The sequence below is a fragment of the Campylobacter concisus genome, assembly GCF_003048405.1.
Classification (GTDB): domain Bacteria; phylum Campylobacterota; class Campylobacteria; order Campylobacterales; family Campylobacteraceae; genus Campylobacter_A; species Campylobacter_A concisus_Q.
On record NZ_PIQS01000006.1, the window covers coordinates 1 to 96,592 of the forward strand.

At 38.1% G+C, this 96,592-nt stretch carries 98 protein-coding genes, 1 other RNA gene and 2 pseudogenes; 73 read left to right on the plus strand and 28 right to left on the minus strand.

Annotated elements, in window-relative coordinates; translation table 11 throughout:
* From CVT18_RS09165 to CVT18_RS09175, 3 genes are all read right to left on the minus strand, one after another.
* Nucleotides 1-341: Rrf2 family transcriptional regulator (locus CVT18_RS09165; protein ID WP_103628866.1), on the minus strand; the 341-nt coding region annotated here is incomplete at its 3' end.
* 115 nt (nt 342-456) lie between these two features.
* Nucleotides 457-1,092: an NAD(P)-dependent oxidoreductase gene (locus CVT18_RS09170; protein ID WP_103628865.1), complete on the minus strand. Its 636-nt coding sequence runs from the start codon at nt 1,090-1,092 to the stop codon at nt 457-459.
* Nucleotides 1,093-1,121: 29 nt separating this feature from the next.
* Complete coding sequence (locus CVT18_RS09175; protein ID WP_021091938.1) at nt 1,122-1,496, minus strand: cupin domain-containing protein; 375 nt, start codon at nt 1,494-1,496, stop codon at nt 1,122-1,124.
* A 246-nt stretch (nt 1,497-1,742) separates the two neighbouring features.
* On the opposite strand from CVT18_RS09175, the gene CVT18_RS09180 reads away from it, so the two are divergent.
* Nucleotides 1,743-2,714 carry a cation diffusion facilitator family transporter gene (locus CVT18_RS09180; protein ID WP_234410325.1) on the plus strand — a complete coding sequence of 324 codons (972 nt, stop codon included), beginning with the start codon at nt 1,743-1,745 and terminating at the stop codon, nt 2,712-2,714.
* Between the two features lies 1 nt (nt 2,715).
* On the opposite strand, the gene CVT18_RS10580 is transcribed toward CVT18_RS09180, so the two are convergent.
* Together CVT18_RS10580 and CVT18_RS09185 are read right to left on the minus strand one after the other, a co-directional pair.
* Nucleotides 2,716-3,765, minus strand: a complete 1,050-nt coding sequence (locus CVT18_RS10580; RefSeq protein ID WP_413784336.1) for a restriction endonuclease subunit S — start codon at nt 3,763-3,765, stop codon at nt 2,716-2,718.
* A gap of 96 nt (nt 3,766-3,861) precedes the next feature.
* Nucleotides 3,862-5,875, minus strand: a pseudogene (locus CVT18_RS09185) (class I SAM-dependent DNA methyltransferase); the annotation flags it as partial.
* A 132-nt stretch (nt 5,876-6,007) separates the two neighbouring features.
* Here CVT18_RS09185 and lepA point away from each other — a divergent pair.
* Genes lepA through CVT18_RS09210 form a run of 6 tightly spaced genes read left to right on the plus strand, consistent with a single transcriptional unit; the run spans nt 6,008 to nt 10,101 of the window.
* Nucleotides 6,008-7,798 carry a translation elongation factor 4 gene (gene lepA, locus CVT18_RS09190; RefSeq protein WP_107824479.1) on the plus strand — a complete coding sequence of 597 codons (1,791 nt, stop codon included), beginning with the start codon at nt 6,008-6,010 and terminating at the stop codon, nt 7,796-7,798.
* A 49-nt stretch (nt 7,799-7,847) separates the two neighbouring features.
* Nucleotides 7,848-7,970 (plus strand): hypothetical protein, encoded by a 123-nt coding sequence (locus tag CVT18_RS10700; protein WP_265094542.1) that lies wholly within the window; start codon nt 7,848-7,850, stop codon nt 7,968-7,970.
* 46 nt (nt 7,971-8,016) lie between these two features.
* Nucleotides 8,017-8,247: a 2-hydroxymuconate tautomerase family protein gene (locus tag CVT18_RS09195; protein WP_087585995.1), complete on the plus strand. Its 231-nt coding sequence runs from the start codon at nt 8,017-8,019 to the stop codon at nt 8,245-8,247.
* Nucleotides 8,241-8,963, plus strand: coding sequence for a hypothetical protein (locus CVT18_RS09200; RefSeq protein ID WP_103628862.1), 723 nt, complete (start codon nt 8,241-8,243; stop codon nt 8,961-8,963). Before CVT18_RS09195 ends, CVT18_RS09200 begins: the two co-directional genes overlap by 7 nt.
* Nucleotides 8,964-8,974: 11 nt before the next feature.
* Complete coding sequence (locus tag CVT18_RS09205; RefSeq protein ID WP_103628861.1) at nt 8,975-9,532, plus strand: YajG family lipoprotein; 558 nt, start codon at nt 8,975-8,977, stop codon at nt 9,530-9,532.
* A complete protein-coding gene (locus CVT18_RS09210) occupies nt 9,532-10,101 on the plus strand; it encodes a ComF family protein (protein WP_103628860.1) in 570 nt (189 codons plus the stop codon). Before CVT18_RS09205 ends, CVT18_RS09210 begins: the two co-directional genes overlap by 1 nt.
* A gap of 81 nt (nt 10,102-10,182) precedes the next feature.
* Here the strand turns inward: CVT18_RS09210 and CVT18_RS09215 are convergent, their stop codons facing one another.
* From CVT18_RS09215 to murJ, 10 genes are all read right to left on the minus strand, one after another.
* Entirely contained in the window at nt 10,183-10,821 is a 639-nt protein-coding gene (locus CVT18_RS09215) for a YggS family pyridoxal phosphate-dependent enzyme (RefSeq protein ID WP_199907368.1), read from the minus strand.
* Nucleotides 10,818-11,927, minus strand: coding sequence for an RIP metalloprotease RseP (gene rseP, locus CVT18_RS09220; RefSeq protein WP_103628859.1), 1,110 nt, complete (start codon nt 11,925-11,927; stop codon nt 10,818-10,820). The genes CVT18_RS09215 and rseP overlap by 4 nt, the downstream gene beginning before the upstream one ends.
* Nucleotides 11,928-12,122: 195 nt before the next feature.
* Nucleotides 12,123-12,722 carry a CDP-diacylglycerol--glycerol-3-phosphate 3-phosphatidyltransferase gene (gene pgsA, locus CVT18_RS09225; RefSeq protein ID WP_234410326.1) on the minus strand — a complete coding sequence of 200 codons (600 nt, stop codon included), beginning with the start codon at nt 12,720-12,722 and terminating at the stop codon, nt 12,123-12,125.
* Nucleotides 12,700-13,488, minus strand: a complete 789-nt coding sequence (locus tag CVT18_RS09230) for an enoyl-ACP reductase (protein ID WP_103628857.1) — start codon at nt 13,486-13,488, stop codon at nt 12,700-12,702. The genes pgsA and CVT18_RS09230 overlap by 23 nt, the downstream gene beginning before the upstream one ends.
* Nucleotides 13,488-14,357, minus strand: a complete 870-nt coding sequence (dapA, locus tag CVT18_RS09235) for a 4-hydroxy-tetrahydrodipicolinate synthase (RefSeq protein WP_054197407.1) — start codon at nt 14,355-14,357, stop codon at nt 13,488-13,490. The genes CVT18_RS09230 and dapA overlap by 1 nt, the downstream gene beginning before the upstream one ends.
* A 26-nt stretch (nt 14,358-14,383) precedes the next feature.
* On the minus strand, nt 14,384-15,625 hold the full coding sequence (locus tag CVT18_RS09240) for a M16 family metallopeptidase (protein WP_103628856.1): 1,242 nt from the start codon (nt 15,623-15,625) through the stop codon (nt 14,384-14,386).
* An 11-nt stretch (nt 15,626-15,636) separates the two neighbouring features.
* On the minus strand, nt 15,637-16,710 hold the full coding sequence (locus CVT18_RS09245) for a quinone-dependent dihydroorotate dehydrogenase (protein WP_103628869.1): 1,074 nt from the start codon (nt 16,708-16,710) through the stop codon (nt 15,637-15,639).
* Between the two features lie 53 nt (nt 16,711-16,763).
* Nucleotides 16,764-18,488, minus strand: coding sequence for an ABC transporter ATP-binding protein (locus tag CVT18_RS09250; RefSeq protein ID WP_103628855.1), 1,725 nt, complete (start codon nt 18,486-18,488; stop codon nt 16,764-16,766).
* On the minus strand, nt 18,481-19,875 hold the full coding sequence (gene cysS / locus CVT18_RS09255) for a cysteine--tRNA ligase (RefSeq protein ID WP_103628854.1): 1,395 nt from the start codon (nt 19,873-19,875) through the stop codon (nt 18,481-18,483). The genes CVT18_RS09250 and cysS overlap by 8 nt, the downstream gene beginning before the upstream one ends.
* Nucleotides 19,862-21,262, minus strand: a complete 1,401-nt coding sequence (gene murJ, locus CVT18_RS09260; RefSeq protein ID WP_103628853.1) for a murein biosynthesis integral membrane protein MurJ — start codon at nt 21,260-21,262, stop codon at nt 19,862-19,864. The genes cysS and murJ overlap by 14 nt, the downstream gene beginning before the upstream one ends.
* A 123-nt stretch (nt 21,263-21,385) precedes the next feature.
* Between murJ and CVT18_RS09265 the strand changes: the two genes are divergently transcribed.
* The 7 genes from CVT18_RS09265 (at nt 21,386) to CVT18_RS09295 (ending at nt 27,847) form a co-directional block, all read left to right on the plus strand.
* Nucleotides 21,386-23,299, plus strand: coding sequence for a flagellar assembly protein A (locus CVT18_RS09265; RefSeq protein WP_107824480.1), 1,914 nt, complete (start codon nt 21,386-21,388; stop codon nt 23,297-23,299).
* 17 nt (nt 23,300-23,316) lie between these two features.
* Nucleotides 23,317-23,871, plus strand: a complete 555-nt coding sequence (gene ruvA / locus CVT18_RS09270) for a Holliday junction branch migration protein RuvA (protein WP_107824481.1) — start codon at nt 23,317-23,319, stop codon at nt 23,869-23,871.
* 10 nt (nt 23,872-23,881) lie between these two features.
* Nucleotides 23,882-24,922, plus strand: coding sequence for a D-alanine--D-alanine ligase (locus CVT18_RS09275; protein ID WP_107824482.1), 1,041 nt, complete (start codon nt 23,882-23,884; stop codon nt 24,920-24,922).
* Between the two features lie 64 nt (nt 24,923-24,986).
* Nucleotides 24,987-25,217, plus strand: coding sequence for a type II toxin-antitoxin system Phd/YefM family antitoxin (locus tag CVT18_RS09280; RefSeq protein ID WP_087584583.1), 231 nt, complete (start codon nt 24,987-24,989; stop codon nt 25,215-25,217).
* Nucleotides 25,207-25,989, plus strand: coding sequence for an alpha/beta fold hydrolase (locus CVT18_RS09285; RefSeq protein WP_103628850.1), 783 nt, complete (start codon nt 25,207-25,209; stop codon nt 25,987-25,989). Before CVT18_RS09280 ends, CVT18_RS09285 begins: the two co-directional genes overlap by 11 nt.
* Nucleotides 25,986-27,410 (plus strand): Mur ligase family protein, encoded by a 1,425-nt coding sequence (locus CVT18_RS09290; RefSeq protein WP_107824483.1) that lies wholly within the window; start codon nt 25,986-25,988, stop codon nt 27,408-27,410. Before CVT18_RS09285 ends, CVT18_RS09290 begins: the two co-directional genes overlap by 4 nt.
* Nucleotides 27,407-27,847: a hypothetical protein gene (locus CVT18_RS09295; RefSeq protein ID WP_087580158.1), complete on the plus strand. Its 441-nt coding sequence runs from the start codon at nt 27,407-27,409 to the stop codon at nt 27,845-27,847. Before CVT18_RS09290 ends, CVT18_RS09295 begins: the two co-directional genes overlap by 4 nt.
* 11 nt (nt 27,848-27,858) lie before the next feature.
* On the opposite strand, the gene CVT18_RS09300 is transcribed toward CVT18_RS09295, so the two are convergent.
* Nucleotides 27,859-28,872: a hypothetical protein gene (locus CVT18_RS09300; protein WP_103628848.1), complete on the minus strand. Its 1,014-nt coding sequence runs from the start codon at nt 28,870-28,872 to the stop codon at nt 27,859-27,861.
* A gap of 61 nt (nt 28,873-28,933) precedes the next feature.
* On the opposite strand from CVT18_RS09300, the gene CVT18_RS09305 reads away from it, so the two are divergent.
* From CVT18_RS09305 to rnpB, 4 genes are all read left to right on the plus strand, one after another.
* A complete protein-coding gene (locus CVT18_RS09305; RefSeq protein WP_087580156.1) occupies nt 28,934-29,755 on the plus strand; it encodes a thiamine-phosphate kinase in 822 nt (273 codons plus the stop codon).
* Nucleotides 29,733-30,857 carry a tRNA pseudouridine(13) synthase TruD gene (gene truD / locus CVT18_RS09310; RefSeq protein WP_103628847.1) on the plus strand — a complete coding sequence of 375 codons (1,125 nt, stop codon included), beginning with the start codon at nt 29,733-29,735 and terminating at the stop codon, nt 30,855-30,857. The genes CVT18_RS09305 and truD overlap by 23 nt, the downstream gene beginning before the upstream one ends.
* Before the next feature lie 79 nt (nt 30,858-30,936).
* Nucleotides 30,937-31,557 carry a Type 1 glutamine amidotransferase-like domain-containing protein gene (locus CVT18_RS09315; protein WP_103628846.1) on the plus strand — a complete coding sequence of 207 codons (621 nt, stop codon included), beginning with the start codon at nt 30,937-30,939 and terminating at the stop codon, nt 31,555-31,557.
* Nucleotides 31,558-31,736: 179 nt separating this feature from the next.
* Nucleotides 31,737-32,063: RNase P RNA component class A (gene rnpB / locus CVT18_RS09320), an RNA gene on the plus strand.
* Nucleotides 32,064-32,077: 14 nt separating this feature from the next.
* Here the strand turns inward: rnpB and CVT18_RS09325 are convergent.
* From CVT18_RS09325 to CVT18_RS09340, 4 genes are read right to left on the minus strand one after another with little or no spacing between them, the layout of a single operon-like run.
* A complete protein-coding gene (locus CVT18_RS09325; RefSeq protein WP_087580153.1) occupies nt 32,078-32,305 on the minus strand; it encodes a hypothetical protein in 228 nt (75 codons plus the stop codon).
* Nucleotides 32,298-32,669, minus strand: a complete 372-nt coding sequence (gene fliS, locus CVT18_RS09330) for a flagellar export chaperone FliS (RefSeq protein WP_035167483.1) — start codon at nt 32,667-32,669, stop codon at nt 32,298-32,300. Before fliS ends, CVT18_RS09325 begins: the two co-directional genes overlap by 8 nt.
* Before the next feature lie 9 nt (nt 32,670-32,678).
* Nucleotides 32,679-34,439 carry a flagellar filament capping protein FliD gene (fliD, locus tag CVT18_RS09335; RefSeq protein WP_107824484.1) on the minus strand — a complete coding sequence of 587 codons (1,761 nt, stop codon included), beginning with the start codon at nt 34,437-34,439 and terminating at the stop codon, nt 32,679-32,681.
* Between the two features lie 2 nt (nt 34,440-34,441).
* Nucleotides 34,442-34,837, minus strand: a complete 396-nt coding sequence (locus tag CVT18_RS09340) for a FlaG family protein (RefSeq protein WP_072594311.1) — start codon at nt 34,835-34,837, stop codon at nt 34,442-34,444.
* Nucleotides 34,838-34,957: 120 nt separating this feature from the next.
* Between CVT18_RS09340 and CVT18_RS09345 the strand changes: the two genes are divergently transcribed.
* The 14 genes from CVT18_RS09345 (at nt 34,958) to CVT18_RS09410 (ending at nt 46,440) form a co-directional block, all read left to right on the plus strand.
* Nucleotides 34,958-35,302, plus strand: a complete 345-nt coding sequence (locus CVT18_RS09345) for an ornithine carbamoyltransferase (protein WP_103628844.1) — start codon at nt 34,958-34,960, stop codon at nt 35,300-35,302.
* On the plus strand, nt 35,299-35,865 hold the full coding sequence (rsmD, locus tag CVT18_RS09350; RefSeq protein WP_103628843.1) for a 16S rRNA (guanine(966)-N(2))-methyltransferase RsmD: 567 nt from the start codon (nt 35,299-35,301) through the stop codon (nt 35,863-35,865). Before CVT18_RS09345 ends, rsmD begins: the two co-directional genes overlap by 4 nt.
* 69 nt (nt 35,866-35,934) lie before the next feature.
* Entirely contained in the window at nt 35,935-36,987 is a 1,053-nt protein-coding gene (locus tag CVT18_RS09355; protein WP_021091361.1) for a flagellar basal body P-ring protein FlgI, read from the plus strand.
* On the plus strand, nt 36,987-37,286 hold the full coding sequence (locus CVT18_RS09360; protein WP_103628842.1) for a rod-binding protein: 300 nt from the start codon (nt 36,987-36,989) through the stop codon (nt 37,284-37,286). The genes CVT18_RS09355 and CVT18_RS09360 overlap by 1 nt, the downstream gene beginning before the upstream one ends.
* Before the next feature lie 58 nt (nt 37,287-37,344).
* A complete protein-coding gene (locus tag CVT18_RS09365) occupies nt 37,345-37,548 on the plus strand; it encodes a flagellar biosynthesis anti-sigma factor FlgM (RefSeq protein ID WP_072594307.1) in 204 nt (67 codons plus the stop codon).
* Between the two features lie 13 nt (nt 37,549-37,561).
* Entirely contained in the window at nt 37,562-37,993 is a 432-nt protein-coding gene (gene flgN / locus CVT18_RS09370; RefSeq protein ID WP_103619112.1) for a flagellar export chaperone FlgN, read from the plus strand.
* Nucleotides 37,994-37,996: 3 nt separating this feature from the next.
* Nucleotides 37,997-39,868 carry a flagellar hook-associated protein FlgK gene (flgK, locus tag CVT18_RS09375; protein ID WP_087580149.1) on the plus strand — a complete coding sequence of 624 codons (1,872 nt, stop codon included), beginning with the start codon at nt 37,997-37,999 and terminating at the stop codon, nt 39,866-39,868.
* Entirely contained in the window at nt 39,865-40,632 is a 768-nt protein-coding gene (locus CVT18_RS09380; RefSeq protein WP_103628841.1) for a TIGR02757 family protein, read from the plus strand. The genes flgK and CVT18_RS09380 overlap by 4 nt, the downstream gene beginning before the upstream one ends.
* Nucleotides 40,633-40,698: 66 nt before the next feature.
* A complete protein-coding gene (locus CVT18_RS09385) occupies nt 40,699-41,235 on the plus strand; it encodes a superoxide dismutase family protein (protein WP_107824485.1) in 537 nt (178 codons plus the stop codon).
* Nucleotides 41,236-41,388: 153 nt separating this feature from the next.
* Nucleotides 41,389-42,150 (plus strand): TSUP family transporter, encoded by a 762-nt coding sequence (locus tag CVT18_RS09390; protein WP_103628839.1) that lies wholly within the window; start codon nt 41,389-41,391, stop codon nt 42,148-42,150.
* Between the two features lie 65 nt (nt 42,151-42,215).
* Entirely contained in the window at nt 42,216-42,899 is a 684-nt protein-coding gene (locus tag CVT18_RS09395) for a F0F1 ATP synthase subunit A (RefSeq protein ID WP_103628838.1), read from the plus strand.
* Nucleotides 42,900-43,063: 164 nt separating this feature from the next.
* The gene (gene gatB / locus CVT18_RS09400; RefSeq protein ID WP_107824486.1) at nt 43,064-44,485 is read left to right on the plus strand and encodes an Asp-tRNA(Asn)/Glu-tRNA(Gln) amidotransferase subunit GatB; all 1,422 of its coding nucleotides are present in this window, start codon (nt 43,064-43,066) and stop codon (nt 44,483-44,485) included.
* A gap of 12 nt (nt 44,486-44,497) precedes the next feature.
* Nucleotides 44,498-45,388 (plus strand): NAD(P)H-dependent glycerol-3-phosphate dehydrogenase, encoded by an 891-nt coding sequence (locus CVT18_RS09405; RefSeq protein WP_107824487.1) that lies wholly within the window; start codon nt 44,498-44,500, stop codon nt 45,386-45,388.
* Nucleotides 45,385-46,440, plus strand: a complete 1,056-nt coding sequence (locus CVT18_RS09410; protein WP_107824488.1) for a glycoside hydrolase family 3 N-terminal domain-containing protein — start codon at nt 45,385-45,387, stop codon at nt 46,438-46,440. Before CVT18_RS09405 ends, CVT18_RS09410 begins: the two co-directional genes overlap by 4 nt.
* A gap of 78 nt (nt 46,441-46,518) precedes the next feature.
* Here the strand turns inward: CVT18_RS09410 and CVT18_RS09415 are convergent, their stop codons facing one another.
* The 5 genes from CVT18_RS09415 to rarD (CVT18_RS09435) are packed head-to-tail and all read right to left on the minus strand — an operon-like array spanning nt 46,519 to nt 52,068.
* Entirely contained in the window at nt 46,519-47,721 is a 1,203-nt protein-coding gene (locus CVT18_RS09415; protein ID WP_107824489.1) for an McrC family protein, read from the minus strand.
* Between the two features lie 16 nt (nt 47,722-47,737).
* The gene (locus CVT18_RS09420; protein WP_234410327.1) at nt 47,738-49,819 is read right to left on the minus strand and encodes an McrB family protein; all 2,082 of its coding nucleotides are present in this window, start codon (nt 49,817-49,819) and stop codon (nt 47,738-47,740) included.
* Between the two features lie 45 nt (nt 49,820-49,864).
* Nucleotides 49,865-50,317, minus strand: a complete 453-nt coding sequence (locus CVT18_RS09425) for an aryl-sulfate sulfotransferase (RefSeq protein WP_107824490.1) — start codon at nt 50,315-50,317, stop codon at nt 49,865-49,867.
* Nucleotides 50,310-51,197, minus strand: a complete 888-nt coding sequence (rarD, locus tag CVT18_RS09430) for an EamA family transporter RarD (protein WP_107824491.1) — start codon at nt 51,195-51,197, stop codon at nt 50,310-50,312. The genes CVT18_RS09425 and rarD (CVT18_RS09430) overlap by 8 nt, the downstream gene beginning before the upstream one ends.
* Nucleotides 51,181-52,068 (minus strand): EamA family transporter RarD, encoded by an 888-nt coding sequence (gene rarD, locus CVT18_RS09435; RefSeq protein WP_107824492.1) that lies wholly within the window; start codon nt 52,066-52,068, stop codon nt 51,181-51,183. The genes rarD (CVT18_RS09430) and rarD (CVT18_RS09435) overlap by 17 nt, the downstream gene beginning before the upstream one ends.
* Before the next feature lie 144 nt (nt 52,069-52,212).
* On the opposite strand from rarD (CVT18_RS09435), the gene CVT18_RS09440 reads away from it, so the two are divergent.
* The 12 genes from CVT18_RS09440 to lpxD all read left to right on the plus strand — a co-directional run bounded on the left by CVT18_RS09440 (nt 52,213) and on the right by lpxD (nt 64,740).
* A complete protein-coding gene (locus CVT18_RS09440; RefSeq protein ID WP_107824493.1) occupies nt 52,213-53,553 on the plus strand; it encodes a class II 3-deoxy-7-phosphoheptulonate synthase in 1,341 nt (446 codons plus the stop codon).
* 24 nt (nt 53,554-53,577) lie between these two features.
* Entirely contained in the window at nt 53,578-54,534 is a 957-nt protein-coding gene (locus CVT18_RS09445) for an NAD(P)/FAD-dependent oxidoreductase (protein WP_107824494.1), read from the plus strand.
* A 2-nt stretch (nt 54,535-54,536) separates the two neighbouring features.
* Nucleotides 54,537-56,789 carry a vesicular transport factor Uso1p gene (locus CVT18_RS09450; RefSeq protein WP_107824495.1) on the plus strand — a complete coding sequence of 751 codons (2,253 nt, stop codon included), beginning with the start codon at nt 54,537-54,539 and terminating at the stop codon, nt 56,787-56,789.
* Nucleotides 56,786-57,493 carry a tRNA1(Val) (adenine(37)-N6)-methyltransferase gene (locus CVT18_RS09455; RefSeq protein ID WP_103628828.1) on the plus strand — a complete coding sequence of 236 codons (708 nt, stop codon included), beginning with the start codon at nt 56,786-56,788 and terminating at the stop codon, nt 57,491-57,493. The genes CVT18_RS09450 and CVT18_RS09455 overlap by 4 nt, the downstream gene beginning before the upstream one ends.
* Nucleotides 57,490-57,855 (plus strand): YkgJ family cysteine cluster protein, encoded by a 366-nt coding sequence (locus CVT18_RS09460; protein WP_107824496.1) that lies wholly within the window; start codon nt 57,490-57,492, stop codon nt 57,853-57,855. Before CVT18_RS09455 ends, CVT18_RS09460 begins: the two co-directional genes overlap by 4 nt.
* Nucleotides 57,834-59,099, plus strand: coding sequence for a tetratricopeptide repeat protein (locus CVT18_RS09465; protein ID WP_103628826.1), 1,266 nt, complete (start codon nt 57,834-57,836; stop codon nt 59,097-59,099). Before CVT18_RS09460 ends, CVT18_RS09465 begins: the two co-directional genes overlap by 22 nt.
* Entirely contained in the window at nt 59,096-59,881 is a 786-nt protein-coding gene (gene trpC, locus CVT18_RS09470; protein WP_103628825.1) for an indole-3-glycerol phosphate synthase TrpC, read from the plus strand. The genes CVT18_RS09465 and trpC overlap by 4 nt, the downstream gene beginning before the upstream one ends.
* The gene (locus CVT18_RS09475; protein ID WP_072594287.1) at nt 59,881-60,363 is read left to right on the plus strand and encodes an HIT family protein; all 483 of its coding nucleotides are present in this window, start codon (nt 59,881-59,883) and stop codon (nt 60,361-60,363) included. Before trpC ends, CVT18_RS09475 begins: the two co-directional genes overlap by 1 nt.
* Nucleotides 60,350-61,357: a tRNA 2-selenouridine(34) synthase MnmH gene (mnmH, locus tag CVT18_RS09480; RefSeq protein WP_103628824.1), complete on the plus strand. Its 1,008-nt coding sequence runs from the start codon at nt 60,350-60,352 to the stop codon at nt 61,355-61,357. The genes CVT18_RS09475 and mnmH overlap by 14 nt, the downstream gene beginning before the upstream one ends.
* Before the next feature lie 271 nt (nt 61,358-61,628).
* Nucleotides 61,629-63,323 (plus strand): acetolactate synthase large subunit, encoded by a 1,695-nt coding sequence (locus tag CVT18_RS09485; RefSeq protein ID WP_234410335.1) that lies wholly within the window; start codon nt 61,629-61,631, stop codon nt 63,321-63,323.
* A 2-nt stretch (nt 63,324-63,325) separates the two neighbouring features.
* Nucleotides 63,326-63,787: an acetolactate synthase small subunit gene (ilvN, locus tag CVT18_RS09490; RefSeq protein ID WP_223154493.1), complete on the plus strand. Its 462-nt coding sequence runs from the start codon at nt 63,326-63,328 to the stop codon at nt 63,785-63,787.
* Nucleotides 63,787-64,740: a UDP-3-O-(3-hydroxymyristoyl)glucosamine N-acyltransferase gene (gene lpxD, locus CVT18_RS09495; protein WP_103628822.1), complete on the plus strand. Its 954-nt coding sequence runs from the start codon at nt 63,787-63,789 to the stop codon at nt 64,738-64,740. Before ilvN ends, lpxD begins: the two co-directional genes overlap by 1 nt.
* A 122-nt stretch (nt 64,741-64,862) precedes the next feature.
* Here lpxD and CVT18_RS09500 read toward each other — a convergent pair whose 3' ends face one another.
* Both CVT18_RS09500 and pta read right to left on the minus strand, forming a co-directional pair.
* Entirely contained in the window at nt 64,863-66,059 is a 1,197-nt protein-coding gene (locus CVT18_RS09500; protein WP_084107885.1) for an acetate kinase, read from the minus strand.
* A gap of 1 nt (nt 66,060) precedes the next feature.
* Entirely contained in the window at nt 66,061-67,428 is a 1,368-nt protein-coding gene (pta, locus tag CVT18_RS09505) for a phosphate acetyltransferase (RefSeq protein WP_107824498.1), read from the minus strand.
* A gap of 68 nt (nt 67,429-67,496) precedes the next feature.
* Here pta and flgH point away from each other — a divergent pair, with 68 nt between their 5' ends.
* The 16 genes from flgH to hypA all read left to right on the plus strand — a co-directional run bounded on the left by flgH (nt 67,497) and on the right by hypA (nt 82,786).
* Nucleotides 67,497-68,204, plus strand: a complete 708-nt coding sequence (flgH, locus tag CVT18_RS09510; protein WP_021091364.1) for a flagellar basal body L-ring protein FlgH — start codon at nt 67,497-67,499, stop codon at nt 68,202-68,204.
* A gap of 346 nt (nt 68,205-68,550) precedes the next feature.
* Nucleotides 68,551-69,696 carry a hydrogenase small subunit gene (locus tag CVT18_RS09515; protein ID WP_103601013.1) on the plus strand — a complete coding sequence of 382 codons (1,146 nt, stop codon included), beginning with the start codon at nt 68,551-68,553 and terminating at the stop codon, nt 69,694-69,696.
* Between the two features lie 9 nt (nt 69,697-69,705).
* Nucleotides 69,706-71,424 carry a nickel-dependent hydrogenase large subunit gene (locus tag CVT18_RS09520; RefSeq protein ID WP_103628820.1) on the plus strand — a complete coding sequence of 573 codons (1,719 nt, stop codon included), beginning with the start codon at nt 69,706-69,708 and terminating at the stop codon, nt 71,422-71,424.
* A gap of 9 nt (nt 71,425-71,433) precedes the next feature.
* Nucleotides 71,434-72,114 carry a Ni/Fe-hydrogenase, b-type cytochrome subunit gene (gene cybH / locus CVT18_RS09525; protein ID WP_103579806.1) on the plus strand — a complete coding sequence of 227 codons (681 nt, stop codon included), beginning with the start codon at nt 71,434-71,436 and terminating at the stop codon, nt 72,112-72,114.
* Nucleotides 72,114-72,650 (plus strand): HyaD/HybD family hydrogenase maturation endopeptidase, encoded by a 537-nt coding sequence (locus tag CVT18_RS09530; protein WP_103628819.1) that lies wholly within the window; start codon nt 72,114-72,116, stop codon nt 72,648-72,650. Before cybH ends, CVT18_RS09530 begins: the two co-directional genes overlap by 1 nt.
* 1 nt (nt 72,651) lies before the next feature.
* Nucleotides 72,652-74,124, plus strand: a complete 1,473-nt coding sequence (locus tag CVT18_RS09535) for a hypothetical protein (protein WP_103628868.1) — start codon at nt 72,652-72,654, stop codon at nt 74,122-74,124.
* On the plus strand, nt 74,108-76,324 hold the full coding sequence (gene hypF, locus CVT18_RS09540; RefSeq protein ID WP_103628818.1) for a carbamoyltransferase HypF: 2,217 nt from the start codon (nt 74,108-74,110) through the stop codon (nt 76,322-76,324). Before CVT18_RS09535 ends, hypF begins: the two co-directional genes overlap by 17 nt.
* A gap of 54 nt (nt 76,325-76,378) precedes the next feature.
* A complete protein-coding gene (gene nikR / locus CVT18_RS09545) occupies nt 76,379-76,792 on the plus strand; it encodes a nickel-responsive transcriptional regulator NikR (protein WP_103628817.1) in 414 nt (137 codons plus the stop codon).
* Between the two features lie 16 nt (nt 76,793-76,808).
* Nucleotides 76,809-77,177 carry a Na+/H+ antiporter NhaA gene (locus CVT18_RS09550; protein WP_103628816.1) on the plus strand — a complete coding sequence of 123 codons (369 nt, stop codon included), beginning with the start codon at nt 76,809-76,811 and terminating at the stop codon, nt 77,175-77,177.
* A gap of 95 nt (nt 77,178-77,272) precedes the next feature.
* Complete coding sequence (locus CVT18_RS09555; RefSeq protein ID WP_103628815.1) at nt 77,273-78,532, plus strand: DUF2157 domain-containing protein; 1,260 nt, start codon at nt 77,273-77,275, stop codon at nt 78,530-78,532.
* Nucleotides 78,529-79,134, plus strand: coding sequence for a GDYXXLXY domain-containing protein (locus CVT18_RS09560; protein WP_103628814.1), 606 nt, complete (start codon nt 78,529-78,531; stop codon nt 79,132-79,134). Before CVT18_RS09555 ends, CVT18_RS09560 begins: the two co-directional genes overlap by 4 nt.
* A 170-nt stretch (nt 79,135-79,304) precedes the next feature.
* Complete coding sequence (gene hypB, locus CVT18_RS09565) at nt 79,305-80,117, plus strand: hydrogenase nickel incorporation protein HypB (RefSeq protein ID WP_103628813.1); 813 nt, start codon at nt 79,305-79,307, stop codon at nt 80,115-80,117.
* Entirely contained in the window at nt 80,117-80,356 is a 240-nt protein-coding gene (locus CVT18_RS09570) for a HypC/HybG/HupF family hydrogenase formation chaperone (protein WP_103628812.1), read from the plus strand. The genes hypB and CVT18_RS09570 overlap by 1 nt, the downstream gene beginning before the upstream one ends.
* On the plus strand, nt 80,356-81,444 hold the full coding sequence (gene hypD, locus CVT18_RS09575) for a hydrogenase formation protein HypD (RefSeq protein WP_103628811.1): 1,089 nt from the start codon (nt 80,356-80,358) through the stop codon (nt 81,442-81,444). Before CVT18_RS09570 ends, hypD begins: the two co-directional genes overlap by 1 nt.
* 8 nt (nt 81,445-81,452) lie before the next feature.
* A complete protein-coding gene (hypE, locus tag CVT18_RS09580; RefSeq protein ID WP_103628810.1) occupies nt 81,453-82,445 on the plus strand; it encodes a hydrogenase expression/formation protein HypE in 993 nt (330 codons plus the stop codon).
* On the plus strand, nt 82,445-82,786 hold the full coding sequence (gene hypA, locus CVT18_RS09585) for a hydrogenase maturation nickel metallochaperone HypA (protein ID WP_103628809.1): 342 nt from the start codon (nt 82,445-82,447) through the stop codon (nt 82,784-82,786). Before hypE ends, hypA begins: the two co-directional genes overlap by 1 nt.
* Nucleotides 82,787-83,030: 244 nt before the next feature.
* Here hypA and CVT18_RS09590 read toward each other — a convergent pair whose 3' ends face one another.
* The gene (locus CVT18_RS09590; RefSeq protein ID WP_107824505.1) at nt 83,031-85,496 is read right to left on the minus strand and encodes an AsmA-like C-terminal domain-containing protein; all 2,466 of its coding nucleotides are present in this window, start codon (nt 85,494-85,496) and stop codon (nt 83,031-83,033) included.
* A 73-nt stretch (nt 85,497-85,569) separates the two neighbouring features.
* On the opposite strand from CVT18_RS09590, the gene mltG reads away from it, so the two are divergent.
* The 13 genes and pseudogenes from mltG to CVT18_RS10610 all read left to right on the plus strand — a co-directional run bounded on the left by mltG (nt 85,570) and on the right by CVT18_RS10610 (nt 96,353).
* Nucleotides 85,570-86,514, plus strand: a complete 945-nt coding sequence (mltG, locus tag CVT18_RS09595; RefSeq protein WP_107824499.1) for an endolytic transglycosylase MltG — start codon at nt 85,570-85,572, stop codon at nt 86,512-86,514.
* Between the two features lie 63 nt (nt 86,515-86,577).
* Nucleotides 86,578-88,752, plus strand: a complete 2,175-nt coding sequence (locus CVT18_RS09600; RefSeq protein ID WP_107824500.1) for an NADP-dependent isocitrate dehydrogenase — start codon at nt 86,578-86,580, stop codon at nt 88,750-88,752.
* Between the two features lie 3 nt (nt 88,753-88,755).
* Nucleotides 88,756-89,649: a lactate/malate family dehydrogenase gene (locus CVT18_RS09605; RefSeq protein WP_107824501.1), complete on the plus strand. Its 894-nt coding sequence runs from the start codon at nt 88,756-88,758 to the stop codon at nt 89,647-89,649.
* Between the two features lie 8 nt (nt 89,650-89,657).
* On the plus strand, nt 89,658-89,969 hold the full coding sequence (locus CVT18_RS09610; RefSeq protein WP_009293870.1) for a 4Fe-4S dicluster domain-containing protein: 312 nt from the start codon (nt 89,658-89,660) through the stop codon (nt 89,967-89,969).
* A complete protein-coding gene (locus CVT18_RS09615) occupies nt 89,966-91,096 on the plus strand; it encodes a 2-oxoglutarate synthase subunit alpha (protein ID WP_107824502.1) in 1,131 nt (376 codons plus the stop codon). The genes CVT18_RS09610 and CVT18_RS09615 overlap by 4 nt, the downstream gene beginning before the upstream one ends.
* Complete coding sequence (locus CVT18_RS09620) at nt 91,086-91,931, plus strand: 2-oxoglutarate ferredoxin oxidoreductase subunit beta (protein ID WP_103628607.1); 846 nt, start codon at nt 91,086-91,088, stop codon at nt 91,929-91,931. Before CVT18_RS09615 ends, CVT18_RS09620 begins: the two co-directional genes overlap by 11 nt.
* Nucleotides 91,928-92,479, plus strand: a complete 552-nt coding sequence (locus CVT18_RS09625; protein WP_103628606.1) for a 2-oxoacid:acceptor oxidoreductase family protein — start codon at nt 91,928-91,930, stop codon at nt 92,477-92,479. Before CVT18_RS09620 ends, CVT18_RS09625 begins: the two co-directional genes overlap by 4 nt.
* Before the next feature lie 376 nt (nt 92,480-92,855).
* Nucleotides 92,856-93,503, plus strand: a complete 648-nt coding sequence (locus tag CVT18_RS10585) for a Plug domain-containing protein (RefSeq protein WP_234410329.1) — start codon at nt 92,856-92,858, stop codon at nt 93,501-93,503.
* A gap of 62 nt (nt 93,504-93,565) precedes the next feature.
* Complete coding sequence (locus tag CVT18_RS10590; RefSeq protein WP_234410330.1) at nt 93,566-94,066, plus strand: hypothetical protein; 501 nt, start codon at nt 93,566-93,568, stop codon at nt 94,064-94,066.
* Nucleotides 94,063-94,566, plus strand: a complete 504-nt coding sequence (locus CVT18_RS10595) for an iron chelate uptake ABC transporter family permease subunit (protein WP_234410331.1) — start codon at nt 94,063-94,065, stop codon at nt 94,564-94,566. Before CVT18_RS10590 ends, CVT18_RS10595 begins: the two co-directional genes overlap by 4 nt.
* Nucleotides 94,563-95,339: pseudogene (locus CVT18_RS10705) on the plus strand (ABC transporter ATP-binding protein). The gene CVT18_RS10595 and the pseudogene CVT18_RS10705 overlap by 4 nt, the downstream one beginning before the upstream one ends.
* Before the next feature lie 11 nt (nt 95,340-95,350).
* Nucleotides 95,351-96,046: an ABC transporter substrate-binding protein gene (locus CVT18_RS09645; protein WP_234410332.1), complete on the plus strand. Its 696-nt coding sequence runs from the start codon at nt 95,351-95,353 to the stop codon at nt 96,044-96,046.
* Nucleotides 96,003-96,353 (plus strand): hypothetical protein, encoded by a 351-nt coding sequence (locus CVT18_RS10610; RefSeq protein ID WP_234410333.1) that lies wholly within the window; start codon nt 96,003-96,005, stop codon nt 96,351-96,353. Before CVT18_RS09645 ends, CVT18_RS10610 begins: the two co-directional genes overlap by 44 nt.
* The last annotated feature ends 239 nt before the right edge of the window (nt 96,354-96,592 follow it).

Here is a 96,592-nt window from a genome sequence, read left to right on the forward strand (position 1 = left end):
TTTAGGAAGTGGTTGGTTAAGAGGCCTTCGATCTTGCCACCAAGCGGGCAGGCTTTAGGTGAGTCAGAGTGGATCTTGAAAAGTTTTTCTTTATCATTTACTGCGTTAAAAATTTGAAGGAGGGTTATATCTTTTGGCTCTTTCGCAAGACTCACTCCACCAACTCCAGCTACGACATTCACGAGTCCTGCAGCCTTTAGAGTACCGAGCAGGCGCCTAACTATGACCGGATTCGTGTTTATACTACCTGCTATAAATTCGCTCGTGACTTTCTCGCCTTTGAAAAAACAAGCTGCTAAAACTACATGGATCGCGGTTGAAAACTTGATCCCTACTTGCATAACTGTCCTTGAAATTTTTTCTGATTATACTTTAAATTTTTACTAAAAGCAGTTTATTTTCAGTTTAGATTTGACAAGCCGACTTTTTGTGCCAGCTATGTCAAATCTATAATTTTTATGCTCGCTCACCAACTGCAGTAAAGCGTTTTTGTATAAATTTTTTGTTTTTTAGCTCGTCTATGATCGCAAGCGCAAGGTCTGCATAGCTTATATAGCTCTCATTTTTTGAGTTTAAGATGAGATTATCTCCACCAAGCACGTATTTACCAGTACGAGCACCATTTACGTCGTAGTCGCCTGCTGGGCTTACGTATGTCCAAAGTAAATCGCTCCTATCTTTTAGCTCAAAATAAGACTCCGCAGTCGCCTTTGCCACACCCATATATGCAGCCGGGAAGTCTGGCGTATCCATTACCATTGTGCCCTTATCATCTACAAATAATGTACCAGCACCACCAACTACAAGTAGTCTTGCGTTGCTACCCTCTAGCAAATTTGCAAGATGAGCAGCAACTTTTTTATGAAGTGGGAAAGTCTCTTCACTCCATGCTGCAAATGCGCTGATCACTGCGTCAAAGCCTGCTAGATCAGCCTTTGTAAGCTCGAAAATATCTTTATAGACAACCTTTACGCTTTCGTTTTTATACTCTTTGTTTCTAACGATCGCTGTGACGTCGTAATCTTGTTTTAGTGCCTCATTTACTAAATTTACACCGCTTTTGCCGTTTGCGCCTATGATTGCTATTTTCATTATTTCTCTTTTAAATTTTGTTTTTAAATTTACAGCCAGCTTGGCTTTACGTCATCAACTATCACGCCGTCGCTCATTGTGTATTGCTCTAGGCTACCGCGTTTTGTCTGGATGCAGATCATTTTGATGCCGTTTTTGCCAGCTTTAAAGCACCTTTTACCCTCTGGATCTATGCGCACCGCATCTCCTTTGCTTACTTTTAGCACCTCACCGTCGATGAAAAGCTCACCCTCACCCTCTAGGATGATGTAAAGCTCCTCGTTTTGCTTATGTGCATGGACAAATGGCACGCTCACATTTGCTGGAAGCTCGTTTATAGATACCTCACAGCCGCTTAAATTTAAAGCCTCTTTTAGCTCGACTCTTGGCTCGTTTGCGATCTTTGCAACCTGAAAATTTTTCATTTTGTTCTCCTTATTTTTTGTTGTAATATTTTTATTTACAACTGATGAGTGAAGTATAATAATTTTTTGTTGTAATGTCAATAGTTACAACAAAATTTTTATTATTTTTAAAATTCAATCTTTAAGCGGCACTAAAGCAGATGCAGGGCATATTTATACAGTTTTTAGCTTGCTTAGCCTCTAGTCAGGTAGCGCCAGAGCTTGCTATGGATGCTTAAATTTATCAGTAAAAGGTGATCATTTTAGATGCAAGAGACCCACTCTCATCACTCTCACGTCGAGCATGGCGGTATGCACATTCATACTAGCAATAAAACTGTTTTAAGAAATTCATTTTTTCTAATTTTCACGTTTATGATAGTTGAGGCCGTTTTTGGCTTCGTTTCAAACTCGCTTGCGCTTATTAGCGACGCATTTCACATGCTCTCAGACGCCGCAGCTCTTTTTTTGTCGCTGGTTGCTTTTAAGATCGCAGAAAAAAGGGCAAATTTACAAAAGACCTTTGGCTACAAAAGGGTCGAGATCATCGCAGCTTTTATAAACGCCATAGCTCTTATTGTGCTTGCTGTTTTTGTCATAGTCGAAGCGATCATTAGGCTTTTTAACGAGCCACAGATAGAGGCTGAGACGATGCTTCTTGTTAGTATTTTGGGACTTGTGGTAAATTTAGTCGTAGCTGTTTATATGCATAAAAGCGCTGATACAAAAGAAAACTTAAATATGAAAGGCGCTTATTTGCACGTGCTTGGCGACACGCTTGGCTCAGTTGGCGCCATCGTTGCAGCGCTTCTTGTGATGAAATTTAACTTCACGCAGGCCGATAGCATCGCAAGTATCTTTGTCTCGATGCTCATCATAAAAAGTGGCGCTAGCTTGCTAAAAGATAGCTTTAATATCCTGATCGAAGCGGTGCCACTTAAGCTTGATACGGATGAAATTTTAGGCGTCATTAAGAGTGTAGATGGTGTTAGGTTTGTGCACGACTTGCATATCTGGGCAATAAATGCTGGCACAAACGCACTGATCGCTCATATAGTCGTGGATGATGAACTAAAGGCGGCTGAAATTTCAAAGATGATAAAGCAGATCGAGCACGAGCTATTTCACGTAGGCATCGGCCATGTCACGCTTCAGTTTGAAAGTGAGAACCTTGGACACAAAGACGATCTCATCTGCGAGCTAAATGATGAAGATGATCACTGCGGGCATCATCACTAATCTAAGCTTTATTGATAATTTTTTTGGTTGTTTCTATCTTTTTGTCAGCCCAAAGCACGACGTCTTTTATGGCTAGTTTTTCAATGGCTTTTATGAAATTTTCCATAAATTCGTAGTCGATTTCGCCGTTTTCGTTTGTTGGTAAAATAATTTTTACATTTTTTAAAATTTCTACATTATAAGAGCTGCTACCCCATGTAAAATTTGAAAATCCACATCGCATTGAAGTAATAATATAATTTGCTATATTGCTATTCAAGTTAAAATTTATGGGTATAAAAATTTTAATCTTATCACCGGTAAAATATTTGTCCTTTTGAAAAAACATTGTAGCTGTATCTTGACCAAAGCTGATCGTATTTTTATCATTTAAATATTGTATATCTTCATCTATATATCCGCGAATTCCATTATTTTTATCTCCGCGAGCTACATAAGGATATTGTCCGCCAAACTGAATTTTATTTGCGTCAAATTTACGTTTTGGAGTTTGAATTTTAAACAAATCGCCGATTTTAAATTCCTTCGCCGCTACCCCCCCCCGTTTATTAAATTTATCAAATTTAACGAGTGTAGATTTTTCGACATCAGTTAGCTTGTAATTTTTAAGTCCAGTTACTGCGAGATACGCGTCGAGTTCTTCGATAAATTTTTCCATAAAGGAAAAATTTATCTCGCCGCCTAGCGTCGGCAAGAGGATTTTTGTATTATAGAAAAGTCTTTCAAAATCTCTAACTAAACTGCCTTGATAAATTTTTTGATTTTTATTTAAAAGAACTATAAAATATTGAGCCACCTTGCTATTAAAATAATTAAATTTTGGATAAATAGTTTTAGTAAACTGCCCTGCGTAAAAATCCTTTTCCATATAAAAAAACTGCATTCCAAGCATTCCAACCGCCAGTGAATTGCCTGATATTTTATGCTCCTCATCCAAATAATCGACATAGCCTGCAATACCATTATTTAAAACTGTTCTTGTGAAATATGGATAAACTCCATTCTCGGAAAAATTAAAACTATCTTTATTTAGTTGTGGATTTGACTTCACATTAAATAATTTATCAAGCCTAAATTCCTCAAATTTCCCGCCATTTGCTTTAAATTCTCGTTCTAAATTTGCAATTCGTTGACTTACAATACTGCTTCTACTGGGATTATCCTTTTTTAAAATTTGCGACACTTCCCAGCTTAGATAGTCGCTTACGCTCTTTTTAAAATCAGCTAGCGTCGGCATCGCATCGATCTTCTTATGCTGATCAAAATTCCAATCAGAGCCACTTTTTGTTATCAAATCCTCGACAAAAATTTCGTCTAATTTCCAAAGCCTTGGATCTACTTTTGCGGCTCTGCCAGCTTTATAAATTTTAACTATATCAGCGTATCTTTGCGTAGGTTCGTCTAGCTCCTGTAATGAGCGAGAAGTTCTTTTATAACCGTCATTTCTAAAGTCTATAAATTTAACAGAGCGTTCGAAGTCGTGTGGTTCGTGTGCTTTAAAAATATAAATACTCGTTTGAACTCCCGCGACTGGCACAAAAAGATCGACTGGCATTTTTATACTTGCTAGTAAAGTGTGGGATTTTAAAATTTGTTGATTTGATTTCACAGCTTTGCCGCTACCTGCACTATCTTGGATGATTATGGCGCCAAGCCCGCCTTTTGCCATCCTATCAAGCCCATAAGCAATAAATGGCATACCATTTTCATCAAATGTAAATGGTGGATTTAGCAAAATTCTATCGGCTTTAAAATTTGAGTAAAGCTCATCTGGGCGATTAAATGCACTGCCGTGTTCTATTCGAGCTGAACCGTCACCACGCAATATCATATTAGTAGCCGCAAGAGTATACATTTCGGCATTTAGCTCCACGCCTAGAAGCTGATTTTTTTTGATCTCATCTATCTTTTTTAGAGCTTCACTACTTCCTTTAGCGTAATTTTCATTAGCGTTTTCTATCATTATTTGCATCGCAGAGATGAGAAAGCCAGCGCTTCCAGTGGCTAAATCCATAACGCGGTTATCTTTGTTTATATCTAGAATTTCAGCCATCATTTTAGTTATATAAGGTGGAGTAAGCACAATACCAAGCTCTTTGCCATCACCTAAAGCATATTTTAAAAACTCACTATACATCTCACCCATTACGTCGATATGCCCAAAGCTTTCACCACCTGAGCCATCTATCTTTTGAAAAATATTTCTATATAGAAACGTGAAAATTTGCTTGGTAGTGCTTGATTTTTCTTTTAATAAATGTGCAACTTCTTTGTCGTTTGGTTTAGTTTCATCTATCTCGTCTCGTTGTGAATTTTTTGAAATTTCATTAAAGGAAGCTAGCATTAAATTTAGCTTTTCGGACGGAATTTTTCTATTTTTTAAAAATGAGCTTATGCGACTAGTTATACGAATACCGTCTCGCTCATTATCCAACTGAGAACCTTTCAAATCATCAGGTGTTAGTCCGTAGTTCTCTTTTATGTCTTGCATTGAAAGCAGCATCCCAGAGACGTAAAGGACTCGTTGTGGAGCGGTGATATTGTGATTATGCATTAGCTTATTTAGTTTTTTGGCATAAATTTTAAGAATTTCGCGTGATGTAATTAAAAATCTGTGTTTATCTTCATCAGTTAATTTTGCATCTTTGTAAAAATTTTCAAAACTATTTTTATTTTCGAGGAAATTTAAAGTTTTATAATTATCCATAAAATTTAAATGTCAATTCACTACTGCCCCAAACAAAATATACGCAAATTTGTAGGTTTTCTTCACTATCGCCAGCAATACCGATTGCGACGGCTTCGTGATATTTGCCACTTGCGATTATTGAACGAGCATAATGAAGTGCGCCATTTACAGCATAGCCTGATATGGAATTGTCGTCAAATTTCATCTCGTTTTTATCTTTGTCTTTAGCGATTAATTTTTTCAAACCGAATTTATTTTCTATAATTATGGGAATGTCATAAATTTCTAAGCTAAAATCTGGAACCCCAAAATTTTCTTTAGCTTTGGTTTTAGCTGAACCTTTTAATGCTTCTTTTAAATAGGGTGTCATCGCTTGCTTTTCATTAAAATCACACGATTTTTTAAGTCCTAAATTTTTAAAAATAGCCTTTATATAGTCATCTATATCGTTTTCATACTGCCACTTTGACATAAGCCCTCTTTTTGAAAGTTTTAGACGGCATTTTAGCGAAAAATGTATGGAAATGATAGAAATATATTTATTAGTGTTTAAATCAACTTTAGGCAAAATAAAGCCCAAAATTTAGTAAAAAGTAAAACTTATATGAAAAACATCAGAAATTTTAGCATCATCGCTCACATCGACCACGGCAAAAGCACGCTTGCTGATCGCCTCATTCAGGAGTGTGGCGCCGTAAGCGACCGTGAGATGAGCTCGCAGATCATGGACACGATGGACATCGAAAAAGAGCGTGGCATCACGATCAAGGCCCAGTCTGTCCGCCTAAACTACGCACTAAATGGGCAAAATTTTATTCTAAATTTGATAGACACCCCAGGACACGTTGATTTTAGCTACGAGGTAAGCCGTAGCCTAGCTAGTTGCGAGGGCGCGCTGCTTGTCGTGGATGCTAGCCAGGGCGTGGAGGCGCAAACCATCGCAAACGTCTATATCGCACTTGAAAATAACCTAGAGATCATCCCAGTCATCAACAAGATCGATCTACCAGCAGCTGACCCTGCTAGGGTAAAAGATGAGATAGAGCACATCATCGGACTTGACTGCTCAGGAGCGATCGAAGTGAGCGCAAAAACAGGCGTTGGCATAAAAGAGCTACTTGAAGCGATCATCACGAGGATCCCTGCGCCAAATGGCGACGTAAGCAAGCCTACAAAGGCGCTAATCTACGATAGTTGGTTTGACAACTACCTTGGCGCGCTTGCACTTGTGCGTGTTTATGATGGTGAAATTTCAAAAAATGATGAAATTTTGGTCATGGGCACGGGCAAAAAACACATCGTGCTAGACCTCATGTATCCAAATCCTATAGCTCCGATCAAGACTAAAACGCTTAGCGCTGGCGAGGTTGGCATCGTTGTTTTGGGGCTTAAAAACGTTAGCGACGTGCAAGTTGGAGATACGATAACACAGTCAAGAAATCCTCTAAAAGAGCCAGTTGGCGGCTTTGAGAGGGCTAAGCCGTTTGTTTTTGCGGGACTTTATCCAATAGAAACTGATAAATTTGAAGATCTGCGTGATGCGCTGGATAAGCTAAAGCTAAATGACAGCTCCATTAGCTACGAGCCAGAGACCTCGGTCGCACTTGGATTTGGCTTTAGGGTTGGCTTTTTAGGTCTTCTTCATATGGAGGTCGTCAAAGAGAGGCTAGAGCGCGAGTTTGACTTGGACCTCATTGCTACAGCGCCAACCGTGACCTACGAAGTCATTCAAACAGATGGACTAAATTTAAAGATCCAAAACCCAAGCCAGCTGCCATCAGTCAATAAAATAGACTCAATCCTTGAGCCGTATGTGAAAGCCACTATCATCACGCCAAGCGAGTTTTTGGGCAACATCATCACACTTTTAAACAATCGCCGCGGCATACAAACAAAGATGGACTACATCACGACTGACCGCGTTTTACTCGAGTATGACATACCGATGAATGAAATCGTGATGGACTTTTATGACAAGCTAAAATCAAGCACCAAAGGCTACGCGAGCTTTGACTATGAGCCTAGCGACTACCGCGTGGGTGATCTAGTAAAGCTTGATGTAAAAGTGGCTGGCGAGACGGTCGATGCGCTCTCTATTATCGTGCCTGAGAGCAAGGCGCAGACAAAGGGCAGGGACTTCGTAAAGGCGATGAAAGATATCGTGCCTCGTCAGCTCTTTGAAGTGGCGATACAAGCTAGCATCGGTAATAAAATAATCGCCCGCGAAACCGTAAAATCAATGGGTAAAAACGTCACAGCCAAGTGCTACGGCGGCGACATCACTCGTAAGAGGAAGTTGCTAGAAAAGCAAAAAGAGGGTAAGAAGCGGATGAAGGCCATTGGCAAGGTAAATTTGCCGCAAGAGGCGTTTTTATCCGTCCTAAAAATAGACTAGTGGCTTATCTTTTGTGCCCTTTTGAAAGAGTTAGTGAAATTTTGGCTTGATGAACTACGTGTTCTATCCGCACCAAAATTTCACGTCACAGCTTTCAAAATCATCACAAAATATCTCGCCTGATTGTGAGCTGACGATACTGATGCAGCAAGGATCTTATTTTGGCAAATAGGTTTTTTGATTAAAATTTAAATGCTAAATTTGTAAAAAGGAGCGCTATGCCATTTGTGAAAATTTGTGTGACAAAAGAGGGCGATAGCCCAAGTGTTGAGCAAAAAGAGAAGATGATAAGCGGAGTCACTAAACTAATAAGCGAAATTTTAGGAAGAAATGCTCAAAATACTGTTGTAATCATTGACGAGATAGACACTAATAATTACGGTATAGCAGGAGAGAGTGTGAAAAATCTTCGTAAAAAACAAAACGAGCAAAAGGAAGTGAAATGCTAAGAACAACACTACTAACGGCACTTATGGCTATTTTTATGACGGGCTGCATGGCTAAAGCCAGCCTTTGCCTCTCATGTGAAGGTATAGATGGTGTGCAAAGTGCGAGCATAAACAGCGAAGATAAGATGTATTTTGAAGAGGTTATGAGGATACCGGCTGATTGCAGTGCTTGCAAAGGTAGGGGCGATGGCCTTTTCATAAATGGCGTTAAATACAAAAGTGATGTAGCGATAAACTGCTGCTTGGAAAAAAACATGATCGATACTAATGTTGGATTAAAAAAGGTTTATTTCCACAGGATCGTTGATGCTAGAAGTAGTGCAAGATCGATATATTATACAGGCGTTGAAGGAAACAGTGCAGTTTTTAACTCAAACCCACGCCTTGAAGTGCTTTTTTACATGTTTTTGCAGCGTGAGTTAAATTCTCGCGGTATCGTTGTTGTTGATACACAAACATCACCTTATACATATAGGCTTGATTTTAGATTTGACGAGCTCAGAGGAAGCTACTCAGGAGCTTCAGAAATTTTAAATGGTCATCTAAATGGTCTCCTTGTGCTTTCAAATATAAATTTCAAAAAAACCTTACCTATCTCGACTAGGCACCATGTGGAGAAGCTTGAGGCTTCAGAGTCTGGCCAGTTTGACTTTTTTATCGCACTTTTAGTTAAACAAGCTGCGATAAAAGTAGCCGATGAGATCACTAAACTTTAAAAGGAAAAACAATGAATAAATTTAAATTTTTAGCTATTTTTGGACTTTTTGTTTTGTTTTTAACTGGTTGTGCACCAAGCCAGAGTGTTGTCGCGTTTGATCCGTATAAGGCTGCTGCAAGCCAGCAAAATAGAGGCTTTGAGGCCTATATAAGCGCAGTGCATGACAACCGCAAAAATAAAAGTACCATCGCTACGATCACTGATAGCAAAGGCACAGTAAAAGAATATGTCGTACTTCAAAACGATCTTGCTACTTATTTTAGCGATTCGCTCAAAAAAGAGCTTATGGCACGCGGTGCAAATGTGAATGGCATGGGTGGAGTTGTGGTTGAAATTTTTATCAACGAATTTGAAGCAAATATGAGCGGATACGGTACTGATAATACAAAAGGTAATATTAAGATTACACTTAAGATCCAAAAAGGTGATCAAAGTATCGTTAAAAATATTTCAAATAATCAAACCAAATTTGAGTTGATTCGTACAGGCGGAGCATTTAAGCCATTTTTAACTGATATTATAAACGATGCAGTCAAACGCACAGCAATTGCTATTTTAAATAGCTAATGTTTTGTGCATTTTGTAAGAGCTTTACACTAAATACATTTTGTAAAATTTGCTCACAAATTTTAAGCGAACCAAGCCCGATAGTAAGAGAACTAGAGGGCTTTAAAATTTATAGCTTTTACGGCTACTCTGAAATAAAAGAACTCATCCACTCCAAGCACCAAATGCATGGATATTTTATATATAAAAACTTAGCTAAATTTGCATTTAATCAATTTGCTAAAAGCTTTAGCTTACCGGAGAAAGTCTATGCTCTGCCGATAGATGATAGAGTGCATCACGGCTATTCGCACACGGCTATTTTGGCAAATGCGCTAAGGGCTAAAAATCTAAAGCCCATATTTCACGCACTGCATGCAACCAGCAAGATCAGCTATAGTGGCAAGGATTTACAATTTAGACAAAATAACCCAAGAAATTTTAAAATCCTAAAAAAGATCACTACTCCAGTTATTTTGGTAGATGATATCGTAACTACTGGCACTACGATACTTGAGGCTAGAAATACTCTAGAAAAAGCTGGTGTAAAAGTACTTTTTGCTTTGGTTTTGGCCGATGCTAAACATTAAATTTTAATTTTTTCTCAAGTCTTTTTAGTAAAAATTTATCAAGCTCCAGCAACAAAGGTAAATCAGATAAAAGCGATAAAATTATAAATAAAGCATAGTGCCAAGGCGAATCATATTTGAGCCACATTTTATCGCCAGCTCGAAGTCGCTACTCATGCCCATCGAGCAGATAGCTGCACCTTTTGGCTTTAGGCTCTCAAAAATTTTATGAGTAAGCTCAAAGCTCTTTTGAATCTCTTTTGGCTCATCCACATGTGCTCCGATACTCATCACACCTTTTAGATTGATATTTTTGCACTCGCTTTGGATGCGCTCATAAATTTCTGCCGCATTTGCTACGCTTGCACCTTGCTTTGTATCCTCATCAGCCGAGTTTATTTGAAGCAAGGTATCTAGCTTGTAGCTAAGCCTTTTATCGACCTCTACAGCTCTTTCAAAGCTATCGCAGCTTTGCCAAAGTGTGGGCTTTAGGCTTACCATTTGATTTATTTTGTTATTTTGCAATCGGCCGATCATATGCCATTTTATATCAGTAAAATTTTGCAGTTCTAGCTCTTTTTTGGCTAGCTCTTGGACTCTATTTTCGCCAAAATTTCTTTGCCCTTGTGCGTAAAGCTCTCTTACTTCAGCGCTTGTGACATTTTTACTAACGGCGATTAGTGTCACGTCTTTGCTTAAATTTTCGATCTTTTCAAGTAGCTCTTTTAAAACTATCATCATAAACCTCCGCTTAATCTCATAATGTCATTAAAAGTCGCGAGTACCATTATGCCAAGCAGTAGCGCCCAACCGCAGTAGGTAAGTGTCGTGAGCACTCGCTCATTTACCTCGCGTCTAAAAATTAGCTCATATAAGTTAAAAAGTATGTGGCCACCATCAAGTGCAGGGATTGGGAATAAATTTAAAACGCCTAAATTTACTGAGATTAAAGCGACGATCGTCAAAAGCACGCCAAGACTTATTTTTGCGGCTTTTGAAGTGACATCAGCGATCTGTACGATGCCACCGACCTCTTTTAGCGGCACAGCTCCACTTACTAGTTTGGTAAAGCTTTTAAAGATTAGTTTTGATGCCTCGATCGTCTCACTAAAGGCAAAATTTATGCCTGCAAGACCAGTGTGGTAAATTTTTATCACTTCGCCATTTGGAGAGATCCCGATTAATGGGCGCTGTACCTTTTCATTAAATAGATTTATCGTCTCGCCTATCTTTGGTGTTAAATTTATAGTCATTTGCGAGCCGTTGCGATCTATCAAAATGGTGCTTGGCTCTAATTTCACATTTTTACTGATCTCATCCCACTCGTTTATCTTTACGCCGTTTATGGCTAAAATTTTATCGTTTTTCATAAGTCCAGCGCTGGCAGCCGCCGAGCCGTCAGCTATGTGTCCAATGCTTGGCGCAAGTCTCTCAACACCGATAAATCCAAGCAAAATGTAGATAAAAAAGGCCAAGATAAAGTTAAAAAATGGTCCTGCAAAAAGGATATAAATTCGCTTTAGTGGGCTTAGCACGTTGTAGCTATCACGGTCGTAGTTTTTGGCCTTTGGGTCGGTGTCATCTTGTCCTTTTAGCTGCACGTATCCACCAAGTGGGATTGCGCTTAGGCAGTAGTCGGTGCCGCCAACGTTTTTGGTGTAAATTTTCTCGCCAAAGCCGATGCTAAAGGTATTTACTTTGACGCCTAGCGACCTTGCTGCCAAAAAGTGGCCAAGCTCGTGAAAAAATATGAGAAAACTAATGGCTAAAACGGTCACTAAAAAATAAAACGAATACGCATAAAGCCCAAGGCAAAGCAGGGCTAGCGTAAAGAGAATGCCTTTCAAAACTTACCTTTTTTTGAAAAAATTGATGAGATTTTAGCTAAAGTTTATAAATTTACTCTCAAACGACGTTTGGCTAAAAATTTCTTTTAGCTAGGAGAAATTTTTAACTTGATTTTACTTATTTTGAAAATAAAGTTTTTATTATTTATATAAATTTTTTCAAGTAAAAACTTTGGGTCTTACGAACGAAAAAATTTAGCTCTTTTTCATCGCCTTTATATAGGCAAAGATATACTCAAACCCAGAATAAAGCGTAAGCGCAACAGCGATCCAGAGCAAAAGCTCGCCACCAGGCCAGCTCATCAGTAAAAATCCAACCGCAAACATCTGCGAGACAGTCTTTACCTTGCCGGCCATTGATGCAGCGACCTCTACGCCGTCACTTGCCATCACGACACGAAAGCCAGTTATAAAAAATTCCCTCACCAAGATGAGATAAACAGCCCAAGCACTAGCCCTTCCAAGCATCATGAGGCCTAAAAATGCAGCAAGAATTAGCATCTTGTCTGCTAACGGATCAAGGATCGCTCCAAGCTTTGTCTTTTGATCCCAGCTTCTTGCGATGTAGCCGTCAAAAAAGTCAGTTACTGAGGCGATCACAAAGATAAGAGCTGCGAAATAATTTATCCAGCTCATGTGAATCTGCGTAAAAATTCCTGGTGCATTTACGAGCATAAAAAACATAAGAGGAGCCAGAAGTATCCTAAAAAACGCTAAAGAATTTGGTAAATTTAAACTCACAAATATGCCTTTATGCTTAGAAATTTCACTCTCATTTAAAAGTCGTGCCACCATCTATTATAAATGTATGTCCAGTCACCCAGCTGGCTTTTGGTGAACACAAAAATAAACATGCTCCAGCTAGATCAGTCGGCTGTCCCATGCGGTTTAGTGGGCTAAGCTTTGCCGTCATATCGCGCACCTCTTCGTAATTAGTAAAGGCTCTTAGCGCGTCTGTCTCGATAGGGCCGCCGCTTACGACGTTTACACGGATGTTTTTCTCGCCAAGCTCGGTCGCAGCGTATCTTGCCATGGCTTCAACGGCTGCTTTTGCTGTACCGTGACCTGCGTAGTTTTCGATATATACTAAATTTCCAGTCGATGATAGGCTGATGATGCTGCCGCCACCAACTTTTTCCATGCGTTTTGCAGCTTCTTGAGTGCCTACGACAAAGGCGTTTACTGTTGCTGTAAAGATATTGTTTATGCCTCTTGGTTTTAGCTTCATAAATTTAGTGTATCCACCAGCTACTGCACGACCTGAGATGATAGCATTTGAGATGAAAAAATCAATCCTATCAAAGTCCTCGTCTATCTTTAAAAATAGCTCTTTATAAGTCTCTGGCTCGAGGATATTTAGTGCATATGCTCTTGCTTTTATCTTGTAAGTAGCCTCAAGCTCTTTTGCTTGTTCTTTTGCAAGCTCTTCGTTTGAGTTGTATGTAAATGCTATATTTACACCAGCTTTTGCAAATTCTTCGACTATGGCTCTACCGATACCTCTAGTGCCGCCACTGATAACTAGCGTTTTACCTTTAAATTCGTTTAGTGTGTCCTTCATTAAAAACCCTTTATTTCGTAATTTTTTATTACTTCTTCTATCTTTTTAAAATTTTCTTTACTTGGTTTACAAAGTGGCAAGCGGTACTCCAAAGAGTCGATGAGTCCAGCTAGATACATCGCTGCTTTGATCGGTATCGGATTGCTTTCGCAAAAGAGTGTTTTATTTATCGTGTATAGATTATCGTTTATTAGTTTTGCTTTTTTGTACTCTTCGTTCATTGCAAGGTGCGTAAGCTCTGAAATTTGATCTGGCAAGAGGTTAGCAGTAACTGAGATAACGCCTTTGCCGCCATTTGATATGATAGGATAGTTGATCGCATCTTCACCGCTAATGACTACTAAATTTGGCTCGTGAGCCAGTAGATCAACGCATCTATCTATACTACCTGTTGCCTCTTTGATACCGTAGATATTTTTACACTCTTTAAAAAGCCTAAAAACGGTCGCTGGCAAGATATCCACGCCAACTCTACCCGGAACATTATAAAGAAGCACAGGAATTTCAATGCTATTTGCAATGGCCTTGTAGTGCTCGTAAAGCCCTTCTTGCGTTGGTTTATTGTAGTAGGGCGCAACTGAGAGGATACCATCAGCGCCATGGGCTTGAGCAAATTTAGCGATACCAATAGCCTCGTGAGTCGCATTACTGCCAGCACCAGCTAGTACTTTTACATTTGTACCTTTACATGCATCTACGGCTATTTCGATACAAATTCTATGCTCATCATGCGTCAGTGTTGCACTCTCGCCAGTGGTTCCAACTGGCACAACAACATCTATGCCATGTTTTATCTGTCTTTTTATTAGTTTTTCAAAACTGACTTCATCCACTTTTTGATTTTTAAATGGCGTAATGAGTGCGGTCATCGCACCTTGAAGCGAATTTTCCACGTTTATTCCTTTTTTAAAATTATTGTTGTGCTGGTTTTTTCATTAAAATATCTATTTGCTATCTCTTTTAAAAGCTTAGCATCAATCTTATCGATATTTTTCTCAAGCTCATAAAGTGGCTTTATATCGCCTCTAGCAAGGTATGAGCCATATAAATTTGCAACCTTACTTGCACTTTCAAACGAATAGATAAAGTCGCTTTTGATTAAATTCTTAACTCTTAAAACATCATCTTTGTCGATTGGTTTATTTTTTAAATCATCTATGATCTTTAAAATTTCAGCCTCAACCACGCTCGCCTCGACGTCTGGGTTGCAAACTGCTAAAAATATAAATAAATTTTCATCGACACAACTCATATTGTAAGCGTAAATTTGATTTACAAGCATTAGCTCATCGACTAATTTTTGCTGCAAAACCGAGCTTTTGCCGGTAGCTAGATATTCACTTATCGCATTTAGACCTACTTGATCGCCGTGTTTAAAATTTGGGATTTTGTAAGCGATTGCTAGCATTTGTGTTTGGCTATCTTTATAGATGATAGCTTTTCTAGCTCCGTCTTGTTCAGGTTCTTTGCAGTGAGATTTTGGGATGGCTCTTTTATTTTTTATACTGCTAAAATTTTTCTTAGCCAGTTTAAACGCCTCATCCTTGCCGATGTCGCCACTTATCATCAAAATCGCATTTTTTGGCTGATAAAAGGTAGCGTGAAATTCTTTTATATCGTTGATATTCCAGTTTTCGATATCTTTTATAAAGCCTATCGGAGTCCAGTGATATGGATGATAGATAAATGCGTGATTGTAGAGCCTAAAGTAAAGGTATCCCATAGGGTTGTTGTCTGTTCGCCATCTGCGCTCTTCATGCACCACGTCTCGCTCTGGCTGAAATTCTTTATCTTTTAAGCTTAAATTTTTCATAAGCTCAGCAAAAAGCCCAAGCGTTTTGTCTAAATTTTCATTTGAAGCTTTTATAAAGTAGTGGGTGTAGTCAAAGCCTGTACTTGCGTTATTTACGCCGCCAAAGCCTTTTACGATCTCATCAAACTCCCCAGCTCGTAAATTTTTGGTTGATTTGAAATTTAGATGCTCTAACATGTGAGCGATACCACTTTTGCCCATCACTTCGTTTCTTGATCCAACTTTGTAAAATACATCGACACTTATCACTTTTGAGCCAGGATTTACTGGTACGTGATAAATTTCTAGTCCGTTTTCTAGTTTTGTTTTATTAAATTTTATCAATCTTTTGCCTTTTATTTTTTAACATCTATGCCGACTGCTTCGCTGATAGAAGCAAAGCCATCTCGTTTTAAAAGCTCTAAAATTTCTAAATTTATATCCCTTGCGATAATCGGCCCTTTAAAGATAAAGCTTGTAAAAATTTGCACTAAATTTGCTCCCATTTTTATGCGCTCATATGCCTCTGCGCCGCTATCTATGCCGCCACATGCGATAAGCGTCGTCTTGCCGTAAAGCTCGTCTGCAACGGCTTTAAAGATCTCTTTTGACTTTTTAGCGATCACCTTGCCGCTTAGTCCGCCAAAATCCTTTAAATTTGACGAGTGAGAGAGCGAGTAATCAACGCTTGTATTTGAAACAAGCACGCCACTAGCGCCATTTTCTACAGCGCAGCTACAAAGCCTGATCGCATCTTCGTGGCTCATATCAGGAGCGATTTTAAAGATGATTGGTTTTTTAGTAAGCGGCAAAATAACGCTAAAAAGCTCTTTTATAAAGCTCTCATCTTGCAATGCTCTTAAATTTGGCGTGTTTGGCGATGAGACATTTATGACGAAGGTGTCGCAAATTTCACTAAATTCTCTTACTAAAATTTCATAGTCTTTTATTGCGTCTTCGTTTGGTGTGACCTTGTTTTTGCCTATATTTGCCCAGATTGGCAAAGTATAAGGATAAAGTTTTTTGACTCTATTTTTAATAGCCTCACAGCCGTCGTTGTTAAAGCCCATCGCGTTTTGGATGCTCTCTTCGTCTATAAGCCTAAAAAGTCTTGGTTTGTCGTTGCCAGGTTGAGGTTTTGGAGTAAATGTGCCAAATTCTAAATGCCCAAATCCAAGAGCTGTTAGTGCTTCAAACATTGTGGCATTTTTATCAAAGCCCCCAGCTATGCCAACTGGGTTGTGGTAAGTGCTTGAGAATAAATTTTGTTTTAATGCATTGTCATCGACCACGCACTTATTTGCTACAAAGCTTAATGATCCTGGAAAAATTTTATTTGCTCCGATCATTGCAAGTTCTGCGATCTTGTGGGCAGTTTCAGGATCAAATTTAAAAAAAATAGATTTTAAAGTATCGTAGTTTAAGCTCATTTTAACCTCTTTAAAATGCCTAAAAATTTCTGCAAATCTTAGCAAAAATCGCCTTAAACTAAGGCTTTGCCCTTAAGTCTTGCATAAATTTCATTTCTCTTGCTAAGCTCCTCGTCGCTTCCACTATCAATGATCTTGCCATCGCTCAAAACTGCGATCTTATCGGCATTTTCAACAGTACTTAAGCGGTGAGCGATGACAAAGATGATCTTTTTGCTTCTGAGGTTGTTTATCGCCTTTGTGATCTCTTTTTCGCTCTCGTTATCAAGTGCTGAAGTGGCCTCGTCAAAGATAAGAATTTGTGGGTTTTGATAAAGTGCTCTTGCTATTGCGATACGTTGTCTTTGACCGCCTGAAAGGTTTGTGCCAAATTCGTTTAAAGTAGTGTTTATGCCGCCTTCTAGTTTGCTCACAAACTCATAAGCATTTGCCATTTTTAAAGCGTTTATAACGGCATCTTCGTCAAATTCCCTGCCGTAAGCTACGTTTTTAGCGATCGTGTCATTAAAGATATAGACGCGCTGGGTGACAAGTCCGATATTTTGGCGAAGTGAGTGAATTTTGATATCTTTTAAATTTATGTCGTTTATTAAAATTTCTCCGCCATTTACGTCGTAAAATCTCATAAGCAAATTCATAAGCGAGCTTTTTCCGCCACCACTTGAGCCAACAAGGGCTATAAATTCTGACTTATTTGCCTCTAAATTTATCCCTTTTAAGATCTCTTTGTCGCCGTAGCTTAGGCGGACGTCGTTAAATTTGATCAAATTTATCTCTTCGTTTAGCTCTTTTTGGCCATCTTTTATCTGGCTTACCTTATCCATCAGGAAAAAGGTCCTCTCGCTCGCTGCGATGGCATCTTGCATTTTATTGTATATATTTACGATACGTTTTAGCGGGGTGTAGAGCATGAAAAGCGCAGTTAAAAACGAGAAAAATGCACCCATATTTATATTTCCATCGATGACGTCTTTGCCGCCTATTATGATGACAGCTGCCACGCCGATTGAGCCAATTGTTTCCATTAGTGGGCTTACTAGTTGCTCGATTTTTACGGTTTTAAGGTTTAACTTAAAAAATTTGTTATTTTCTTCAACGAAACGTGAGTGCTCGTATTTTTGGGCATTATTTGCCTTGATGATCTCGATATTTGTAAAAATTTCACTCAAGGCTGAGGTGATATCAGATGTCTTTTCTTGCGATTTTTTTGAGATTTTTTTCATCTTTTTAGCAAGGCGCGAGATCGGATAAATCGCTAATGGCATAACAACAAGTGCAAAAAAGGCTAATTTAGGGCTTTGATAGATGACTACACAAAGCAGACCTATGATAGTTACAAGCTCCCTAATAAGCTCAGGTATGATGCTTGAAACAATAGATCTTATGCGCTCTATGTCGTTCGTGGTTCTGCTTATTAGCTCGCCTGTTCTAAAATCATTAAAAAATTTCATGTCCAAATTTAGTAAATTTTCGACCATCTTTTCACGAAATCTTCTAATCGTATCTTGACCAATATACGCGGTAAAATAGGCCTGCATAAAAGTTCCAACATTTTTTAACAGATAAATAGCAATGATCGCACATGGCAGCATATAAAGCAATGTTTCGTTTTTTTCAACAAAAATTTTATTAAGTACTGGCTCCACTAGATATGCACTGACCGCTGTTCCGCCACTTGCAAGCCCCATGCCAATGAAGGCTAGGATGAAGTGCGGAATGTAGTCTTTAAAATATGGACCAAAGCGTTTTAGTACATCTTTTAAGCCAAAGTTAGTCATTGTTTTTCTCCCAAACTGCGCCGTTTGGTGTATCCATGATAGAGATATTTAGACTGGAAAGCTCATCTCTTATCTCATCAGCCCTTGCAAAATTTCTCTCTTTTTTGGCTACCGCGCGCTCATCAAGAAGTCTTTTAATTTGCTCTTTTTGCTCGTCGCTTACGCCAAACTGAAAATACTCAACATAATTTGTGATAGCAATGCCCAAAATTTCACTTATCAGCTCTAAATTTGCCATCACTTCGGCCTTGTAGGCTTTATCTTTTGGGCTATTATCAAGCCTTTCGTTTGCTGCTTTTACAAACTCATCAATACTTGCAAGTGCTTTTGAAGCGTTTAGATCATCACTTAGTGCCTCAAGTAGCTCATTTTTAAAGCTCTCATTTATTGCACCTGCTTGCACGCCATCAACCCTTTTTTTAAGGCGATAAATTTTATCTAGCCTCTTTTTTGAAGCCACTAAGTCTTCATCTGAATAATTAAAATGCGCCCTGTAATGGCTCGTAAGCAAGTAATATCTAAGTACTTCACCATGAACGTTTTTTAGGGCGTCTTTTACGAAAAAGCTGTTATTTAGGCTCTTACTCATCTTTTCGTTATTTACTTTTATAAAGCCGTTATGCATCCAGTATTTGCTCAAATTTTTATGATAGGCGCATCTGCACTGGCTTGCTTCGTTTTCGTGGTGCGGAAAGAGTAAATCGATGCCACCAGCGTGGATGTCGATCTCAAATTTATCATTTTCTTTGTCACTTAGAAATTCTCTTATCATAGCCACACATTCGGTGTGCCAGCCAGGGCGACCCTTGCCAAATGGGCTCTCGTACCATTTCTCGTCAAATTTCCAAAGCACGAAGTCTTTTTCATCTCTTTTCTCACCAAAACTTGCCACTCGTGCGATTAGATCGGTGTTATTATCCTTGCCACTAATGCTAAAATATCCACTATCCTTGTTCGTATCAAAGTAAATTCCATCACTCGTTTTATACGCGAAGCCTCTATCCATAAGCAGCTCGATGTAGCTAATGATCGCCTCCAAGCACTGCGTAGCCTTTGGTTTAAAGTCTGGATCAAGCACGTTTAAAGCGCCCATATCGCTCTCATAGTGCGCTATATATTTGTTTGTGATCTCTTCTAGGCTTTGGCCAGTTTCATCCATTTTCTTTAAAATTTTATCGTCGATGTCGGTGTAGTTTCTTGCAAATTTGACCTTGTAGCCAAGCGCTTTTAAGACTCTTCTTAAAAGATCAAAGCTAACGGCTGACTTTGCATGTCCCAAATGCGCATCGTCATAGACCGTTGGACCGCACAGATAGATGCTTGCTTCACCATCTTTAATAGGGCTAAACTCAACCTTTTCTCTTTTAGAAGTATCAAAAATTCGCATTAAATATATCCTTTAAAAATGTTAAACCAAAATAGAGCAAAACCGCTAAAAGTGCGATAGTGGCTATAAATTTAGGCTCGATTATAGCTAAAAATCGCTTAGCTCCAAAGGCTCTAACGTATAAAATAAGTTGTAAAAATCCCCCAAGTGAGCTTGCAAATGCAAGGCCAGCTGCTCCAAATTTCTGCATCAAAATGACTGCTAGGATCAAATTTATCACAAGGCAGATGATGGAAATTTTGGCTGCCTCTTTTTGCTTCATATTTGCATAAAGCCAAAGTGAGAAAATTTTAGCCAGGCCAAATGGTGTAAGCCCCACTAAGTAGGCACTTAGCACCTTGGCGCATTCAATGGTATTTGCCCTTACAAAATTCCCTCTCTCAAACAATAACCAGATGATAAACTCACTTAGCACGACGCCTGTGATAGTGGCTGCAAGTAGGGCGCAAAGTAGTAGGTAAAAGCTCTTTTTTGTCCAAACAAGGGCATTTGCCTCATCTTTTTGCTTTAGAAGCCTGGTGATCCTTGGAAATAGTGCCTGAGAGAGCGCTATAGCAAAGATGGCAAGCGGGAGCTGGAAAATTCTATTTGCATAAAAAAGATAGCTTATCGAGCCGCTTACCAAAAAGCTAGCTAGCCAAGTGTCCATAAATGCGCTTATTTGCATAGCACTTGAGCCAAGTAAGCCGTGATAAAAATTTATAAAAAAGCCTTTGCTCTGCGCTCTTTTGCCCTTAAAATATCCTCTTAAACCGCCCCAGAAAATTTTATTTAAGGCGTTAAATTTTATAGCGATTAGATGCACCAAAACTTGCAAAACGCCACCTGCAACGACGCCAAAGCTAAGATAAAGTGCAACCACGCTCTCGCTCTTGCCACGAGCCAAAAGTAGTGAAGCGATCATGGTTAAATTTAGTAGCGCAGTAGAAAACGCAGTTGTCGCAAAGTGCCCTTTATACTGAAGCAGCGCGCCCATAAAAGTAACGATATAAACAAGAGCTAGGTAGTAAAAATTTATACGCACAAGCGGCACTGCATCGGTTATGTTTTGCTCGCTTAAGCCGCTTGCGATGATCTTTATAAAGTAGGGCGTAAATAAATTTACAAGAAGCGTTAATGCGCCTATAAAAAGTAGAAATTTGATGAAAATTTCAGCCTGAAAGATCGCTTTTTTCTTGCTATTTGTAAAATTTGGCAAAAATGCCTGTGTAAAGGCACCTTCTCCAAAGATACGGCGAAATAAATTTGGTATTTTAAAAGCGATAAAAAAAAGATCACTAAATATGCCAGCTCCAAGGATAGAAGCTGTTAAAAGGTCTCTTATAAGTCCAAGAATTCTTGAAACCATAATGCCAACTGAGTTTGAAAAAAAACCTTTTATAAACATCGCTCACCTAAATTAAATTTGAAAACGCAATAGTAACAAAAGATGCTTTAAAGCTTACATAACCCAAATTTAATAAAATTTTGGCGATAATAAGAGCCAAATTTTATGTGAAATGGATCAATTTTGAGCGAGAACGTGCAAGAAAACGAGAGATTTTTACCGCCAACGCAAATTCAAACTTCAACGCCTTATATATCGCTTAAAGAACTAAGCAAGCAACACAGCGTACCGGTAGAATTTATAGATTTTAAAATTTTAGATATTTTGACTTATTATAAAAATAAAGATAATGAAGAGCCAGTTTTTGTCCCTGAAGAAAATTTAGACTTTTTTGATGATAATGTATTTTATCTTGACGAGACACTAGAGATTGAGCAGGTCTATGATGTGGAATTTTTTGATGTTAGGCTAAATGCTGTGCCAAAGCTTCCAAAGATAGAGATTGGTGTAAATTCAACGGTTACAAAAGTAGTCGCAAAGGTAAAAGCCACAAAAGATTGTGAATACGAACAGCATTACGAAGATAAACTTTTTGAATATATCGCCAAACAGCTTATGAAAGCTCAAATTTTAATAGGTATAAGGATCGGCAAACTAAAAGATGAGTTAAAACAAATCGCCTCAGTTGTGCATGTAAAGGGCGAACTTGATAAAGACTACATACTAAACATAACACAAGGTATAAATCCCAAAAAAGCTACCGATGCAAAGATACTTTACTACTACAAAGATAAACTTGATGCGATAAAAGAGGAAGATAAGATTGATTACGCTGATAGAGGTTTTGTTTTTGGCGTGGCACAAGATGAAGTGATAATGGAAGAGAAAAAGTCTCACGAAGGGCAAAATGGCCGTGATGCGAGAGGCAAATTATTAGCAGTAGAAAAGCCAAAAGAAGATACTGGCAAAGAGATAAGTATAAGCGAAAATATAGAGAGAGTAGAAAATGACGATAGCATAATATATATCGCTAAAAAATCAGGATATGTAGTTGAGAAAAATGGCTCATTTGATATTGAAGAGCGTATAGAGATAAATGAGGCAAATTTTAAAACAACTGGCTCTATTCAAGCAGGCACTGATACAAATGTGACTTTGGTGGTTAGGGAAACTGATACTATAAAAGACGCCATCGGCACTGGCATCATCGTGGAGGCTGACGAGATCGAGGTTAAAGGAAACGTCGGTGCAAATGCGATGGTTAAAGCAAATGAAGTAATAATCGGCGGTCAAACACACCAAAAGGCTAAAATTTATGCAAAGAATGCAAAAATTTCTATCCACATCGGTAAGGTTGAAGCTGAAAATGTCGAGATAGATAGGCTAGAAGGCGGAAATGTCGTAGCAAAAAGAGTTAAGATAAATAGCGTCGTTGGTGGCTCTATAACCGCTCAAAATATCCAAATAAATACGCTTGGCTCAAACTGCACTATCACAGCTTCACACTTAATAGACGTAAGATATTTAAGAGGCACTGACAATAAATTTATAATCGATACTAGCAAAATGCCTGAAAGTGCTGAGGCTACGCAAGAGCAATTAAATAAGATCGAATATACAAAAGCAGAGCTTGCCTCTCTTCTAAAAAATATTGAAACAAAGAAAAATGTCATAAATGAAAATAAAGACTCGATTTATACCATAAAAGCAAAGGTAGAAGAGCTCTCAAAAGCTAAAGTGATACCGCCAGTTACCTTTATGAAAAAGCTAAAAGAGTATCAAGGTCTAGTCAATGAATACAACACTTTGCTAAAAATTTTTAAAGATAAAAAAGAGTTGCTAGCTACCCTAAAAGATGAGCTTGAGATCATGCAAAATGGAATATTTTCTGCAAAAGTGATAAACAGAGGCAACTGGGTTGAATTAAATGAGATTAGATTTGTTATCGTTGATCCTCCACAAAATGTCACTTATATCTCAAAGCAAAATGAAACCGCTCATGCTATTACTTTGGAGAAGATCGGCGATGGCGATGAGGCTGAGTATAAGATCAAAAAGTCAAATAAATTAGAAGACTACACAGATACAAATTTCTAAGAATAAAAGGTTAAATGATGATAAAAGCGATCGAAGGTATCGTCAGCAAAAAAGATCCCGCATTTGTGATACTTAAGACAAATAGTGGCGTAAGCTATGGAATTTTTATCTCACTTTTTTGCTCAGCCAAGCTTAGCAAGGGCGAAAAAGTCGAGCTTGCCATAACGCAGATATTAAGAGAAGATGCAAATTTACTCTATGGCTTTTTGGATGCAAATGAGCAAAAGATGTTTGAGATGCTTATTAAATTAAATGGTATTGGAGCTAACACGGCTATGGCGGTTTGCTCAAGCCTTAGCTCGCAGGCATTTACAAATGCCATAATAAGTGGCGATGCAGATACTTTTAAAAGCGTGCCAGGCATCGGACCAAAGACTGCTAGACGCATTATAGCTGAGCTAAGTGACGCAAAACTAATAAGTGATGAGAGTGTGCCAAGCTATCAAAATGAGGCGCTTTTGGCACTTGAGGCGCTTGGCTTTAAACGTGAGAAGATAGTGAAAATTTTGCCTGAGTGTAAGAGTGAAAATACAAGTGATCTTATAAAAGAAGCATTAAAGAAATTAGGATAAGGATAAAAAGATGAATTTAGGTGTGATATTTGGAGCAAAGAGCTATGAACATGAGATAAGCATAGTTAGTGCGATAGTTTTAAAAAATGTCCTAAAACAAGAGCTAAAATTTATATTTTGCGACGCAAATAGAGATTTTTATCTTATCGAGCAAAAAGATATGAGAGCAAATTTCTTTAGCTCTGGTAAATACAAAAATTCAAAAAAGCTCATTTTGTCTAAAGGCGGATTTTTCATGCACTCTCTTTTTGGCGATAAAAAAGTAGAGTGCGATGTCATTATAAATCTGATCCATGGCATGGACGGCGAAGATGGCAAGATAGCTGCACTTTTTGACTTTTACGGCATAAAATATATAGGTCCAAGGCTTGAAGTAAGTGCGCTTAGCTACAACAAAGAGCTTACTAAATTTCTAGCACAAAAGGCTGGTGTAAAGGCGCTTGACTATGAGATGCTAACTCGTCAAAGTGAGCCAAAATTTCACTATCCTATTATCTTAAAGCCAGCAAGACTTGGAAGTAGCATCGGCGTAAATATAGTGCATGACGCCAGCGAGCTAGCTTATGCAAAAGACGTAGCATTTGAGTTTGATAAGGATGTGCTTGTCGAGCCTTTTATAAAGGGAGTAAAAGAGTACAACCTTGCAGGCTGTAAGATAAATGGGAAGATAAAATTTTCTATCATCGAAGAGCCAAAAAAGAAAGAATTTCTTGACTATGAGCAGAAATATCTTAGCTTTTCAAATGAAAACAAGGTAAAAGAGGCTGAAATTTCTGAGGAGCTAAAACAAAAGCTTAAATTTAACTTTTCAAAAATTTATGATTGTGGATTTGACGGAGCGATCATTAGATGCGACTTTTTTGTGATAGATGATGAGGTCTATCTAAATGAGATAAATCCAAATCCAGGAAGCCTTGCAAACTATCTATTTGAGGATTTTGAGAGCACTTTAAACGCTCTTGCAAACTCACTTCCAAGAGAACGTAATATAAAGATCGATTATAGCTTTATAAACTCGATCACTTCAGTAAAAGGTCGCGGAAAAATTTAGGCCATTTAGTAGATTATAAAGTAGTTTGTGATATTTTACGTAAAATTTTACACAAAGAGCGACAATGGTAACTTTTACAAAAGACGAAATTTATACAGCAACTGAAGTGGTTAGAAATTTTAGTTCAGTGCTCTCTCGCGTGGGAGCCAATGAATTAAAAAGAGCGGTCATTGTTAAAAATAATAAATTTGAAGCAGTGCTTTTAAATATGGAAGAGTATGAGCGTCTTTGCGAAGCGGTGAGCGTGCTTGAGAGTATTTATGCTGCAAAAAAAAGAGAGAACGATGGCGAGTAGGACGGTAAAATACGGCTCAGACGAGTATGAGATCAGCTACGAAGTAGTAAATCCAAAATGCAAAAAAATAGTGCTTTTCTTGCACGGCTGGGGCGCAAACAAAGAGATAATGAAAAAGGCTTTTGGGCACTATCTAAACGAGTTTTGCCACGTTTATATCGACATGCCAGGCTTTGGTAAAAGCTCAATTACTGATCCTTTAAAAACAAGCGATTATGCAAAAATCGTTGAAAATTTCTGTGATGAGCTTGGCATAAAGCCAGATATCATCGTAGGTCATAGCTTTGGTGGTAAGGTTGCAACGCTTCTAAAGCCACCGTATCTTGTGCTTTTAAGCTCAGCTGGCATAGTTGTCAAAAAGCCATTTATCGTGCGAGCAAAGATAGAAATTTTTAAAATTTTTAAGCTTTTTGGCTTTGGTAAATTTTACAAACTCTTTGCCACAAAAGATGTGAGTGGTATGAGTAGGGTAATGTATGAAACCCTAAAAAACGTCGTTGATGAGGATTTTACAAAGCATTTTGCCAGCTTTAGTGGTAAGGCTTTGATATTCTGGGGCGAAAATGACAAAGCAACGCCCATAACAAGCGGAGAGAGTATACATAAGCTCATTAAAAATAGTTCATTTTTTCCACTTGGAGGTGATCACTTTTTCTTTTTACTTCACGCTAAATTTATAAGCGATGAGATAGAAAAAGGGATAAATTTAGAGCAAAATGAAGCTAAAAATGTCGTGCTTGACGATGAGAGCGGGATCGAGGAGATAAAATGAGTCTGTTTTTAAACATAAGTACAGTCTTTTTTATTTTTGCACTTGCATTTTATGTGATAACTTGCTTTCAGTGGTTTTCATATAGGCCTGAGCGTGTACTTTTTCACTTTACAAAACCAGCATGGCATGTCTTTTTTTTCATTGTGCCTTTGGTTTTATTTTACACGACTGATAAGTGGTTTTTCATCTATTTTTACTTTGCGCTTTTGCCAGCTCTTTATCTTTGGCACAAAAAACTTGATAAAAAGTTAGTAATTACTGGCAGGATCAAGCACTTTTTTGTGATCATTACTTGCGCTATCATCCTAAACTACGCTTTAAATTTTATCATCCACAATGCGTTTTTGGCACCAATGCCACTTTTTGTCTTGGTTGTGAGCCTATTTTTTAGTGAAATTTTAGAAAAGATAAAATTTCAAGGATTTAAAAACAAGGCTCTTAAAAAACTGGGCGCAAATAAAGATCTAAAAATCATCTTGATCACAGCAAGCTACGGCAAAACGAGTATCAAAAATTTCTTATTTGAAATTTTAAAAGATAGCTTTGTCTGCTACAAAACACCTCGCAGCGTAAATACAATGGCTGGCATCATCAAAGATATCAATGAAAACTTAAGCGAGCAAACGCAAATTTACATCGCAGAAGCAGGCGCTAGGCTAAAGGGCGACATTTTAGAGATCACAAAATTTCTAAACCCACAAATCGTCATCGTAGGCGAGATCGGCGCGCAACACATTGAGTATTTTAAAACGCTTGATAATATCCGCTCTACCAAGCTTGAAGCACTTCAAAGCACTCGTTTGCAAATGGCATTTTTACATAGCTCGACAAAGAAAGAGCCAAGTGAAAATATAGAAATTTACGATGAAAGTCTAAAAGATATCAATGCAAATTTAGATGGAATTTCATTTACGCTTGATGAAAAATACTATGCTTCGCCGCTACTTGGCAAATTTAACGCTACAAATTTAGCCGTTTGCATCAAGGTGGCAAAATACCTAAAAATGAGCGATGAGGCGGTAGATAGAGCGCTATCTAAGATGAAAAACGTCGAGCACCGTCTAAGCAAGATCGAGGCTGGCGGCAAGCTGATAATTGATGATAGCTTTAATGGAAATTTTTCAGGTATGAGCGCAAGCTACGAGCTTGTAAGCACCTATGCTGGCAGAAAAGTGCTGCTAACACCAGGCATTGTCGAGAGTGATGCGGAGCAAAATACAAATTTAGCCAAGGTGATAAATGAAATTTTTGACCTTGTCGTCATCACAAGCTCGCTAAATGCCGAAGTTTTGCTAAAACACATCATAAAGCCAAAGATCATTATCTTAAAGGATAAGAACAAAATGCAAGAAATTCTAGCTCAAAATACGCGTGTTGGCGATCTTATACTATTTTCAAACGACGCACCGAGCTTTATATGAAAAAAATAGTTTTTTTAATCCTAACTTTAAATTTGGCATTTGGCTTTGATATTGATGACTATGACAGAGGTATTGAGGCGCTAAATGCCGGAGATTACGTAGCTGCGTATGAAATTTTCTATGATGGCTGTGAGCAAAAAGATGTGCTTTCGTGCGAAGCTTTGGGCGATATGTTTGTAAATGAAGAGATAAGTGAGCAAATGGATAGTGATCTAAAAAAGCACTCAAATATCGAGCTTGGCGTGAGTTATTATATGAAAAGCTGTGACCTTGGCTACCAAAATGCTTGTGATGATGTGATGAGCTTAAGGGATGATTTAAACATAAGCCTTCCAGCTGGTGTTTATGAAAACGCCAAAGCAAGGTACGATGAGATAAGACAAGAAGACGAAAAAGAAGAAGCCTTAAGCGAGCAAAATGCAACTTTGCAAAAATAAATTCTCTAGTTTTAGACTAGATTTACTTTTAGCGTATGCTCTTTTAGGCTTGCTGGAATTTTGCCATTTTCAAGCTCGATCAGTTCGCTAACTCTTAAAACATAAAAATCCTGCAAACTTCTGTTTGCAAATTTTTCAAGCTTTTTTGAAAGCGTGTCAAACATATAAAACTCAGCCTCATTGCTAGCTAGTAAAAAATCAGCCCCGCTATCAAACGCATTAAAAATGGTCTTGCTCGCAAGTGCAAATGCAAGCTTTTCGTTTACTTTTAAAAGTTCAAATCCACAAGGAATTTTGATATTTAGATTTATAAAATTTGCTCTAAATTTATCTAAATTTACAGGGATTTTATCGCTTACGGCTATTTTAAACTCTTTAAATTTATCCAAGTTTTTTATCTTTTCAAGCTCATTTTTTGAGGTTTCATCCTCTTTTATTCCTAAAATTTCTTTAAAAAACCTAATCGCTTCGGTATAAATTTCGTTTCCGCTAAAGATAAAATCATCAATCTTGCAAGCTATCAAAATACCATTTGCATTGTTGATAAGCCTCATGATCTCATCATTTTTTTCTTTTTTATAAAGATGATGAGCTAGTATGATAGCAGCTACACCTATAAAATTTGGCTCGTATTCTCTCACAAAATCAGCATAAAAATATGGCTTTAAGCTTGCATAAAATTCTTTGTCTGCTTGATCACAAAATTTATCAAATGGCTTAAATTTCTCCCAAAAGTCATCATCATTTATCTCAAGATCTAAAACCGCTCGTTTTTCATCAAGTGGCGAAATCACAAGCTTGTCTACAAATTTCTCATATAAATTCTCTAATGGTTCAGCAGTGCTCACTACGACATCATTTACTTTCACAAAGCCAGTTATTGGCTGAAAATACGGATCAATCTTTTTAATATGCAAAAATAGTTCATCAAGGTTTGCGTAATCTAAAATTTCTAAAAAATATGGTTTGAAATACGACAAAATATCCTTTTTTGCATTAAATCTAAAAATTTCTATTTTTTGCATTTGGCTCCTTTTTTGGCTTATTTTATCCTAAAATTAAAAGGAGTTTCATTATAATGGCCCGATGGATAAAGAAAATTTTACGATTGAATGCTTTAGTAACGCTTATATTGGCGATGATGCGGCCGTGCTTGGCAAGCAGGTCTTTAGCAAGGATATTTTTGCGCAAAACTCGCACTTTAGGCATGGCTGGCTAAGCCTTGAAGAGATCGGCTACAAGGCGATGATCGTAAATTTTTCAGATACGATCGTGATGAATGCTAGGCCAAAATTTGCGCTTCTTGGACTTAGCTTGCCAAAGAATTTTTCGCCACAGCAAATCAAAGAGCTAAGCGTAGGCATAAACAGAGCTTGCGAGGAGTTTGGCGTAAAGATAATCGGTGGCGATACGATAAGTAGCAAAATTTTAAATATAAGCGTTAGTATAATTGGTGAGCTAAATGGCAAAGCTGTGCTTAGAGAAAATGCAAAATACGGCGATCTAGTAGCTTTTACTGGCGAGCTTGGAGGCAGCCAAAAAGGGCTAAATTCACTTCTAAGACTAGCTCAAATTTCAAAAAACTCACGATTTAAAAAGCCTATTTTAAGAGATAAATTTTTCTACAAAGCAGCTCATCTTATAAACTCCGCTATGGATATCTCAGATGGGCTAAATACCGATCTTGCTAAGCTTTTAAAGGCTAGCAAAAAGGGTGCTAAATTTACAAAAAAGCTAAGCAAATTTGAGCTTAGTAGCGGCGAGGAGTATGAAATTTTATTTACTTTTAGTCCTAAAAATTTAAACGCTATCAAAAGGATCGCCGCAAAAACACGGACAAAGATTAGCGTCTTTGCAAAAATTTCAAATAAAAGGTTAAAACAAAATGCAAGAAACCACCATTTTTAAGCCACTTTATGCACTCACTCATGCACCTATCGAGGCTTACTTTTCTAAAAATTCAGATGATTTTGTCGTGCGTGAGATACCACTTTACGAGTTTAGCGGTGACGGCGAGCACTTGATCGTTGAAATTTCTAAAAAAGATATGACGACACAAGAGGCCTTGCATGTCTTAAGCGAGGTTACAGGAGCAAAAATGCGCGACTTTGGCTATGCTGGACTAAAGGATAAGCAGGGCATGACGACGCAGTTTATCTCGATGCCTCGTAAATTTGAGGGCACGCTTGCAAACTTTAGCCATGAAAAGATGAAAATTTTAAGCCTAAATGTGCATAAAAATAAGCTTCGTATCGGACATCTAAAGGGAAATAGCTTTTTTATCCGTTTAAAAAAGGTGCTACCAAGTAATGCCAAAAAGCTAGAGCAAGCATTTGTTAGTATCGATAAAATGGGCTATGCAAACTACTTTGGCTATCAACGTTTTGGTAAATTTGGCGACAACGCCGAAACTGGACTGGAGCTTCTTAAAAATGGGACGATAAACGGCAAAAAGAGCAAAAACGTAAAGCTAAACGACTTTTTGATCTCGGCATATCAAAGTGATCTTTTTAATCGCTGGCTTAGCAAACGCGTGGAGATTTCGAGGTTTGCGCAGGATTTTAGCCTAGGCGAGCTAGCTCAAATTTACCCGTATCTTGACGGCGCGATTTTAAAAAATTTAAAATCACAAAAGAGATTTTTTAAGCTGATGGAGGGCGAAGTTTTGGGTCACTATCCGCACGGCAAGTGCTTTTTATGCGAGGATTTGGACGCTGAGGGCGCGCGCTTTGACGCTAGAGATATCACTAGCTGCGGGCTGATCGCGGGCGCGAAGGCGTATGAGGCACAGGGCGCGGCTAGGGCGGTAGAGGATCAAATTTTCGCGCAGGCAAACGAATATAAAGCTAAAATGACGGGATCTAGGCGCTTTGCGTGGTGTTATTTGGAGGACACAAGCTACAAATACAACGAGGAAAAAGCGCATTTTACGATAAATTTCACGCTGCAAAAAGGTAGTTACGCGACGGTGGTACTGGAGGAGATTTTACACAAAAATATTTTTGATTAAGATAGCTCTTTGTTATTTTATACGCCTATTTTGGCAATATATGCATCTAGAAACATTTAAATTATGAAAGGTTTTAAAAATGGAAAATATTTTTCTTTGTTCTTACTTTGCAGAGGTTGCGAGCAAGATCAATGAATTGGTGAAATTTAGTGGCAAGAAAGTTGCTTTTATCGATACGGCAGCAAAATTTGAAGAGGTAAATTTTTACGTAGATGAAGCGGTGGAAATTTTGGAAAAATTTGGTGCGAAGCTGACTCGTATTGATATTTCTTGTGTTAAAAACATGGTTGCGCAGGTTTCTGAATGTGATGATTTTTGCGCCTTAGACGATAAAATTTTAGCTACTATTAATGAATGTGACATCATTTATATAAGTGGCGGAAATACATTTTATCTTCTTAGTGAGCTGCGAAAATCGCGCGCTGCACAAACTATAAAAGATGCAGTTCATGCAGGTAAAATTTATATTGGCGAGTCAGCAGGTGCGATCGTAGCGGCACCAGATACGAGATATGCTACGCCTATGGATGAAAATAGCGTAAACGTGAGTGATTTTACAGGCTTAAATTTGGTGGATTTTTTCATAGTGCCACACTTTGGTTGTGAGCCTTTTGTGGAAGCTGCACGCGAGACAATGAAAAAATTTGGCAATTCTTGTGATTTGCGTCCTATAAATAATGCAGAATTTATCGCACTTTAATATAAAAATACAGCTATTTGACTAGTAAAAATTTATATAAAACGTAAGCTAGACTTTTGCTCAAAGGGTTGTCTATAAAGTCGCTTTTTGTATGTAAAATCATATGGCTTAGAAGAAGTAAGTGTAGTTGTATAAAAGCTAAAGCTATAAATTTAAGCCAAAACCGCTATAATTTCGCTCTGGCACGGTAAGCGGTCGCTTTTGTATCATACAAAAGAGGAAAGTCCGAGCTGCGATAAGACAAGGTTCCATCTAACGGATGGCTAGGGAAACCTAAGGGATAGTGTAACAGAAAGTAAACTTCCGCTTCGGCGGTAAAGGTGAAACGGTGGAGTAAGAGCCCACCGGCACGCTTGGTAACTTGCGTGGCCATATAAACCCAACCTGCAGCAAGAAGGGATGGTTTTGGTCTTATATTAAAACCCTTCGCTAGAGTTTGTTTGTAAAAGCAAGCGTAGATAAATGATCGTTCAAGACAGAACTCGGCTTAACGCCGTGCCTTTAAATTTATAAAACTATATTAGTTTGTTACGTATTTTTGAGCTTTTTGTAGTTTTATAAGCTCATTTTGAATATGTAAAGACTTGCTTTTTAAAAGCTCTATTGCTCCGCCAATTAATGCTTGTGCTTCTTGCGCTAGAGCTAGGCTCGTAAACATATCCTCACTAAAATTTTGTGACAATGCAGCTATCTTGCTTGTGTCTTCGTTTATCAATGCTAACTTAAATTCATTGATCCAACTATTCACCTGATGTTACCTCTCTCCATGCTTCAGATAGTTGCTTTACGACATTGGTTACTTCATTTAAAGCCGCGATATCGTTTTGTATATTTGCCATAGCAAGAAGCTGCATCTGTCTTGTATAAAGGCCGCTAAGATAGTGAGCTACATCACCTTGAGAATAATCAAGCGAATTTAAAAGCTCAACAAAAATAGCGTTTGTTCTATTAATATAATAAACTTTTTTCTCTATATCTCCAGCTTCTATCGCCTTTTTTGTACGAAATATAAATTTTAAAATTCCGTCATAAAGCATTTCTATTAATTTAGTTGGGGACTCAATGCCCCCAAAACTAGACTGTGCGTATGCACTATATGCACTTTGATTCATCTTTCTCTCTTATTTTCTGCTATTTATCTCTGCATCGATCATTGATTTTAGTGTTGAGAACTGATTTTCTAAACTCGCGATGATAGCGTTATACTTGATAAAACGCTCTTGCATTGTTGTGTATTTCTCATCTAAAAGCTTTTGTGTGCTCTCTTTGTTTTTTGTGATCGACTCATTTTCATCTTTTAACTGATTTTGCATAGCAACCATCGTACCACTTTTACCAACGACACCATCAAGCATTTTAGCTAGCTTTGTAAAAAGCCCATCTGTCTTTTTGGTTACTGGATTTATAGTAGCTTCATTCATACCTAGAGCTGTTAAGGCTGAATTTTTACCTTTTACTTCGATATTTTCGCCATCGCTTCTTTTTAAGATGATTCTTTTACCACTTTTATCAAGACTGGCTGTAACTCCAGTTATGCCAGCATCATTTATAGCTTGTTGAAGTTTTAGCGCGTTCTCTTCAGCTGTGGCTGTGGCTGTAGTTGAGAATGTAACTGACTTACCGTTTATTGTAAGATCACCAGCTTTTATGTCTAGTGCTCCAGCGCTAACGGTCGATGCCCCCATATAGCTTATTGGCTCGATCTTGCTTGATCCCATGAAAAATTTCTGAATCTCTTCAGGATCTTTGCTAAGAGCTGCATTTAGTTTATTTAGATCAAGCTGAAGCTGTCCGTCTTTATCAGGCACTATGCCATATTTGCTTAATGCTTTGCCTTCGCTATCTTGTCCATTTACAAGACGACCAATATTTGATCTTAAGCTTGAAATTTCGCTAACGCCTTGGAAGGTGCCAGCTCCCTTTTCCTCGTCATATTTTGTGGCTATACCAAGGTTCATGGTCATTAGGTTGTAGTCTTTGATAAATTCTTCAACCGCTTTTATTACCTCTTTTGTATCCTGAGAGACGCTTACGTTTGTTTTACCAGTTTCATTTAATGTAATAGAAATTCCCGGCCTTAAGTCGTTGAAGGTATTTTTGCTTCTTTTTACATTTACTCCGTTATATGTAAATTCCGCATCTTGTGCCTTTAAAATTCTATTTTTCTCAAAATTTGATGTCATCTTTGGTGTGCCATCAGGATTTGTTAGTAGAGTGCCATTTGCATCTTTATCTTGAAACTGCGTACTATCCCAGCCAAGCTTATCTAAAACACCAGCTGTATCATTTGAGAATTTAATAGTCTGTGTTGCGCCAGTGTTGCCTGATTGAAGCATGATTTGATTTGGCTTATCTCCGCCAACATTTAAAATTCTAGCTTGCAATTTACCACGACTAATATCATTTATCTTGTCTACAATATCTTGATATGTGGTTGATCTAGTTACGCTAATAGAAAATTTTTGTCCATCGATTTCAACGTCAAAAGAGCCGTTATTTGTCGCACCTACTAAGTTTGAAGCATTTTTGAAATTTGAGCTTTGAAATGTATCTTTTTGAGCAAGTTTTTGCACATCGATACTAAAATTTTGAACGCTAACACCATTTGCAGCTGAGGCTGTTACGCTTTTGCCAGCATTATTTGTAGTTCTTTTTAGATAAAGTGCCTCTCCGCCAAGTGTTTTGCCACTTACGTTTACGTTGCTAACTAGAGTTTTTAGCGCTGCAAGGTCTTTTTGCTTTAGATCATTTCTTTCTAGCCTTTTTGTTAAAGGTTTGATCTGTCCTGCTTCATCTGCTTCTTTTAATTTCTTGATAAGATCATCATTTAGCCCGCTATTTTTTGTACCGATTCCTAAATTTGTTACGTTACCTACTGCCATTTTTAACTCTCCTTGTCAAAAAGTATTCCGATACTTTCTTTGAAATACTCGCTTATTCTTATAGCTTCTTTGCTTGGAAGTTGTGTTATCTCCTCGCCAGTTTTAGCGTCTTTTACTTGCACGACCATTAAATTTAGCTTCTCGTTGTAAGCAAATCTTACATTAGTATCAAGCTGCTGCATTTGATAGTTTAATCTGTCAGTGACCTCTCTTGTTCTTTTGGCAAGCTCTTCGTTGCTAAGTCCGTCTAGCTCGTTAATGTCTTTTGTTTCGTTATTTTTATCAGCACTTAATTTAACATCAGAATGCTCGATAGGTCTGCTGTCTATTTGACGCTGAGCAGATGTGCTCATGCTCGTATCTAGTACCTGATTTGCTGCTGCCTTAAAGATTTCCATAGTTTTACTCCTTAAAACTTACGTTAGCTTCTACATCGGTAAAATTTTAAAATCCTTTAGTGTTTATATAAATTTTTGATTATTTAGGCTAAAATCGAGCAAAAATTTATAGGAAGAGATATGAAAATTTCATTTGAGTGCGAGTGTATTTTACTTCAAAAGACACTACTGCTTTTTTGTGGAAAATTAGCTGCTCATCATAAGGACTGTGATTTTATAGTGAGCGACCGCGAAATAGCAACAAGAAAACCGCTATTTATAATAGGAAAGAATTCTCATCTTTCTCATCCTTTTACCAAAATGGCACTTCTTGATACGCTTGAAGAATTTTACTCAGCTATGCAAATTTCAAAAGCAAATGAGTTTAATGAAACTAAAAATGAAAAGAGCTTAGAAGAAAAAATTTCACTTTTAATAGATAAATTTAAAGCTGATCTTCTTGAAATTTTAAGGGCAAATCAGTGAAGCTATACACTAAAATCTCAAGTGGTAAATTTAAAGGTAAAAGGCTTGAATTGCCAAGCCTAAGCACGACTAGAAGCACAAAAAGTATCGTAAAAGAGTCCTTTTTTAACGTCATTAGAGATGAAATTTATACTCTTACATTTATAGAGGGCTTTGGTGGAAGCGGCGTGATGGCATGTGAGGCCGTTAGCAATGGAGCACGTGAGGCTATTGCTATCGAAAAAGATAGAGTTGCTTTTAAAATCACGCAAAGCAACCTTAAAAGCCTAGAGAGCGTAAATTTAAAAGCAATAAATGGTGATACCTTTGCCATCTTGCCTGATCTTGTAAATTCTCAAAGTGGCAAGGTCTTGCTCTATCTTGATCCGCCATTTGATATAAGAGCTGGCTTTGATGATATTTACGTCAAGCTTGTAAATTTGATCTCGCAGCTAAAAAAAGAAAAAATTTACATGATAGTTTTTGAGCACAACAGCGACTTTAAATTTAGTGATGAAATTTCTACATATAAACTTGTAAAATTTAAAAAATTTGGAGCTACTTCGCTCTCTTATTTTCAATAAAAATTTATAGTAAAATTTGGAACATCTTTTGCTTTAAAAACCTAAAATAGCTAAATTTTAGGAAAAAATATGAAAAAATTTTTATCTTTTGTAGCAGCTTCAGTGATAGCTACTTCAGCCTTTGCTACGCAGATAAAAGAGCTTGCAAGCATAGTTGGTGTAAGAGATAACCAGCTAATAGGCTACGGCCTAGTTGTCGGACTAAACGGCACAGGTGATGGCTCAACGTCAAAATTTACGATCCAGTCTTTATCAAACATGCTTCAAGGTGTAAACGTAAAGATAAACCCAGATGATATCAAGTCAAAAAACGCAGCTGCTGTTATGGTAACAGCTAAGCTTCCTGCATTTGCAAGGCATGGCGATAAGCTTGATGTCGTGATCTCATCTATCGGCGATGCAAAAAGCTTGCAAGGTGGTACGCTTCTCATGACGCCACTAAAAGGCGTTGATGGTGATATTTACGCTTTGGCTCAGGGTGCTTTAAGTATCGGCGGAAAAAGCATGGGTAGATCAGGTGGCAACCACCCAACTGTTGGATCTATCCTAAATGGAGCTTTGGTCGAGCGAGAAGTGACTTATGACATTTACAATCAAGATAGCATAAGACTAAGCCTAAAAGATACAAATTTTAAAACCGCTCTTGATATCCAAAACGCTATAAATGCAAATATCTCTGATGATGCCGCAAAGGCGATCGATCCAAGAACGGTTATCGTTAAAAAGCCGGATGATGTTAGCATTATCGAGCTTGCAAGTGCTGTGCTTGATCTTGATGTAGAGTATAAGCCAGATGAAAAGATAGTGGTTGATGAGAGAACTGGCACAATAGTAAGTGGCATAAATGCTGTGGTTAGCCCAGTTGTCTTAACGCATGGTGCAATCACAATAAAAATAGAGCCAAATAGCTATGACGAAGCAGCGCAAAACGATGTAAATATAGGAAGCGATACGTCGGTCGCACCTAGTCAAAATTTACTTAAAATTTCAGGCGAAAAAACAACCGTTGCAAATGTAACAAGAGCGTTAAATAAGCTTGGGGCGACACCAAGTGATATCATATCGATACTTGAAAATTTAAAGCGAGTTGGTGCGATACAAGTTGATTTGGAGATAATATAATGCAAATAGATAACACCTTAGCGCTAAATTCATACAATGAAATTTCAGCAAATAAGATAAAAAACGCAAATGCTAAACAAGATACTCTTTTAAAAGAGCAAACTGATGCCTTTGAAGCATATATGGTAAAAGCCGTGCTTGATATTGCTTTAAAAGAAGATGAGCACAACTCGCTATATCCAAAGGCTGCTGGTAGCGACATTTATAGGTCAATGTATAACGATGCAATGAGTAAAGCATTGAGCGGAAATCTTGGTTTTTCAGAACTTTTGTACGATTTTTTAAAGAGAGACTCTTAAGTAAATTTATATTCTGCCGATGTAGTGATATAAACATTTTATTTTAAGAGGTATGAATATGATAAGGCCTTTGAACCAAAGACCAAATTTTCAGGCAAATACGCTAAATAAAAATAGCGATGCCAAGGTCGAAACTCAGAGTAAAGAAGTAAGAACAAACGAAAACGCAAAGCTAAAAGAGATAGCTGATGCCATAGCAAATGGCACTTATCAGGTTGATATCTCAAAAACGGCTAGGGCTGTGGCTGATGCGTTGCTGTAATTAAGGAATCTAAATGATAAAGAAGCTTTTGGACGAGGCTATAGGCGAGCTTGATGAGCTTATAAATTTAACCATACAAGATATCGCAAATATAAAAGAGGCTAAGCACTCAAGCGTTGATGAGAGTGTAAAGAAAAAAAATACCTTAGTTCGTGCATTTGAAGATACAAAAAGAGCACTAGATAAAGAGCTTTTAAAGGTATCAAAAGAAAGCGGTACGACTACACTTGCTAGCGTTTTAGACGATGAGGTGAAGTCAAAGCTTGTTCTTATGCGTTCAAAGCTTGAAAATTTACATAAAGTAAATAAAGAATATGCAAGACATGTTGTTGCTGTTAAAGAATTTTTTGACTCACTTAATGAAAAAATTTTTGGTACTAAAGCAAGTGAATACGGCCAAGATGGAAATAGCATAGATAATAATTTTTATAAATCAAGGGTTTAAAAAATGGCTAATATTTTTATGTCATTAGGCACGGGTGTTTCAGGACTAAATGCAGCCCAGCTTCAAATAAGTACAACCGGAAATAATATCGCAAACGCCGATAGCAACTACTATACAAGACAACGTGTTGTCCAATCTGCATCTCCAGCGATGAATACAGTCCCTGGCGGAGTTGGCACAGGCACACAAGTAGATACTATAACAAGGCTTCATGATGAGTTTGCCTACTCAAGACTAAAATACTCATCGTCAAATTTAGAAAATACAGCCTATAAACAAAGAATTTTGCAAGAAGCTACAAAATATTTTCCTGACCTAAAAGATAATGGAATGGTGAAAGATATTCAGGAGTATTTTTCCGCATGGAATAACTTTGCTTCAAACCCTAATGCAGGCGCTCAGAAAGTAAATTTAATAAATAAAGCAAGTGTATTGACTGCAAGTATCAACCGCTCATCAAAGATGCTTTATGATATGCATGAAAAGATTGATGAAACAATAAAAATAAATATAAAAGAGATAAATTCTCTAGGCAGACAAATAGCAAATATTAATAAGCAAATCCAAAGAATAGAATCAGGCGCAGACGCTGGTATAAAAATAAATGCAAATGATCTTCGTGATAAACGTGATGAGCTTGAGCTTGCTATGTCAAAGCTGGTAAATACAGCAGTTTATAAAAGCGATCTAAAGAGCAATTCTAGGGTAGATACAGGAATAACAGATCAAGGAAAATACTACAATCTAAACATTGGTGGCGTAAGTATCGTTGATGGTGTAAATTTTCATGAAATTTCTATGAGTTCAACCGAAAGTGGACGATATACAAAAATTTATTATGAAAGAGAAGATGGCAGAAGAATCCCAATGGAGGAAAAGATTACAGGTGGTAAAATTGGAGCTGCACTTGATCTTAGGGGTAGAAACTACGAGCCAGATAATGATAAATTTAGCGACGGAACGATCCAAAAATATATTGATAATTTAAATACATTTAGTAAAACCTTGATAACAAGTACAAATAATATCTATGCCGAATCCGCAGTTGAAATTTCTAACTCAGATCCGATAAGTTATTTAGAAGGCGATAAGACGTTGATGAATCATGATAATAGCATAAGAAATGGAAGTTTTGAAGCTATTGTTTATGATAACAAAGGCAATGTCGTGGCCAGAAAAACTATAAATGTAAATGGCACGACGACGATGAATGATACAAGATATGGCAACTCTATCGTCAAAGACTTTAACTCAAACTCAGATGACAATAAAGACAATAATATGTTAAATGACGTTGATGACTTTTTCGAGGCATCATATTTTTATGATAAAAATACTAAAAAAGGCACATTTTCTCTCATTCCAAAACAAGCTCAAGGGCTTTATAGCATATCAATAGTCGATCACGGTACAAATTTCCCAGGCGCTGTTGGTATAAATAGATTTTTTTCAGGTACTGACTCAAATAGTATCGGTATAAATCAAAATTTTACCCAAGACCACACAAAGCTTCGTGCCTACTCAAAGCCGGTTATCGGAAATAATGAAGTTGCAAATAAAATGATCCAGCTTCAGTATCAAAAGCAAACCTTTTACTCAAGTGGCATAGCGCTTGATAGAGATGAGACGATCGAGGGATATTACCGCTATCTTACGACTGACATGGCGAGTGATACAGAGGCGAATAATACGATCCACGATACAAATACATCTTTGCAAAAGACAGCTGAAGAGGAATTTCAATCAACAAGTGGCGTAGATACGAACGAAGAGCTTACGAATTTGATCCGCTTTCAAGCAAGTTACGGCGCAGCGGCAAAGATCATCACGACAGTTGATCAAATGCTTGACACGCTTCTTTCACTAAAACAATGAGCGAGCTAAAGAGCCTTTTAGACTCGCACGTACTTAGCAAAAATACAAATTTGGGGCTGTTTGAAGCCCCAGATCCACTTCAAGTAGCTACTAAATTTAAAGAGCCAAACATAGCACTCATTTGTGCGTTATTTGCCTATGGCAACGCAAAGATGATAGTAAAATTTCTAAATTCACTTGACTTTAGCTTACTTGATGAGAGCGAGCAAAATATCAAGAAAAATTTATCAAATTTTAAATACCGCTTTCAAAATGAAAATGATGTGAGAGAAATTTTTATTACTCTCTCACGCCTTAAAAAAGAGGGCGAGATAGAAGGAATTTTACGCCAAGGTCTTGCAAAAAATGGCGAGATGATAGAGGGCGTAAATGAGCTTATCAAATTTATATATAAGCTAAATTCTTACCGCTCGGACGGATATGAGTTTTTCTTTGGTAAGAGTTTTAACAAAGAGCCACAAAGCCCATATAAACGCTATAACATGTATCTTCGCTGGATGGTAAGAGATAGTGATATCGACCTTGGGCTATTTAAGAATTTACCAAAAGATAGGCTTTTGATACCGCTTGATGTGCATACGCATAGAGTTTCTTTAAATTTAGGACTTACAAATAGAAAGAGCTACGATTTTAAAGCAGTCATGGATCTTACAAAAAAACTTAGAGAATTTGACGAGTTTGATCCGATAAAATACGACTTTGCGCTTTATAGAATAGGACAGAGTAAAGAGCTAGAAACTATCGTAAAAAATCTCAAAAAATAAAAATTATTGCTAAATTTTTAAATTTAGGGTAGACTTGCCATACAATTTTATCCATAAGGAGATTGTATGAAAAAAATCGTTTTACTAAGTGCAGTTTTAGGAACTTTGCTTTTTGCTCACGAAGGTCATCACTTTGATGCAAAAGCTGGAGAGCATCTAGTTATACCTGTTAATGAACTAAGCGAGAAGGGCGATAAGAGTGTCGGCGAAGTAGTAGCTGTTAAGACAAACTACGGCGTTGCATTTTTTCCAAATTTAAAAGGACTTACTGCAGGACTACACGGCTTTCACATCCATGAAAATGCTGACTGTGGTGCGACTGAAAAAGGTCTTGGCATGAAAGCAGGCGGTCACTGGGATCCAGCTGGCACAAAGATCCACTCTTTTGCATGGGATGATAAAGGTCACAAAGGCGATTTGCCAGCACTTTACGTAGATGTTGAGGGTAATGCGAACTATCCAGTGCTAGCCCCAAAGATAAAAAGTCTTGACGAGCTAAAAGGTCACTCACTAATGGTTCATGTTGGTGGTGATAATCACAGCGACAACCCAAAAGCACTTGGCGGTGGCGGTGCTAGAATGCTTTGTGGCGTTATTAAGTAATCACTTTAATAAACGAGTCTTTGCGCTAGATCTAAAGGCTCGTTAAAATTTATAAATTTTAAAAATCTCTCATTTCAAATATAAAAATTTTACAAAAAGATAAGTACAAATAAATTACAATCTACTTTTATTTCAATTATCAAAAGAGCAAAAATGGAATTTGATCTACTTAGCTATGTCGTTTTTTTTGTAGCTGCATTTTTAGGCGGTTTTATCGATTCTATCGCTGGGGGAGGCGGGCTTATAACGCTTCCAGCTATTATGGCGATGGGCGTGCCACCACACCTTGCACTTGGTACAAATAAGCTTCAAGGAGTCTTTGGTAGCTTTACAGCAACCCTAAATTTCACAAAACGGGGATTAATTAATTATAAAGAGTGCTTTGTAGGTATTGTTTTTACTTTTATTGGAGCTATCATTGGAGCAGTGGTGATCCTATTTTTAAATACAAATTTTTTAAAGATAATTATCCCATTTTTACTGATTGCTATTTTTATCTATACGCTTTTTATGCCAAAAGTCGGTGAAAATGATAGAGCCGCAAAGATGAATGAAAAGCTATTTTATGTAGTTTTTGGGCTGATACTTGGCTTTTATGATGGTTTTTTTGGTCCAGGAACAGGCTCTTTTTGGACATTTGCGATAGTGGCATTAATTGGGCTAAATTTAAAAAAGGCTGTCGCTCATACAAAACTTTTAAATTTTACTAGTAATATCGTTGCCCTTGGCATTTTTATAGCTGGTGGCCAGATGCTTTGGGCTGTTGGACTTTTAATGGCAGTTGGTCAAATTTTAGGCGCATATTTTGGATCAAATCTTGTCATTAAAAAAGAGGTCAAATTTATTAGAACAATGTTTTTAGCAGTCGTTGCAGTTACTATTTGTAAATTGATTTTCGATTATTTCAGAGTTTAAAATTAAAAATGTTTTAACAATAATTTTGTTACAATCACGCAAAATTCTAAATCCAAGGTAAATTAATGAAAGATTTGTTTCTATTTTCAAATTTCCTAAATAACTCCCACGCCTTTATCTATGCGTTTCACTTTCTGCTTGTAGCTTTGATTGTTATCATAGTTGCTTATATAGCAAGGAGTAAGATGCAACTTGTGCCAAGAGGTCTTCAAAATATAGTTGAAGCTTATTTAGAGGGCGTTATATCGATGGGAAGAGATACTTTAGGTAGTGAAAAACTAGCAAGGAAATATCTTCCACTTGTTGCAACTATCGGTTTTATCGTATTTTTTTCAAATGTTGTAGGTATTATTCCTGGATTTGAGTCGCCAACTTCAAGTCTAAATTTAACTCTAGTTTTGGCTTTAGTTGTATTTGTTTATTACAACTTTGAGGGCATTAGAGAAAATGGATTTTTCAAATACTTTGGACACTTTATGGGACCGAATAAATTTCTAGCTCCTATTATGTTTCCAGTTGAAGTCATCTCACATCTTTCACGTGTAGTTTCGCTATCATTTCGTCTTTTTGGTAATATCAAGGGTGATGATCTATTCTTGCTAGCGATGCTTACACTTGCACCTTGGTTTGCTCCACTTCCAGCTTTTGCGCTTCTAACGCTTATGGCTGTTTTGCAAACATTTATCTTTATGATGCTAACTTACGTTTATCTAGCCGGTGCCGTTGCTATTAGTGAGCACGAGCATTAAAATTTAAAGCCATATTTTTATATGGCTTTTTCCTTTTTAAAACTATTTAAATTTTTAAATCACATTCTTTATTTTTCCAGTCAAAACGCTCATTTTTAGATATTTTAAAAGAAAGTATCGCTAAAATACGCCTTAAAAATTTGTATAAATTTAAAGGTAAAAATATGTTTGAAGTCGTTATTGGTTTAGAAGTTCACACTCAGCTTAATACAAAAACTAAAATTTTCTGCTCTTGCTCAACTAGCTTCGGCGATGAGGCAAATACTCATGTTTGCCCAACTTGCCTAGCACTTCCTGGAGCGCTACCTGTGCTAAACAAAGAGGCTGTAAAAAAGGCTATCAGTTTTGGCACAGCGATAAATGCTAAGATCAATAAAAAATCAGTCTTTAATAGAAAAAACTACTTCTATCCAGACCTTCCAAAGGCATATCAAATTTCTCAGTTTGAGATACCTATCGTTGAAGGTGGCGAGCTAATTATCGACGTAAATGGCACTAAAAAACGCATAGGTGTAACAAGAGCACACCTTGAAGAGGATGCTGGCAAGAACATCCACGAAGAAACCGAGAGTCTGGTTGATCTAAACAGAGCCGGCACACCACTTCTTGAGATAGTTAGTGAGCCAGATCTTAGAAGCAGCGATGAGGCGGTGGCTTATCTTAAAAAACTACACTCAATCCTTCGCTTTTTAAATATAAGTGATGCAAATATGCAGGAAGGTAGCTTTCGCTGCGACGCAAACGTCTCTATCCGTCCAAAAGGCGATACCAAGCTTTATACAAGGGTTGAGATAAAAAATCTAAACTCATTTAAATTTATCCAAAAGGCGATTGACTACGAAGTAGAGCGCCAAAGTGCAGCTTGGGAAGATGGTAAATACGACCAAGAAGTCTATCAAGAGACAAGGCTGTTTGACACGACAAATTTAGTGACAAGATCTATGCGTGGCAAAGAGGATAGCGCGGAGTATAGATACTTTCCTGACCCTGATTTGCTGCCAGTTGAGATATCAGAAGATATGTATAACGAAGCGATAAAAATTCCAGAGCTTGCCGAGCAAAAGGTCGCAAGATATGTTAGCGAGCTAGGCGTAAAAGAGAGTGATGCGCTAAATTTAACTCAAAGCGTTGAGATGGCTAGATATTTTGAAGAGTTGATCGCTGCTGGAATTCAGCCAAAACTAGCTACTACATGGCTAATAGTTGAGCTTCTTGGCCGCTTAAATAACGGCGTAACGATCGAGACAAGCCCAGTTAATAGTGCTAAAATGATAAATTTACTAAAACGCATAGAAGATGGAACGATAAGCGGCAAGGCTGCAAAAGAGGTTCTAGACTACCTAATGGAAAATGACGCGGACGTCGATAGTGTCATCGAAAAGCTTGGCTTAAAACAAGTGAGCGACGACTCAGCGATTATTGCGATCATAGATCAAATTTTGGTTGCAAATACTGACAAAGTCGAAGAGTATAAAAACGGCAAAGATAAGATGTTTGGCTTCTTTGTCGGTCAGGTGATGAAAGAGGGCAAGGGTGCCTTTAATCCAGGCAAGGTCAATGAGCTTTTAAAGGCCAAAATAGGCTAAAAAAGGGCTAAAATGAGCATAGCAGTCATCGGAGCTGGCAAGTGGGGCAGTGCGCTTTTTCACGCATTTAGTGAAAATAACGAGTGTGTCATCAGCTCAAGAACGCCAAGAGACATGCTAAATTTTGTAAGCTTGGATGAAGCCTTGAAGTGCGAATATCTAGTCTGCACGATCCCAACGCAAGCTACAAATTTATGGCTAAAGCAAAACTACAAAAACAAAGATCAAAAGATCTTAGTCGCCAGTAAGGGCATAGATACGACAAATCTTAAATTTCTAAATGAAATTTACGAGGATTTTGTTGATGGAGAAAATTTAGCCTTTCTCTCAGGGCCGACCTTTGCAAAAGAGATCATGCAGAAGCTACCTTGCGCCTTGGTGGTAAATTCTAAAAATCAAAATTTAGCTTCAAAATTTGCTTCATTTTTTCCAAACTATATGAAAGCATACACTTCTGATGACGTGATCGGCGCTGAGGTGTGTGGTGCCTATAAAAACGTGATCGCCATAGCTGGCGGCATCTGTGACGGCCTTGGTCTTGGCAACAACGCAAGGGCAAGTCTCATTTCACGTGGGCTTGTCGAGATGGCCAGATTTGGCAAATTTTTTGGCGCAAAAGATGAGACATTTATGGGGCTAAGCGGCGCAGGGGATCTGTTTTTAACTGCCTCATCGATACTTTCACGCAACTACCGCGTAGGCCTTGGCATCGCAAGGCACGAGAGATTAGAGAAAATTTTAAATGAGCTTGGCGAGGTAGCCGAGGGCGTCGATACAGCAAGAGCTATTAGCAAGATTGCCAAAGAAAAGGGCATATATGTTCCGATTGCCAGTGAGGTTGAAAATATGCTAAATGGCAAAGATGTTTTTGAGAGCGTAAAATCGCTTTTGGGAAGAAGATGAAAGCTTTTAAATTTATACTTTTTGTGGCTATTTTTGCTCTGGGGCTAAACGGCGCTGAAGTGAGCCTAAGAGCCAAAATCTCGCAGATGATAATGGTTGGTTTTAACGGAGCTAGCACAAAGGACGCTGCGTTTCGCGCGATGTTAAGCGACGCTGGGTACGAGAGATTTGGCGGAGTGATGCTACTTGGCAGAAACATCACCAATAAGACCCAGCTAAAATCTAGCATAAAAGCTATCAAAGAAAAAAGTCCTAAAATTTTTATTGCTATCGACGAAGAGGGCGGAAATGTAAGCCGCATGAAGGATAAGAGCTTTGACGGCCCATATCCTAGCGCATACGAGGTCGCAAGTACGCTTGACATCAAAAGCGCATACGATCTCTACTTGAAAATGTCTATAAATTTAAAAGAGTGCGGCATAAATTTAAATTTCGCTCCAGTGGTCGATCTACACGATGAAAACTCGCCGATCATTGCCGCTAAACAAAGGGCGTTTAGTGAGTATGCAAGCAAGGTGGTGATCTATGCTGATGCTTTTATGGACGCATTTAAAGAGCAGGGCATCCTAACGACTCTTAAGCACTTCCCGGGACACGGCAGCTCAAAAGAGGACTCGCATAAAAATAAGAGCGAAGTCACGCTAAGTAAAGATGCGCTGCTGCCATACAAAGACGCTATAAGCACGGGTAGAGCGCAGATCATCATGGTCGGGCACCTTTTTGTAAAGGGTATCGACGAGGACAATCCAGCCACACTTTCTAAAAAAATAATAACCGATCTCTTGCGAAATGAGCTTAAATTTAACGGTGTTGTCATTAGTGATGATATGCTTATGAAAGGCGTTGGAGACGAAGTTTTGGCGCAAAAGGTGGTGAAATTTATAAACGCTGGTGGCGATATCTTGCTCTTTAGTGAGTTTAAGATAAATAACCAAAGAACAGCCGATTTAGTCACTCAGATCATAATTGACGCCGTAAATGAGAGAAAAATCAGCAAAGAGCGGATAGACGTATCATATAAGAGGATAATGGCTCTAAAAGCGAAGCTTTAATGGTTACCCTGATGAGTTGCAATCCACTTATTAAGAAATAGAAATTTAGTGGAATTTTAAGAAACTTTAAAAAGTATTTTAGACTAGTAAATTTCTATCAATCTCGTCTTTTTCTAAATCAAAGTATAAAATTTCAAGCCGCATTTCATCGTCGTATTTAAAACCCATAGACTCTTGTTTTACCCCATCTATTTTTGGATATATTAGATAAAGCCTGCCGCAATTATATTTTTTACCATAAGCATATAGCTGATATAAGTCAGCTTGTGAGATATCATCTCTTGACTTAACTATCTTCCATTTTGTATCAGCTATAAATTTATCTTCTAAAAATATATCAGGTCTTAGCCTAAAGCTTTTTGGGTTTTCTACGAGGTGTTTTTCTGAGTGTTGTAATATAGTGCCTGGAAAGCTTTTCTTTATAAAATTTCCGACATAGCTTTCAAAGAGCGTATTCATGTCAAACAGCAAAGCAAAAGCCACATCGCTACCTCTATACGGACTAAACGACTTGTTTTGTAAAAATATCTTACTCCATAAAAGCGCTTGCTCATAGTGTTTTGTTTGGCGATTTAGTTTTAACCGGCTAAAGTCCGCGTTTATATCAGAGCTAGATGAAATTTCATCAAAAATAAATAAATATTCCCTAATGAGTCGTTGATTTCTGCTTGATTTTGAGCGCCTGTATAAAAACTCAAGCGTACTTTTTATGAGGCGATTTTCGGCTCTATCTATGGAAAATTCCTGATAGCAAACGTAAAATCTCTCTTTATGGACGATATTTTTACGTATTTGTTCCGAGATTTTTAGCTTTCCTTTTAAAAATTTTAGATTATCTTCTAGCACCACATAGTCGCTTTTTATGCCTATTTTTATAAGTTTTGATACTTCATTTAGGAACATCGATATAAAAATTTCAAGAAGTGGTAGATTCAAGCTTTTTAAATTCGCTATGTTCGCTATGTTTATATTTTTAAATGGATGGTTTTTTAAAGTTTTTAACATTCTTAGTAAAATTCTTTTAGAATTTTCTACCGCTTCTTTATTGCCGCCATTGTCATTATCATGGATTTTTGGAAGTATCTCAAGGCTATCGCCACTTTTTGTCTGGATGATACCGACGTAGTTTTGAGCTTGTAAAAAATCGCCCTTTTTATCTCTGCCGAGCTTTAAAAACTCTACTGCGACAAAATTTTCTCTAGTAAAGGCATCTACGGCGTTAAATAAGTCTTGGTCGTCTTCTGGGCGAAATTTTTCAAACTCTATTAAGTATTTGGTCATTGCTTTGCGTTTTATTTCATTCGTAAATTTTTATATAGCTTTGAGGGTTGTTGAAAGTTTCTTGGTCGCTTATCTCATATAGGACTTTATCGTCTATATCGTCGATCTTTGATCCAAATAATTCTTTTGTAGCCATATTTTTCTTGACTTTAATAAACTGCAAATCCTCATCTTTTTGATTATCGCCCAGAACTAGTCTTATTTTCTCCCAATCGTCATAAAAATACTCTTGTAGCAGCGGTAAAATTTTGTTTTTAAAGACATTTGCAAGCATTTCCATGTCTGACACATTTATAAAATAAGCATGTCCTATCGTGTGATCTCTGTCGTAAAGATACTCTATGCGCTCGTTTATCATTTTTAGCATTTTGCCTATATTTATACCTTCGATATTTATTTTGTTTAGTTTGTCATATTCTGGCATTATCTCCACAAACTCAAACCTTCTTCTAAGAGCTGTATCCATAAGAGCTATGCTGCGATCCGCCGTATTCATCGTGCCTATTATGTATAAATTTGACGGCACTCCAAATTTCTCTTTTGAGTATGGCAGCTCGACCATTATCTCATCAGTCGCTCCGAGCCTTTTTGATGGCTCTATAAGAGTTATGAGCTCACCAAAAATTTTAGAGATATTCCCGCGGTTGATCTCATCGATAAAGATGGCATATTTTGGTGTGTTTTCATTAAAAAACTTTTGTCGCTCATCTTTTGGCAAATCGCAAAAATCACTAAGCTTGCCCTTGTAATTACTAAGAAGCAAGGCATTTTCGCAGCACTGATAAAAAATTCCTTTTGATATCTCATAAGTTATATCGCCATCTTCGTTTTCGCTGTCAAATACAGGCTTTATGCCCTCAACAAATTCCTCATATCCATAGCTTTGGTGAAATGTTATAAATTTAAAATTTTCTTTAGTGTAGTTTGTTCCTACCTTTTGTTTTTTTATCTCTTTGTATTTTTCGTAAAGCTCTATGGCTTCAGGACACTCATCGTTAAGCGCTTTTATATCTACACACCATTCATTTTTCTCGTTTTTCTCAAATATAAAAGGCGGGTCTTTTCTTTTAATGTTTACATATTTGCAATCCATTTTTGTATGAACCAGCAAGTCTGTTGATATTGTCTGGTTTGGTTTTTTTGAATTCGACTTTATTGATTTTAATTTAAATAAAGCGTGATTTACTATGCCGTTATTTAACTTAAGCCAACCACCATTAATATTTGAAATAGCCGCATCACATAATATGGCTGCTGCCACTTGATACCAAGTATAGTTTTCTATTTTTAACATTTCATATAACGCGTCAGTGTCATCGCTCGATTTTACATTGAGATTTTGAGTAAAATTATTCATAATCTTTGAAAGCCTATATGTCTTTCCAGTTCCAGGAGGACCGTATAAAATTTGATTAAGTGGATAAGTTAATTTCTTGTCATTGTCGGTCATTTTATATCCTTCATTATCACTATTGTTTAGTACATCGTGTGTTGACTTATTTTCCTTTGCATATTGGTTCCATAATAGAGACGAATATTCATAAAAGTCCATATAGTTTGGCTTATTTTTTAGTAGTTCTTTTTGAATTTCTGATATGTTTTTTGATTTTATATTATTTTTTTGAGCCAAATACTTGAAAGCTTCTTTTGAGACAATGTGTAGAAGTGTTTTGTCTGGTGCATATAAAAAGGCTATTTTCCATTTTATGGCATTGCCAAGATCAATATCATCTATATTTTCAAATTCTTTGTTTTGTGCATATTTTATAATTTGTAAAATAAGACTTTTTATTTTTTGAAATGCTTGATTTCTAGTCTCTCCATATTTTTCATACCATCCATACTCTGTATCACCAGTTTGTCCACTTTTTAGTTCCTTTTCGACATCGTTTTGTGCTCTTTTAAAAATTCCAAATTTATAAGCAGATCCACCCCATATACTTATAAGATTTTCTGTTTTACTTTCAAGCCAAAAGGTAAAAGTATCCTTGCTCTTAACGCCTGTGTATTGCTCTAAGGTCATATTTTCTACAGCTTGAAAAGGCCATCTTTGTTGAAAGTCATCCCTTAATTTCAAGCGTTCTTGCCATGAAACCATTTTTGCTCCTTGTTTATTTTCTTAAATTTAGTGTCCTATTTTATCTCACAACCCATCAAATTCTTTTTTTAGCTCCTCTCTTAGCTCTTCAGCTCTATCTTCGCCGTTTTTGAAATTTATCTTTATAAAGCCATCAAGCTCGTCCAAGATCGCAAAGAGTTCGCTCTCCCAGCTTAAATTCTCTTGCTTTGATAAAGTTTCCAGTTTTTCTCTTATTTGCTCTAAGGCATCTAATGCTTTATCTTTATCAGACTCACTATTTAACGCATCTTCAAATAAAATATCTTGCCTTAAGGCGTTTATTTTTTTAAATATTACGTTGCAAAATTTAGGGTATTTTTCAGCGTTGTTTAAATTTTGCAAAACCTCTTGCGCAGCTTTTTGATAAGCTGGCACCGCTCTTTCTTCGTCGAGCTTTTTGGTGAGTTTTTGCACCTGAAAGTACAAAATAAGCGCTGCAAAAAACGCTAAGAGCAGGTAGATCGTGATGCTATTCATTTTTACTCCTTTTTCTAAATTTATCCACGCTAATTATTGCAAGCGCCAGCCAGATCATACAAAATGAGACGACTTTGTAGCCATCTAAAATTTCGCCATAAATGAAGACCGCGCAAAGGATCGCGATGGTTGGCGAGATGTATTGCAAGTAGCCAATCGTTGTTAAATTTATCCTTGTTGCAGCTGCGTTAAAAGCGACAAGTGGCACGATGGTTACGATGCTTGAGGCGATCATTAAAAGTGAGTCTTCATTTAGCCCAAAGTGGCTTTTACCTAAAAGTGCTATGTAAAGGACGTAAGCAAGTGCAAATGGAAACATAAAAAATGTCTCTATAAAAAGCCCGTTAAATGCGCTAATCTTTGCCATCTTTCTAACTGCTGCGTAAAATCCAAATGAAAGCGGCAAGATAATGGAAACTAATGGCAATCCGCCTTGGGCATAAATTTGTACGCTAATGGCTAAAACGACTATACAAATGGCTAAAATTACGCTTTTATTTAGCCTTTCTTTGAAGATGATAACGCCAAGGAGCATGCTTATTAGTGGATTTATAAAATAGCCCAAGCTTGTGTCCAAAATTTTGCCATTGCTAACCGCATATACATAAACGCCCCAGTTTGTGGTGATAAATATGCCACTCAAAAATAGGATTTTTAGCGAACGAATATCTTTAAGTAAAGCAAAAATTTCTCCCATTTTGCCACTAAAATAAAGCACTGCCGCCATCAAGAAAAATGACCAGATGATCCTGTGGGCTAAAATTTCATAAGCATTGACATCTTTACTAAATAGGTTGAAATAAACCGCCAAAAACCCCCACATAAAAAAGGCGCTAAGCGCGAGAATAACGCCTTTTTGGCTCTCATTTAGTCTTGGTATTTTTGTCGCCTTTTATAGAATTTATACTATCTATCATCAAAAGCGTGACAGAGATGGCTAGGCAGATCATTAAAAAGTATGAGCTTTTCTCCAGTCTCTCGCCGATGGCAAATGAGACAAAAAGCATCATTATAGGCTCAAAATATGTAAGCAAACCTAGTACATTTATCGGCACGAGCGTGCTTGAGAGGATCTGGGCGATGAGGGCTATGCCGCTGATAGCACCAAGCAAGATGAGCAGATAGTAGATGTTTGGATTTTGGCTCATTACGTAGTCCATATCGGCTGTGAGCGCAAAATAAAATGAGAATAAAAACATAAAAATTATCTCGATAACAAAGCTTGAGAAATTTGCAAGGTTGTAGTACTTTCTAATGGTAAAATAGACTGGATAAAGGCAAAAAACTACAGCGCTCTCCCACGAGATGCCACCGCTTATGACCGCTGTGCTAAAGACGCCAATGGCAGCGAAAAATATCGATGCTAACTTTATTTTTGAGAGGTGCTCTTTGAAAAATATCCGTCCAAAAAGGACCATGACTATTGGCATGATGAGGTAGCCTATCGAGACTTTTAGCGCTGCGCCGTTACTTGGAGCCCAGAGATAGAGCCACATCTGAAATGAGACGATGAGCGAGGTAGCAAGCAAAACTAGTAAAATTTTAGGTTTTAGCTTTATTTTTAGAAGTAAAAATTTGAAATTTCGCTGCTGTTTTAACAAAAAAATGGCGGCGATGACAAAAGGCATGGCAAAGATCATGCGGTATCCAATAAGAGCTTGCGTGCTGATGGGGTTCATGAGCACTGACATGTAGTAGATGCAGTTAAACAAAACAGATGCCAAAAGCGAATAAAATATGCCTTTTATCATGAAAAAATTCTGCTCCTTTTTGGGTAAATTTAAAGTAGCGATTGTAGGCAAAATATCTTTAATAGCCCATTAATGGCTTTTATTTTTTAAGTTTGCCGTGATATAATCAGCGTCTAATTTAAGGCAAAAAAGATAGGAAAATAAATGACTTGGAACCGCGATAGCTGGAGAGAATTTAATATCTTGCAACAACCAAAATACCCAGATTTAAAAGAGCTTAAAGAGGTCGAAGAAAAATTAAAATCGCTTCCTCCTTTGGTCTTTGCTGGCGAGGCTAGAAGTTTAAAAGAAGAACTTGCAAAAGTTTGTAATGGTGAGGCGTTTTTGCTTCAAGGTGGCGACTGCGCTGAGAGCTTTACAAATTTTAATGCAAACAACATCAGAGATATGTTTAAGGTTTTACTTCAAATGGCGATAGTTTTAACCTTTGCTGGTGGCTATCCAGTGGTCAAAGTGGGCCGCGTGGCAGGGCAGTTTGCAAAGCCTAGAAGTAGCGATTTTGAAGAGGTAAATGGCATTAAGCTTCCAAGCTATAGGGGCGATATCATAAATGGCTTTGAATTTGACGAAAAGGCAAGAGTGCCTGATCCAAAACGTATGATAGAGGCGTATTATCAAAGCGCATCTACGATGAACTTACTTAGAGCCTTTTCAAGAGGTGGTTTGGCCGACCTTCATCAAGTGCATAAGTGGAATTTAGGCTTTGTTAAAAAGCCAGAGATCGGCGAAAAATACGCAAAACTAGCTGATGAACTAACAAAGACACTTTCATTTATGGCAGCTTGTGGCATCACTTCAGCAAATACGCCAGTCATAAATCAAACCGCGGTTTATACATCTCACGAGGCACTTTTGCTACCTTATGAAGAGGCATTGACTAGGGTTGATAGTCTTAGCGGTGAATGGTACGACTGCTCGGCTCATATGCTTTGGATAGGTGAGAGAACACGTGGTATAAACGACGCTCACGTGCATTTTTTAAGCGGCGTGAAAAATCCTATCGGTGTAAAGATCGGACCAAGTGCAAAGGCTGAAGATGTCGTCGCACTTGCAAATAAACTAAATCCAGAAAATGAAGCTGGCAGACTAAACGTGATAATCAGAATGGGTGCTGATAAGATAGGCGAAAATTTACCAAAAATTTTAAGAGAGCTAAAGCGAGAAGGGCTAAATATCGTTTATAGCATCGATCCGATGCATGGCAACACTGTAAAAACATCAAATAACTACAAAACCAGAGAATTTGACAAGATAATAAGCGAAGTTAGAAGCTTTTTTGAAATTCACAAAGCTGAGGGCACAAGAGCTGGCGGTGTGCATCTTGAGATGACAGGCCAAGACGTGACTGAGTGCACGGGTGGGGCATTAAATATCACTGAAAGTTCGCTTGAGCAAAGATATGAAACACAGTGTGATCCAAGGCTAAATGCTGATCAGGCACTTGAGCTTGCATTTTTGATGGCTGATCTAGTTAAAAAAGCTTAGAATTTATAAAATTTGGAGAAAAAAATGGTAAATGTTTATGATCTAATCGTTGTTGGTGGCGGACCTTGTGGAATTGCTAGCGTAGTTGAGGCAAAAAGAAATGGCTTAAACAACGTTTTGCTTCTTGAAAAAGGTGATAATCACAGCCAAACGATAAGAAAATTTTATAAAGATAATAAACGCGTAGATAAAGAGTATAAAGGGCAAGATAGCACGATACATGGCGTAGTTTCGTTTGAAGATGGCACAAAAGAGAGCACGCTTGACTATTTTGATAAACTGCTTGACACTGAAAAAATTGAAGCTTTTTTTAATTCTGAAGTAGAGAGCGTAAAAAAAGATGGAGAAATTTTTAAAGTAACTACCTCAAAAGCCGTATATGAAGCTAAAAATGTGATGATATCAATTGGCAAAATGGGACGACCAAATAAGCCTGATTATAAAATTCCGCCTTCACTAAACTCAGTTGTAAATTTTAACCTTGATAGCTGTACAAACGGTGAGAAGGTGCTTGTTGTAGGTGGCGGAAACTCAGCAGTTGAGTATGCGATCGAGCTTTGCCAATACAATAAAACCACAATCGCTTATAGAAAAGATAATTTTAGCCGCGTAAATGAGACAAATTTAAGTGCGCTTTGGGAGCTAGAAAAGCATGGTAAGATAAAAGTTAGGCTAAATCACGATATAAAAGAGTTAGATAACGAATCAGGCAAAGTTAGAGTGCATTACGAAAATGGCAAAATTCGCGTTTATGACAGAGTTGTCTATGCGATAGGCGGCTCAAGTCCGGTTGATTTTTTACAAAAATGTCAGATAAAAATTGATGAAAAAGGCACTCCAATAGTTGATAGCAACTACCAAAGTAGCGTACCAGGACTTTATGTGGGCGGTGACATCGTGCTAAAAAATGGCGGCTCAATAGTCGTTGCGCTAAATCACGCTCATCACGTCATAAAAGACATTTTAAAGGGCAAGGCATAAGCTTGATAAATAAAATTTTACTAGCTATTTTTTGTTTGATAGCTGGCTTTTGTCTATCGTTTTTTAAATCTCCAAAAGAGGATGAGACACCAAAAGATACTAATCAAACGATTTATTCTATAAATTTTGACAATTTGCCAGAAGAAGAGAGACAAAAATACATTAGCAAAGACGATCTTTACGAATATGGCGGATATATAACTCCAAAAAGCTATATCCAAAATTTTACTGAAACGAACGATCAAAATTTATCAAATGATGTAAACGAACTTCAAGAACAAGTTCGTGAGCTAAGTAAAAAAAATAAAATTTTAGCTACTGATAATGTTGATATCAGCGAGAAAAATTTAGACTTTATAAGCAAAATTTCAGAGATGAAAAAAAATATCGAAAATGAAAAAAATGAGATAGTTGAAAAAAATCAAAAGACGCTAGGTGAGCTTGAAGCACAACATTTTGAAAATATACAAACTCTCACAAAACGGCTAAATGAAGCTCAAGCTGATATGATTGAGAGCTCAAAAGCCTATGAAAAAAAGATAATAGACCTTGAAAATGCGATAAATGAGGCAAAAAATGGCGATGAAAGTAAGGTAAAAGACATCGAAGCAAATTTTGCTAAATTTAAAGAGATGGCTGAGGCAAATTACACAGCTTTAAAAGAGCAAAATATAGAGCTAAATACGACGCTGGCTCAAAAAGACGCGCTAATAAAAGAGTATGAAAATGCTCAAAATGAAAAAGATAAAAACGAAAAAAGAGAAATTTTGCTTTTAAAAGAGGAGATCGAGCGAGCAAAAAATGACGCTAAGACACAAAAATTTAGCTATGAAAAAGAGATAAATGCACTAACTGATGGCTTTGAAACACAAAAAAGTGTTATGGAGGATGAGCTTTCAAAAAAGGCAAATAAGATAATTGATCTTGAGGAAGCGCTTGAGTCAAATCAAACTGCCTTAAAAGATAGAATTTATGAGCTTGATGAGATAAAGAAAAATTTAAACTCAAAAGATTTGGCAGTTGAAAACTATAATGGTAAAAATTTAGAGCTAAACGCCTCTCTTGCGGCACTTCATAAAAGTTTTAATGATTTAAAAGAAAAAAATCTTAAAAGCGAGCAGGAAAATAAACTCGCAAATGAAAATATAAATTCGCTTAAAAAAGAGCTTGAGCGAGTAAATTTGATAAATAAAAAGCTAGAGAAGCAAACTTTAGATGCAAATGCAAGTTTAAGTGAGCTAAATAAAAAGCTAAATTTGAGTGAAGAGAGCCTTAAAAATGCACGAGATGAACTAAAGGCGCTTGATACAAAGACAAATAAATTTTTAAAAACTTTATTTGAGCAAAATCAAACTATCTCTTTGCAGACTCAAAAGCTTGGGTTAAATGACAGCGAGTTGAAAAATTTAAGTGCAAAGATAAATTTAAAAGATGAAAAGATAAAAGAGCTGGAAAATAATCTCACGCAAACAAGTCAAACGCTAGCAGCAAAGCAAAGTGAGCTAGAAGCTCAAAAAAGGACACTAAAGATCGATATGCAAAATTATGAAATTTTGCGTCAGCAAATAAATATTTTGCAAAAAAAGATAGCTGATACATCGGCTCTTTTTGCTGATAGTAATAAAAGTGGTGGTAAAAATTTACTAAGCTTACAAAATGAGCTTGAAAGTGCAAAACATAAGTTAAACGAGAGCAATAAGACGATTGAAAGGTTAAATTCTAAAATAAATGAACTTAGCTCATCTAGCGTAAAAGGAAGTCCAGTAAATGCCAAGATCATCGAACTTCAAAAAGATATCGAGCAAAATTTAAATAGGCAAGATGAGCTTGAAAACGAAAATGTGAATTTAAAAAATATCTTACAAGCGACAACTAAACCGGAGACGCCAACAAAGCTAGTTTTGATCTCTAGTTTTGAGTGCGATGACATGGACGCAAAAGATAAGGTTAGCGTGATGTGCAAGAATAGAGTGAGCGAATTTTTACAAAGATTTAACTCAAACTACCTTTATGAGATAATTCCGATCGTAGATAAGAAAAATTTTGTCATCCCATCAAATGTAGCTCAAAGCATCAAAAAAGATGATCTTGGCAGGCTAAATAACTATGTAAATTATGGCGTTGGTAAAGAGCGCGCAAAGGCAGCAGCCGAGCTTATAAAAGAAGAATTTGGCGATTTTGCAAGGATCAGCTTTAGCTCAGAAGTGATCGTAAAAGATGTCACGCGTGGCTTTATCATCAAGGTTTATAGATGATCTTGGCTCAGCTAAAAAGTGGCTATCGCTACAACAGCGATACGCTGGTACTTTATGATTTTATAAGCTCAAGTTTGAAAAATTTTTCAGGCAGGATTTTAGACGTTGGCGCAGGGTGCGGGATACTTGGGCTTTTACTTAAACGCGACTTTAAAAATTCCAGCCTAAGCTTGCTTGATATCTTGCAGATAAATGGTGAAATTTCTAAATTTAATGCCAGTAAGAATGGCTTGGAGGCAGAAATCATAAATGCTGATTTTGCAGATTTTAAAGATAGTGAGAAATTTGACCTCATCGTATCAAATCCACCATTTTATCACGAGGGTGCAAAACAAAGCGAAGATGAGCATATAAAGGCTAGTAGATACACAAGCTCTTTGGGTCTAAAAGACTTTATAAAAGGTATAAGCGTAAATTTAAAGCCTCACAAAAGGGCGTTTTTTTGCTATGCACCTGATGATCTTAGTCAGATTGTAGCGTGTCTAAAAGAGTTTAAGTTAAATTTAGTAAGCCTAAAATTTATTCATACAAAGGCTGATAAGCCAGCAAATTTGGCCTTATTTGAGGTAAGAAATAATTCAAACTCAAAGTTAAAAATTTTGTCACCTTTAGTGATGAGTGAAAATGGCTCGCATACAAAAGAGGCGATTGAAATTTTTAAAAAAGCTAATACAAACAGCATTGATTATCAGGAACTAGCGTGAGGGTGCAAGGCTTTAACTATGAGTTTGATGCGAGCTTTTGCGAGAGCTGCGGCGGCAAGTGTTGCACGGGAGAGAGTGGCTACATTTGGATAAACGAAGAAGAAATTTCAAAATTTTGCACCGCATTTTATATGAGTAAAGATGAGTTTGAAAAGCAGTTTTTAATAAGAGTTGGGCTAAGGTGTAGCATAAAAGAGAAGCCTTATGAAGATGGCTTTGCTTGTGTATTTTTTGATGAAAAAAATAAAAACTGCTCAGTTTATGAGCTAAGGCCACAGCAGTGTAGGACTTTTCCATTTTGGAATTATTTTAAAAAAAATTTAAAGGAGCTAAAAGCAGAATGCATTGGCGTAAAATTTTAGTATTTTTTATGAGCGTATTTTTTAACTCGCAGCTACTTTTGGCTGACGATAATAAAAGTATAAATTTACGTCTAATGCAGGCTTTATTGTTTCAAGATAGCGGAGATGTGAATGCTAGCATTCAAGCTTACTCAAACATTTTTAAAGATACAAATCAAAAAGCTTATTTAAAAGAGGCAATCAAACTCGCCTTTGCGACAAAAAATGAAAATTTAGACGCTTTGATAAGTGAAGGCGAAAAAAGCTTAAAAGACGATAGCGATTTTATCCGCATAAAGGTGGCAAATTTAGTAAATCTTTCAAAGCTAAATGAGGCTAAAAGTTTAATGCAAGAGCTTGCTACAAAAGAGCCAAATGCCCAAAATTTACTCATGCTTGGCACTATTTGTATGATGCAAAATGAAACAACGACTGCGCTAAAATACTTTGAAGAGGCTTACTCTCTAAAGCAAGAAGAAGAAAACTTGCTCCGTATCGTTGATATTTTGATAAATCGCATGGATAAGATAAAAGACGCTACAAAATATCTTGAAAAATTTAAAGACGAACAAGGTTGCACGCTAAAGACTTGCGAGCTTTTGGCTGAAATTTACTCCCAGCAAAGAAATTTCCCAAAGGTGATCGAACTCTTTGAGGAGCTCTATGAGCTAAGTCACGACACTTCGTATATTGATAAGATCGTGCAGTTTTTTATATATGATAAAAATTACAAAGCAGCAATTGAAATTTTAAAAAAATATAGCTACAACGATATGGCGCTTATGGATCTTTATGCGGCGACTAGTAATTTTGGTGATGCATACATACTTGCTGTTAAAATTTATAACGATAGCAGGGATTTAAATTTTTTAGCAAAAGCCGCGATTTACGAATACGAGATGAATAAAGATACCTTGAACGAACAAAAAATGGCTGAAATTTTAGATAAATTTGAAGCTAGCGTGCCAAAGCTAGAAAATGATATGTTTTTTAACTATTATGGCTACTTGCTGATAGATCATGACATCGATCCTAGAAAGGGTATAGAGCTTGTGCAAAAGGCACTTGCTATCTCACCTGAGTCGCCTTATTACGAGGATTCGCTAGCGTGGGGATATTTTAAGCTTGGTGAGTGCAAAAAGGCAAAAAGCATTATGCAGCATGCAATGAAAGATGTTGATTTTAGGACTTCAAAAGAGGCAAAAGAGCATTTACACCTAATAGAGCGCTGTATAATAAATCTAAATAAAAGGCTTAAAAAATGATACTTGATGAGATAATAAAAAAGACTAAAGATGATCTTGAAAAAAGAAAAGCAGACTTCCCTGAGGAGTGGCTTGGTCGCTCGCTCGCGTACAATCCATACGTGCCAAGAGATGTTTTAAGTGCGCTTAGATCAAGTAAAGATGAGCCTATAAAAATCATAGCCGAGATTAAAAAAGCAAGCCCAAGCAAAGGTGTGATAAGAGAGGATTTTGAGCCTATAAAAATCGCTCAGGAATACGAGCCATACGCAAATGCTTTTAGTATCTTGACTGAGCCACATTGGTTTAAAGGCGACATCGAGTACATCACGCAGGTTCGTCGCTATGCATCAAGGCCTATCCTTAGAAAAGACTTTATTATTGATAAGTATCAAATTCTTGAAGCTCTTGTTTATGGGGCGGATTTTATCTTGCTCATCGCAAAAGCATTAACTCAAAACGAGCTAAAAGAGCTTTTAGACTACGCTCATCATTTAGGGCTTGAGGTTTTGGTTGAAACTCACGACGCGAGTGATGTGAAAAAGGCTATCTTTGCAGGAGCAAATATAATAGGTATAAATCACCGAAATTTAGATGATTTTACGATGGATATGAGTCTTTGTGAGAAGCTCATACCACTTTTGCCAAATGGCAAGATAATAGTCGCTGAAAGCGGTCTTTACGAGCATGAACAGCTTAGAGAGCTAAGCAAAATAGGCGTAGATGCTTTCTTGATAGGAGAGCATTTTATGAGGCAAGACGATATAAAAAATGCCGTTAAAAAGATAAAGGAGGGCGAGTAATGCAGCACCTTTGTGCCCCTTGGAGAAGCGAATACTTTAGTGCTAAAAAAGATAGCTGTGTTTTTTGTGATGTTGTAAACTCAGATGATGATGATAAAAATGGCGTACTTTTTCGAGCCAAGCATTGTTTTGGGATTATGAATTTATATCCGTATTCTCCAGGTCATTTTATGATAATACCAAATCAGCATACCGACAAGATCGAAGAGCTTGATGAGCAGACTTGGTTTGAGATGAGTAAATTTGTAAGGCTTGGAGTTGAAATTTTAAAAAAAGAGCTTTATGCTAATGGTGTAAATATAGGTATGAATTTAGGCAAGGCAGCGGGAGCTGGCATAGCTGAGCACGTGCATTATCACCTTGTGCCAAGGTGGAGCGGGGATACAAATTTTATAACCACTATCTCTGATGTGAGAGTAAATGGCACGCCATTTCACCCACTTTTTGAGAAACTAAAAAAGGCATTTAGTGCCGTTATTTGAGCTTGATGCAGAGCAGTGGCTAGAGAAAAGAAGCTCTTTTGAAATTTTAATAGACGCAAGATCGCCACATGAATTTTCATATTCACACATAAAAGATGCCATAAATTTATACGCTTTAAATGACGCGGAACATAAAGAGGTAGGCACGATCTATAAAAGCGATAGATCCCTAGCAAAGAGTCTTGGTGCAAAGTATATCTGCAAAAATTTACAAAATATCATTGATGAGGTTTATAAAAGAGCCAAGGTTGGTTCAGCTATTGGCATCTACTGCGCTAAAGGTGGGCTTAGATCAAATTCTGTTGGCCATGTGCTTAGCATGATAGGATATAGAGTTTTTAGACTTAGTGGTGGCTATAAAGCTTATAGAAATCATGTTTTAGAATTTCTAAATCGACCTTTAAGCACAAAATTTATCACTCTTTTTGGAAATACTGGCTGCTATAAAAGCAAGCTCATAAGGGCTCTAAGTCCGTCAATAGACCTTGAAGCTATGGCAAATCATTTAGGATCTGTCTTTGGAGCGATAAATGGCGCGCAGCCAAGCCAAAAAAGCTTTGAAGATGCGTTGTTTGAAAAGCTCATCACACTAAAAGATGAAATTTGCTTTATCGAGGGTGAGAGCAGAAGGATAGGCTCGTTAAGTTTGCCAAAAAGTCTTTATGAGGCGATGCGTAGTGGCATAAATGTCGAAGTAAGTGCAAGTTTAGAAAAAAGAATTTCTTGTATAGTAGATGACTATAAAAGTGTGGATAAAGCCTTTTTTGACGAGTGTATGAAGAAAATTTCACCATTTATCGATAAAAAAGCTAGAGATGAAGCTGTGGCTAAATTTAATAAAAATGACATTGCTAAAGTAGCTGAAATTTTACTCACAAAATACTATGACAAGGTCTATAAGAAAAATGAAAATATTAATGTTTTCATAAATTCTGATGACTTTGAAGAGGCCGTTAAAAAGCTAAATGATATAAAAAATGAAGCAAAATTTTAGGCTTATTTTAATTAAAAAAATTAAGCCTAAAATTTATACAAATGAGTTTTAACTCTTAAAATTTTATAGCCTTTGCTCACTTAAATTTATTGATTTTACTAAGAATAATATGTTTAATTTTATGTAAAATATTTTGTATTATTCTTCTAAACTAGTTAAAAATTTTTCAAGAAAATCAAAGTAATACCTAAAATTCGCTAGAAAGTTAAAATGGATTTAAAATGCTTTGGGATATAATCTGCGATAAATTTATCAAAAGGCTAAAGTGATGATAAAACAGATTTCTGGTTCACAGATGATAAGCGAGGCCTTGCACGAAGAGGGCGTTGAGATAGTTTTTGGCTATCCTGGCGGTGCAGCTTTAAATATCTATGACGAAACATACAAGCAGACTTATTTCAAACACGTCTTGGTTCGCCACGAGCAAGCAGCCGTTCACGCGGCCGATGGATACGCTAGGGTTAGTGGTAAAGTTGGCGTTGCTTTTGTGACTAGTGGCCCTGGCTTTACAAATGCTGTCACTGGCCTTGCAACAGCTTATAGCGACAGTATTCCGATCGTGCTTATAAGCGGTCAAGTACCAACATTTATGATCGGTACAGATGCTTTTCAAGAGATCGATGCGGTCGGCATTTCACGCCCATGCGTCAAGCACAATTTTTTAGTAAATAGCGTGGAGGAGCTGCCTCGCATTATAAAAGAGGCCTTTTATATTGCAAGATCAGGCCGCCCAGGACCAGTTCATATCGACATTCCAAAAAATATTACATCAAAGCTTGGTGATTTTGTATATCCAAAAGAAATTTCTATTCCAAGTTACAAGCCAACTTATAAAGGCAACCAAAAGCAGATAAAAAAAGCAGCAGTTGCGATAAATGAAGCAAAAAGACCGCTTCTATACATCGGTGGCGGTGCGATCGCATCTGGAGCTAGCGATATCATCCGTAAATTTATGAAAAAAACTGGCATTCCAGCGGTTGAGACACTGATGGCTCTTGGTGTGCTTGACGCAAAAGATGAGCTAAATTTAGGCATGGCTGGTATGCATGGTAGCTACGCTTCAAACATGGCTTTAAGCGAGTGTGATCTTTTGATCTCACTTGGAGCTAGATTTTGCGATAGGATCACTGGCAGAACGGATGAGTTTGCCAAACATGCAAAGATAATTCACATTGATATTGATCCAAGCTCTATTTCAAAGATCATAAACGCTCACTATCCAATCGTTGGCGATCTTACAAACGTGTTAACTGAACTTTATGATGAGGTAAAGGGTGAGCCTAAAAACTATGCGTCTTGGAGAGAAATTTTAGATAGATATTCTAAACTAAATCCACTTGGCTATACAGATAGCGACAAGGTCTTAAAGCCACAATGGGTCATCGAAGAGACCGCAAAGATAGCAGGAGCTGATGCGATAATCTCAACAGACGTCGGACAGCACCAAATGTGGGTGGCGCAGTTTTATTCGTTTAACCGAGCAAGACAGCTTGTCACAAGTGGTGGACTTGGCACAATGGGATTTGGCCTCCCTGCAGCGATTGGTGCAAAATGTGCAAAACCAGACAATCTTGTTATAAATTTTACAGGCGATGGCTCAATACTTATGAATATCCAAGAGTTAATGACCGCTCATGAGATAAATATGCCCGTTATAAACATCATTTTAAACAACAACTTCTTAGGCATGGTTCGTCAGTGGCAGACATTTTTTTATGAAAAACGCTACTCATCGACTGATCTTAGCTTGCAGCCTGATTTTGTAAAGATTGCTGAAGGATTTGGCGGAGTTGGCTTTGTTTGCAAGAGCAAGGATGAGTTTAGAAAGGCTTTAAAAGAAGCGATCGATAGCAAAAAATCAGCGATGATCGACGTTAGGATCGACCGCTTTGAGGATGTGCTTCCTATGGTTCCAGCTGGAGCTGCGATTTATAATATGATATTAAAGAGCAAGGAAGAAAAATGAGTATCAGAAGAACGATTTCGGTTATAGTTTTAAATGAACATGGCGTTTTGGCTAGAATTTCTGGGCTTTTTGCGGGCAGAGGCTACAATATCGACACGCTAACTGTCGCTCCGATACCTGAGAGCAACTTCTCAAGACTAAGTATAGTAACTAGTGGCGATGAGAGAGTTTTAGAGCAGATCGTAAAGCAGCTTCATAAGCTCATCCCAACGTATAAAGTCATAGAAAGTGGCGAATTTGTCGAAAAAGAGATGGCTCTTGTGAAAATCCCACTTGGTGAAAATTTTGCTGGTCTTGAGGCGATACTAAAGTCGTATAACGGTATCGTTACAAATACAAACGAAAACTACATCGTTGTCATGGTGGCTGACGATGCGAGTAGGATAGAGAACTTTTTAAAATCGATAAAGAAATTTAACCCAGTTGATGTCGTGCGCGGCGGATCTGTGATAATGGATATATGATGAAACTAAGTGAAATAGCTTTAAAAGTAAACGCTACTTTTAGCGGAGAAGATATAGAAATTTTTGCCTTAAATTCTTTAAAAAATGCAAATAAAGCTGAGCTAACATATTGTGACGGCGAGAAAAATGCAAAATTTATAAGTATGTCAAACGCTGGAGCCATATTGGTAACAAAATCACTTTTGGACCTAGTGCCAGCTGGCATGGTAGCGCTTGTGTGTGATAACCCGCACCTTGCATTTGCCTTGCTTAGTAGAGATTATGCTAAGCCGCTTTTTTGCGAGCCTAAGCCATCAAATATCGCCAAGAGTGCAAAGATGATGCCAAATGTCTACATAGGCTCAAATGTGAGTGTGGGCGAAAATACGGTAGTAATGGCTGGAGCATTTTTGGGCGATAATGTGACTATCGGCAAAAACTGCATCATCCACCCAAATGTCGTCATTTATAACGACTGCGTCATCGGTAACGAGTGTCATCTGCTAGCAAACTGCGTCATCGGCAGCGACGGCTTTGGCTATGCGCATACAAAAACTGGCGAGCATGTAAAAATTTATCACAATGGCAATGTAGTTTTAGGTGATTTTGTTGAGATCGGCGCTTGCACGACGATAGATCGTGGCGTTTTTGAAAGCACAATGATCGCAAACTACACAAAGATAGATAATCTCGTTCAAATAGGTCATAACTGCGAGCTTGGAAATGGCTGCCTAATCGTCTCACAAACTGGCCTTGCTGGCTCAACAGTGCTAGGCAGAAACGTTGTAATGGGCGGACAAAGCGGCTCAGCTGGTCATGTAAAAGTGGGTGACTTTGCGCAGATCGCTGCACGTGGAGGCGTTAGCAAAGATCTGCCTGGTGGCAAAAAATACGCTGGAGCCTATCCGATAATGGAGCTTTCAGATCAGTTTAAACTCCAAGCAAAAATTTTGAGATTTTTTAAGAAAAATTGATTGCAAGCTTTTGCGAGCTTAAAATCGCAAAAGCTTTTTATCTCGTAGCCTAAAAATGCTAATTCTATTTTAAAACGAATTAGGCTTAAAATTTATATATCAAGTCTGGCTTAAACATCTATTTATTTGGCTTTGCTCTCTTTTATTACTCTAGCCGTTTCTATCGCGATTTCTAGCTCTTCATTTGTTGGGATGATGAGTGTTTTTATCTTAGCGTCATCCCCATCTATGCATCTCTCGCCTCGCATGTCTTGGAAATTTAGATCGTGATTTATGTGAATGCCAAGATGTTTTAATTCATCACAAATTTTTTGCCTTGTATTTGGTGCATTTTCGCCAATACCACCGGTAAATATAAGTGCATCAACGCGTCCTAAAATGGCGTAATATGAGCCAATATATTTTTTTACTCGGTAGCAAAACATCTCAAAAGCAAGCTTTGCTCGCTCATCGTTTTGCATTTTGGCCACAACCTCTCTCATGTCGCTTGAGCCACAAATTCCAAAAAGTCCGCTTTTTTTGTTTAAAAAGTTATCTATCTCGTTCCACTTTAAAACGCCGATATTTAGCAGGTAAATGACCACAGCTGGGTCCATATCGCCGCTTCTTGTACCCATTATGAGCCCTTCAAGTGGGCTAAGCCCCATCGAGGTGTCGATACTTTTGCCATTTTGTACCGCACAGGCTGAGGCGCCATTTCCTAGATGAAGTGAGATGGCATTAAATTTATCAAATTCTATACCAAGCATTTTGGCCGCTTGCTTGCAAACATATCTATGTGATGTGCCGTGAAAGCCGTATTTTCTGATGTGATGGGTCTTGCAAACGTCATAAGGTAGGGCGTAGCGGTAGGCATACTCTGGCATACTTTGATGAAATACCGTGTCAAAAACGACCACGTGAGGTACGTTTTTGCTCTCTTTCATCGCATTTTTGATGCCAGCAAGATGCCCTGGGTTATGAAGTGGTGCTAATGGGCTTATCTCCTCGATCTTTTTAATAACGCTCTCATCAACGATCATCGAGCTAAAAAAGCTTTCTCCGCCGTGTACTATCCTGTGTCCGATGCCGTCAAGCTCACTTAGATCGTGTAGAGTGTGTGATGTAACAAATAGCTCGTTCATCGCCTCAAGTCCGTCATGGTGGTCTTTTATGAAGCGTTTTATCTCATAGGTTTCGCCATTTGCTTTTAGTACCGCTCTTGAGCTGGAGCTACCGATTTGCTCGACTAGACCGCTTGCTAGACTGGTTTTGGTATCCATTGCAAAAAGTTGAAATTTTATTGAGCTACTACCCGAGTTTAAAACCAAAATTCTCATATTATTCTCCTGCTTGTATAGCGCTGATTAGGATAGTATTTACCACGTCTTCGACAAGGCAACCGCGGCTTAGGTCATTAACCGGCTTTTTTAGCCCTTGAAGTATCGGACCCACTGCTAGAGCGTTTGCGCTTCGCTGAACTGCTTTATAGCAGATGTTCCCGCAGTTTAAATTTGGAAAGATAAATACATTTGCCTGCCCTGCGACATCGGATTTTGGCATCTTTTTGCTAGCGACACTTGGCTCGATAGCTGCATCAAACTGAATAGGTGCTGCAATTTTTAAATTTGTGTCAAGCTCAAGTGCTTTTTTAGCAGCTTCTTTTATAAATTCCACATCAGGCCCACTTCCGCTATCAGCTGTGGAGTAGCTTAGCATAGCGATCTTTGGACTAAGACCAAATGTACTTGCCGTTTGAGCGCTACTTAGCGTGATGCTAGCAAGCTCATCTGCGCTTGGATTTGGCGTGACAGCACAGTCTGCAAAGAGTAAAATTTCTTCTTCAAGTGCCATGAAAAATGCCCCGCTTACCACACTTACATTTGGCTTTGTTTTTATGATCTGTAAAGCTGGACGGATCGTATCAGCTGTGCTCATCGTAGCGCCACTTACTAGTGCGTCTGCCAAGCCTTCATGAATTAGCATAGTGGCAAAGTAAATTTTATCTTTTGCAAGCGCATTTGCCTTGGCTTCATCAACGCTTTTATGCTTTCTAAGCTCATAAATTTTCTTTGCAAATTCATCTGTCAGCTCGCTTTGTGCTGGGTTGATCACTTTGGCTTTGCTCAAATTTAGCCCCAAGGCAGCTGCTTTTTTTGAAATTTCGCTCTCAAGTCCTAGTAAGATGATATTTGCTGCATCTTTTTCTAGTACGATGTGAGCTGCTTTTAAAATTCTCTCATCGTCACTCTCTGGTAAAACAACGGTTTTGTTTGCAACTTTAGCTCTTTTTAGAAGCAGGCTTTGAAATTTAAAAGGAGTGACGATCTGGGCTTGATAGTTTAAAATTTCATCAATATTATCACTAATGAGAAGCTTTGAGTTTGGATTTAGTGCTTTTAGTTCACTTACATGTTCGTCAAACACTGGAGTGTTCAAATTTCTTGCTAGCTTTAAATTTAGCTCGCTTTTGCCAAAGACATTAAAGCTCTCACAGCCAAGAACTATAACAAAGTCGCTTTTGGCTTTTACCTCATCAAATTTGTCTATAAATTTGAGAAAAAACTCTTTTTCATTTGAGTTTATTAAGTTATTTTTATCGTTTTCATCTGGGATTATTTTGAAAATCTCAACTTTTTTGAATTTTGTAGCTATAATTTCTTGCAGATGTGCTAAATTTTTGTCTGTAAAAACGTAACAACTTTTCATTTGCGACCTTTTTAGGAACTTAAATTGCTTAATTTTAGCACAAAGATACTTATTTTAAGGCATTTTTTATGAACCATAAAACGATTTGGCTCGTCTTATCTGCGGGCATTATTTGCACTGGCTGCACACCAAGCGCTGATCCTCATATCAATATGAAACCCCCAGTTTATGTCGAGCAACTCCCTTCAAAAGATAGTGGAACCGGACAAAGCAACGCTGGCAGCCTCTTTGGTAAGGGCGAGAATCCACTATTTTCAGATAGAAAGGCGATGAATGTAAATGATATCGTGACTATCGTTATCTCAGAAAATGCAAGCCAAACTTCAACTGGTAGCAAAAGTACCAACAAAGATAGCACCATCTCGCTTGGTGGCGGTGTTTTCACAGCTGGGGCTGCACCGCTTTCAACTGTGGCTGATAATCTAAACAAATACGGCGATATCGGCTTTAAAGCAGGTGGTGGCAATAAATTTACAGGAAGTGGCACGAGCAATAGAAGCGAGAAATTTACCGCAACCATTTCAGCTAGGATCATAAAAATACTAAATAACGGCAATTACTTCATAGAAGGTAGCCGCGAGCTACTTATAAATGGCGAAAAGCAGATCATGCAAGTAAGTGGTGTCATCAGACCTTACGACATCTCACAAAATAACGAAATCGACTCAAAATATATAGCTGACGCTAAAATTTTGTATAAAACTGAGGGCGAGCTAGACAAATCTACCAAAAAACCTTGGGGCACAAGACTTATGGAGGCTATCTGGCCATTTTAATGCAACTTTAAAAGCCTAAAATTTAATCAATTTGGGCTTTTAAAAATTTATATCTCAAAAATTTCTCTCGCCTTAAATATGCTAAATTTTTAAAAATCATTAAAAATTATAGTTGATATTTACTTTCAGAATAATATGCTTAAAATATTGAAAATTCATCAAAACAAAATAAAATTTCTCAAAATATTATTTTTTATATTTTGAAAATATATCGCAAAAAAAGGGATTTTAAATTTTTTAGTTAAAATTTATTTAATTACAAATATTAATTTTATAAAATAATTTTTTACTTCTTTAAACAAAGATATTATTAACAAAAGTAAAATTTTCAAGCAAAGGAGCTTATATGAATAATGACTTGCGTCAAAAGATAGATAGACGCTTAAGTGAGCTTAGTGCGTTGCCTAAGATGAAAAGCGACTCGAGTATTGCGCAGCTTTTAAAAGAGAAGGGCTTTACGAGGCGTGATTTTATGAAGTGGGCTGGTGCGATGACAGCTTTTATGGCTCTACCAAGTGCGATGACACCGATGGTTGCTCGTGCTGCTGAGCTTAGCGATAGGCTTCCTGTGATATGGCTTCATATGGCAGAATGCACAGGCTGTAGCGAGAGCTTACTAAGAACCGATGCTCCAAGTATAGATAGTCTTATATTTGACTACATAAGCCTTGAATACCACGAAACTATTATGGCAGCTTCTGGTTGGCAGGCTGAAGAAAATTTAGAGAGTGCGATCGAAAAATATAAAGGCAGATACATCCTACTAGTTGAGGGAGGTATTCCAACTGGTGCGACTGAAAATTTTCTAACTGTTGGACCTCATGGCACAACAGGTAAAACTCATGCTGTAAATGCTTCAAAAGACGCAGCTGCTATCTTTGCGATCGGCACCTGTTCTAGCTTTGGTGGCATTCAAGCTGCAAGGCCAAACCCATCAAATTCAGTGGGACTTTCAAAGGTAACTGATAAACCAGTTATTAATGTTGCGGGCTGTCCACCAAGTGAGAAAAATATCGTTGGCAACGTGCTTCACTTCTTACTTTTTGGCACACTTCCAGCGCTTGATGTTTACAATAGACCAAAATGGGCTTATGGTTTAAGAATTCACGATCTTTGCGAAAGACGTGGTCACTTTGACGCTGGCGAGTTTGTCCAAAGCTTCGGCGATGAAGGTGCAAAAAATGGCTACTGCTTATACAAAGTAGGTTGCAAAGGTCCATATACATTTAATAACTGCTCACGCGAGAGATTTAACCAGCACACATCGTGGCCAGTTCAAGCAGGTCACGGCTGTATAGGCTGCTCAGAGCCAGACTTCTGGGATACGATGGGACCATTTGAAGAGCCTATGGCAGATAGACTCTTTGATACTGTTTTAGGTCTTGGAGCTGATAATGTCAGCGATAAAGTTGGCATCGGAATTTTAGCTCTTACAGGCATTGGTATAGCAGCTCACGCTGTTATAGCTTCTATGAGTAAAGATAAAGAATAAGGCGAAAAAATGAGTGAAAAAAGAATAGTAATAGACCCTATAACACGTATCGAGGGACACTTAAGAATAGAAGTTGTTGTAGATGAAAATAACGTTGTAAAAGAGGCTTACTCTGGCTCAACTCTTTGGCGTGGTTTAGAGCAGATCGTAAAAGGCAGAGATCCAAGAGATGCTGGCTTTTTCATGCAAAGAATTTGTGGCGTTTGTACATACTCACACTACCGAGCAGGCATCATCGCAGTTGAAAATGCTCTTGGTATCAAGCCTCCACTAAATGCAGAGCTAACTAGAACGCTTATGAATGCAGCTTTATATCTTCACGATCACATCGTGCACTTTTATCAGCTCCACGGCATGGACTGGGCAGACGTGGTCTCTGCACTAAGCGCAGACGTGCATAAAGCTAGCGAAGAGGCGTTTAAATATACTGATCTTCCGTTTGCCACAGGAGCTGACAAGCTAAAAGAGGTAAAAGAGAGGGTTGAAGCCTTTGTTAAAAAGGGCAATCTTGGACCATTTGCTAACGCATACTGGGGACATAGCACATATAAATTTACGCCAGAGCAAAATTTGATCGTCCTCTCTCACTACTTAGAGTGCTTAAGGATCCAAAGAACAGCAGCTCAGATGATGGCGATCTTTGGCGCGAAAAACCCACACCCACAAAGCCTAACAGTTGGTGGCGTAACCTGTGTGATGGATCTTATGGATCCAGCTAGAATGGGCGAATATATGAGCAAATTTGCCGAGATCAAAGAATTTGTTGATAGAGCTTACTATCCAGATATCTTGATGGCGGCTAAAGCTTATGGTAATGAGCCAAGCGTTCTAAACGATGTTGGTGTGGCAAATTTACTCTGCTATGATGAGTTTTTGATAGACAAAAATGATCATCTATTTAAAGGTGGCTATATCTTAAATGGCGATCTTAACAAGGTTTATGATATTGATGAAAATAAAATCACTGAAGAAGCTACTAGGTCTTGGTATAAAAACGACAAAGCGCTTCATCCATATGACGGCGAGACTGAGGCAAACTACACAGGTCTTATTGACGGTGAGAGCATAGACGCTGAGGGCAAACTAGCTCACAGTAAGCTTTTTGATACAAAAGGCAAATATAGCTGGATCAAAGCACCAAGATATGATGGCTTGCCTATGCAAGTGGGTCCAATAGCAAGTATCGTTATAAACTACGCTAGAGGCAACGAGAGAGTTAAAAAAGTAGTTGACGAATTTTTAGCAAAGAGTGGCTTGCCATTAAGTGCAGTTTTCTCAACTCTAGGCAGAACCGCTACTCGTATGCTTGAAGCAAAAGTGGTTGCTGAGCACACAATGGACGCATTTAATGCCTTAGTAGAAAATTTAAAATCAGATCAAGAGACCTGCGCAAAATATGTAATTGATAACAAAAAAGAGTACAAAGGAAATTTCCAAGGCAATGCTCCAAGAGGTGCGCTTAGCCACTGGTGCCGCATAAAAGATGGTGTTATCACAAACTGGCAAGCAGTCGTGCCAAGCACATGGAACGCCTCTCCAAAAGATGCCAAAGGTCAAATGGGAAGCTACGAAGCGTGCTTAGTTGGTTTAAAGATCGCTGATCTTTCAAAACCACTCGAGATAATACGAAAAATTCACTCTTACGATCCTTGCATCGCATGCGCTGTGCATGTTATGGATACAAAGGGAAATGATTTGAGTACTTATAAGATAAATCCAAATTTGTAAGGAGAGAATATGTCACATAAAAATGCTGATAGAATCAGCGAATACGAATTCTCCATCGGCGTTAGGCTGACACACTGGATTAGATTTGCAGCGATCACACTTTTAGTTGTGAGTGGCTACTATATCTCGTACGTTTTTGTGAGTCCAGAGATAACGAGCGAGCCTACAAATTTTATGCAAGCAAAGTGGCGTATGACTCACCAGATCGCTGGCTTTGTGCTAATAGCGGCGTTTATCTTTAAATTTTATCTATTTGTCTTTGATAAACATAGTAAAAAAGAGTGGATGAGTGTGGTTGATTTTCTAAATCCAAAAATTTGGATCGCACAGATCAAGTATTATCTTTTTATGGGGCCACATCCGCATTTAAGGGGCGTTTATAATCCTTTGCAGTTTGCCTCATACTTTTTCTTTTATCTTATTTTGACTCTTATTTGCCTAAGCGGTCTTGTGCTTTACGTTCATGTTTATCATGAGGGACTTGGCGGAGCACTTTATGAGCCAGCTAGGTTTTTTGAAGAGCTTATGGGCGGACTAGCAAATGTCAGAACGATACATAGAATTTGTATGTGGGTCATTATGATATTTGTGCCGATTCATGTTTATATGGCAGTATTTAACGCTGTTAAAGGCAAAAATGGAGCGATGGACGCTATCGTTAGCGGCTATAAATTTGTAAAAGAACACTGATGAGAGTGCTGGTTCTTGGTATTGGCAACGTGATGTTTGCTGATGAGGGCATAGGTGTTCATTTTGTAAATTTGATGGCTAAAAACTATAAATTTACAAGTTCTAAAAACGAGCTTACTCTAATGGACGGGGGCACTTTAGCCCTCGCTCTAACTCACATAATAAGCGAATTTGACTATCTTATCGTCGTTGATTGCATTAGCGCAAATGGTGCAAGCGTAGGTGATGTTTATTTTTTCGACTTTCTAAACGTGCCAAATTTTATTAGTTGGGACGGCTCGGCTCACGAGATAGAGATGCTCCAGACTCTTTATCTAATGGAGCTTGCAGGCGATAGACCTACGACTAAAATTTTAGGTATCGTGCCTAGCCGTATAGAATCATCAAATTTTAGCCTCTCAGATGAGGTTATAAACGCTTCTAATATTTTAGAAAAAACGCTGCTTGATCACTTAAAAGAGCTTGATTTTAAGTGTGAAAAGGTGGCAAATTTTACCCTAAATGATATAGTTGATGAATACGCTAAAAAGGTTTAAAATGATACTTGCTTTTAAATTTACTTGCCACAAAGACGCTTCGTTTCTAGCGCCATTTTTACGCTTGCTTGCTGGCGATCTAGCTCATAGTATAAAGTGCAAAGAAGATGAAATTTGTCTAAAGGTAAGTGGTAATGCCAGCGAGCTTGAGAGCGTGGCAAATAAAGCAAGCGCGCTCTTGCCATTTAGTCTTTTTATAAAGCACAGTGAGGTCTTGGCTGTAAGTGAGCTTGATGAAGATAGCAAGATAAATGAGATAAAATTTGGCAGCCTAACTCCGACTCAAGCGAGCACATTTTTGGCTAGCGAAAAGGCTATCTTAAATGAAAGTGGCGTGCTATGTGAGAGTAAATTTGAGGGTGAGATAACGCTTGATAATTTTAATGAAAAGCTTAAAACTTGCCTAAATTTATTAAAAAACGGCAAGGTCGTTTGCGTAGAGCAAGATGAAAATTTATATGAAATTTCTCTTGGCGTAAATTTTGACGCAAATTTCTTGATGCCTGTAAATTTAAAACAGCTACCAAAAATTTTTATCGCCGATGATAGAGCTTTGACATTTTTAGCTAGCTTTGAAAAGCCACTTTTAGCTCTAAAGACGACAGCTATTTATAGACAAAATCACGAGGACACGCCACTATTTTTTGACGTGATGGCGCCAAATGATCTTTTTCTTTACGCCCTTTGCGAGCAGCTAAATAAAGAAAATTATAGCTTTTTAAGCGTTAAAGTAAAGGAGCAAAAAAATGCTCTTTCAAGGCTTACTTTGCTTGAAAGTAGCGCAGTTTTAAGCCCATTTTTCTATGCAAAAAACAAGGAATTTGAGCTTAGTAATTTTAGTGATATAGCTTTGGGGCTAAAATTTAGCAAATTTAGTGATGACGAAATTTGCCTGCTTTCAAAATCAAGCAAAACGCAGCTTCTATTTTTGCCAAAATTTAGTAGCTTTGAAGAAATTTATGAGCTCATAAGAGCCCAGGAGGGCGGCGAAAGGCTACTTGAAAACTTCAGTAAAGAGTGCGCCCTACCAAGTGGTGAATTTAGCTCAAATGCTAGCTTTTTCTCGCTATTTTGTATAGCCGGACGCTTGCTTGGTTTAAGCAATGAGTTTAAAAAAGCAGGGGAGAATTTGCTATTAATGGCAGCTGATTTTAGCGGTCAAAAGGGCGTTAGGATCGATTATAAAATGAAAGATGACTTTGGTTTAGACGGGGTTAAGTTTGTAAAAAGTATCATTTCGTTTGTCCTTGCTGGCGCTGGAGAGAAGAACATCAGCTTTGGTTGCACCGAGTCTCTGGCGCATTTTTTGAGCGATTTTAGCTATGAAAAACGAGATAAATTTAAGATCAAAAATGTTACTTTAAGCGGGGATTTATTTTATAATAAGGTAGTTAGCAACTTGATAAAAAAGCACCTAAACCCAAATATAAAAACAAATTTTGACCCCGGATTTGGCGTTGAGATCAAGCTTTAGATATGAGATCAAAGGCTTAGTTCAAGGTGTGGGCTTTAGACCTTTTGTCTATACTTTGGCGGACAAATTTAAGCTAGTTGGTGAAATTTACAACGACGATGAGGGTGTGAAGCTAAATTTTAGCGGTGATGAGGCTAGCTTTTTGGCTTTTGAAAAAGAGCTCTATGAGAAGCTGCCAGCACTTGCTAGGATCGATGAACTAAAGAAGATTAAGATAGATAAAATTTATGAAAAGCTTGAGATCATCGCTTCAAAGAGAGCTGCCAAGCAGGCGCCTATTTTGCCTGATTACGCACTTTGCGATGACTGTTTGCGCGAGTTTTATGACCCCACAAATCCACGCTACAAATACCCATTTATAAACTGCACCAACTGCGGGCCTAGATTTTCGATCATCAAAGCATTGCCTTATGACAGGGTAAATACTACGATGAATGAGTTTAAAATGTGTAAATTTTGCGAGAGCGAGTACAAAGACCCGCTTAACCGCCGCTACCACGCAGAGCCGATCTCTTGCCCAAATTGCGGACCAAAACTCTATCTAAAAGATAAATTTGGCAAAGTCTTGGCTAGTGGGAACGAAGCGGCTAAAGAGGCAGCTAGGCTCATAAACGAAGGCAAAATTTTAGCCATTAAAGGGCTTGGTGGCTTTCATCTAGTTTGCGACGCGACAAATGAAGCCGCAGTTTGCGAGCTAAGAGCCAGAAAACACCGCCCAAGCAAGCCATTTGCTCTGATGAGTAAAAATTTACAAAACGCTAGAGAGATAGCACAAATTTCAGAGGCGGAGGCGAAGCTACTTAGCTCAAATTTAAAGCCGATCGTCTTACTTGAGGCAAAAAATGGCTCAAATATTGCAAAAAGCGTCGCGCCAAATTTAAACAAGCTTGGCGTCATGCTCGCATTTAGTGGCATACATCTTTTGCTTTTTGATTATTTAGAGCACGACATCATCGCAACTAGCGCGAATATCTCAGGCGAAGTTGTGATAAAAGACGAGAGTGAACTAAGAGAAAAACTAGGTGACGTTATAGATTTTTACCTTGATCACGACCGAGAAATTTACTCGCCAAGTGACGATAGTGTCGCATTTTGTGTTGGCGATGAGACAATTTTCACAAGAACGAGCCGTGGCTTAAATCCAAATTTCATCCATACAAATTTTAAGCAAAAAGGGACGTTTTTAGCCCTTGGAGCAGAGCTAAAGAGCTCATTTTGCATCTATAAAGACGGACTTTTGATGATTAGCCCATATATCGGCGATCTAAAAAACGTGGCGACTTTTGATAGGTTTAAGGACATTTTCACCCTTTTTGAAAAGACTTACAGCCTAAAAATCGATAAAGTTATAGCTGATCTTCATCCAAATTTTTTAAATACAAAATGGGCGAAGGATCAGGGCTTTGAGCTAGTTCATCTTCAGCACCACTACGCGCATTTGCTAAGCGTGATCTTTGAAAACGATCTAGCAGATAAAAAGTATCTTGGCTTTTGCTTTGATGGCACTGGATACGGAGAGGATGGTAAAATTTGGGGTGGCGAGGTCTTTAGGCTAGATAAAAAGAATTACGAGCGTGTTTATCACTTTGATGAATTTAGCCTATTTGGGGGCGAAAACAGTATCAAAAATATTTATCTAATCTCATATTCTATTATTTTAAAATACTCTCTTGAGGACGAAGCTGGTAAATTTTTAGTAAATTTTGATGAAAAAATGCTTGCAAATTTTAAAAAAATGGAGCAAAAAGGACTAAACTTAATAAAGACTAGCTCGGTTGGTAGGATATTTGACGCATTTGGGGCGATTATTTGTGGGCTTTTTCACTCGAGTTTTGAGGGCGAGAGTGGTATGAGACTTGAAGCACTTTATGATAAAAATTTAGATGTGTGTTATAAATTTAGCCTAGATGATGGAGTGATCGGCTTTAAAGAAGCTTTTAAAAGTGCTTTAAAAGATGAGCCAAGAGTGGCTGCAACGGCATTTATAAATGGCTTGGCTGATATTATTTTTGAAATTTCAAAAAAAGAAAAAATGGAAATTTTGCTAAGCGGCGGAGTTTTTCAAAATAAGACTTTACTCGAACTTATTTACAAAAAATTTACTAAAGCAAATTTGAAATTTCATATCAATAAAAAATTCTGTAGCAACGATTCTAACGTAAATTTAGGGCAAATTTATTATTATTTATCTACATTTTAAAAGAACTGATGTATAATGATTTTAAACGGTAATCAAACGAGAAAGGAGCAAAAAATGGATAGTGTTATACGTTTTAGTGTTTCTTTACCTAGTCAGTTACTAGACGAACTAGATAGGAAAGTTAGCGAACAAGGCTACGCTTCTAGGAGCGAATTTACGAGGGATCTGATCCGTGAAAAGATCGTAAATGATAGTTGGAAGGACGCTAATGAAGAGTTGATCGGGGTTTTGACGCTCATTTATATGCATCATCACAACGATTTGGTGAATAAAAAGATGGATATAGAGCATAGCTCTGATGTGAAAATCATCTGCACAAACCATGTTCATGTCGATCACCACAACTGCTTAGAAACGATTTCAATAAGAGGCGAGGCGGGCAAAATTGAACGCTTTGCTGAAAGGATCGCCGGTTTAAAGGGCGTAAAATTTTCTAAACTCACAAGGGCAGCTATTCCTAGGTTTTAGTTTTTTAAGGGTTTTTATGAGTTTTAGGAATTTTTGGGATTTTTTTATAGGTGAAGCGAGCGGTGGTATCTTTCTTATCACTGCTGCTTTAGTGGCATTTATCTTTGGAAATATTTTTTTAAGTAGTTTTTATAACTCATTTTTGCAAATCGATACAAGGCTAAATTTTGGCAAATCGCCGATACAAAAGCCCCTTATCCTTTTTGTAAATGATAGTTTGATGGCCGTTTTTTTCTTTTTACTTGGGTTTAGACTTAAGCGAGAAATTTTTAAAGCAAAGCTTAGGAGTCTGGCCCAAGCTACCTTGCTAAAAATTTTTATCATCAGTGGCATTTTAGCTTCTATATTTTTTTATATTTTAAATCACAATTATATTTTTTGTTGAAAGATTAAGGCAGTGTCAATGGATATAAATACGGCATTTAAGATACTGGCTAGAAATTTGGTGTTTTGTATATCTTATAAAAGAGAGTGTGAATAATGAACTTTTTAAATAGAATTTTTCTAGCAAAAGAGCTGGATCGGTGGCAAAGTGACGGTATAGTCGATAAAGAGACCGCTATAAAAATAGCAAATTTATACGACATCGACCCTGACGCTCATAGCGATAAGATGAGTTTTGTCCTAAAACTCGTAGCATATCTCTTTTTTGCATTAGCCTTTTTTACGCTTGTTGGTGCAAATTGGGAAGAGATACCAAGACTAGGACGTTTGGCGCTTGTGTTGTTTGTACTTGGGCTTGTAAATTTTGGTGGAATTTACTATCTCGCAAAGGGAAAGGAAAATCTATCAACGGCGATGTTTTTTCTTGGAAATTTCTGCTTTGGTGCGGCGATTGCGCTTATTGCCCAAATTTATCACATTAGTGATGAGCCAAGCGGTGGTATTTTACTTTGGAGTATCGGGGCGTTTGCGGTTTCTTTTACTAGTAAAAAAGGTGTGCTAGTAGCCCAAAGCCTTATCTTTGCGACGGTTTGGTTTTTTATGAGAGGCTATCAGGGCGACTTTGGTTTTGGCTTTATCATTTTTATAGTACTCGGCGCATATACGCTTTACAAAGACGACTCAAAATGGCTTGCTTTTGTGCTTTTTATAGATATCTTTATATACATCATTTCATTTTGCAGCTACATTAGTGGTCTTAGAGCGATATTTGATTATGGATTTTTGTTTGGACTTCCTATGGTTGCGATCGTATCGCTATCTTATGCACTTTTGCTTATCAGTATTTCGCCGCTACTAGATAAATTTAGAGTAGGGCTTGGCACATTTGCAAAAGAATTTGGTAAAAATTTTGGCGTTTTTGTGTTGTTGCTTTGTCTGCTTTTATTTGAAGAAAGAAATTTATTTGAGGGTGGAGATGAAGAGCTTTGGTTTGTGAAGTCGTTTTTTAAAAGCAACTTTGGCTTTGTCTTTATACTATTTAGTGTTGCTTATTTTGCACTGTTTTTTAAAGAAAAAAACAAGAGTGGTTTGTTGCTCGGGGCACTGCTCGTGTCGTTGCCCTTTGTCTTTAGCTACGGTCCTGGCTACGCAAATATATTTTTTTCGCTCGCAAATATCATAACAGCTGCGGTTCTTATCAAAAAGGGTGAGCTAAAACTTGGTCTTTGTATGATATTTTTGGTTGCAGCCGTAAGATACTTCCAGCTAATAGGTGATTATATCGGCGCTACGGCACTATTTATAGTATTTGCTTTCATAGTGCTAGTTGTGGCTAGAAAAGGACGTAAAAAATGAAGATAAAAGTATTAATAGTAGCTGTGGTTTTTCAAATTTCGCTTATTGGCATCATGCTTGGCTACGCACTTATGCCACTTTATTTTGGGCAAGAGGTAAGAGTAAGGGTTAATCTTTATGATCCAAGAGATCTTTTTCGCGGAAATTATGTTGATTTAAACTATGAATTTTCAAATTTTCATTCAAGAAATTTTGACGAAAATGATGAAGGTGACCGCTATATCGACCAATACGATGAGAGAGTAAGAGATGGGGCTAGAGTTTATGCTGTTTTAAAACCAGATGTTAATGGCACTTACAGCTTTGATAAATTTAGTATAAGCAAGCCAGACAATGAAGTGTTTTTAGCTGGTAGATATGACGGCTACTCACTAGTAAAATACGGCATAGAGCAGTTTTATATGTCGCCTGATAGCGCGGCTAATACTGAAAATGAAATGAGAGAAGAAGATGTTAATGCATATGCTGTTTTGATGGTTATGGAAAATGGCAAAGCTAGATTAAAGGATCTAATAATTCAAAAGAGTGCCGGAAAGAATAGTAAAAAATTATTTGGTGATGAAAATTTTGACAAGCTGGATGATATTAGGCAAAAAGAGTAAGGTAAATTGAGTCAAAGTATTTGTAAAAAATTCGCTTATATTTTAAATTTAAATGAAAATTTAAACAACTTAATTAATTTTGATCTATTTGTAAAAACTCCCAAAAATTTAATTTTATTTTTAAATTTAAGAGTTAAAATCTCCATAAATTAATAAAAAAGGATAAAAAAATGTGCAAAGATTGCGGTTGCTCAATGGGTAATCACGCCCATACCCACACTCATGTTGATGGCACTACCCACTCACATTTTCACACTCACGATGGTCATATCGATCACTCACACGACGCACATGAGCACAGTCACGATGCTCACGCACATCCAGTGCTAAATGAGAGTAAAACTATAGACGTGATAGAGAAAATTCTCTCTGAAAATGATAAAGAAGCTTCTCACAACAGAGCTCATCTTGATGAAAAAAAGATACTTTGCGTAAATTTAATGAGTAGCCCAGGAGCAGGCAAGACAACGCTTCTCGAGGCAACGATAAAGGCTGGTAAGTTTAAAATAGGCGTTGTTGAGGGTGATTTGGAGACAAATCAAGATGCTGATCGCATAGTAAAAGCTGGTGCAAAGGCTCATCAGATAAGCACAGGTCAGACCTGTCACTTGGACGCATTTATGGTGCATGAAGGGCTTCACCATCTGCCGCTGAACGAGCTTGATCTAGTCTTTATAGAAAATGTTGGAAATTTAGTTTGCCCTGCAAGCTACGACGTTGGCTCGCATTTTAACGCTGTGCTTCTTTCAGTGCCAGAGGGCGATGATAAGGTGAGTAAGTACCCAGTGATGTTTAGAGCTGCTGACGTGCTTCTCATCACAAAAGCTTCGCTTGCACCACACTTTGACTTTGACATCGAGCGAGTGAAAAATGACGCTAGAAAGCTAAATCCAAAGGTTGACATCTTTGTGATAGACAGCAAAACTGGTGAGGGCATTGATAAGTGGATAAGTTATTTGGAATTTAAAAAAGAGCTAAGATAATGTGCCTCTCAATCCCTTCAAAAGTAATAGAAATAGATGAAAACAACGTCGCCACCGTTGAGACTCTGGGCGTTACTAGAAAGGTAAGCCTTGATCTCATCTCTGAAGAGGTAAAAGTTGGCGAATACGTGCTAATTCACGTTGGATACGCTATGCAAAAGATTGATACAAATTTTGCACTTGAAAGTCTTGAAGTCTATCGACAGATCGCTGATGATATGAACGATGGGAAAATTTGATGGATCTTATAAATGATTTTCGCGATAAGGAGCTGATCTTAGCCCTTTCAAAACTCATACAAAAAGAGAGCACAAAACCCCTAAATATCATGGAAATTTGCGGCGGCCACACGCATAGCATTATGAAATTTGCACTGCCAAGTTTAGTTGGAGAGCATATAAATTTCGTCCATGGCCCAGGCTGTCCGGTCTGCGTGATGCCAAAGAGCCGCATAGACGAGGCCTGTAAGCTTGCTAGCATGCCAGGAGTGATCTTTTGCACGTTAGCTGACATGCTAAGAGTGCCTGGCTCAAAGACAAGCTTGCAAAAACTTCGCGGCGAGGGGCACGACATAAGGGCACTTTACACGCCACTTGATGCGCTAAATATAGCTAAGCAAAATCCAGACAAAAAGGTCATATTTTTTGCGATCGGATTTGAGACAACGACGCCAATGAGCGCAAATTTGGTTGAAAAAGTGGTGCAAGAGGACATTAAAAATTTATATTTTCATATAAATCACGTAACCGTCCCAGCTCCAGTTAGAGCGATAATGAGCGATGAAAACGTGAAGATAGACGCATTTTTAGGCCCAAGTCACGTGAGCGTCATCACTGGCAGTAAAATTTACAAAGAGCTAGCAGATGAGTTTAAAAGACCGATTGCCATTAGCGGTTTTGAGCCGCTTGACATCATGGCAAGTGTCTTAAATTTAGTCCGTCAGCAAAATGCAGGCACATATGAGGTCTATAACGAGTACGCAAGAGCGGTCAAAGAAGAGGGCAATGTTAAGGCAAAAGAGCTCATAGCTAAATACTTTGAGCCGTGTGACTTTGTCTGGAGAGGCCTTGGCGAGATAGCGCAAAGCGGCATGAAGCTAAAAGACGAGTTTGCCTATCTTGACGCTAGAGTGCAGTTTGACTGCAATGTAGAGAGTGCTGGCGAGAGCAAGGCTTGCATTTGTGGGCAAATTTTAAGAGGGCTGGCAAAGCCAACAGAGTGTAAAGTCTTTGGCAAAGTTTGCAACCCACAAAATCCGATAGGATCGTGCATGGTCTCAAGCGAGGGCGCTTGTGCGGCGTATTTTAAATACGCAAGAGTTGGTTAAGGAATTTAATGAAAAAGATAATGCTAAGCCACGGCGGCGGCGGCGAGGAAATGAACTCGCTTATAAATGAGACGATATTTAAAATTTTTGATAACGAAATTTTAAGGCAGAGCAACGACTCGGCGATACTAAATTTAAACGGCAAGATCGCATTTAGCTCAGATAGCTTTGTGGTAACTCCCATTTTTTTTAATGGTGGCGACATCGGCAAGATCGCAGCTTGTGGCACGATAAACGACTTAGCGATGGTTGGAGCAAGTGCAAAATACCTAAGCTGCTCGCTCATCATAGAAGAGGGGCTTAGTATAGAAGAGCTCGAGCGTGTGCTAAGCTCGCTTGCAAAAACTTGCAAAGAAAGCGGCGTAAGCGTCGTTTGTGGTGATACAAAGGTCGTGCCAAAGGGCAAATGTGACAAAATTTTTATAAACACAGCAGGCATTGGCGAGATAGTTTGCGAAGGCGTGGAGCTTAAAAATTTAAAGGCAGGGGCTAAAATTTTAATCTCTGGAGATGTTGGCAGACACGGCGGCGTGGTGCTTGCAGCAAGAGAGGAATTTGAGCTTGGGCTCGATCTAAAGAGTGACTGCAAGAGCCTAAAAGAGGTTGTTTTAAAGCTATTTAGTGCTGGCATAAAACCGCAGTGTATGCGTGATGCGACCAGGGGCGGACTAAGTGCAGTGCTAAATGAGTGGGCTAAATTTAGTAAATTTGACATCTTAGTTTTTGAAGAAAATATCAAGGTGGCTGACGAAGTGATGGGCGTTTGCGAGCTCTTTGGTTTTGAGCCTTATGAGCTTGCAAATGAGGGCACTTTTGTAATGGCTGTTGATGAGAGCGAGGCCAAGGACGCGCTAGAAATTTTAAGAGAATTTGATCAAAATGCGATGATAATAGGCGAGGTTTTGGAGGCTAAAAACGAGCGTGTCATCATCGAAAACGCCTATAAATCAAGAAGATTTCTCGAGCCGCCAAAGGGCGAGCTACTACCAAGGATCTGCTAATGCACGAGCTTAGCATCGTTCAAAATTTAGTTAGTCTTTGTGAAAAAAACGCAGCCAAAGAAAACGCCAAAGAGATAAGCAAGATCGAGATAAAGGTTGGCCGTTTAAGCGGCGTCGAGCCTCATTATTTGCAGAATGCCTTTGATGTTTATAAGGCTGGCACGATCTGCGAAAATGCTGAGCTTGTGATAAATTTACAAGGCATTGTGATCGAGTGTTTGGATTGCGGATTTGGTGGGGAGCTTAGCGAAAATGACTTTACCTGTCCAAAGTGCAAAAGCCAAAATTTAAAGGTGACTGACGGCGAAGATATGTATCTGATGCGCCTTGAGATGAAGTAAATTTTACATATTTTTATATGTAAAATTTTATGTTTTTATCAAAATATTTTAATGGTTATAGTATTAAAAAATAGCTATCAAGGTCTTGATCTTTAGCTTTTAATATCTTTTGACTAGTAAAATTTAAGCATTACGCACTTTACGAACCTAGGTTAGTATAGATAATCAAAAATGAGCGCCCACTCTTGGCTTTAGAAGCAGCCAATAATTTTTCTATAATTTCTCTGTGCTTTGCAGATTTAAACTACTCAAATATCAAAAACGGAGCCTGAATCACGTTTCTTATTATCTTTAGTGGTGAGAGTAGGGCGTCTTGCAGGATCTGCGTCGAGTACTCAGGCTTATCGGTAGTGCCTCGTATGGCGATAACGGTTGAGAGTGAGCGGTCCTTGCCAAGGATTATTTGATTTACTAGTGGAATTTTATCAATGATACTGCTAGCGTCTTTTAGTAGCTTTAGCTCAAGGTCGATGTTTATCTTTTTACTCTTTAGGTCAATGGTGCCACGCCCGCCGATATCAGCACTTGTACCTATCATTTCAATCGCTAAAAATTCGATCATATCGCCATTTCTAGTGAGTAAGATTTTACCATTTTTAACAGTAAAGCCCTTGTCATTAAAGTCGGGCGTTTTAAAGCTAAGAAGCGATGGAACCGAGTTTAAAAAGCTAAGTAGTCTTTGATAAAAGATATAATCTTTTAAAAAAGTATCAAAAAATCTCACCTCTGCCTTGAAATTCTTAGAGTTTTCTCCAAGTAGTTTCAGGCGAAATTTACCACCTTCAAAGCTCTTGATGCCAAAAAGGTCGTTGATAAATTCTCCGCTTATGTCGGTTGCGTCTAAATTTATACTCTTTTCATCATTAAAATAGCCAACTCTTCCTTGCTGCGCCAGCCCATTTAGCGAGGTGCTTTTGCCCTTTTTCTCGGCGCTAAAGCTATTAAATGGCAGTGTTTTGTTTAAATCTTTTAAAATAATATCACCGTTTCTTGCCAAGAGCTCAAGCGGCGTGCTTTGCTCGCTGGTTTTGTTATCATCAAGCACTAGCAAATTTAGATCTTTAGTTTTTACGTTTATGGTTTTTTCTTTTATGTCTAGGCTTAGCTTTTTACTTGCGCTATCTACCTTCACACCAGCTTTTGAGACTAAAATTTTAAGATCGTCATTTTCATACTTTGAGCCATTTTTATCTAAAAACGGCAAATCAAAGTTTGCTCCTTTGGCAAAAATTTCAAGATCAGTAAAATCCTTACTTTTTATGCTAAGCTCATCAAAACTACGCACCCCATTTTCCTTTAAAACAGGCGAGCTCTCTATGAAAAATTTACTATTTTTTGTTGATATTTTACTTTCACTGCCAAAGCTCATATCAAGCCCAAATGGCTCTATCTTAAGCAAAGTTTCATCAGCCTTGCTAAAGTCTAAAAATGCGCTAAATGGCTCATTTTTAAAGACTAAAATTTCATCATTTTTCTCTTTTAGATCAAAGCTTTCTATTGTGCCTTTTATCTCGCCAGTACTTTTTTGTAAATTTATATAAGCCTTGGCATTTGCTTTAAAAAACTCAAGTCCAAAGCCAGTAGCATCGATGCTTAAATTTGTCGTATTTATGAGCTTTACAAGGGCGCCTTTAGTGTTAAATTTACTTCCAGCAATCTCCAAAACCGCGTCACTTAGCTTAAATTCTCCATTTGCAATGACGCTTTTTTCATCAAAATTTTCTAAGCTTTTCTCATCAAGCTTTATCAAAATTTTTAAGCTAGCATCCATTTTTCCGCTAAGCTGCCTTACTGGCACGATGATCTTATAGGCTTTTAATATCTCATTTATTGCTTCATCATAGATCGATTTTGTCTTTATAAAAAGCTCTAAATTTGCGCTTTTCTCATCAAAGATATTGTTTATCGCAACGCTTGAGCCATCAAGCTTTTTGCCCTTGTAAATAGGCGAAATAAGATCAAATTTAAGCTTTGAGTTTTTAAGCGTAATATTTGCCTCACCTACATTTACGGCTGGCAAGCCTTTTTCAAATTTAACGAGCAAATTTTTAGTATTTGCGGTGGCATTTAGATCATTTAGATAAAAGTTATTTTTGGCTAGATCAGCCTTGCCATTTATCTCTTTTAACTCGTAATCATCAGCAACGATGTATCCATATATCCAGCTTTTAACTTCACTATTTAGCTCTATGCGTCTGTCAAGCTCGTCAATGAAGTTTTTAATGCTTCCAGCCTCGACATCGTAAGCTTTGTAGGTTAAAAATGTATCTTTTAGGGCAAAATTTAGCTTACCGTGCAGCTCATGAGAGGTGAAATTTCCCTCAAATTTATAGTCATTTTTATCAAAATCCGCACTTCCTTCGCCGCTAATGCTGACGTTAAAATCCTTAAAGCTTAAATTTCTAACGCTAAAAAGATCTATTCCATCTTGCTGTTCGTTTTGGAATTTAATATCCACATTTAAATAAGGGCTATCAACAAAAAATATATCATCTAAAAATAGAATTTTTAGTTTAAAATCATCTCCTATTTGCACATTTTCAAGTGAAATTTCTTGAAAAATCGTATCTATAAAATCTACGCTTTTACTAAGATTTAAAAGGCGCTCATCGCTGCTTTTTTGCTTGCTCTCTTTCTTAAAATTTGGGAGCTTTATCTGCTTTGCTCTTGCAATTATTTTTTTATCTAATTTTATATATAATTGCTCCAATTTTACGCCGTAAAACTCGAAATCGTTAATTTTTATGCCGTATTTTAAAAGTAAGATAAATGAAAGAATCAAGATGATAAAAAATTTTATGAAAAAGCCATATTTAGACATTTTTTTTGATATTGTAGCCATCATTTTCCTAAGTATTTTTGTCTATTTGGCACGCCCTATAAACACAAGCAAGGTCGTTTTTATACCAAAGGGAAGTGTGGGCGAGATTATATCTTATTTAGCTAATCGCAACTTTAACTTAAGCGTGATAGACAAATACGCCATACTTTTTATCGGCTCTCCACAATCTGGCTGGATAGAGATCGGTCAAGATAAAATTTCAAGGGTTGATTTTTTAAAAAAACTTGCAAAATCAAAAGCGGCTTTAACCGAGATAACGCTAATACCAGGCGAAACGACTATTGTTTTTTTAAACCAGATCGCCACCCAGCTAGGACTTGATCCAGTTAAGCTAAATAGCGAATATAACGCTCTTGCTCCAGTGAGTGATGGCTTTTTAATGCCAAATACTTATAAAATTCCAATAGGCATCAGCGAAAGACATCTGGCCTATTACCTTGTAAATTCATCCAAAAAGGCGCAAAGCGAGATCAGCAGGAAAATTTTTGGCGAGTACAACGAGAAAAAGTGGTTTAAAATTCTAACCATCGCCTCTATCATCCAAAAAGAGGCCGCTAACGACGCTGAGATGCCTCTTGTTGCCTCAGTCATCTACAACCGCCTAGATAAGGGCATGAGACTGCAGATGGACGGCACGCTAAATTATGGTATCTACTCGCACGATGTGATCACAGCTGAGCGCATAAGAAGCGACATGAGCGAGTTTAATACCTATCTAAACGACGGCATCCCACCAAGCCCAGTCTGCTCGGTCTCAATAAGTGCGATAAAAGCGGCGATAAACCCTGCAAAGAGCGATTATTTATACTTTGTGCTTGATAAAAAGGCAAAAAAGCACATTTTTTCAAAAACCTTAAGCGAGCACAATCAAAATATCGCAAAATAGGGCTAAAATACAACTAGCTTTAATAAAAAACGTGATAAATTTCAAAAAATCAAAAGGGCTAAAATGAGTGACATTATCTGGACTAAAACCGACGAAGCACCGCTTTTTGCAAGCTACTCTCTCTTTCCTATCGTTAAGAGCTTTTTATCCCGCGCTGGCATTAGTATAACTAGGGCTGATATCAGCTTGGCTGGACGAATTTTATCTCTTTTTAGCAAAGAGCTTGGGCTAAACAAGGCTGATGAACTAGAGCTTTTGGGTGAGCTAACCGCACACAAAGAGGCAAATATCATAAAACTGCCAAACATCTCAGCCACGCTCGTTCAGCTAAAAGCGGCTATTGAGGAGCTAAGAAGCAAGGGGATAAATGTGCCGTTTTACCCAGACGAGATCATCACAGACTACGACGAAGAGACCGCTAAAAAATATGCAAAAGTGCTTGGTAGTGCTGTTAATCCAGTGCTAAGACAAGGAAACTCAGATAGAAGAGTCTTACCTCCGGTTAAAGAATTTGCCAAAAAGCATCCACATAGTAATGGCAACTGGGACAAGGCAAATAAAACTAAAATTTGCTACATGCAAAAGGGCGATTTTTATGAAAATGAGCGCTCAATCATCGCTAGCAAAGATGAAAAATTTTATATAAATTTTATAAGCTTGGAGGGTAAAAAAGAGCTTTTAAAAGAGCTTGCTGTTCAAAGTGGCGAGATCGTATATGCAACGTTTTTAAGCGTAGATGAGCTAGATAAATTTTATGAAAGCTGCTTTGATGAGGCAGAAAAAGAGAATTTGACCTTGAGCTTACATCTAAAATGCACGATGATGAAGGTTAGCGACCCTGTCATCTTTGCGCATGCGATAAAGAGCTATTTTAAAGAGGTTTTTGAGCTATTTGGTGAGGATTTTAAAACTCACGGCGTTGAGGCAAAAAACGGCTTAAAAGATATGTTTTCTAAAATTTCAACTCTTAAAAACAAAGATGAAATTTTGGCTAAATTTGATGAAATTTTGAGCAAAAAAGCAAAAATTTGGGCACTCAATGAAAATGCCAGCAACTTTGACGTGCCAAATGACGTTATCATCGACGCCTCCGTGCCTGCGCTCATTAGAAACTCTGGCAAGGTAAAAGATAAGGACGGCGAGCTAAATTTCTCTCTTTGTATGATCCCAGATAGAACCTACGCTAGGGTTTATGAGGCCTGCGTGGCGGACTTTAAGGAGCATGGCGCGCTTGATGTGAGCAACATTGGCAGCGTAGCAAACGTGGGGCTTATGGCTAAAAAGGCCGAGGAGTATGGCAGCCACGATAAGACTTTCATCGCAAAAGAGGACGGAGAATTTGTTGTTTGTAACGAAGCTGGCGAGAGCGTCTTTAAATTTAATGTTAAAAAAGGCGACATTTTTAGGATGACGCAGGCTAAAGATGACGCGATAAATGCGTGGTTTGAGCTTGCTTTAAAAAGAGGCGAAATTTCAAAAGATGAGCTTATATTTTGGCTAGATAGCAGCCGCGCTCATGATAGAAATTTGATAGCTAAATTTGAAAAATTTAGAGATAAATTTACTAGTGCTGGCGTGAAATTTGAAATTTTAAACTACGAGCAAGCAACTATAAGATCGCTTGAAGCAATAAGAGCTGGCAAAGACGTTATAGGCGTCACTGGCAACGTTTTAAGAGACTATCTAACCGATCTTTTCCCGATATTTGAACTAGGTGGCAGCTCAAAAATGCTCTCAGTCGTGCCACTACTTGCTGGTGGAGCGATGTTTGAGACGGGTGCTGGCGGAACGGCTCCGACGCTTGTAAAAGAGCTAAAAGAGAGAAATCACCTGCTTTGGGATAGCTTAGGCGAGTTTTTGGCGCTTAGTGCTTCGCTTGAACATCTAGCGTTTTTTAGGCAAAAAAAAGAGGCAAAAGAGCTAAGCGATGCGCTAAATAGAGCTGTTGCTAGCTATCTAGATGAAAACAAAACGCCAAATGCCACTCTTGATACCAGAGAGTCACACTTTTATCTAGCGCTATTTTGGGCGAGAGAGATGGCAAAAAGTGGCGGGATTTTAAGCAAAATCTTTGAAAATTTAGCAGGGGAGCTAGAGAAAAATGAGAGCGAAATTCTAAAGCAGATCAGAGAAAAAGATGGTGCAAGCGTGGAATTTGGCGGATACTACCTGCTAGATGAGGCAAGAGCTAATGAGGTCATGAGACCAAGTAAAATTTTAAATCAAATAATAGGATAAGAGATGAAAATAAGTGTAGTTGGAGCTGGAAACGTCGGTGCTAGCATAGCTTATGCACTTTGTATGAGAGAGCTTTGCGATGAGATCGCGCTTGTAGATATATTTGGCGATGTGGCGCGCGCAAAAGCGATCGATCTAGCGCAGTCAAGCTGCGTCTTTAACGCAAAAACTAGCGTTTGTGGTGGCGATGATTTTGTGTTAATTGAAGGCAGTGACATCGTCATAGTTACAGCTGGAAGCCCAAGAAAAGAGGGTCAAACTAGAGAAGATCTGCTACTTAAAAATGCCGTTGTCGTAAAGCAAACAGCGCAAAAGATAGCTGAATTTGCCAAAAACGCAGTGATAATAGTCGTCACAAATCCGCTTGATGTGATGGTCTGGACGGCTCATAAATTTAGTGGTTTTAGCAAAAACAAAGTGATCGGCATGGCTGGCGAGCTTGATAGCGCAAGGTGCAGATATGAGCTAGCGCTTTTAAAAGATAAGGACGCTAGCAAGCTAAGAGCAAAGATCGTCGGCGCTCACAATGACGAGATGATCGTATCAGCTAGCAATATAAGCGAAAAATTAAATGAAAATGAGCTAAAAGCGCTCAAAAAAGAGACAAGCACCGGTGGCGCAAAGATAGTTAAGCTCCTTGGCACTTCGGCTTATTACGCACCAGCGGCTGCAGCTGTGAAGATGTGCGAGATGATCGTTGGCAAGGGCGATGAGATAATAAGCGCTAGCGTGCTAATAGATGATGAGCTAAGTTGCGGCAGGCTAGTAAGGCTCGGACGTGATGGCTTGAAAGAAATTTTAGAGCTAAATTTAAACGAAAACGAGCAAGAGCAACTAAGCAAAAGCGAAGCTGAGATCAGAAAAAACATTAAATTTTTAAAAGAAAATTTGGAATAGGAATATAGATGATAGTAAAAGAAAATGTGCCCGTTTGGGTCGATGAGAGCAGGTGTAAGGCCTGTGATGTCTGTGTGAGCTACTGCCCAGCAGGCGTGCTAGGTATGAGGCTTGAGCCAAAGGCGGTGCTTGGCAAGATGATAGAGGTGGTCTATGCTGACTCATGCATAGGATGCCGTGACTGCGAGCTTCACTGTCCTGATTTTGCCATTTATGTGGCTGATAAAGGTTTTAAATTTGCAAAGCTAACGCCTGAGAGCAAAGAGCGAGCTGCGGCCGTAAAGGCAAATAAATTTGCAAAACTTGGAGAGAGCGCATGAGAGAGGTAGTATCAACTGGCAATGCCCTAGTAGCAAGGGCTGCAGTCGAGTGTGGCTGTAACTTCTTTGGCGGATATCCTATCACTCCAAGCAGTGAGATCGCCCACGAGTTAAGCGTGCTTTTGCCAAAACATGGCGGCACATTTATACAGATGGAAGATGAGATAGCTGGCATTTCCGTAGCACTTGGTGCAAGTGCGAGCGGTGCTAAAGCGATGACTGCAAGTTCTGGTCCTGGAATTTCACTAAAGGCTGAGCAAATAGGCCTTGGCTTTATCGCAGAGATACCGCTTGTCATCGTAAATGTTATGCGCGGTGGCCCTTCAACTGGTCTGCCTACCCGCGTCGCACAAGGCGATATCTTGCAGGCTAAAAACCCAACTCACGGCGATGTAAATATGATAGTTTTGGCCCCTAGTAGCCTAGAGGAGTGCTATACGCAGACGGTTCGCGCCTTTAACCTCGCAGCTAGGTTTATGACACCAGTTATGCTGCTACTTGATGAGACGATAGGTCACATGCAAGCAAGGGTTAGTTTGCCTGAGATCAGCGAGCTAGAAATTTATAAAAGAAGAGAATTTAGCGGCGAGCCAAAAGAGTATAAACCATACGAGGCCGCACCAGACGCGCCAGCCACGCTAAATCCTTTCTTTAAAGGCTATCACTACCATATAACTGGGCTTCATCACGGCGCTACTGGCTTTCCAACAGAAGATGGCAAGATCGTTGAATACTCAATGAATAGGCTGTTTAATAAGATAAATTTACACACTGTTGAGTGCGAGAAATTTGAAGAGTTTATGCTAAATGATGCTGAAATTTGCATCATCGCCTTTGGTAGCGTGGCGCTTTCGGCTAAGCAAGCGATATTAAATTTACGTGAAAAAGGGCTAAAAGTAGGGCTGTTTAAGCCACTCACACTTTTCCCAGCTCCAGCTAAAAAGCTAAAAGAGATATCAGATAAATTTAAGAAAATTTTAGTCTGCGAGCTAAATTTAGGTCAATATAGTGGCGAAATTTCAAAGATCATCTTAAGAGATGACTTTGCAAAACTGCTAAAAGCAAACGGCAGACCGATAAGCCCAAGCGAGATCGAGGCGAAGATAGGAGAAATTTATGGCTTTTAATTACGATAAATATTTACGAACAGATAAAATGCCTACTCTTTGGTGCTGGGGCTGTGGCGACGGCGTCATACTAAAGGCACTCATCCGTGCTATCGACACCATGGGCTGGGACATGAACGACGTTTGCGTGGTCTCAGGCATAGGCTGCTCTGGGCGCTTTAGCGGATATCTTGACTGCAACACCATCCACACAACTCACGGCAGAGCTGTAGCATATGCTACTGGCGTAAAGATGGCAAACCCAGACAAGCACGTCATAGTTGTAACTGGCGACGGCGACGGACTAGCGATCGGAGGCAACCACACGATACACGGATGTCGCCGAAATGTCGGGCTAAATCACATCTTAATCAACAACTTCATCTACGCGCTAACCAACTCGCAAACCAGCCCAACCACGCCAAAAGGCATGTGGACGGTCACAGCGCAGTATGGTAACATCGATCCTAGCTTTGACGCCTGTAAGCTCGCAACCGCTGCAGGTGCTAGCTTTGTAGCGCGTGGCAGCGTCATCGAACCAGAGAAGCTTACAAAGCTCTTTGTAGAGGGCTTTAGTCACGATGGATACAGCTTTTTTGACGTATTTTCAAACTGCCACATAAATTTAGGACGCAAGAACAAAATGGGCGAGGCAGTGAAAAATTTAGAGTGGATAAAGGGTCGCACGACGAGCAAGGTTAAATTTGACATGCTAAGCGACGAGGAGAAAGAGGGTATTTTCCCACTTGGTGTGCTGCACAAAGATGAAAAGAAGATAGAGTACACCAAGGCTTACGACATGGTAAGAAAGGCTGCAATGAGCGGTGAGGCGATCGATTTTAAGGAGCTAGCATGAAGTCACAGCTAAGATTTGTCGGCGTTGGTGGACAGGGCGTCATACTAGCAGGCGAGATCCTCTCAGCTGCCAAAATAAAGGCAGGCGGATACGGCGTCAAGGCTTCTACATACACATCTCAGGTACGTGGCGGCCCAACGAAGGTTGATATCATCCTTGATGAGAAGGAAATTTTATACCCTTATGCAAACGAGGGCGAGATAGAATTTATGCTAGCAACTGCACAGATAAGCTACGATGCCTTTAAAAGCGGCGTAAAAGAGGGCAGCGCGATCGTTGTTGAGCCAAATTTGGTAAAGGTGAGCGATGAAGACAAAAAGCGCTGGAAAATTTATGAAATTCCTATCATCTCTATCGCAAAAGACGAGGTCGGAAACGTCATCACTCAAAGTGTCGTGGCTCTTGGTGTGGCTGTGGCGATGAGTGGGTGTATGGATGAAAATTTGGTGCGTGAAGAGATGCTAGCAAGCGTGCCTGAAAAGGTTAAAGAGGCAAATGCCAAAGCTTACGAGCTAGGGCTAAAATACGCAAAAGAGCTTTTAAAATAAATTTTGGCTAATTTTTAGCCAAAATTTCTACTATAAATAAAAAATCAGCATTTATTATATTTTTATCAATTATTACTTTTCTTAAAATTTAAAGTATTACTTGTCGATATAAAAGATTATATTTATAGTATCTATTTATCTTATCAAAGCTATGAATTTTTTTAAAAATCGTTCTAATAATGCCTTATTCTAGCTTTCTTAAATAAAATATATTTTTAAATATTTAATAAATTAATAAATTATATTTAAGATTTGTTTTAGTAATATTTCAGACATAAAAATTTCGTAAAAGGAGTAAAAGTTGAGTTACAAAATCTCAGTTGCAACATGTGCTGCACTTTTGATGTGCAGTGGTTTTTAAAGTCAAGTTTTTGCTGTGCAAACGACAAAGCTTGAGGGTGTTGAAGTAAATTCAGTCGGTGATAACATCAGCGAAAGCGGTATCGATGAGGGAATTTTAAGCAAAAGAGTCGCCGCCGGTCCTTTGGCTGATAAAAAAGTTATAGATATGCCTTATCAAGTAAATATGATCTCAAAAGAGATTCTTGATAATCAAGGCGTTCAAGGTTTTGAAGATGCAGTTAGATACTTTCCTTCAGCACAAATTCAATATCGCGGCGGTGGCGATGTTGGTTGCCCACAAACTCGTGGCTTTCAAGGCTCAGTCGTAGGTAACGTCCTTTGTGATGGCTTTTATGCTTCATCAACCACAGCTATACCTATGGCGATGTTTGAGAGTTTGCAAATCCAAAACGGACTTGCTGGCTCGCTTTATGGTGGTGTTACACCTTCTGGATATTTCCTTTATTCTCGCAAGCGCCCAGTCCCACTTCAAAACGTTATCTGGACTGATTACAGCTCAAGGTCAAATTTAGGCGTAGGTCTTGATACTTCAAACAAATTTGAAAAAGTTGGATATAGAGGCGTCTTTTACTACTCAGGCGGTGAAAAAAATGCCAAAGATAGTAAAATTTCTCGTCGTCTAGCCTCACTTGGACTTGATTTTACCTTACAGAGAATTTAACACTTGAGACAAACTTTAACCACTATGAGCATAAAAACTCAGGTATGCCAGGTGGATTTAGCATGCCATTAACAAATGGAGTAGCAAATTTTGACGTACCAAGCCCTGTAAAAGATACTAAAAGAGGACTTGAGCAGTCTTTTGGTGATAATCACCTTAAAACAACAACAGCTAGTGTAAAACTAAAATACGCTCCAACAGAGAACTGGTACTTTGAAGGCGGCTATCAGTGGCAAAAGGCTATCAGAGATATGTATGGCACCGATGGAAAATTCTTAAATCAAAATGGAGATTATAAAGTTACTAAGAGTGGTGGCAGTGGTGCATCTGGCAGATTTGATGTAGATAGCTGGTTCTTAAAAGGTTTGACAAATTTCGAAACAGGTCCTTTATCGCATAATTTTGCCATAGCTACAAATGGATATCGCTGGACTATTTATAGTGCTAGAAATAGAGGTGAAGAAAGAGTACTTGGTAACTCGAATTTATATCATCCAGTAATATTTAATAATCCACATGTAAAAAAAGAAGTGGTAGATATAAAAGTAGTAGTAGTGATATGAAAAATATTTCTGTTGTTGATGACATTAAATTTAATGACTACTTTAGCACGATCTTATCAGTTTCAAGAAGCTGGTTTACAAGCTATAAGCTACATCCATCTAAAGAGAAAAACTATGATAAAAGTGGCTTTAACTACGGTGTAAGCCTTGTTTATAAACCAGTTGAAAATGTAAGTCTTTATACTACTTATAATGTAAAATTTTACAACATCATAATCATCATCGCTTCAACGCTTCTAACCGCCACTTGCGTCTCATTTTGCGGTATCGTGGGCTGGGTGGGGCTTATCATACCTCACATCATGCGCTTTGTCGTGGGAGTAAATTTCATCACACTCTTTCCAGCTTCACTGCTTGGCGGAGGGCTATTTTTGCTGATAGTTGATACCTCTTCACGCAGTCTAATGGCAAGCGAGATCCCACTTGGCGTCATCACTTCGCTAGTTGGCGCGCCTCTTTTTGTCTATCTGCTCTATAAGAGCAAAAAGGGTTTTGCGTGAAATTTGAGATAAAAAATTTAAGCTGTGGCTACGATAAAAATGTCGTTATCGAAAATTTCAATGCAAATTTACAAGATGGCGACATCTTTTGCCTGCTTGGTAGCAATGGTGTTGGCAAAACAACGACGTTTAAGACGATACTTGGCTTTTTAAAGCCACTTGGGGGAGAAATTTTAATAGACGGCAAAGACGCGCTAAAGATGAGCTAGAAAGAGCGAGCAAGCTTTATAAGCTACGTCCCACAAGCTCATACACCGCCATTTGCCTTTAGCGTTTTTGACGTGGTGATGATGAGTGCAAATGCAAGGCTTGGCATATTTGAACGCCCTAGCAAAGAGGATGAGAAGATAGCGCTAGATGCGTTAAAGACGCTAAATTTAGAGAGTTTTAAAGATAAAATTTACACCGATCTAAGTGGTGGCGAGCGGCAAATGGTGCTGATAGCTAGGGCATTAGCGCAATGCTCAAAGGTTATGCTACTTGACGAGCCAACGGCAAATTTAGACTTTGGTAATCAAATGCGAGTTTTAAAAGAGATAAAAAAGCTCGCAAAGCAAGGCTACATCATTATCCTCACCTCGCATCAGCCAGAGCAGGTCTTTTATCTAAATGCAAAGGTTGCGATGCTTGGGCGTGATAAAAACTACATCTACGGCGAGGCTAGCGAGGTGATGAATGGCGAAAATTTAAAGAAAATTTACGGCGTAGATATACGAGTGGTGAAAAATATCATCGATGAGTGCGAGCATTACTCTTGCGTGATGGTGGATTGAAAGGAGAATATATGTTTAAGAAAATTTTGCTTTTGGCTTTTTTGCTTGTTAGTTTGCAAGCAAGAGTGGTGCTTGATAGCGACGATAAAAAGGTAGAAGTGCCTGATGTGATCGAGCGTGCGACACCTTTGATAGGGGCTTTTGTGCAAGTCTCTGCGATGCTTGGTAACGAGGATCATATAATTAGCGGTGCGCCAAAACTGCCTGCGCTCATGTCAAAAATTTTTCCAAAAATAAAGAGCAACGATAACAAAAGTGGCATGCTAAGTAGCAGCGTCGAGACTATCATCGCGTCAAAAACGCAAGTTGTTTTTGGGCCAGTTGGTATGATGTTTGATGAAAATAGCAAGGCTCAGCTTGAGAGCGCTGGCATCGCAGTTGTGAAGATAGATAAATTTCAAAGCATCAAAGAGATACAAGATAGCTTTAACAAGATCGCTGAAATTTGGAGCGAAAAGAGCGTAAAAAGAGCGCGTGAGTTTAATGACTATTTTAACGAGAACATAAAATTTGTAAGCCAAAAAACAGCAAATTTAACGCCAAAAAAGAGAGTCTTGGTGCTTAACTATAGTTCTGGAAACTTTAACACCATCAGCTCAAAAGATATCGGCGCAGAGTATATTAGCGTGGCTGGCGGTATAAATTTAAGCTCAGAGCTAAGCGATGGAGATTTTAAAATTTCACGAAGAGCAAGTCATCATCTTTAACCCAGACATCATCATCACAAATTCACAAAAAAGTGCCGATGCTATCGCTAAAAACGCATCATTTGCCAAGCTAAAAGCTGTGCAAAATGGGCAAATTTTTGTAGTGCCAAGTGGCGTTTATCTTTGGAGTGTAAGAAGTGCTGAAGGTGCGCTTTATCCGCTTTGGCTGGCTAAGACATTTTATCCAGAGCAGTTTAGCGATCTAAATTTAGAGCAAAAAACAAAAGAGTTTTACGAGAGATTTTATAACTACAAGCTAAGCGATAGTGAGTTAAAAGAAATTTTGCACCCAAGTGGTGAATTTTGATAATAGGACAAAAATAATGTTATTTATTATACTTAATATATTTATTTAAGTATAAAAGTAAATTTATCTTTTTTAATATCCTAAAAAAGAGCTTTTAAAGCTTAAAAACTCAAAAATAAAAATAAACTTCAAATTGGTAGAAATTTTTATATATCTTATAAAATTTCTATCGTTAAATTTATATAAACTACCTTGAAAAGCCCATTTTGTCTTTTTTGATTTTAATATCAGCTCTCATT

What these genes read in the sequence shown, in the direction of transcription:
- CVT18_RS09170 (WP_103628865.1), bottom strand. Translation starts at nt 1,092, where the DNA reads ATGAAAATAGCAATCATAGGCGCAAACGGCAAAAGCGGTGTAAATTTA.
- CVT18_RS09175 (WP_021091938.1), bottom strand. Translation starts at nt 1,496, where the DNA reads ATGAAAAATTTTCAGGTTGCAAAGATCGCAAACGAGCCAAGAGTCGAG.
- CVT18_RS09180 (WP_234410325.1), top strand. Translation starts at nt 1,743, where the DNA reads ATGCAAGAGACCCACTCTCATCACTCTCACGTCGAGCATGGCGGTATG.
- lepA (WP_107824479.1), top strand. Translation starts at nt 6,008, where the DNA reads ATGAAAAACATCAGAAATTTTAGCATCATCGCTCACATCGACCACGGC.
- CVT18_RS10700 (WP_265094542.1), top strand. Translation starts at nt 7,848, where the DNA reads ATGAACTACGTGTTCTATCCGCACCAAAATTTCACGTCACAGCTTTCA.
- CVT18_RS09195 (WP_087585995.1), top strand. Translation starts at nt 8,017, where the DNA reads ATGCCATTTGTGAAAATTTGTGTGACAAAAGAGGGCGATAGCCCAAGT.
- CVT18_RS09200 (WP_103628862.1), top strand. Translation starts at nt 8,241, where the DNA reads ATGCTAAGAACAACACTACTAACGGCACTTATGGCTATTTTTATGACG.
- CVT18_RS09205 (WP_103628861.1), top strand. Translation starts at nt 8,975, where the DNA reads ATGAATAAATTTAAATTTTTAGCTATTTTTGGACTTTTTGTTTTGTTT.
- CVT18_RS09210 (WP_103628860.1), top strand. Translation starts at nt 9,532, where the DNA reads ATGTTTTGTGCATTTTGTAAGAGCTTTACACTAAATACATTTTGTAAA.
- CVT18_RS09215 (WP_199907368.1), bottom strand. Translation starts at nt 10,821, where the DNA reads ATGATGATAGTTTTAAAAGAGCTACTTGAAAAGATCGAAAATTTAAGC.
- pgsA (WP_234410326.1), bottom strand. Translation starts at nt 12,722, where the DNA reads ATGGTGGCACGACTTTTAAATGAGAGTGAAATTTCTAAGCATAAAGGC.
- CVT18_RS09230 (WP_103628857.1), bottom strand. Translation starts at nt 13,488, where the DNA reads ATGAAGGACACACTAAACGAATTTAAAGGTAAAACGCTAGTTATCAGT.
- dapA (WP_054197407.1), bottom strand. Translation starts at nt 14,357, where the DNA reads ATGACCGCACTCATTACGCCATTTAAAAATCAAAAAGTGGATGAAGTC.
- CVT18_RS09245 (WP_103628869.1), bottom strand. Translation starts at nt 16,710, where the DNA reads ATGAGCTTAAACTACGATACTTTAAAATCTATTTTTTTTAAATTTGAT.
- CVT18_RS09250 (WP_103628855.1), bottom strand. Translation starts at nt 18,488, where the DNA reads ATGACTAACTTTGGCTTAAAAGATGTACTAAAACGCTTTGGTCCATAT.
- cysS (WP_103628854.1), bottom strand. Translation starts at nt 19,875, where the DNA reads ATGCGAATTTTTGATACTTCTAAAAGAGAAAAGGTTGAGTTTAGCCCT.
- murJ (WP_103628853.1), bottom strand. Translation starts at nt 21,262, where the DNA reads ATGTTTATAAAAGGTTTTTTTTCAAACTCAGTTGGCATTATGGTTTCA.
- ruvA (WP_107824481.1), top strand. Translation starts at nt 23,317, where the DNA reads ATGATAAAAGCGATCGAAGGTATCGTCAGCAAAAAAGATCCCGCATTT.
- CVT18_RS09275 (WP_107824482.1), top strand. Translation starts at nt 23,882, where the DNA reads ATGAATTTAGGTGTGATATTTGGAGCAAAGAGCTATGAACATGAGATA.
- CVT18_RS09280 (WP_087584583.1), top strand. Translation starts at nt 24,987, where the DNA reads ATGGTAACTTTTACAAAAGACGAAATTTATACAGCAACTGAAGTGGTT.
- CVT18_RS09285 (WP_103628850.1), top strand. Translation starts at nt 25,207, where the DNA reads ATGGCGAGTAGGACGGTAAAATACGGCTCAGACGAGTATGAGATCAGC.
- CVT18_RS09290 (WP_107824483.1), top strand. Translation starts at nt 25,986, where the DNA reads ATGAGTCTGTTTTTAAACATAAGTACAGTCTTTTTTATTTTTGCACTT.
- CVT18_RS09295 (WP_087580158.1), top strand. Translation starts at nt 27,407, where the DNA reads ATGAAAAAAATAGTTTTTTTAATCCTAACTTTAAATTTGGCATTTGGC.
- CVT18_RS09300 (WP_103628848.1), bottom strand. Translation starts at nt 28,872, where the DNA reads ATGCAAAAAATAGAAATTTTTAGATTTAATGCAAAAAAGGATATTTTG.
- CVT18_RS09305 (WP_087580156.1), top strand. Translation starts at nt 28,934, where the DNA reads ATGGATAAAGAAAATTTTACGATTGAATGCTTTAGTAACGCTTATATT.
- truD (WP_103628847.1), top strand. Translation starts at nt 29,733, where the DNA reads ATGCAAGAAACCACCATTTTTAAGCCACTTTATGCACTCACTCATGCA.
- CVT18_RS09315 (WP_103628846.1), top strand. Translation starts at nt 30,937, where the DNA reads ATGGAAAATATTTTTCTTTGTTCTTACTTTGCAGAGGTTGCGAGCAAG.
- fliS (WP_035167483.1), bottom strand. Translation starts at nt 32,669, where the DNA reads ATGAATCAAAGTGCATATAGTGCATACGCACAGTCTAGTTTTGGGGGC.
- fliD (WP_107824484.1), bottom strand. Translation starts at nt 34,439, where the DNA reads ATGGCAGTAGGTAACGTAACAAATTTAGGAATCGGTACAAAAAATAGC.
- CVT18_RS09340 (WP_072594311.1), bottom strand. Translation starts at nt 34,837, where the DNA reads ATGGAAATCTTTAAGGCAGCAGCAAATCAGGTACTAGATACGAGCATG.
- CVT18_RS09345 (WP_103628844.1), top strand. Translation starts at nt 34,958, where the DNA reads ATGAAAATTTCATTTGAGTGCGAGTGTATTTTACTTCAAAAGACACTA.
- CVT18_RS09355 (WP_021091361.1), top strand. Translation starts at nt 35,935, where the DNA reads ATGAAAAAATTTTTATCTTTTGTAGCAGCTTCAGTGATAGCTACTTCA.
- CVT18_RS09360 (WP_103628842.1), top strand. Translation starts at nt 36,987, where the DNA reads ATGCAAATAGATAACACCTTAGCGCTAAATTCATACAATGAAATTTCA.
- CVT18_RS09365 (WP_072594307.1), top strand. Translation starts at nt 37,345, where the DNA reads ATGATAAGGCCTTTGAACCAAAGACCAAATTTTCAGGCAAATACGCTA.
- flgN (WP_103619112.1), top strand. Translation starts at nt 37,562, where the DNA reads ATGATAAAGAAGCTTTTGGACGAGGCTATAGGCGAGCTTGATGAGCTT.
- flgK (WP_087580149.1), top strand. Translation starts at nt 37,997, where the DNA reads ATGGCTAATATTTTTATGTCATTAGGCACGGGTGTTTCAGGACTAAAT.
- CVT18_RS09380 (WP_103628841.1), top strand. Translation starts at nt 39,865, where the DNA reads ATGAGCGAGCTAAAGAGCCTTTTAGACTCGCACGTACTTAGCAAAAAT.
- CVT18_RS09385 (WP_107824485.1), top strand. Translation starts at nt 40,699, where the DNA reads ATGAAAAAAATCGTTTTACTAAGTGCAGTTTTAGGAACTTTGCTTTTT.
- CVT18_RS09390 (WP_103628839.1), top strand. Translation starts at nt 41,389, where the DNA reads ATGGAATTTGATCTACTTAGCTATGTCGTTTTTTTTGTAGCTGCATTT.
- CVT18_RS09395 (WP_103628838.1), top strand. Translation starts at nt 42,216, where the DNA reads ATGAAAGATTTGTTTCTATTTTCAAATTTCCTAAATAACTCCCACGCC.
- gatB (WP_107824486.1), top strand. Translation starts at nt 43,064, where the DNA reads ATGTTTGAAGTCGTTATTGGTTTAGAAGTTCACACTCAGCTTAATACA.
- CVT18_RS09405 (WP_107824487.1), top strand. Translation starts at nt 44,498, where the DNA reads ATGAGCATAGCAGTCATCGGAGCTGGCAAGTGGGGCAGTGCGCTTTTT.
- CVT18_RS09410 (WP_107824488.1), top strand. Translation starts at nt 45,385, where the DNA reads ATGAAAGCTTTTAAATTTATACTTTTTGTGGCTATTTTTGCTCTGGGG.
- CVT18_RS09415 (WP_107824489.1), bottom strand. Translation starts at nt 47,721, where the DNA reads ATGACCAAATACTTAATAGAGTTTGAAAAATTTCGCCCAGAAGACGAC.
- CVT18_RS09420 (WP_234410327.1), bottom strand. Translation starts at nt 49,819, where the DNA reads ATGGTTTCATGGCAAGAACGCTTGAAATTAAGGGATGACTTTCAACAA.
- CVT18_RS09425 (WP_107824490.1), bottom strand. Translation starts at nt 50,317, where the DNA reads ATGAATAGCATCACGATCTACCTGCTCTTAGCGTTTTTTGCAGCGCTT.
- rarD (WP_107824492.1), bottom strand. Translation starts at nt 52,068, where the DNA reads ATGATAAAAGGCATATTTTATTCGCTTTTGGCATCTGTTTTGTTTAAC.
- CVT18_RS09440 (WP_107824493.1), top strand. Translation starts at nt 52,213, where the DNA reads ATGACTTGGAACCGCGATAGCTGGAGAGAATTTAATATCTTGCAACAA.
- CVT18_RS09445 (WP_107824494.1), top strand. Translation starts at nt 53,578, where the DNA reads ATGGTAAATGTTTATGATCTAATCGTTGTTGGTGGCGGACCTTGTGGA.
- CVT18_RS09455 (WP_103628828.1), top strand. Translation starts at nt 56,786, where the DNA reads ATGATCTTGGCTCAGCTAAAAAGTGGCTATCGCTACAACAGCGATACG.
- CVT18_RS09465 (WP_103628826.1), top strand. Translation starts at nt 57,834, where the DNA reads ATGCATTGGCGTAAAATTTTAGTATTTTTTATGAGCGTATTTTTTAAC.
- trpC (WP_103628825.1), top strand. Translation starts at nt 59,096, where the DNA reads ATGATACTTGATGAGATAATAAAAAAGACTAAAGATGATCTTGAAAAA.
- CVT18_RS09475 (WP_072594287.1), top strand. Translation starts at nt 59,881, where the DNA reads ATGCAGCACCTTTGTGCCCCTTGGAGAAGCGAATACTTTAGTGCTAAA.
- lpxD (WP_103628822.1), top strand. Translation starts at nt 63,787, where the DNA reads ATGAAACTAAGTGAAATAGCTTTAAAAGTAAACGCTACTTTTAGCGGA.
- CVT18_RS09500 (WP_084107885.1), bottom strand. Translation starts at nt 66,059, where the DNA reads ATGAGAATTTTGGTTTTAAACTCGGGTAGTAGCTCAATAAAATTTCAA.
- pta (WP_107824498.1), bottom strand. Translation starts at nt 67,428, where the DNA reads ATGAAAAGTTGTTACGTTTTTACAGACAAAAATTTAGCACATCTGCAA.
- flgH (WP_021091364.1), top strand. Translation starts at nt 67,497, where the DNA reads ATGAACCATAAAACGATTTGGCTCGTCTTATCTGCGGGCATTATTTGC.
- CVT18_RS09515 (WP_103601013.1), top strand. Translation starts at nt 68,551, where the DNA reads ATGAATAATGACTTGCGTCAAAAGATAGATAGACGCTTAAGTGAGCTT.
- CVT18_RS09520 (WP_103628820.1), top strand. Translation starts at nt 69,706, where the DNA reads ATGAGTGAAAAAAGAATAGTAATAGACCCTATAACACGTATCGAGGGA.
- cybH (WP_103579806.1), top strand. Translation starts at nt 71,434, where the DNA reads ATGTCACATAAAAATGCTGATAGAATCAGCGAATACGAATTCTCCATC.
- CVT18_RS09530 (WP_103628819.1), top strand. Translation starts at nt 72,114, where the DNA reads ATGAGAGTGCTGGTTCTTGGTATTGGCAACGTGATGTTTGCTGATGAG.
- CVT18_RS09535 (WP_103628868.1), top strand. Translation starts at nt 72,652, where the DNA reads ATGATACTTGCTTTTAAATTTACTTGCCACAAAGACGCTTCGTTTCTA.
- nikR (WP_103628817.1), top strand. Translation starts at nt 76,379, where the DNA reads ATGGATAGTGTTATACGTTTTAGTGTTTCTTTACCTAGTCAGTTACTA.
- CVT18_RS09550 (WP_103628816.1), top strand. Translation starts at nt 76,809, where the DNA reads ATGAGTTTTAGGAATTTTTGGGATTTTTTTATAGGTGAAGCGAGCGGT.
- CVT18_RS09555 (WP_103628815.1), top strand. Translation starts at nt 77,273, where the DNA reads ATGAACTTTTTAAATAGAATTTTTCTAGCAAAAGAGCTGGATCGGTGG.
- CVT18_RS09560 (WP_103628814.1), top strand. Translation starts at nt 78,529, where the DNA reads ATGAAGATAAAAGTATTAATAGTAGCTGTGGTTTTTCAAATTTCGCTT.
- hypB (WP_103628813.1), top strand. Translation starts at nt 79,305, where the DNA reads ATGTGCAAAGATTGCGGTTGCTCAATGGGTAATCACGCCCATACCCAC.
- CVT18_RS09570 (WP_103628812.1), top strand. Translation starts at nt 80,117, where the DNA reads ATGTGCCTCTCAATCCCTTCAAAAGTAATAGAAATAGATGAAAACAAC.
- hypD (WP_103628811.1), top strand. Translation starts at nt 80,356, where the DNA reads ATGGATCTTATAAATGATTTTCGCGATAAGGAGCTGATCTTAGCCCTT.
- hypE (WP_103628810.1), top strand. Translation starts at nt 81,453, where the DNA reads ATGAAAAAGATAATGCTAAGCCACGGCGGCGGCGGCGAGGAAATGAAC.
- hypA (WP_103628809.1), top strand. Translation starts at nt 82,445, where the DNA reads ATGCACGAGCTTAGCATCGTTCAAAATTTAGTTAGTCTTTGTGAAAAA.
- mltG (WP_107824499.1), top strand. Translation starts at nt 85,570, where the DNA reads ATGATAAAAAATTTTATGAAAAAGCCATATTTAGACATTTTTTTTGAT.
- CVT18_RS09600 (WP_107824500.1), top strand. Translation starts at nt 86,578, where the DNA reads ATGAGTGACATTATCTGGACTAAAACCGACGAAGCACCGCTTTTTGCA.
- CVT18_RS09605 (WP_107824501.1), top strand. Translation starts at nt 88,756, where the DNA reads ATGAAAATAAGTGTAGTTGGAGCTGGAAACGTCGGTGCTAGCATAGCT.
- CVT18_RS09610 (WP_009293870.1), top strand. Translation starts at nt 89,658, where the DNA reads ATGATAGTAAAAGAAAATGTGCCCGTTTGGGTCGATGAGAGCAGGTGT.
- CVT18_RS09615 (WP_107824502.1), top strand. Translation starts at nt 89,966, where the DNA reads ATGAGAGAGGTAGTATCAACTGGCAATGCCCTAGTAGCAAGGGCTGCA.
- CVT18_RS09620 (WP_103628607.1), top strand. Translation starts at nt 91,086, where the DNA reads ATGGCTTTTAATTACGATAAATATTTACGAACAGATAAAATGCCTACT.
- CVT18_RS09625 (WP_103628606.1), top strand. Translation starts at nt 91,928, where the DNA reads ATGAAGTCACAGCTAAGATTTGTCGGCGTTGGTGGACAGGGCGTCATA.
- CVT18_RS10590 (WP_234410330.1), top strand. Translation starts at nt 93,566, where the DNA reads ATGCCATTAACAAATGGAGTAGCAAATTTTGACGTACCAAGCCCTGTA.
- CVT18_RS10595 (WP_234410331.1), top strand. Translation starts at nt 94,063, where the DNA reads ATGAAAAATATTTCTGTTGTTGATGACATTAAATTTAATGACTACTTT.
- CVT18_RS09645 (WP_234410332.1), top strand. Translation starts at nt 95,351, where the DNA reads ATGTTTAAGAAAATTTTGCTTTTGGCTTTTTTGCTTGTTAGTTTGCAA.
- CVT18_RS10610 (WP_234410333.1), top strand. Translation starts at nt 96,003, where the DNA reads ATGGAGATTTTAAAATTTCACGAAGAGCAAGTCATCATCTTTAACCCA.